Below are 115,343 nucleotides of genomic sequence, written 5' to 3' on the forward strand. Positions count from 1 at the left end.
TTCTTCATGAGTTCTCCTTGGTCTGTCGAGGGTAGAGAACTCACCTCCCGGGCGGCTACATGATTCGTCTCAGGTCAGTGTTGCCATTGAAATCGTAGGCGCGGGTATTGGTGCCGACCTGGCTCAGGCGATGGCTCGTGCCCGGATAGGTGTAGGTCGTCGTACTCGGCACCGTGGTGCTGGTCCGGTTGCCGGTCTTGTCGTAGGTGTAACCCTGCAATACGGACAGCGTGCTGCCATCCTGCGTCTGCGTGAGGCGATCGAGACCATCGTAGCCGTAGATGCGCTGCGGCGGCTCGGACTGATTGCCGTCACGCAGTTTCTTCAAGTTGCCGACCTCGTCAAACTCATAGCCGACGCTAAGGCCACCGGTCGTCGTGTCCTGCACGATGCCCGGCTGGTAGTTCTGGTTGAGCGTGCGGCTGAGCAGGCGCCCGCTGCTGCTGCCATAACGCCAGGACGACGCCGGGCCGAACGCGTAATAGCCCACGTTCGTCACCAGCGCCTGCCGCGTACCCGTGGACGTCTTGGCGCCGATCTCGGACACCCGGCCCTGAGTGTCGTAGGTGTAATCGACGACGGCACCGTCCGGGTAGATGGTACTGGTCAACTGGCCGGCTGCATTCCACGTGTAACGCAGCGTGAGCGTCCGCAGACCAGTCGCCTGCACCTTGCGCACGACGTGGCCGAAGCGGTCATAGCAGTACACCGTGCTACCGCTGCCGTCCACCATCTTCGCCAAGCGACCGGTGGTGAAGGTCTCGCCGGTCAAGCAGTCAGCCTGTGCGGTGTCCCAGGTGTAGGTGACGTTGAGCGTGGAAGCCGTCGGATAACTGATCCCGGTCAGCCTGTTCAGCGCGTCGTACGTGTAGTTCGCGACCTTGCTGCGCGCATCGGTCCGGCTGGCGAGGTTGCCGGCACTGTCATAGGTGTAACTCGCACTGCCCGTATCCGGACTGACCAACGTCTTGAGATCGCCGAAAGCATTGTACGTGTAGGTCGTATCCAGCAGTTTCGGATCCTTCACCTGCACGACATTGTCCAAGGCATCGTACGTGTACTTGGTTTCCGCCGCGATGCCGCCCATGTCACGCAAGATGCGACTCAAGCGATTGAGTGGATCGTAGTTTTCGTCGGTGACGCGAGTCAGCGCATCCGTCGTCTGGTCGGGATTGCCGTTGTCGTCATAAGTGAATCCCGTGCTGTGGTTGTAGGCATCCTTGACTGCCTGCAATTGGCCCAGCGTGTTGAAGGTACGCGACAAGCTACGCGTCAAGGCCCCACGCCCGGACCGTAGGTGTCTTCCTGGATCCGGTTTCCTGCGACATCGAGGGTATAGACGATGCTGTTGCCGGCATTGTCGCTGATGCCCGTGAGCCGCTGCGCGGCATCATAGGTGTAGTCCGTGTAGCCGCCATCCGGCTGCACGACACGGGACACCAGATCCGACGACGAGTATTCGATGCGGGTGATCAGATCATCGGCTTCGACAACGTCGTCCGCACCGCGCACCTTGCGGGCCGTCAAACGCCCACGTGCGTTGTACTCAAGATCGGTCACGACGCCATTGGCATCCTGGATCCGGGCCGGGCGACCAGCACTATCGTAGGCAAGGAACTCAGTGACCTACCCCACCGCGTTTATCACCTTCCACAAGTCACCCTTCCGTGACGGGCACCTGATGGCGCCCAGAGTGCAAGAGGGCGCGTCGTCTTGGTAATAAGTGAAAGTGGTGACGTCGCTGACATCGGTACGCGAAGCATCGATCGACTACAGTAGTCCGACCTGCGGGCAGATACCTGCCGTGACATCCGCAGACTCGCAGTAAGTGTATGCCCTGATCCTCGTCTCGCCACTCGGCACATCCTTTACCTGCACGGAAATCAGCTGAAAACGAGCATTTCGATTGATGCGAACTTCGCGCTTGTCCCGCTTGACGAAAAGCACCCTGTCCGTCGCGAGAGACGTACGGATTTCGGTGTCCCGTTGCTCAGGCAGACCGACTGCCTCGCGGATGGTGTGGATCGACACCTGTTCTCCGCTGGCACTGTCCAGCGTCTCTGAATACGTGTGCTTGGTCGAGACGCCATTGCGATCGACATAAGTATCCAGCCGGCGCCTGAAGTCGACTGCCGTGGCGTAGTGCGTGCTGCTTTCCGTCTTGCCGCCGAAGGCGGTCGAGCTCAGCTGACGATAGGCGACGCCAGCACCATCCGATGTGATGCCATAGGTGGTTTGCAGCGCGGCGCCTTGACCAGCCTGTTCGGTAACGACGGCGCCACCCGTGGCCGGATACGTGAAATTGCGCGTCAAGACATTTCCCGCGAGTGCACTTGACGCAACGCGGCCGCGCGAATCGTAGCCATAGGTGCTGTAACGCGTGCCCGCGACGCTTACACCCGTGAGATGCCTGGGAAAGCGTGCATCCTCGTAATGGTACTGGCGCGTGTTGCCATCGGCGAAAGTCACGATATCGAGCATGCCCCCGCTGGTGTACGCATAACTGACGAGCGTCTGGCCATCGATGAGGATACTGGAGATATGCGGATCCAGTGACACGTTGGGGTCGACGTAGCGGAATTCGAGCTTGCGCCCGCTGGAATGCGTGATGGACAGGAGGCGGTACGCATTGTCGTAGACATACACCAACGACGTGCCGTCTTCAAAACGTTTCTCCGTGAGTCGTCCTTTGGTATCGAACACGGAAATGCTGTCCTGCGCAGACAACGTCCACGGGCCGCTGCCGGTCAGACGCTGCCCACTGCCATCGTTCGCCTCCCAGTAGCCCGTGAATGCCTTCAGGCCGATCTCGCCACCGTCGCCACGCACGAACCCTTTGGGAACACCGGCGTTGATCGAGAGTCGCTCGGCCAGGCTGTGGCTCCAGCCGCGTCCGAATGCACCGAAGCCCGTGGCAGTTCCTGACTGGTAAAGCCGAGAGAATTGCAGCCAGCCAAGATTGAAATCCGCAGGCTCGGGCTGATACTTCTCGCCATTCGCGACATCCACCGGATTCTTGACTTTCGTGCAACCGGACGTGCATGCCACCGGCTTGGATGCGATCGTCTGTGTTGCGCCTCCACCGCACACCGCTTCGGCCGAATTCCAGGACAAACTCGCCGGACATGTCGCTTGTCTGTTCCGGAACATCGTCGTCCCACTCGGGGAATAGGAGCACCCGCTATATGTTGCGGAGTACAACCTGTTTTCCTGAGTGGAAGGACCGTTGGTCAAACCTGATTGCCGCACCCACTCGCCATTGGCCACAACCGTGACTGAGGAACAACCACGCTGGTTACTCAGCGCCTGATAGTAGACCTTGAGTGCATCATAGGCCTCCTGCTCCGTCGTATAGACGGTTGCGCCTCCTTGGTTCGTATACTCCCAGAGTGTTTCCGAAGTCGGAGCCGCTCCTCGCCAATAGTGATAGAGGGTCTGCCCTTCGCGTACCTCAATCCATTTGAGGTATCGATATGCTGGGTAGTTGGTAAGCAGCTCCGCTTCAGCGTCTGCCTGTGTGCCGTAGGCCATGGACGCATATGTCCAGCTTCTGGCGCTTTCTTGGGCAGATGCGATTCTTGGCAGCATGAGCACCATGAAAAACGACAGTCCCCACGCAACGCTCAAGCACCATGCGTTGCGATCAGTAAGACCAGAACGGACCGCGCTCCATTCCTTGATATTCGGCACGAGGAACTCCAAGCCAATGCCTGGGAACACTCCCGCAAGAAAGTACGGCACCGCATCACGGGATGAGACAAAAAATCATCCATGAGCCCACGCAACCTATCTCACCCAGTCCGGATCGTCAACGGACAGCAATGCCTAGCAAACCCTCTCACCTTCCGCCGCGCACCCGGATCAGTTCCAGGAACTCGCTGCGGGTGCGCGCGTCGTCGCGGAAGGTGCCGAGCATCTTCGAGGTGACCATGCTGACGCCGCGCTTGTGGATGCCGCGGGTGGTCATGCATTCGTGGGCGGCTTCGATGACGACGCCGACACCGCGCGGTTGCAGGGTCATCTGGATGCAGCGCGCGATCTGCGCGGTCATCTTTTCCTGCACCTGGAAGCGGCGGGCGTAGGCTTCGACCACGCGGGCGAGTTTGCTGATGCCGACGACGCGACCGCTCGGCAGGTAGCCGACATGCGCACGGCCGACGATCGGCGCCATGTGGTGTTCGCAGTGGCTCTCGAATTCGATGTCGCGCAGCACGACCATCTCGTCGTAACCCTCGACTTCCTCGAACGTGCGCTTGAGGTATTCCTCGGGGTCCATGGCGTAGCCGCTGAACCAGTCGGAATACGCCTTCGCCACGCGCTTGGGCGTGTCGAGCAGGCCTTCGCGGGTCGGGTCGTCGCCGGCCCAGCGCAGCAGCGTGCGCACGGCCTCCTCGGCCTGCACGCGGCTCACGCCATGACGTTCGTCCGCAGCGGTCGCGGCGGTGTCCTGCGGCTGTCCGTCGTGGGATTCGTCGTGGGAATCATGCGCGCACATGGCAAGGGTCTCCGGCGGGGGACGGGCATGGTAGCGCGATCCCGCGACGGCCGCGCAGTGCCGGACCGTGCACGATCGCAACGCCTCATTCCACGGGGCGCGTGCTTGCCTGCAAACGTGCGGCGAGCCCGGAATCGCGCCAGGTGCGGCGGCCGATGCTGCGCCGCAGGATGTCCGGCGACGCCCACAGCACCACGCGCTCGCGGGCGCGCGTCAGGGCCGTGTAAAGCAGTTCGCGCGAGAGCACGCGGGCATCGACATCGGGCAGGATCAGCGCGATGCGCGCGAACTCCGACCCCTGCGCCTTGTGCACGGTGGTCGCCCACGCGGACGCATGGGCGGGCAGCTGCGCGGGACGCCACGCGCGCAGGCCGTTCGCGGTGTCGAACCACACCGCGATCTCGCCCTGCGCATCGCGCCAGGCCACGCCGAGGTCGCCGTTGAACAGGCCATGGCGTTCGCTGTTGGCCGACATCGCAAGCAGGCGTCCGTGGAAGTACGGCGTGCGCCCGCCGAGTTCGGTCGCGCACCACGCGTTCCAGTATTCGGCGCCGAACGGGCCGCGACGCAGCGCGGTCAGCAGGCGCAGCGTGGTCGCGCGCTGCAGCGCCTGCGCCGGATCGTCGGCATCGCGCACGGCCATGAAGGCGGGCAGCGCCTCGCGACGCAGCGTGTCGGCGAGTGCGAGCGTGTCGCCCTGGTGCCAATCGAGCGAGGCTTCCTCGCTGTCGAGCACCGCGAGCGCAGTGTCGGCATCGCCGCGCTGCACCGCGTCGGCGAGTGCACGCAGCCCTGCCGCGCCCGCCTGACGCCAGCCGCGCACGAGCTGCACGCGTGCACCGGCCAGCGGCGCAACCGCAGATGTCGTCGGCACGTCCGTGCCGAGCAACGCGGATGCGAACGCCGCATCACGCGGCGGGAATGCGAGGCCACCGCCTGCGGCGACGCACAAACCGCCGAGTACGTCGCCGGCCTCGACCGCGGGCAACTGGTCGGGATCGCCGAGCAGCACGAGCGTCGCATCTTCGGGCACGGCATCGACCAGCTTCGCCATCAGCGGCAAATCGATCATCGACGCTTCGTCGACGACGACGAGATCGGCCGGCAGCGGATGGCGCGCATCGTGGCGGAAACCGACGCGGCCGGGTCGCGCACCCAGCAGGCGATGCAGCGTGAGCGCGCGTCGCGGCACGGCGTCGGCGAGCGCGGCGTCGAGACGGCCGGCGTCGACATCCGCGCGCAGCACCGCATCGATGGCCTCGCCCAGCCGCGCGGCGGCGCGGCCCGTGGGCGCAGCGAGTGCGATGCGCGGTGCGGGCGCGCCACGCAGGCGCGCGTCCGCGAGCCGCAGCGCAAGCAGGCGCGCGACCGTCGTCGTCTTGCCCGTACCGGGACCACCGGTGATCAGCAGCAGGCGGCGGCGCAGGGCGATGGCGGCGGCGAGTGCCTGGCGATCCGGCACGTCGTCATCGACGGCCCCCGGGAACAGCGCGCGCAGCGTGGCCACGAGCGCTGGCGGCGCCGCGTCGTCGCTCGTCGCGTTCGCACGCTGCGCCAGACGGTCCGCCAGTTGCTGCTCGTAGCGGGCATACCGACGCAGCGCGACGCGGCCATGCGTGAACGACAGCAAGGTGCCGCGCTCGTCGTCGGCCTCTCCGTCGTGGTCGACGGCGACCTGTGGCGAGGCATGCAGCGCCTCGGCCCACGCGGCGGTGTCCGGCAACGTCGCCTGCGCGTCGAGCGCCACCAGCAGCGCGCCGGCATCCGCCAGCGCGAAACTGCTGTGGCCCAGCGCGATCGCGCGCATCGCCAGCGCGCCGGCGAGTGCGACCGGCGTCGACGCATGCAGGCGTTCGCGCAGCAGCGCGGCGAACGCAGCGTCGACCGTGCGCAGCGCGCCCTCGGCCTGCAGATGGCGCAACGCGCGCGCGGCGATGGCGTCACGATCGTCGGCGGTCATCGCGGCGCCTCCATGACGTCGCCATCGAACAGCACACCGTCGAACAGCATGTCGAGCGCCGCGAGCAGCGCCGGCGACACCGGATCGACATGCACGCCGCGTCGTGACGACATGCCGTCGCCGTCGTCGTGCGGATCGATGCCGCGCAGGAACAGGTAGACCGCGCCGCCGATCATCGTCGCGTCGTCGAAACGTTCGCCGTGCCGCAGGCGCAGCCAGCGCCGCAGCGCGACGAGGTAGATCAGGTATTGCAGGTCGTAATCGCGCACGCGCACCGCATGGCGCAGCGACTCCGGCGCGTAGCCGGGCAGGCGGTTGGTCTTGTAGTCGAGCACCCAGTGGCGGCCGTCGGCATCGCGGTAGACGAGGTCGATGAAGCCCTGCATCAGGCCTTCCAGCGTCATCGGCAGCGGCCGCTGCGCACGCGGATAGCCGTGCGTGTCGAGCAGCGCGGCGATGGCCTCGATCCGCGTCGCATGCAGGCGGAAGTGGAACGGCATCTCGCGCACCTGTCGCGTGGCGGGCAGGTCGCACAGGCGCACGCCGCCGGGCAGCGCGACGTTCACTGCCCGCGACACCAGTCGCGCGGTCTGTGCGAGGTGCGACGCGGTCGCCGCGAGCCCCTGCCGCAGCAGCGCATCGGCGACGAGCGTGCGCTGCGTCGACGGCACGTCGTCACCGGCGAAGAGCAGGCCCTCCACGGCGGCATCGCGCCGCCACGCCGCCATGTCCGCGCCTTCCAGCACATCGTGCACGGCGTTGCCGAAGCCGGTGCCGCCGAGCGCATCGACCTCGGCCTCTTCCTCGACGACGGCGCCCGCTTCGTCGATCGCACCGCGGGGCGCGGCCTCGTCGGCGCTGCGCGCATGCAGCGAGGAGAAGCTGTGCAGGCGCGGCGCATCGGCGAACGTGCGCCGCGCGATGCGAACGCGCGCATCCGCGTCGATGACCATATCGTTCGCGACCTGCCCGGCATCACGCGCGGCGTCCGGATCGAACGGCCGCACAACGACGCTGCCGCCCGATACCGCGGCCAGCGCATCCAGCCGCGCGCGCATCGTCGCGTGATCCAGCGCCGTCTTGCCCGTCACCGGCGCGCCATCGTGCAGCAGGTAATGCAGCGCCGTCTTGTCGGTACCGGCGTTGCGGCTCCACACGACATGCAGCGCGTGCTTCGCGCGGGTCAGCGCGACGTAGAGATGTCGCTGCGCTTCCGCCCGTTCCTCGCGATCGACTTCGGTGTCGATCGCGTCGGCGTCGACGGGTTCCAGCACGCCCTTCGCCCGCCATGCGCGTGCAGGTTGGCCACCGGCATCATGGAAATCATCGTACGACAGTCCGCGCGTGCCGCCGCTGCCCTGCCACGCGAGGAACGGCAGCACGACGACGCCGTACTCCAGGCCCTTGCTCTTGTGGATGGTCGCGATCTGCACCAGCCCCTGGTCGGATTCGAGCCGCAACTGGCGCGCTTCGTCCTTCGCCGCCAGCGTGCGATGGCGCGCGAACCAGCGCAGTTGTTCGGCCGGGCCGTGGCGATGCGCGGATTCGGCCTGCAGCAGTTCGGCGAGATGCAGGGCATCGGTGAGCCGCCGCGTACCGCCGACTTCGCCCAGCCAGCGCGGCGCGGCATCGACGATGAAGGGCAACAGCGCCGGCAGCGGCCCGCGCAGGCGCCAGCGTTCGACCGCGGCGGCAAACTGCGCCGCGATGGTTTCGGCGGTCGCGTCGTCGGCATCGAGCGTCGCGATGCGCGCGGCATCCCAGCCGAGCAGCCGCGTCGCCAGCGCCGCGCGCAGGCGCCCGCCGTCGGCAGGTTCGGCCAGCGCCGCGAGCAGCGCGTGCAGGTCTTCGGCCGCTTCGCCGGCGAAGACGCCGGTGTTCGCGATCGCCGCCGCGCCGATGCCGGCCCGCGCCAGTGCCGCACGCATCAGCGCGACCTGGTCGTTGGTCTGCACCAGTACCGCGATGTCGGCCGGACGCAGCGCGCGCATGCCGTCGCCGTCGCGCAGCCTGCCGCTGCGCAGCAGGTCGGCGATCGTCTGCACGGCGGCATCCGCCATCAGCGCGAATTCCTCGTCCTTGCCGCGCACGCCCTTGCGCAGCGCGCTGCTGGGATGCGCCTTCGGATCCTGCGGCGCCGCTGGCAGCCAGTGCACCGTCATCGCCGGCGACGCTGCGTCGCCAGACAGCAGGTCGCCGTCGCGCGCCGAACCTTGCGGACGCAACGGAAGGTACTTGATCGCATCGATCACGAACGGCAAATCATGCGCACCGAACACGGTGTCGATCGCGCGCAGCACACCGGGCGCGGAGCGGTAGTTCGCGTCAAGCGTCGCCACTGCCGGGACATCCTGCACGGTCGTTTCGACGAAGCGGCGCGCCTGCAGGTACGTGCCGGGATCGCCGCCGCGGAAGCGATAGATCGCCTGCTTGGGATCGCCGATCAGGCACAGCCAGCGCTGCTCGGGATCGCCGGCTTCGTACAGCGCACGGAAGATGTCCCACTGGCGCGGATCGGTATCCTGGAACTCGTCGATCAGCATCAGCGGCCAGCGCTCGGCCAGCGCGGCGGCGAACGCCGGCTGCTGCGTCGCGCGCCACAGCTTTTCGATCAGCTGGTCCTGCGTGCACGCGCCACGCTGCGCCATCGAGGCCTCGAAGCGCGTGATCGCCGCGTCGCGCAGTGCGTGCAGTGCAGCCGCAGCCGGCGATTCCTCGCGCTTCGGATGCATCGCGCGCAGCGGATCGCACAGCTTCGGCAGATCGGCGACCAATGCATCCGGCGTGCCCCACAGCGCGGCGAGCAGGCCGTGGACATCGGCACCGCTGAACGCCGCGTCGTCCGCGTTGGCGGCGATGCGCCACAGATCGGTGGCGACGGCATCCCACACGTCGACGGCGTCGTCGACCACCTCCAGTTCGCCGAGCAGTCCCGCGCGGAAGCCGAACTCGCGCAGCGCGCGATGGCAGAAGCCGTGGATGGTCGCGACCGCGGCCTCGTCGAGCTGCAGCAGCGCGGCCTCGATCCGCTGCCGCACCAGCGCGTCGCCGTCGCGCGCGATCGCCGCGCGCAGCACTTCGGCCGCGATCGCGGCTTCGCCGTCGGCGATGACGTCGTCCGTCTCCGGCGACCACGTGTCGAGCAGCCGCTTCGCGATGCGCAGGCGCTTGCGCAGGCGCAGCCGCAGTTCCTGCGTCGCGGCACGGGTGAAGGTGACGACCAGCACGCGCGACAATGACGCGCCGCGTTCGAGCACCAGCCGCAGCACCAGCGTGGCGAGGGTGAAGGTCTTGCCGGTGCCGGCGCCGGCCTCGATCAGCCGCGCGCCGTGCAGCGGCAGGGTCAGGCCGACATCGACCGGGGCGTCGTCGCGCGCGGTCACGTGGATGGCTCCCGCGCGTCGAACACCTGCGTCGCGATCGTGCGGAAACGGCGACCGATCGCATCGTCGAGCGCATCATCCAAAGCAGCACCCAGCAGCCCGTGCGGGCGGAACGCGAGCCGCAGCCAGCGATCCTCGCGTTCGCCGTCGTACTGGTGCGGCGCGTAGGCGGCCCATGCCGCCTTCCATGCCGCGGAGGCATCGGCCTTCGCATGCCACGCCGCGGCGTAGGCGTACGCCGATTTCGGCGCGAACGGCAGCGGCATCGCCTGCCCTTCGCGCCACAGCGCGAGCAGCGCATCGAGCGCCGCGCGTGCAGCGTCGCGATCGAAACCGGCGTACACGATCTCGACCGTCGTGCCGGCCTTGGTGTCGTAGCCGATCAGATGCGTGCGCGCGGCCTCGCCCAGCATCGAGGCGAGCAGCAGATGATCGATGCGCGCACGCAGCCGGCGCTTGCCGTCGGGCCTGCCGGCCGCGAGCACGACACGCGCGCCGTCGTGCACGTCATCGAAGCGGAAGGCGATGCCGCCCGTGCCGCTGCCATCATCGGCAATCACGTTCGGCATGGCCTCACCGGTCACGGCCGCGCGCGCCACGCGCAGGCGCTGCGCCGCGTCGTGCGCCGCGTGCGCGAGCGCGTCCCCGTCGCGTCCCGGCGCGATCACGCCGCGTGCACGCAGGTGGCGCACGGAGGCGAGCGGATCGTCGGCCTCGATGCCGTCGTCGTCGAGCAGGCCCGCGATCGCCGCATGCCGCAGCAGGCCGTTCTCGCCCTGCGGCTCGCGATCGACGTCGCCGGCATCGTCCGCGGGCAGGCGCAGGCCGAGGCGTTCGCGCAGCCAGTGCTTCGCGGGATTGGCGAAGAAGGCTTGCATCGCATCGCGATCGGGCGGCGCCGCGTCGTCGTCGGCCGGCGGCAGCGGCGCAGCGGCAAATGCGGGCTCGGTGACGAGGCCGGTCGCCGTCGTCGGCAGCTTCCATTCGCCGCGGTACGAGAACCGGCGCGGATCGTCGGCGCCGAACGCGCGCGGCGAGAACGGTTGCAGCGGATGGTCGATGCACAGGCGTTCGCGCGCGGCCTCGCCGTGCATGCGTTCGACCGCGTCGAGCAGTTCGCCGATCACCGGCGACGGCTCGCGCACGCTGCCGTCGCGCGCGTCGCGGCCGCCGTAGCTCAGGTGCAGCACGTCGCCGGCCGCGCAGACCAGTTGCAGGAACAGGAAGCGGTCGTCGTCGCGCACCGAGCGGTCGCCGAGCTTGCGCGGCGCGCGCCCCTGGATCGCGTCGACCAGGCGGTTCACGTCGTCGGCAGGCTCGCGGCGCGGATACGCGTCGGCATCGAGGCCGAGCAGGCACAGCACGCGGAACGGCACCGTGCGCAGCGGCACCATGCCGGCGAAGGTCACGCCGCCGGACAGCCACGGGCGATGCGCGGACGGCTGCGCCAGCGCGTCGCGCAGTGCGCGGCGCACGAGCGCGGCGGGCAGCGGGCCGGCATCGGCAGCCGCGTGCGCGAAGTCGTCCAGTGTCTCCAGCAACAGCCGGCGCGCCTGCGCCTCGGACTCGTCCAGCGGCACCGGCGCGAGCAGCACCGCGAGCGTGTCGGCGAGCCGCTGCCGCCACTCGCCGGCCGGATGCGGCGCGCGCATCCACGCCGACAGCGTGCGGACTTCGGCGTAGGCACGCAGCGCGCGATCGAGCGCTTCGGCGTCGGCGCCTTCGAGTTCCGGATGCGGTGCGATGCCACCGTCGAAGGTCGTTTCAATGTCGCCGGCATCGCCCGCGGCGTAACCCGCGAGCAAGCGATCGAAGCCGAAGTCGAAACTGTACTCGCGCCAGCGGCCGACGCCCGCGCGTTCGCGTGCGGCGGCATCCTCGCCCCAGCGGATGCCCGCGGCTTCGATCCAGTCGTCGATGCGCTGCCGCTGCGCGGCGTCCAGCGACAGCGCGTGCGCGATCGACGGCAGCGCGAGCAGGTCGCGGAATGCGCCGGCCGTCAGCGGCGCATCGGCCAGCGCGATCAGGTCCGGCAGCAGCGACGCCAGCGCGTGCGTCTGCGCCTGTGGCCGGTCGGCCAGCGAATACGGGATGTAGCGCGGATCGTCGGAGGACAGGCCACCGAACACCGCGCGCGCCAGCGGCAGGTAATCGGCGATGTCGGGCGCGAGCACCGCGATCTGGTGCGGTTGCAGCGGCGGATCGAAGCGGTCGTCGTCGAGCAGCGCGCGCAGGCGGTCGTGCAGCACCTCGACTTCGCGCAGCTTCGAGTGGCAGGCGTGGACCTGCAGCGACACGTCGTCGGCATCGAACGCGGACGGCAGCGGCGGCGCACGGTCAAGCACGTCCTGCTGCAGCCGGTGCAGCACGCTGTCGCGACCGGGCGGCACGAACAGTTCGAGCTCGCGCTCGGGCAGCACGATGTCGTAGGAAAACAGCTGCGCAAGGATCTCGCGGCCGCCCGCGCCCCACGCCGTGAGCAGCGGATTGTCGCGATCCGCCTCGGCCAGCGCCGCGGGCAACGCACCGATGCCGTCGCGGCGCAGGCGCTCGCGCAGCGATTCGACGTCGCCCCAGTATTCGGCGGACGGCGTGGGCAGGTGGAAATCGACGTCGATCCACTGTCCGGCGACGGCGAGCATGTGCAGCACGTCGGGCGAAACGTGCAGCGTGCCGAATGCGGCGAGGCGCGGCGGCAGGCCCGGCGGCGGCGCGCCGGCGAAAGTCGATGCATCGCGATCGAACCGCGTCAGCCAGTCGCCGAGCAGCGCGGCACGGTGCGGCACGTCGGGCGCGCCGCGCACCAGCGCGCGCCACAGCTGCGCCTGCCAATCGTCGCGGCTGTCGGGCGCGTCGCGCTCCCAGGCTTCGAGCCAGTCGCGGCGATAGGCCTGGTAGCGGTCGAACGCGCCGGCCAGCGCGTCGGCCAGCGCATCACGCGCCAACGCGCGCGCGGTCGCGTCGGCGCCCTCGCCCGCGGCGCGACGCAGGTGCCGGCGCACCGGCGACGGCAGATGCGCGGGATCGCCATCGAGCAGCGCGTACAGCCGCCAGCGCAGGCGCGCGCGCTCCCACGGCGACGCTTCGGGCAGCGCGGGTCGCGCGGCGCGCAGCAGCCGCCAGACGAATTCCGACGGCGTGCACAGATCGAGGTTGGCGGCGATGCCGAAGCGTTCGGCCAGCGTCTGCAGCAGCCAGTGACGCAGCGTCGGTTGCGGGATCAGCACCACGTCGGGCGCCAGCGAGTCGGGGTCCGCGGGCGTCGCCAGCCGCGCGCCGAGATGCGCCGCCAGCCGGTCGAGCCGGTTGCCGGAGATGAGTCGGAAATGCGCGGACGCGGTCGGCATCGCACCATGATGCCGGAGACGCCGCGCGGGCGTCTCCGGCACGGCGCGACGATCGCGGCTCAGCCCTGGCCTGCGGGACCGAGGTAGTCGGCCTTGCCCAGCGGCACGCCGGCGTGGCGCAGCAGGCCGTAGGCGGTGGTGCAGTGGAAGTGCACGTTCGCCAGCACCCAGCCGAAGACGTACTGGCGGCCGGTGAAATGCAGGTCGCCGCGGCTGCGCGTGGACACGACGATCGCGCGCGATTCGGCGCCGTCGAAGGCGGCCGCGGGCACGGAGGCGATGTAGTCGATCGCGCGCGTCAGGCGGGCGTCGAGTTCCTCGAAGGTGGTCTCGTTGTCCTCGAATTTCGGCGCCTCGCCGCCGCTGAGGCGGCCGACGGCGTTCTTGGCCATGTCGGTGGCGATCTGCACCTGGCGGGTCAGCGGAAACATGTCCGGCGCCAGGCGCATGCCGAGCAGCACGGCAGGATCCCAGCCCTGCGCCTCGGCGTGGGCATGGCCCTTGCGCAGCACATGGCGGAGCTGTTCGAGGGCATGGCGGAGGGCGGGGACGGCGTCTTCGGCGATCGAGAAGGACATCGGGATTCCGGGTGTCGGGGGAAGAGCGCGGAGTCTATGCCCCGTCGCGCCCGCGGGCAGCCGCCGCCGGCGCACCACTGCGTCGCCGCCACGGAATGGCGATGCGGCGGCGCAAAAAAAGCGCCGCTGCGTGAGCAGCGGCGCTTGGGTGTCACGTGGATCGGAGGCGGGCTCCGATCAGAACTTCCGGTCGACGTTGACCTGGATGCCCTGGTCCTTGTCGTCGCTGCCCACCATGCCGCGGTAATCGAAGCGGAACGACCAGTCGTTGTCCAGATCGAACATCAGGCCGAACCCGAACAGCAGGCGGGTGCGGTCGAACTCGCTCAGGCCGGCACGGTAGAACGGTCCCAGCGGCAGGTCGGCGTAACGCATGGTCTGCGCGCTGCCGGCCTTGAAGTCGTGCTGGTACTCGACCATGAACTTCGGCACGAGCATGCCCCACGACATCTGGCGGTGGTAATCGACCCGCAGGCCGGCGCTGCCGGTGTCGGTGTCGACGTCCATGCTGTCGTAGCTCAGCGCGAAGATCGGGTCGCCGTGCTCGGTGTAGCGGTCGAGCTGCGCACGGGCCACGTCGCCGCGCAGGTACGGCGAGAACCGCCATGCGCCGTTCTCGAAGTCCGCGCCCACCGACACCGAACCGAACCACTGCGAACCATCGCGGGTGGCGCGGACGAAGCCGCCGTTCGCCGTCACGTAGCGGCGCAGGTCGTAGCTCAGCGTCTGGTAGCCGAACAGGCCGTCGACGAAGAACCGGTTACCCGGGCTGTAGCTGCCGTACAGGGCGAACGTGTAGGCGTTGCCGTCGTTGCGCGAGCCGTTGTCGCCGATGTCGCTGCTGTCGCGGCCATAGCCGAGGCCGCCGCCGAACGCGAAGACGTCGTTGACGCGGTAATCCAGGCCGAGGCTGACGCCGTCGGTCTCGAAGTCCACGCCCGCGCTGCCGCCGCGACCGTCGTGGTTGCCCGAACGGACCGAACCCGCGGCCCAGGCACCGAACGGGCTGCCGTTGCCGCTGCCGTTCGCGGCGTTGCCGGTCATGCCGCTACCCGACAGGCCGTTGCCGGCCGCACCGCCGTTGCCGCCGATGCCGTTGCGCGCACAGGTGCGATCCGGGATCTGGCCCACGACCTCCGGACAGTACGGCGTGGTCACCGCCGAGATGCCGTTGTCGAAGTGCGCGCCGTCGCCACCACCGCCGTGCAGGCGCTGCATGCGCTGCTGGAAGTTGTCGACCTGCGAGCTGGCGAAGCGACGGGTCGCATCCGCCTGCGATTCCAGCAGGCCGCGGACTTCCGGATCACGCGACGGATCCGGGCGCTGCACGATGTTCAACGAGTAGGCGCGGGTGCCCTGGAAGCCGAGGTTGTCGGTCGCGCGCACCGTGAAGGCGAACGTGCCGGACACCGTCGGCGTGCCGCTCAGCACGCCGGCGCTGCTCAGGGTCACGCCCGCCGGCAGCGCACCCACGCTCACCGCGAAGGTGTACGGCGCGGTGCCGCCGGTGGCGGTCAGCGTCTGGTTGTACGGCACCGAGAACACGCCGGCCGGCAGCGTCGCCGGGTTGATCGTGATCGTCGGTGCCGACAGCGCCAGGGTGTAGGCGTTCGTCACCGTCGCCGCGGTCCCGGTGGTGCTGTCGGTCGCGCGGATGCTGAAGGTGAAGTTGCCCGCCACCGTCGGCGTGCCGCTCAGCGCGCCGGTCGCGGTGTTCAGCGTCAGGCCCGCCGGCAGCGCACCGGACGCCAGCGCGTAGGTGTACGGCGCGATGCCGTTGCTCGCGGTGAACGTCTGCGTGTACGCCGTGCCCGCCGTGCCGCCCGGCAGCGCACCCGCCGCGGGCGTCAGCGTGAGCGTCGGCACCGCGATGGTCAGCGTGTAGTTGTTGGTGACGGTGGCCGCGGTGCCACCGGTGCTGTCGGTGACCGTCACGCTGAGGTTGAACGTGCCCGACTGCGTCGGCGTGCCGCTGAAGGTGCGGGTGCCGGCGTTGAAGGTCAGGCCGGTCGGCAGCGTGCCCGTCTGGGTGACGGTGTACGGCGCGATGCCGCCCGAGATCGTCAGCGCCTGCGAGTACGCCGTGCCGGCGGTACCGGCCGGCAGCGTCGCCGGGGTCAGCGTCAGGGTCGGCACCGCCACCACGACGGTGTAGGCGCGGCTGGCGCTCTGGCCGAAGACGTCGGTCGCGGTCACGGTGAAGTTGAACGTGCCCGAGGCCGTGGTCGTGCCCGAGAGCGCACCGGCCGACGTCAGCGTCGTGCCCGTCGGCAGGCTGCCGGCGGTGACGCTGAAGGCGTACGGGGCCACGCCGCCGGTCGCGGTCAGCGTCTGGCTGTAGGCCAGGCCGGCCGTGGTGTTCGGCAGCGTCGCCGGGGCGATCGCGATGACCGGCGCCGGCACGTCCAGCGTGTAGTTCTGCGCGATCGAGAACGGCGCGCCCGTGCCCGTCAGCACCGTGTCGGTGGCGGTGACGGTGATCGGGTAGCTGCCCGGCACCGTCGGCGTGCCCGACAGCGTGTTGCCCGCGAACGTCACGCCGGCCGGCAGGACGCCGGTCAGGACGTAGCTGTACGGACCCGGGCTGCCGCCGGCGGTGAACGTCTGCGAGTACGCGGCGCCGTAGGTGGCGTTGAGCGTGCCCGCGGCCGGGGTCATCGTCAGCACCGGCGCGGCGATGGTCACCGTGTAGGCGCGGCTGCCGGTCTGGCCGAAGTTGTCGGTCGCGGTGACGGTGAAGTTGAACGTGCCGACCTGGAACGAGGTGCCCGAAAGCGCGCCGCTGCTGGACAGGGTGATGCCGCTCGGCAGGGCGCCGGCGGTGATCGCGACGGTGTACGGCGCGACGCCGCCGGTCACGGTCACGGTCTGGACGTAGGCACTGCCCGCCACCGGGTTGGGCAGCGTGGCCGGGTTCACGACGATCGTCGGCGCCGGCACGTCGAGCGTGTAGTTGTTGGCGACCGTGAACGGCGCACCCGCACCGGTCAGGACGGTGTCGGTGGCGGTGACGGTGATCGGATAGCTGCCCGGCACCGTCGGCGTGCCGCTGATCGTGTTGCCGCTGAAGGTGAGGCCGGCCGGCAGCGTGCCGGTGAGGGCGTAGCTGAAGGTGTTGGAGCCACCCGAGGCCGTGAACGCCTGCGAGTACGCGGCACCGTAGGGCGCGGTCAGCGTGCCCGCGGCAGGCGTCATGGTCAGCGTCGGCGCGGCGATCGTCACCGTGTAGGCACGGCTGCCGGTCTGGCCGAAGTTGTCGGTCGCGGTGATGGTGAAGTTGTACGTGCCGACGGCGTTGCTGGTACCGGACAGCGTGCCGCCCGAGGCCAGCGTGATGCCGGCCGGCAGCGCGCCCGCGGTCACCGCGAAGGTGTACGGCGCGGCACCGCCGGTCGCGGTGACCGTCTGGCTGTAGGCGGTCGCGGCGACCGGGTTGGGCAGCGTCGCCGGGTTCACGGTGATCGTCGGCGCGGCCACGTCGATCGTGTAGTTGCGCGCGACGGTGAACGGCGAACCAGTGCCGGTGGAGCCGGTGTCGGTGGCGGTGATGGTGATCGGGTAGCTGCCCGGGACGGTCGGCGTGCCCGAGATCGTGTTGCCGCTCAGGCTGAGGCCGGCCGGCAGCGCGCCGGTCACGGCGTAGCTGTACGGACCGACGCCACCGCTGGCGGTGAAGGCCTGCGAGTAGGCCACCGCATACGGCGCGGTCAGCGTGCCCGCGGCCGGCGTCATCGTCAGCGCGGGCGCGGCGACCGTGAGCGTGAACGCCTGGCCGACGGTGTACGGGCCGTTGCCCGTGCTGGTGTCGGTGGCGGACACGTTGAGGTTGAACGAGCCGGCCTGCGTCGGCGTGCCGGAGATCGTCACCGTGTTCGCGGTGGTGCCGGTGATGGACAGGCCGGCCGGCAGGTTGGTGACCTGGTAGCCCGACCACGGCTGCGCGCCGCCGTTGAACGTGAAGGTCTGGGTGTACGGCGTCGCGACGGTGGCAGCAAAGCCACCCGACGGGGTGATGGTGATCACCGGGTCATTGACCGTGATGGTCACGGTGGCCGGCGCGGAAGTGCCGCCGCTGTTGGTCGCGCTGTAGGTGAAGCTGTCCGGACCGGCATAGCCTGGATCCGGCTGGTAGGTGATCGTCGTGCCGCTGGCGATCACCGTGCCGTGCAGCGACGGCACGACTTCGGAGACCGTGACCGCGGCACCGCCGGTGATGTTCAGCGGGACGTTGGTCGCCGGGGCGTTGTACGCGACGGTCAGCGACACCGGATTGGCGATCGGCGGGTTGTCGATCACGGTGATCGTGTGCGCGCGGCTGCCTGTGTACGGGCCGGTGCCGGTGCTGCTGTCGGTCGCGGTCACCGTGAAGTTGAAGGTGCCCAGCGCCGACGGCGTGCCGGTGATGGCGCCGGTGGCCGGATTCAGGGTCAGGCCGCCCGGCAGCGCGCCGGCAGTGACGGCATAGGCATACGGCGCAGTGCCGCCCGAGGCCGGGCCGGTGTTGCCGGTGTAGGCCGAGCCGAGCACGCCGCCCGGCAGCACGACCGCCGGCAGGGTGATGGTCGGCGGGGCGATGGTCAGCGTGTACGCCTGGGTGCCGTTGAACGGACCCGGGAACGGACTGCTGTCGGTCGCGGTGACCGTGAAGTTGAACGTGCCGCCCGCGGTCGGGGTGCCGCTGAGCACACCGGCCGACGACAGGGTCAGGCCGGCCGGCAGCGCGCCGGCGGTGACCGCGAAGCTGTACGGGCCGACACCGCCGCTGGCGGTGAGCGTCTGGCTGTAGGCCGTGGCGATCGCGCCGTTGGGCACCGTCGCCGGGCTCACCGTGACCGGCACGTCATCGTTGCTGATGGTGCCGACGCCCTGGTTGTCGCTGATCGTCGCGTTGGTCGCGCCGCTCAGGTTGACGAAGAAGGTCTCGTTCGCCTCGGGCACGGTCTCGCCGATCACCGGCACCGTGATGGTGCGGGTGGTCTGGCCCGGGGTGAAGGTCAGCGTGCCCGAGGTGCTGGTGTAGTCGGCCGGCTGCGTCGCGGTGCCGTCGGCGGTGGCGTAGTTGACGGTGACCGTCTGGCCGCTGGCGGCGCTGAGGGTCACGGTGAACACCGCATTGGTCGTGCCGCTGTTGCCTTCGACCACGGTGACGTCGTCGATCGCCAGGCTCGGCAGCGGGTCGTCGTTCGAGATCGTGCCCACGCCCTGGCCGTCGACGACGACCGCGTTCGTCACGCCGGTGACGTTGACGAAGAAGGTCTCGGTCGGCTCGTTGAGCAGGTCGCCGTTGACCAGCACCGTGAAGGTGTAGGTGCTGCTGCCCGCCGGGATGGTCTGGCCGGTGAGCGACTGCGCGACGTAGTCCACGCCCGCGGTGGCGGTGCCGTTGGCGGTGGCGATGTTGAAGGTGACGCCGCCGGGGCCGGCCGGCGCGCTCAGGCTGACCGTGAACACGGCATTGGTGATGCCGCTGTTGCCTTCGGTGACGGTGACGTCGTTGATCACCAGGTTCGGCAGGTCGTCGTTGAGGATCGTGCCGGTGGCGCTGTTCGGCACGCCGACGGTGTAGCCGGTGCCGGCAGCCAGCGTCAGGGTGACGGTCTCGTCGGCTTCGATCGTCGCGTCGGCGGTCGGGTTGACCGTGACCGTGCCGGTGGTGTTGCCGGCCGGGATGACCAGCGGCGAGGCGATCGTGGCGTAGTCGGTGCCGTTGGCGGCGGTGCCGCCGATGGTGTAGTTCACCGAGATGGCGCCGAACGCGGCCTGGTTCAGGGTGAAGGTATAGATGAGGTTCGGCGCACCGTCTTCGGCAACCGCGGCCGGCGAGACCGAGACGGTCACCGACGGCACGTCATCGTTGAGGATGGTGCCCGTGGCCGAGGCCGGGACGCCGACGGTGTATCCGGTGCCGGCGGCGACGGTCAGGGTGACGGTTTCGTCGGGCTCGACGGTGCCGTCGACGTTCGGATTGATGACGATCGTGGCCGTGGTCGCGCCGGCCGGGATGGTCACGGTCGCGACGTTGCCGCTGTAGTCGGTGCCCGCGGTGGCGGTGCCCGTGGTGGTGATGTTGACCACCGTCGGCGAAGTCAGGTTGAGGCTGCGGGTGACGGTGTAGGTGAGGTTGGTCGCACCGTCCTCGCTGACGGACGCCGGCGACACCGCGATGCTGACGCTCGGCGGCGGGCTGACGACCAGCGTGTAGTTCTCGACCTCGAAGTAGCTGCCCGGGCCGGTGCTCGAATCGGTGACGCGGATGGTGACCGGATAGTTGCCGGCCGCCGCGGTGGTGGTGCCGCTGACCACGCCGGCCGGGGAAATCGTGATGCCCGCCGGCAGCGTGCCGGTCTCGAGCGCGTAGGTATGCGGGGCGACGCCGCCGGTGGTGGACAGGGTCTGCGAGAACGGGGCGCTCTGGATGGCGGTGCCGCTGGGCGTGGTCAGGGTCAGGGTCGGGTTCTGGACCGTGCCGGTATAGCCCTTGTCGGTGAACTGCGCGGTGGGCGCCGTGGCATCGGTCGAGCGGACGGTGAAGGCGTAACCGCCGCGCTGGGTCGGGGTACCGCTGAGCACGCCACCGCTGGTCAGCGAGAGGCCGACCGGCAGGACACCGCTCTGCAACGTATAGCTGTAAGGCGCGAGACCACCCGCGGAGGTCAGCGTCTGCGAGAACGCAGTGCCGGCTGTCATCGTCGGCAGCGAAGCCGGCGTCACCGTGATCGGCGAAGTCGGCGCCGTGATCGTGATGTTGAAGACAACGTCGTTGTTGTCATTGTCCTGGAACGTGAAGGTGTCACTGGTCGCCGAATCGCCGCCGTGGGCGTACGTGACGAATTGGGTCCCGCCACTGTTCGCACCGATGGTCGCGGTGCCATGTGCCGTCGTCAGCGGACTGGTGCCGCTGAGCCCGCCGTCGAAAGGGCCGTCGCAGGTGCTGACGTTGATGTTGACGGTGCCGCCGTTCGCGACCGTGGCCGTCAGGGGCGCGGGGCAATAGATCGAAACGGCGGCACTGGCCAGCGTGGGCCACAGCGCGGCGAGCGCCAACAGGACGGAGGCCAGACCGGCACGGGCCGAACGGCCCCGACCTTTCGCGAAGAGCGACGTGAGCATATGCATTTCCCTGTTCCCCTGTGGTTCGTCCCTGCGGGACGGCCCTGCGATTTCTCGGCCCGCCGTACTGACAACGGCCAACGGGCCACGCATCGGCCATGGCCTTCGAGTGCCCGGACGAACCCGCATTGGAACAGGATCGGCAGAAGAGGGGAAGTCCCGTTAGAAAGGTTCAATCGCCCGCATACGCCCCCGTAGGGCTCTTGTGGGGGGCCGTGGGCTGGTTCAGAGTAGCCGCGCACACCGCATGAGGCGGTGCGCCACACCCAAGGGGGATCCACACGATGAGCGAATTCTTCATCGGCCAGATCATGATGGCCGGCTTCAATTTCGCACCGAAGTTCTGGGCGCTGAGCAACGGCCAGTTGCTGCCGATCAATCAGAACCAGGCCCTGTTCTCGCTGCTGGGGACGCAGTACGGGGGCAACGGCACCACCAACTTCGCGCTGCCGGACCTGCGCAGCCGCACGCCGATCGGCTACGCCTCCTCCGTCGACCCGAGCTGGCAACCGCCGGCGGTGCAGATCGGCCAGTCGGCCGGTGTCGAGAACGTGACCCTGCTGAGCACCAACCTGCCGGCGCACACGCACGCGGTGAATGCCTCGACCACCAACGGCGACAACCGCATCCCTGCCGGCCGTGTCTTCGCCACGAGCAACAACAGCAGCGGCAGCGCGGTCTCCATCTATGCGGCCTCCAATGGCCCGCTGGTTCCCCTGAACCCCGCGACGGTCACACCGGCCGGCGGCAATCAACCGCACCCGAACATCCAGCCCTACAGCGTCATCAACTTCTGCATCGCGCTGAGCGGCATCTACCCGTCGCGCAACTGAGCCGCGGCCACTCGACAAGGACCCACGGACCCACGCGCCGGACCACCGCGCGGACGTCCTTCATTCGGAGCACATCATGAGCACTCCCTACATCGGCGAAATCCGCATGTTCGCTTTCGGCGTCCGCGGCGCCCCGAACTACTGGCAGGCCTGCGACGGCAGCCTGCTGCCGATCTCGCAGTACGACGCACTGTTCGCGCTGATCGGCACCACCTATGGCGGCGACGGCCAGACCACCTTCGCCGTGCCCGACCTGCGCGGCCGCGTGCCGATCCACCAGGGCCAGGGCCCGGGCCTGAGCAACTACGTCATCGGCCAGCGTGCCGGCACCGAAACGGTGACCGTGCTGCCGACCCAGATGCCGGCGCACACGCACACCATGGTGGCGACCACCGCCGCCTCGACCGCCATCACCCCGGGCAACACCCTGCTTCCGGGCACGGTCAGCGGCGACACCTTCTACGTCAACACCATCACCGGCAACACGGCGGCCGCCATGTCGGCACAAATGCTGACGCAAGCGGGTGGCAGCCAGCCGCACGAGAACTGCATGCCTACGCTGACGGTGCAGTACTGCATCGCCACCCAGGGCATCTTCCCGTCGCAGGCCTGATCCCGACGCCGACCCCCATTCCCTCGCGCCACGCAGGCGCGGCCGCCGCCTTCCGGCGCGGCACCTCATCGGAGGAACCAGCTCATGACACAACCCTTCATCGGCGAAATCCAGCTGTTCGGCTTCAACTTCAACCCGCGCGGCTGGGCGTTCGCGAACGGCGCCACCCTGCCGATCTCGCAGAACACCGCGCTGTTCTCGCTCATCGGCGTCATCTACGGCGGCAACGGCCAGACCACGTTCCAGCTGCCCAACTTCGCCGGCCGCGCCGGCTGCGAGCAGGGCAACGGACCGGGCCTCAGTCCGCGCTCGCTGGGCGAAGCGTTCGGCGTCAACACGGTGACGCTGACCAGCACGCAGATCCCGCAGCACAACCACGGGGTGAATGCGTATTCGCAGACCGCCAGCGGAAGCGGAAGCCACGCACCGGTCGCCAACGGCGGCCTCTCGTTCCTCGCCACCAGCACCAGCTCGAAGACCTACATCGCGACGCCGCTGAACACGCAGATGGCGCCGAACATGGTCAGTTCGAGCCAGGGCGGCGGTTTCCCGCACGAGAACCAGCAGCCGTACCTCGGCGTGAACTTCTGCATCGCGCTGCAGGGCCTCTATCCGTCCTTCCCGTGACGTGATGGCCGCTGCGCCCGCACGGTTGGCGCCGTTCCCCGCGGAACGGCCCGACCGCATGACGACACCCGCGCTCCTCGCCGAGCGCGGGTTTTCGTTGCGCTGGCTGCACGACGACGACCTGCCCTGGCTGCGCGACCTCTACGCCAGCACCCGCGCCGAGGAAATGGCACCGGTACCGTGGCCGGCGCCCGCCAAGCGGCAGTTCCTGGACCAGCAGTTCGCGCTGCAGCACCAGCATTACCTCGCCCACTACGGCGACACCGATTTCCTCGCGCTCGAACGCGCCGGCCAGCCGGTCGGGCGCTATTACCTCCAGCGCACGGCGCCGGACCACCTGATCGTCGACATCTGCCTGTTCCCGGCCGTGCGCGGGCAGGGCGTCGGCGAAGCGCTGATCCGCGCCAGCCAAGGCGCCGCCGCCGCGATCGGGCGCGGCATGCACCTGCATGTGGAAGGCCACAATCCCGGCGCGCGCCGGCTCTACGAGCGGCTGGGCTTCGTCGTCACCGGGCCCGCGTTCCGCGGCACCCACTGGCCGATGCGCTGGGCGCCACCGGCCGCCTGACCCGGCATTGCGGTGCCGGCACGGCCCCCGGACGGGCCGGCCTCAGTTGAAGACGGCCTGGTACAGGAAGCCGGCCCGCTCCTGCGCCACCGGCACCAGGAAGATGCCGACATCGCCGACGCGCGGGTGGTGCATCGTGTAGATCTGCTGCGGGAACAGGATCGGGGCGGTGTTGCGGAACAGCAGCGAGAACGGCGCGCGCGCCGGGTTCTTCGCGTGGTCGGCGATCGGCCGGGCCTCGACCAGCACGAACTCGACCGACATGTCGTTGAGATCGGCCGAGAACGTCTCGTTCACGCAACCGGCGAAGTGTTCCAGCGTCAACAGCTCCATGGATCCCGGCCCCCTGCGGCCCTGCGCTGCGCGCTCCGCAGCGCCGCCATCCTCGCCGCTGGCGCCGACCGGCACAAGCCGCGGGACGCCGCGTTCCCGCCCCGGCGCAGACAACGGCGCCGCCGGCATGGACAATGACCGCCCCCGAACGGTCCCGTATGGCCGGCGGCTCCCGTCCGATTCAGGCGGGGGCGGCCATCCTGAACGGGTTTTGCGCCCGCCCCCTTTCCCTGCAAACCCGATGACCACCGCTCCCGCCGCTGTCCAGGTGTCCGGCCTCCGCCTCGATCGCGGAACGCGCACCATCCTGCGCGACATCGACCTGCGCGTGCCGCGGGGGAGCATCACCGCGATTCTCGGCCCGTCCGGCTGCGGCAAGTCGACCCTGCTGTCGGCCCTGACCGGCGAACTGGCCCCGGCCGCGGGCACGGTCGAAGTGCTGGGCCGCCCGGTGCCGCAGCGCAAGCGCGAGCTGCTGGAACTGCGCAAGGGCATCGGCGTGCTGCTGCAGGGCAACGGCCTGCTGACCGATCTCACGGCCGCCGAGAACGTCGCCCTGCCGCTGCGCACCCACACCGACCTGCCGGCCGACGTGATCGCCCGCCTGGTCGAGATGAAGCTGCACGCGGTCGGCCTGCGCGCCGCCGCCGACCTCTATCCCCGCGAACTCTCCGGCGGCATGGCGCGCCGGGTCGCGCTGGCCCGCGCGCTGGCGCTGGACCCGCCGCTGATGCTGTACGACGAACCGCTGACCGGCCTCGACCCCATCGCCAGCGGCGTGATCATGAGCCTGATCGCCCGGCTCAACGCCAGCCTGGGGCTGACCAGCCTGATCGTGACCCACCACGTGCACGAGACCCTGCCGATCGCCGACCGCGCCGTGGTCGTGGCCAACGGCGGCATCGTCTTCGACGGCACCCCGGCCGAACTGGAAGGCAGCGCCGATCCCCTCGTGCGCCAGTTCCTGCGTGGCGAACCCGACGGCCCGATCCCCTTCGACGCGGTCCGCCGCACGGAGGCCGCGTGATGGCCTTCGCCGAGACCGTCCGCAGCCTGGGTCGCGCCGGCCTGTTCTCGCTGGCCGTGTTCCGCGCCAGCCGACCGGGCACCCGCGACTTCTGGCAGGAGCTCACCCGCGAGATCTACAAGATCGGGGCGCGCAGCCTGCCGATCATCGCCGTCGGCGGCGCGTTCGTGGGCCTGTCGATCACGCTGCTGGGCTACCGCGCGCTGCAGACCTACGGCGCCGCCAACCAGATCAGCGCACTGATCGGCCTGGGCATGTACCGCGAACTGGCGCCGGTGCTGACCGCACTGCTGTTCGTCGGCCGCGCAGGCAGCTCGATCGCCGCCGAACTCGGGCTGATGCGCGCCACCGACCAGATCACCGCGCTCGGGCTGATGGCGATCGACCCGGTCGGCAAGGCGGTCGCGCCGCGCTTCTGGGCCGCGGTGATCACCGTGCCGCTGCTCACCGCGATCTTCTGCAGCCTCGCGATCTGCGCCAGCTGGTTCCAGGGCGTGCAGGTGCTGGGCATCGACAACGGCGCGTTCTGGCAGGTGATGAAGGACGCCGTGGATTTCCACGAGGACTTCCTGCCGGCGTTCCTGAAGTCCGCCGTGTTCGGCGGCACCGCGGCACTGGTCGCCTCGTACGTGGGCTTCCATGCCGAACCCACGATCGAAGGCACCTCGGTCGCCACCACCCGCGCCGTGGTCAACGCCTCGCTGCTGGTGCTGATGTTCAACTTCGTGCTGTCCGCCTTCCTCTTCCGCTGACATTCCCGCCGACCAGATCCAGATGAGTACGCTCCCATGAGTGCACGCGGTCCCCGCCTCGAATTCGCCGTCGGCGCCTTCCTGCTGTTGTCCCTGGCGTCGCTGCTGGTGCTGGCGATCGCTTCCACCAACGGCAAGTTCGGCTTCGGCGAACCCACCTATCCGCTGAAGGCGCGCTTCACCAACCTCGGCCAGCTGCGGCCGATGGCGCCGGTGAAGATCGGCGGCGTGCCGATCGGCAAGGTCGCCGCGATCGAACTCGATCCGAAGAAGCTCGACGCCGTGGTCGTGCTCGACATCGACGCCCGCTACAAGGACCTGCCGATCGACACCTCGGCCAGCATCCTCACCGGTGGCCTGCTCGGCGAGAGCTACGTCGGCCTGCAGCCCGGCGGCGACGTCGAGACGCTCAAGCCCGGCGAGGAAATCGCCTACACCACGCCGGCGGTCGACCTGATCCAGATGGCCGGCAAGTACATCTTCGGCGGTGGCGGCAGCAGCAAGCCCGACGCCACCGATCCTTCCGCTTCCGACGCTTCCCCCAACGACCGGAGCCCGACGCCATGATCCGCACGCCCCGCCTCCCGACCCTGCTGGCCACCGCCGCGCTGATCGCCGCGATGCCCGCGTTCGCCCAGCAGGCCGCGCCTGCGCCCGCCGCCGCGCGCGCCACGCCCGCCTCGGCGACCATGCAGGGCACACCCAGCCAGCTGGTGCTGAACAACAGCCAGCGCATCCTCAGCACGCTGGAGAAGCGCCGCGCCGAGTTCACCAAGAACCGCACCGCGCTGCGCGAATTCGTCAGCACCGAATTCAACGCGATGTTCGACCGCGACTACGCCGCCCGCCAGGTGCTGGGCCGCCACGGTCGCGGCGCGTCCGACGAGGACGTGAAGCTGTTCGCCGACGCGCTGGCCGACAACCTGATGCAGCGCTACGGCTCGTCGCTGCTGGACTTCAACACCCGCCTGCGGGTGCGCGTGAAGTCCGAGACCCAGCTGCCGCGCGGGCTCGGCGTGAAGGTGTCCAGCGAGTTCCTGCGCCAGGGCGGCGAACCGATCCCGGTCGACTACCTGATGCGCCGCAACGGCAACCAGTGGAAGGTGTTCGACGTGATGGTCGAAGGCGTGTCCTACGTGCAGACCTTCCGCAACCAGTTCGACGCCGAGCTGCAGCGCAAGTCGATCCGCGAGGTCGCCACCGCCCTGCGCAGCGGCCAGCTGCACCCCAGCGCCAACCAGCCGTGACCGCCACGCCCGCTCCGTCGATCACGGTCGCCGATGGAACCCTGCGTTTCGCCGGGTCCCTGCGGCGCGAGGCCGTGGCCGCGCTGCGGGCGCGATTGCCGGCCTCGCTGGGCGACATCCACCGCATCGACCTGACCGGCGCCGACAGCATCGACAGCGCTGGATTGGCGCTGGTTTCGCTGGTGGCGGCCCGCTGCGCGGCCGGCGTCGCCATCGACGGCCGGCCGGCGGGTTTCGACGAATTGCGCGCCGCGTACCGGCTCGGCCACGACCTCGGCTTCGTCCGCGACTGAGCCGGACCGCACGCGCCCCCACGCCGCGACAGGACTACACTCGCGACCATGACGCTCCCCCGCCTCCTCCCCCCGGTGGCGCTCCTCGCGACGGCATTGCTGGCCACCGGCTGCGCCCCGCGGACCGCCCGTCCCGACACCCCGTCCGCGACCGCGACGATCGAAGCGCCGGCCGAAACGCCGAGCGCTGCCGTCGACGCAGCCGCCCCCGGCGATGCGCCGGCGGTGGACGACGCACCGAACCTCGCCGCGACCACGACGCCCGCAACGGACGCCATGCCGCCCGATCCGGTCGCGGCGGACGCCGGCGCCACGCCTCCGGGCGCCCCCGCCGACGCGCCCACCGACGCCGAACGCGACTACGCCGCGATCTACGGCGGCCAGGAGCCCGACGCCTACGATCCGGTCGCCGATCCCACGCTGCCGCCACCCGCCGCCGCACCGACCAGCTACGACCCGTGGGAAAAGCTCAACCGCCAGGTGCACCGCTTCAACGTCGTGGTCGACCGGCGCGTGGCGAAGCCACTGGCCACCGCGTACGTGCACGTCGTGCCGCGCCCGATGCGGCTGGGCGTGAGCAACTTCTTCAACAACCTCGGCCAGCCCGTCAGCGCACTCAACGCGCTGCTGCAGGGCAAGCCCAAACAGGCGACCCAGTCCGTGGGCCGGTTCCTGATGAACACCACGCTGGGCATCGGCGGCCTGTTCGATCCCGCCACCGCCGCCAACCTGCCCAACCGCAGCGAGGACTTCGGCCAAACGCTGGGCGTGTGGGGCTGGAAGAAATCGCGCTACATCGAACTGCCGCTGTTCGGGCCGCGCACCCTGCGCGACGTGTTCGGCATGGCCGGCGACGCACCGCTGTCGCCGACGCGGCAGATCGAGGAAGACAAGGTCCGCGTGTTCCTGCAGGGCCTGCAGCTGGTCGACGTGCGCGCACAGTTGCTGTCGACCGACAGCTTCCGCGAAGGCGCCGCCGACGACTACGCGCTGGTCCGCGATGCCTGGTTGCAGCGCCGCAACTACCAGATCGGCGAAGACCGCAAGCAGCCGCAGGACGAACCGTTGCCGGACTACCTCGAGAACGGCGACGACGCCCCGACGGTGCCCGCCAGCGCGATGCCGCTGCCGAATCCGCCGCGCTGATCGCGCTGCCGGCGCGGTTCGCCGGCGCCCGTCGTTCACGTCACTCCGCGTCAGCGGCGGCATCGTCGGCCGCAGCATCCCCGAGCAACCGGCGCGCATCGTCCGCCGGGAGTTCTTCGACCTTGCGCAGCTGGCGTTCGATCGCCCGCGTGCGCACGCCGGCCTTCTCGATGCTGCGGCGCACGGTGTCGAGCTGGCTGGTCGCGCCTTCCAGCACCACGGCGAACTTGCCGAACTCGGTCTTCACCGCGCCCAGCAGTTGGCGCACCTCGCCGGACCGTTGCTCGATGGCCAGCGTGCGGAAGCCCATCTGCAGGCTGTTGAGCAGCGCCAGCAGCGTGGTCGGCCCGACCACCGTCACCCGGAATTCGCGCTGCAACGCCTCGAACAATCCCGGCCGGCGCAGCACTTCGGCGTACAGGCCTTCGGTCGGCAGGAACAGCAGCGCGAAGTCGGTGGTGTGCGGCGGCGCGACGTATTTGTCGCGGATGCGCTTCGCCTCGACCTTGATCTGCCGCTCCAGTCCCTGCGCGGCCTCGGCCACCGCCACGGCATCGGCGCGCTCCTGCGCATCGAGCAGGCGTTCGTAGTCTTCGCGCGGGAACTTGGCGTCGATCGGCAGACGCACCGGCCCGCCCTCCTGGGTGCCGGGCAGACGCACCGCGAATTCCACGCGCTCGCTGGCGCCGGGCACGGTGGCCACGTTCTGTTCGTACTGCTCGATGGTGAGCGCCTGCTCCAGCAGCGCCGCGAGCTGCACTTCGCCGTAGATGCCGCGGGTCTTCACGTTGGTCAGCACGCGCTTGAGGTCGCCGACGCCGGTCGCGAGCTGCTGCATCTCGCCGAGGCCGCGCTGCACCTGCTCCAGCCGCTCGGACACCAGCCGGAACGATTCGCCGAGCCGCGTCTCCAGCGTCGACTGCAGCTTCTCGTCGACGGTGGCGCGCATCTGTTCGAGCTTGGCCTCGTTGCCGGCCTGCAGCTCGCGCAGTTTCTGTTCCAGCGTCGTGCGCAGTTCGCCGAGCCGCTGTTCGTTGCGTTCGGTCAGTTCGCGCAGCTGCGCGCCCAGCGTGTCGGCGAACTGTTGCTGGCGCGTGGCGAATTCCAGCCGCGCCTTGTGCGCATCGTCGCCCAGTGCGACGCGCAACTCGTCGAGGCGCTGGTCGGTGCGCGCGGTCAGGTCGCCCAGGCTGCGCCCGAAGCTCTCGATGCGCTGGCCCTGCGCCAGCGACAGGCTGTCGAGCTGTGCACGCAGTTCGCCGCGCCCGCTGCGCTGCTCCTCGCGCAGCGCCTCCTCGACCTGCGCGCGCAGCCGGTCGAGCGCGGCGTCGGGGCGGCGCAGCAGCAGGAGCACGAGCAGGACGAGGCCGATCGCGACGGCGATCAGGATCAGGACGAGCAGGAGAATCGAGGACATGGGCGCCAGTGTACCGGCGGCGCCCGGCGGGATGACGTCACCGTGACGGAAAGATGTCCGCTGTCATTTTTCCGTCACGACCACGTGCAAGGCTGGCGCCATCGCCACAGACGGAGCCGTGAATGTCGCGATTCGATCTCGGTATCACCCTGATCATCGTCGCCTTCCTGACCTGGAACACCGCATCGCGATGGCAGCGCGCCCGACGGCTGCGCTACCTGCGCGACACCCCGCTCCCACCTGGTCTGTTCGACAAGCTCCGCCGGCAACGCCCGGACATCGGCCCGGAGCATCGCCCCGCCATCGAAGTCGCGCTGCGCGATTTCTTCGCCGCCTACCTGCTCGGCGGCCGCAAGCCGGTGTCCATGCCCTCGCAGGCCGCGGACGAACTCTGGCACGCCTTCATCCTCTGCACGCGCCACTACGACACCTTCTGCCGCCGCGCCTTCGGCCGGTTCCTGCACCACACGCCGGCCGTCGTGCTGACGCGCCGTTACGACCGCAATGTCGGCCTGCGCCGGGTGTGGACGCAGACCTGCCGGATGGAAGGCATCGACCCGAAGCGGCCGACACGCCTGCCGCTGCTGTTCGTGCTGGATGCACAGGTCGGCCTCGCCGACGGCTTCCGCTACACGCTGGATTGCAACGCCCTGCGCGAAGCCGGGGCCGCGGGCGACGCCGGTAGCGGCCAATGTGCATCCGATTTCGCCAGCGACGACTTCGACGGCACCATCGATGGCCTCGGCGACGGCGGCTGCAGCGGCGATGGCGGCAGCGACGGATGCAGCGGCGACGGCGGTGGTGACGGCGGCGGTTGCGGCGGGGACTGATCGTCCGCGATGCGCCGCAGCCGCGGGCAATCAGCGCCTCAATCCACCACGCGGCAGAACACCGCCTTCAGGTAGCGGCTTTCCTGCACGTCGGTCAGCCACGGATGGTCGGCGCCGGCACCGGCGACCTTCAGCACCTGCACGGTGCGGCCGGCATAGAACGCGGCGCGGCGCAGCATGTCGAGGAACTGCTCCTCGCTGACCAGGCCGGTGCACGAGAACGTCGCCAGCAGGCCGCCGGGCTTCACCACGCCCATCGCCAGCTTGTTCATGTCGAGGTATTTCTTCAGCGCCGGAATCACCTGCTCGCGGTCGCGGGTCATCTTCGCCGGGTCCAGGATCACCACGTCGAAGCGTTCGCCGTTGTTCGCCGCATCGCGCAGCCACGGGAAAATGTCGGCCTGGATGAAGCGCGGGCGCACGCCGTTGAGTTTCGCATTGCCCTTGGCGATCTCGATCACCGCCTCGTCGATGTCGATGCCGACCACTTCGCTCGCGCCGCGCGCGGCGGCGTACACGCCGAAGCCGCCGGTGTTGCAGCACAGGTCGAGCACGCGCTTGCCCGCGCACTGGTGCGACAGCCATTCGCGGTTCTCGCGCTGGTCGGCGAAGAAACCGGTCTTGTGCGCGCCCGCGGGGTCGGCGCGGAACTTGATGCCGTATTCGGTGATGATCGCCGGCGCCGCGGGTTCGCTGCCGCGGAAGTCGAAGCTTTCCTGCTTCTGCACGTGCTCGTCGGCGAACGCGTGGAAACGGCAGCCGGGGAACTGCGCGCGCAGCGCGTCGTAGATCCACTCGCGATAGCGGAACATGCCGGCGCTGAAATACTCGACCACCAGCAGGTCGCCGTAGCGATCCACGACCAGGCCGCTGAGGCCGTCGCCCTCGCTGTGCACCACACGCCAGGCGTCGGAGACGTCATCGAGCTTCAGCACCTCGCGGCGCAGGCGCACGGCCTCGGCGATCTTCGCCGCGAACCAGTCGGCGTCGACGGGGACGTCGGGATCGCGTTCGAGCAGGCGGAGCGCGATCCGCGAATGGCCGTTGTAGAAGCCGCGGCCGATCCACGCGCCGTCCGGACCCGTCACCTCGACCAGGCTGCCCGGCTTGGGCCGCTGAGTCGGTTTCTCGACCAGCTTCTGGAAGATCCACGGGTGGCGGGACGTCCAGGCGTTGCGGAGGCGGATCTCGGGGAGCGGTGCGGCGTGCGCGGCGTTCGACGGTCTGTTCATCCGCCGTATTGTAAGCGGGTTGACGCGCCCGCCCCGGTCGCCAACAATCGCCGCTCCAGAAGGGGAGTAGCTCCCGAACGTTCCGGTCGTCAATACGGGCCCGCAAGCCCCGGCCGGACGGCAGTCGCACAAGGCATTTGATGCCGCGGCTGCGAGCGAGACCTTCGCCGCCACGGCGAAGCCTCGTTCTTCCGGTCGCTCCATGCACTTCCGGCCCGATACGACGCCCAGCCCCGCGGTTGGGCGTTTTCCGTTTCGGGAGGAATCAAATGGACACCATCGGCAATCCGTTGTTGTGGGGCGCGTTCGCCGCGCTCGTCGTCGTCGCCCTGCTCGTCGACCTGGTGCTGATGCGCCACGGCGGGCCGCACCGGGTGACGTTCAAGGAAGCATTGTTCTGGAGCCTCGGCTGGATCGGCCTGGCGCTGGCGTTCAACGCCGGCCTGTGGTGGTACGCAAGCGACACCCTCGGCCAGGTCGCAGGCGACCGCATCGCGCTGGAATTCCTGACCGGCTACCTGGTCGAGAAATCGCTGGCGGTCGACAACATCTTCGTGTTCCTGATGCTGTTCACCTACTTCGCCGTGCCCGAGGAACAGCGGCAGAAGGTGCTCGTCCTCGGCGTGCTGGGCGCGATCGTGCTGCGCGCGATCATGATCTTCGCCGGCGCGTTCCTGCTGGCGAAGTTCCACTGGATCCTCTACGTGTTCGGCGCGTTCCTCGTGCTGACCGGCATCAAGATGCTGCTGGCCGCGGGCCAGGCGCCGGACCTCGAGAAGAACCCGCTGCTGCGCTGGATGCGCGGGCACCTGCGGCTGACCAGCGACTACGCCGGCAACGCCTTCCGGGTGATGCGCGACGGCAAGGCGTGGTACACGCCGCTGTTCGTGGTGACCGCGCTGATCGGCGTGACCGACCTGATCTTCGCGGTGGACTCGATCCCGGCGATCTTCGCGATCACCGCCGACCCGTTCATCGTGCTGACCTCCAACGTGTTCGCGGTGCTGGGCCTGCGCGCGATGTTCTTCCTGCTGGCGGGCATGGCCGACCGCTTCCACCTGCTGCCCTACGGCCTGGCCGCGGTGCTGATGTTCATCGGCGCGAAGATGCTGCTGATCGACGTCTACAAGATTCCGATCGTCTGGTCGCTGGGCGTGGTGGCGGCGACGATCGGCGCGACCGTGGTGCTCAGCCTGCTGCGGCCGGCGAAGCCGGCGGGCGCCGCGTGAGCCTGCGCGAGAAGCTGCTGTGGGGCGCGGGCGGGGTGACGGCACTGTGGATCCTCGTGCTGGTGCTGCGGACGGCGAGCGGCCGTCCGCGCAGCGAATCGGGCCGCTGGGCCTGGGAAGCGCTGGGCTCGCTGCTCGAGGCCCTGTTCTGGTTCCTGTGACCGAGACGGGCCGCGGAATGCGCCGCAGCGTTCCAGCCGCGGTGTCGGCGCGCCCCTGCCGGCGGCCTTGATCGCGCCGGCCGCCGGCTCCAGAACTGCCGGATGCGCCTGCCCACCCCCGACGACACCCCCGACACCCCCGCCCAGCGCGCCGCCGACCGGCGGCGCCTGCTGCGGGCCCTCAACGCCAGCCTGGCGTTCGTGCTGCTGCTGTCGGCGGTGTTCGTGCTGCAGCAGGGCGAGGACATCGAGGCCTTCACGGTCACCCCGCACGCGATCGGCGGCCTGCTCGGCGTGCTCACCGCGCCGCTGCTGCACGGCTCGTTCGAGCACCTCGCCGCCAATGCCGGTTCGCTGCTGCTGCTCGGCACACTGGCGCTCGGGGTGTATCCCAAGGCCAGCGCGCGCGCGCTGCCGCTGATCTGGCTGGGCTCGGGGTTGGGCGCGTGGCTGCTGGGCGACCCGGACACCCATCATCTCGGCGCCAGCGGCCTGACCCACGGCCTGATGTTCCTGGTGTTCGTGCTGGGCCTGCTGCGCCGCGACCGGCCGTCGATTGCCGCGGCGATGATCGCCTTCTTCCTCTACGGCGGCATGCTGATCACGGTGCTGCCGCACGAGCCGGGCGTCTCGTGGCAGTCGCACCTGGGCGGTGCACTTGCCGGCGTGTTGTCGGCGTTGCTGTTCCGGCATGCCGACCCCGTGCCGCCGCGCAAGCGCTACAGCTGGGAGCTGGAGGAAGACGCCGCGCTCGATCCGCTGGAGCCGCCGCGCCCCGACGACGTGCCCGTGCTGTGGCATCGCCGCGAGCCGTCGGCCGATGACACGCGCGGCGTGGTGCTGCCGTTCCGGCGGCGTTCGGAGGGTGACGAGCGAGGCTGAGCGAACCCGCAGCCCGCCTGTCCGCGCAGGATTCCGACGAGCGGTCACGCACCAACCAGGGGCGCGCACCGCCGGGACGCCGCCCTGCGGAATCGATATCCCTTTTCAATCATCGACTTGCGCCCGCGCGGCATCCCGGGCGGGCGGGCCGGCACCCCGGGACCACGGTTGCACCGTGCTTTGCAAAGTGTCGCGGAACTCCGCTAACCTGAACTGGGGCTTCTGCCGCCGTATCGATCCCGTCGATCGATCGTGCGAGTGGTCGTGAGCAGGGGCACTGGATATTCCGAACGTTCCGGCATGGGCCGGGGCACGGTCCGCGAATCATGGAATCGTCGCAGACGGCGGTTCCTGCCCAAGCCAATCGACTACGGGAGCGAAGTCAGATGAACAGGAAAGCGATCTCGGTGGCACTTGCCACGTTGCTGCTGGCCAGCGGCGCCGCCTACGCCGAGCAGACCACCAACCCCGATCTCGCCGCCGCCTACGAGGCCGCCGGCGTCGATCCGACCACGCTGCCCCCGCAGGTCGATCCGAACCAGTACAGCGGTCTGCCGGACGGCGTCGACCCGAACGCGGCCCAGGGTGGCACGCTGTCGAACGACATGCAGGCGATGGTCGACCAGATCGTCAACCAGCAGAAGGGCCAGACCCTGAGCGGCGACGAAGGCCTCGCCTGCGAAGCCATCATCTGTCTCTCCAGCGCCACCCGTCCGGGCGAATGCGCGGCCTCGCTGGCCCGCTACTTCGGCATCAACCTGAGCAAGCCCTGGAAGACCATCCAGGCGCGCATCAACTTCCTGAAGCTGTGCCCCAGCTCGACCGACACGCCGCAGATGAGCAACCTCGTCGACGCGATCGGCAACGGCGCCGGCCGCTGCGACGCCGCCACGCTGAACGTCGTCAACCGTCGCTGGATCGGCGAGAACGAGTACGAAATCGACAGCACGATGCCGTCGTACTGCGATGCGTACTTCAGCCACGAGTACACCGACATCAACAGCCTGAAGCCGCACTACGTCGACCGCTTCGTGGTCCGTTCGTACACGGACAGCGAAGGCAACATCATCAACGAATACGACGGCGGCTACTGGGTCGATGGCACCACCAGCCTCCCGTCCTCGGTCGCGACGAGCAACGCGATCCCCGCTTCGAAGGACAGGGCCGGCGTCGGCTTCTGATCCTTCCGCCAGCGCGGAATGCAACGAAAAGGCGGGGGCGACCCCGCCTTTTTCGTGCCCGGATGCCGGTGGCTATCGCCAGCGGCAGGAGCAGCGCCACGGAGCGCGAGTCGCCCGCGGCATCACCGGCCCGCCGCCTGCCCCAGCTCGCGATCGTGCACCCGCGACCACAGCAGCAGCGACAGCGCGGCGCCGCACAGGCACAGGAACATGTCCCACTGCGTGTCCCACTGGTCGCCCTGGGTGGCGAGAAAGGCGTCGGCGTCGGCGCCGTAGATCAGCGCCGACCACCATTCGATCAGCTCGAAGAACGCGCTGAAGCTCAGGCACACCGCCAGCACGAGGTAGTTGAGCCAGCCGCCGCGGCGCAGCGGCGTGTGGCGCAGCAGCAGTTCGCGGGCCAGGATCGCCGGCACGAAGCCCTGCATCAGGTGGCCGACGCGATCCCACGGGTTGCGGTGCACGGGCCAGCCCAGCGCGGTGGCAGTGTCGCGCAGCCAGAAGCCCAGCGGCGTCTCGGCGTAGGTGTAGGTGCCGCCGTGGATCAGCACCAGCGCATGCGCGACCAGCAGCCAGCACAGCAGGCGGGTCAGCGGGAAGCGGCGCCAGTTCATCAGGATGATCGGCAGCGCGACCATCACCCACACCGTTTCCAGCAGCCAGGTCAGCCGATCCTTCGGCGCGATGCCGGACACGACCAGTGCGACGAGGACGATGCCGAGCTGGAGCCAGCCCTCGCGGCGGCCGGGCGGGGTGGCGATGGCAGGGGACACGGCAACGGACATGGCGACATCTCCCGCGAACGATGCCGCATGGTACGTCGCCCGTGCCGCATCGGCGTTGTCCCGATCCTTCGCCGATGCTAGCGTCCGCCATCCTCCGACCGGAACCGACGATGGCGCGCCTGCACTTCTTCGCCGCAGCCCTGCTCCTGGCCATGCCGCTGGCCGCCTGCGATCGCGGCCCCGCAACGCCCACCGCGCCCACGATCTCCGCGCCCGCGGTCGACACCGCGGCACCGCAGCCGAAGACCGCGGCCGAGCGCCGCATCGCCGAGGACGTGCGCACGCTGGCCGACGACCGCTTCGAGGGCCGCGAGGCCGGCACCCGCGGCTACGACCTGGCCGCCGAGTACGTCGCCAAGCGCTTCACCGCGATCGGGCTGGCGCCGGCCGGCGACGACGGCACCTTCTTCCAGCGCGTGCCGCTGCTGAAGGCCACGCGCGAGGCCGACGGGGCGGCGCTGGTCATCAAGCGCAACGGCCGCGAGATCGCGCTGCGCTTCCGCGACCAGTTCCTGCCCGGGCAGGACTTCGACGCGGCCGAGCACGACGTCGAGGCGCCGGCGGTGTTCGTCGGCCAGGGCGTGCACGCGCCCGACCTGGGCCACGACGACTTCGCCGGGCTCGACCTGCACGGCCGCATCGCGATCGTGTTCGGCGGCGCGCCGGCGACCTTCGGCAACGACCAGCGCGCGTTCCACAGCTCGACCCGCGAGAAGCTGCGCCTGCTGGCCGAACGCGGCGCGGTCGGCGTGGTGTTCGTGAACACGCCGAACGACGAGGCCGACACGCCGTGGGCGCGCACCGCCGACAACTGGCAGCGGCCGGCGATGCGCCTGCGCGGCCCCGACGGCAAGAGCCTCGGGACCTTCCCGCAGCTGCGTGGCATGGCGGTGGTGAGCGCGGCCGCCGCGGATCTGCTGTTCGCCGACGGCCCGCGCACCGCCGCGCAGCTGTTCACCGCGGCCGACGCCGGCACGCTCAAGGGCTTCACGCTGCCGGGCACGCTGCGGCTGGCCGCGCGCACGAAGATCGAGCCGGTCGAGTCGCGCAACGTCGTCGCGAAGCTGCCGGGCAGCGACGCCGCGCTGGCGGCCGAGCACGTCGCCTACACCGCGCATCTCGACCACCTCGGCATCGGCGCGCCGGTGAAGGGCGAGGACGGCAAGGAGGACCGCATCTGCAACGGCGCGCTCGACAACGCGCTGGGCGTGGCGATCCTGCTGGAGACCGCGCACGCGCTGAAGGCCGAGCCGAAGGCGCCGAAGCGCTCGATGCTGTTCATCGCGCTGACCGCCGAGGAGAAGGGGCTGCTCGGCGCGGAATGGTTCGCCACGCATCCGACCGTGCCGGCAGACGGCCTCGTCGCCGACCTCAACGTCGACATGCCGGTGCTGCTGGCGCCGAGCAAGGACGTGGTGCCGATCGGCGCCGAGCATTCGACGCTGAAGACCGCGCTGGAGGCCGCCGCGAAGGACGTCGGCGTGACGCTCTCGCCCGATCCGTTCCCGGAGGAAGTGGTGTTCGTGCGCAGCGACCAGTACGCCTTCATCCGCGCCGGCGTGCCGTCGCTGTACCTCGACGGCGGCACGCTGTCGGCCGACGGCGTGCGCGATCCGAAGCTGGCGCTGCGCAAGTTCCTGCGCGACCACTACCACCAGCCCAGCGACGACGCCACGCTGCCGATCTTCTGGCCCGACGCGGTGCGGCTGGCGACGCTGGAGGCGCGCATCGGCCGGCTGGTCGGCGACGCGGCGGACCGCCCGCGCTGGAACGACGGCGATTTCTTCGGCGAGCGCTTCGCGCCGAAGCGCTGAGGCCGGTCAGCCCCCCGGCGGCGGGTCGCCGGCGTCCGGCGCGACGTCGGCCTCGAACAGCTGCTCCAGCTCGCTGCGGGCGCGGCGGGCGCTTTCCAGCAGCGCCGCTTCGTCGTCGTAGATCAGGTGCTGTTTCGCGAGCAGGGTCTCGTCGTGCGCACGGAAGCGATGCATGCGATCGTCGGCCTGCTCGCGCGGGATGCCCAGCGCGACCAGCACGTCGCGGCCCATCTCCAGACCCGAGGCGAAGGTCTCGCGGGTGACGTCCGCACCGAGATCCATCAGCTGCCACGCGTGCCGGCGATCGTGCGCACGCGCGAACAGCCGCAGGTGCGGGTACAGGCGCTTCACCACGCGCGTGGTGCGCAGGCTGGCGGCTGGGTCTTCCAGCGCGTTGATGAACACCTTCGCGTTGGCCGCGCCGGCGGCACGCAGCAGATCGGGGCGCGAGGGATCGCCGAAGTAGACCTTGTTGCCGAAGCGGCGCATCACTTCCAGCTGCTCGCTGTCGGTTTCCAGCGCGATGAAGCGGATCTTCTGCGCCAGCAGCAGGCGCGCGACGATCTGGCCGAAGCGGCCGAAGCCGGCGAGGATGACCTGCGAGTCGTGGTCGGGGATCGCGTCGAACGCGCGCTCCGGCTTGCGTTCGGGATGCGCGCCCAGCCAGCGCCCCACCGCGATCATCGCCAGCGGCGTCAGCGCCATCGACAGGCCGACGATCGCCACCAGCCGGTTCTGCACGGCGTCGTCGATCAGCTGCACCTTCGCCGCTTCGGCCAGCACCACGAACGCGAATTCGCCGCCGAGGGCCATCACCGCGCCCAGTTGCAGCGCCTCGCGCCACGCCAGCCGGCCCGGACGCAGGCCGATCGCGAACAGCACCGCCGACTTCACCGCCAGCAGCGCCAGCGCGCCCAGCGCGATGGTCCACGGCTCGGCCGCGATGCGATGCAGGTCGATGCTCATGCCCACCGACATGAAGAACAGGCCGAGCAGCAGGCCCTTGAACGGTTCGATCTGCGATTCGATCTCGTGGCGGTATTCGGAATCCGCCAGCAGCACGCCGGCGAGGAACGCACCCAGGCCCATGCTGAGGCCGGCCAGCGACATGATCCACGCCGCACCCAGCACCGCGAACAGTGCACTGGCGGTGAGCATCTCCGGCACGCCGATGCGCGCGGCGGTGCGGAACAACTGGCGCAGCAGGACGCGGCCGCCGATGACCACCACCACGATCGCGCCCACCGCCTTCAACGCGCCAGTGCCGGCGTTGCCATGGCGCGCGGCCGCGCCGAGCAGCGGGATCGACGCGATCAGCGGGATCGCCGCGAGATCCTGGAACAGCAGCACCGCGAACGCGGTGCGCCCGTGCGGCGCGTTCAGCGCCTTGCGCTCGGACAGCAGCTGCAGGCTGACCGCGGTGGACGACAGCGACAGCGCGAGCCCCGTCACCAGCGCGGCCTTCCAGCCCAGGCCCAGCGCAAGCGCGATCCCGCCCAGCGCCGCGCCGCTCAGCACGACCTGCAGCGCGCCGAGGCCGAACACCGGCCGCCGCATCACCCACAGCCGCGACGGCGACAGTTCCAGACCGATGACGAACAGCATCATCACCACGCCGATCTCGCTGGCGGCCATCACCGGCTCGGCGTCGCGGATCACTTTCAGCCCGAACGGGCCCAGCACCACGCCCGCGGCGAGATAGCCCAGCACCGCGCCGAGGCCGAACCGCTTGAACAGCGGCACGGCCACGACGGCGGCGAGCAGGAAGACGAGGGCGAGCTGGAGACCGTTGCCGTGCATGACCGCGCCACGTTACCGACCGCGGCCCGCTGCGGCAACGCACGTGCGCCGATCGCCGCGTTCCGTCACTGCGACGACGCTGCGACGACGCGACATCAGCGCAGCAACGCCTGCCGCTCCGGCGCCTCGAACCACGCCAGCGCGAAACTGCGGAACGCCTGCTGCAGGCGCGTAGGATGGCGTCGCTGCGGATGCACCAGCGCCATCGGCACCTGCGCGGTCTCCCAGTCGGGCAGCAGCCGCACCAACCGACCTTCGACCAGCGCATCGCGCACCAGGTAGAACGGCAGCCGGGTCATGCCCACGCCGCGCTCGGCCGCGCGCTGCAATGCGGCGAAATTGTTGATCGCGAGGCGGCCGTGGGGACGTACCGTGCCGCTGTCGCCACCGCGCACGAACACCCACTCCGCGTCGTCGCTGAAATGGCTGTTGCGCAGCGCCGGCAGCGCGGCGAGATCGGCGGGGCGCCGCGGCGGCTCGCGCCCGGCCAGCAGCGCCGGCGCCGCCACCGCGATTTCACGCACCACCCCCACCGCGCGCACGACCAGGCGCTCGTCGATCACGCGTGCGGCGCGAAACGCGAAATCCCAGCGGCCGTCGAACAGGTCGCGCATGACGATGCTGGTGTCGATCTCCACGTCGACCTGCGGATGCCGCGCCATGAAGTCACGGACGAGGTCGACCAGGAACACTTCGCCGAACGTGGTCGAGGTGGTGATGCGCAGCACACCGCGGACTTCGTCGCGCTCGGCGGCGACGCGCTGCCGGGCCTCGTCGTAGGCCGCGCGCAGGCGGCCCACGTCCTCGGCGTGGCGATGCCCCAGCGCGGTCAGCGACAACCGCCGCGTCGTGCGCAGCAGCAGTTGCGCGCCCAGCGCCTGCTCCAGCTCGGCCACCTGCCGGCTGACGTGCGCCTTGGAGCAGCCCAGCGCCGCCGCCGCGGCGGTGAAGCTGCCGTGCTCGGCGACGGCCGCGAAGCAGAGCATCCGGTCGATATCCGACGACATTGTTTTCATGCAGAAACAGTATTTCCGCAGATCACCGGCTAATCAAGGCGAAATCTCCGGCGCAGACTGCCGGCACGCTGCCGATTGTCGGCATCCACGAACAAAGGAATCGCCATGAAACTGCTCCTCGTCGGTGCCCACGGCACCCTGGGCCGCGCCGTAGCCGCCGAACTCGGCGCACGCCACGAGATCGTCACCGCCGGCCGCTCCGCCGGTGACCTCCGCCTTGACCTGACCGACCGCGACGGCATCGCCGCGGCGCTCGACCGCATCGGCCCGCTGGACGGCGTCATCGCCGCCGCCGGCAACGTCGCCTTCGGCCCGCTGCTGGAACTCACCCCGGACCAGTGGGCGCTGGGCCTGCAGGACAAGCTGATGGGCCAGGTCCAGCTGGCGCTGCTGGCCGCGACCCGCCTCAACGACGGCGGTTCGATCACGCTCACCACCGGCGTGCTGGCGCAGGACCCGATCCGCTACGGCACCTCGGCGTCGCTGGTGAACAGCGCGATCGAGGGCTTCGTGCGCTCGGCGGCGCTGGAACTGCCGCGCGGCCTGCGCATCAACGCGGTCAGCCCCGGCGTGCTGGCCGAATCGATGCCCGGCTACGCGCCGTACTTCCGCGGCTTCGAACCCGTGCCCGCCGCCCGCGCCGCGCTGGGCTACAGCCGCAGCGTCGAAGGCGCGCAGACCGGTCAGGTGTACCGCATCGGTTGAAGCAGCAGCATCGCGCGGCGATCACGCGCCCGGCACGCGACGCCGGGCGCTCAGCCGCACATCACCGCACCGGGATCCAGGCGACCGCGGAAGCGTCGCTCGAACCGACGGCCGTCGGCGGCCTTCAGCCGCAGCGTGCCTTCGATGCTGCCGTCGGCGGCCTGCCGGAACGTCGCCTCGCCGGTCAGCGGCGTCGCGTGCTCCGCGGTTTCGGCGTACATCGCCACGCCGGTGCGATCGTCGCCCTCGGCGAAGACGACCTTGCGCTCGCCGTCGAACTGCGGCGACGACCAGACCGACAGCTGCAATGCCGGCAGCGCCGCGGGATCGACGCCGTTGCCGGCGGGCACGGACACCGTGAACGCCGCACCGTCCCACGGCGCACAGGTCCTGGCGATCCGCGCGGCCGCGACCGCCTCCGGCCGCGTCGGCGGCGCCGCGCCGCAGGCCGCAAAAGCCAGCACCAGTCCCGCACTCATCCACACGCGCCACGACGTCATGTCCGCACTCTCCGGGAGACGACCCGCGCGACCCGATGCCGGCGGTATCGATGACGCGATTGTGCACCGGACGCGCAACCGCGGCGCCTTGCAGTACGCTGGCATCTTCGCGTCCTCAGGACCTGTCGCCATGCGTTTCCGCCTGCTCGCCGCCTTCCTGCTGCTGGCCTGTCTGTTCGCGCTGCCGGGCGTCGCCTCGGCGCAGCGCATCGACCCGAAAGAGGTCGAATCCAGCCTGCTGGTGACCGGCAGGATCGACATCGCCGTCGACGGCACCGTGCTCGGCTACACGCTGGACCAACCGGGCAAACTGCAACGCACCGTGCTCAACCTCGTCGCCGGCATCGCCCCGCACTGGAAGTTCGAGCCGGTGAGCGAACCCGCGCCGCAGTCGTTGAAGATGTCGCTGCGCTTCGTCGCACGGCGACCCGACGACACCCACGTCACCGTGACGTTGAGCAGCGCGCAATTCAGCGTCCCCGATCCCGCACCCGACACCACGCTGCAGCTCGACAAGCGGAAGATGCGGATGCCGACGTATCCGAAGGAACTGGTCGAGCAGGAAATCGAAGCCACGGTGTACGTCGCCGTGCGCGTGCACCCCGACGGCACCGGCGACGCCGTCGTCCGCCGCGTCGACCTGATGGCGCGCGGCTCGAAGGCGGACATGGCACGCTGGCGCAACGCACTGGCGCAGCGCGCACTGACCGCCGCGAAGGAGTGGCGCTACAAGGTGCCCACCCGCGGCCCCGATGCCCAGCGCCCGTACTGGCACGGCAACATCCCGATCAGCTTCACGATGGAAGGCGAACCGCCGCCATACGGCGTCTGGCAAACCTATCTCCCCGGCCCCGAGACTCCGTCGCCCTGGGAAAACGAAGCCGAGAAGGACACCAACTACGACGCCGCGCCGCCCAACAGCATCACCGGCACCTCGACGGCCCGGCGACTGCTGACGCCGCTGTCGAAGGAGTGATGCGAAGACGCTATTGCGTTCCCGGCGGCGGATCGGATGCGTCGATGACGATCGCCCCGCTCGTCGGGATGGACGCTGCATCCGGAGCAGCTCCGCTTCGGACAATCCAACGCACGCGACTTTCGTGATACACGTCACGTCCACGGCGTCACCCACAAGGAGCAGTGCCATGACCCATGAACCATCGAAGGAATCGTCGGACATCGTGATCCGGATCGGCAGGCCGCAGATGCGCGTCCTGTCGCTGCTGCTGGTGCTGTCTGCCGTGTACAGCGGACAGCGGCATGTCGACGATTTCTTCCGCGGCGTCTTCGAGGGCTACGAGCAGGGACAGTCCCGGCACGCACACGTGCAGGGCGGCTTCGTCGACAGCGCGATCAAGAGTTACGACGAGTCGCAGAAAGCACACCGCTGAGCCTGTGCGGCTCGACGCGAGCTTCGTCGATGACCCAGCCCGCAGCATTCGCGGCGGGAAGGTCCGTTGAAGCCGCGCATGCCGTTGTCCGGGCAAGGTGACAGCAGAATCCGGATGAAGACGTTCGTGCGTCGACGCGTTCGTATCCGATCGCTGGATGACACGACCGACGGCAGCGTCGTTGCACCTGGCGCGCGTTTCCGGGCAGGAACCAGCGTCTGCCATACGCAGATCAAGCGCTGATGGCAGCTCTCGCTTTGCGCACGATGGCGACGCCTGTCGCGAAATGCGACCATTTGCGGTCCGTGGCAAGCAGCGCCGTACCGGCGCGCCCCATCCAGAGAGACCGTGAAGACACCCCAAGGTTTGCAGGCGCTGATCGACGACGGCGTCATCGATGAAGTGCTGCGACCGCTGAAGAGCGGCAAGGAAGCGGCGGTATACGTCGTTCGCAGCGGCGATGACGTGCGTTGCGCCAAGGTCTACAAGGACATGGCGCAACGGAGCTTCCAGCAGCGCGTGCAGTACCAGGAGGGCCGCAAGGTGCGCGGCAGCCGCGAAGCGCGTGCGATCGGCAAGGCCACGAAGTACGGGCGCAAGCAGCAGGAAACCGCCTGGAAGAATACCGAGGTCGATGCGCTCTACCAGCTGCGCGACGCCGGCGTGCGCGTGCCCGAGCCCTTCGGCTATTACCACGGCGTGCTGGTGATGGCATTGGTCACCGATGCCGAGGGCTTCTCCGCGCCGCGCCTGGGCGAGATCGAACTGGACGCGGAGCAGGCGCGCGAATTCCATCGCATCCTGATCCGGCAGGTCGTGCTGATGCTGTGCTGCGGGCTGATCCACGGCGATCTGTCGCCCTACAACGTGCTGGTCGATGCGAACGGGCCCGTGGTGATCGATTTCCCGCAGGTCGTCAGCGCCGCCGGCAACAACGCCGCGCGGACCATGCTGCTGCGCGACGTCAACAACCTGACCGCCTACCTCGGACGCTGGGCGCCGGAGCTGCTGGACACCTGGTACGGCGAGGAAATGTGGGCACTGTTCGAGGCCGGCGAATTGCGGCCGGACACCGAATTGACCGGCGAGTTCACCGCGGACGAAGGCGACATCGACCTGGACAGCGTGCGCCACGCCATCAACGATGCGCGCGAGGAAGCGTTGATCCGCCAGCAGGGTCGCGAAGCGGCAGAACAGGACGACTGAGGCGACCAGCCGCCAGCGCGGCCCGGGTTCAGAACTTCTCGCCGACCGGCAGGTAACGCCATGCGCCGGGCGGCATCGGGCCGTTGGGGCCCTTGCCCAGTCCGATCTTGCCGATGCGCAGGCGGCGGATCGACAGCACGTTCAAACGGACCTGCGCGCACATCGCACGCAATTGCCCGTCCCGCGCGCCCTTGATCGCGAAGCGCAGCCGCGTCTCGCTCTGCCAGCTGACCTTGCACGGCGGCAGCTCGCGGCCACTCAGGCTCAAGCCGTGGTTGAGCTTCCGCAGACCGTAGGGCGCGATGTCGCCGGCGACTTCGACGATGTACTCGTGCTCGATCTGATCGGCGTCCTCGGTCAGGCGGCGCCAGACCCGGCCATCCTGCGTCAGCACCATCAGGCCGCTGGCCTCGGCGTCCATCGACACCAGCGGCGTCAATCGATGCAGATGGCGGCGGAGCATGCGCACACCACTGGGATCGTCGGCCCAACACGTGTCGGACCGCACCAGCACACTGGCCGGGCTGCGCCCGTCGATCGCATCGAAGCCGGAGGGCTTGTGCAACAGGATCGTCGCCGGCTCCACCGGCTCCAGGCGCGCCTCGGGATCGAGCTCCACGTGCTCCGTCGTCACTTTGTGCTGCGGCGCCTCGATCACGTCGCCCTCCACCGTCACCCAACCATTGCGGATGTATTGCTCGGCTTCGGCGCGCGAACAACCGAACAATGCGCTGACGCGATGGGCAAGTCGAACGGGAGGCGACATGGAGACGGCCGGGAACGGGGTGTGCAGTGTAACGGCCGGGAAGGTGCTGCCGCGGGAAGATCGGGCGGAAGCGGACGTTCGATGTTGCCCCGTAGCCCGGGCAAGGCCGCAGGCCGCACCCGGGAATCCCTGGTTGTTCACCCCGGGTGCGCTTCGCTTGCCCGGGCTGCTCGCTTGCTATTTTAACTTCGCACCAGCGAGCATCTGAAGGATTTTGGAGTAACGCTGCCAATCGGAAGCCGACTCCGTCGGCATCGATCCGTCGCTGTAGAAGAAGAACAGTCCAGGATCATCAGGTCTATCTGGAATGTCGTAGACCGCCAACTTCCGTAATGCAGCGACAGTCCGCGCATTGATTGCCATGCGATCAGGATGGTTGTCATAGTCGACTCATTCTTTCCCCGTTGTTCCCAGCGGCTTGTCGTTTCGATTGAGGATCAGCCACTTGCCGTCCTTGGTCTTCTGCATGCAGTACGGAAAATGAGTGTGTGCAACACGACCGATCGGCATGGAACTTTCCCCTGTATGAATTTATCGATCAAAATATGCTGTAGCCGGCTCTCTTCAAAAATAGAATTTTTGATATACGAAAGCCGGCCTTGAGATACAAGCAGCCGCCTGATCACCGAAATAAATCAAATTCATTTCGTCGTCCACCTGTAAAAACTGACAGCCCCATCACCCGCACGAGTTCCCCACCCTCGCCGCCCTGAAATACCGCCGCAAATGATGGTCCGCGCCGACCATGACGCCGGCGCCGGTCCAGACGTTGTTGTCGTTGTTGGTGCCGACGGTGATGCCGCAGACGTGGTAGCGGTCGGCGGCGTCGATCTGCTGCAGGGGGACGGCGCCGATCTGCGCCCAGTCGCCGGGGGCGATGCGCGACCACAGCTTGTGGCCGCTGTCGATCGCGAACAGCGAGGCGTCGCTGCCGATGGCGACGTCGAGCATCGGGCCGGTGGTGGGCGAAGCGATCGGCTGCCAGGTACCGTCGAAGTAGAAGAGCTTGCCGTCTGGATCGAGGCCGGCGATGTACTGCGCCGAGCCGACCGACACTTTCCGCATCGTGCCGGATACGGACAGCCATTCGGTGCCGTTGAAGTTCCAGATCCCGTGGTTCGCGTCGACGCCCCACAGCGTGCCGTCGATGCCGACGGAGATCGACGCCAGGTTGCCGCCGGCGATGCGCTGCCACGTGCTGCCGCCCCATTCGAGGTAGCGGTTCCGCTGCACGTCGAGCACGTACATCTTGTGCGCGTCGATCGCGAAGACGTCGAGCACCTGCGGGAAGTTGGCAAGACGCTCGTACACCGAAAAACCGGCGAGCCGTACCGGCGGCTGGCCGTCGACCAGCAGCGTGCCGTCCGCGGCGATGCCGACGCAACTGCAGGTGCCGGGCGTGTCGAGCATCTGCCACACGCCACCGCCCAGCACGTACAGCAGGCCGTTGTCCCAGCCGTAGACCAGGCCGTCGTTGCCGGCGGTGATGCCGTACAGCCGCGGCGTGTTGGTCGCGACCACGTGCCACGTGGTGCCGTCGAGTCGCAGCGTCCGATTGTCGCTGGATTGCAGCCATACGGTTCCATCGGGCGCGATCGAGATCCACTGCGCGTCGGGCGCGCCCGGCACGCGTGCGAACGCGGTGCCGTTCCAGCGATACGGTGCACCCGGGCCGCCCCACCAGCCGCTGGTGTTGTCGATCGTCCACGCATCGCCGCCGTTGCCGACCGCGATGAACAGCGCGTTCGCGCCGCCATTGGGGCGCAGCTGCCAACCGTCGTTGTTCGCCCACTGGAAAATGTTGCCGTGATCGTCCACGCCCCACACGCCGCCATCGGGCGCGACCGCGGCATGCCAGATCGGCGCCCACGGCGTCGGCGTGAGCGGCGTGTCGACGAGGCGGTAGAGATCGCCTGCGGTGCCGAGGCCATAGATCGTCTCGACGTTGGCGACCGCGACGCAGGTGATCGCCTGCGAGGGCTCCGGCTGGATCGCGCCGTTGCCGAGGAAACGCAGCGCCTGCTGCGCCGTTTTCACTGCCCAGAGACTGCCGTCGTTGCCGTTCGCGGCCATCCGGTACTTCGCCATGCGCTGCTCCTGCGTCTGTCCTGCGGAAAGGGAATCGGCGCCCGCGTGTGCCATACACGATGCCGGCGGAGCGCAGACGAGAAGCGTGCCGCGATGCGCGATGCGCGATGCGCGTGCAGCAAAAGGACGATCGGATCTGGAGCGAGGCACGCACCGGCGGCCTTCCCTGACGCGACCGCGTGTTCCCCTGTCGGCGCGCCGTGCATGCAGGCGCCTCGGGGAGGAGGACGTGATTTCGAGGCGCATGCGGTCAAGCGCGCACGGCAGCGAGGGGTGTGTTGGCCCGGATCGGCATCGCGACGGTCGCGGCCGGCGATCGGCGGTGGCTCGTGGGACCGCCACGCCTATAATCCCGCAACGCTGATCGAATGGACCGTTCAGACATGAAAGAAACGCCGGGTTGGGTGCAGGATGTGTTCCTCGTCGTCCACGACGACGACGACACGCCGTTTGAAGGACTGGCCGCGCTGCTCCGGCGCTGCGTCGGATTCGGGAAAGACAATGCCGAAAGCTGGGCGCGACACATCGATCGCAACGGCAGGACGAAGATCGGGCCATGGACGCGGACCATCGCCGAGACGATCCATGGCGAAATGACGCGCCTGGCGCCGGAATACGGATGCGGGACGCTGCGGGTGTCGCTCGAGGACGATGCCGAGGACGACGTGCCGCCGGACGCGGCACGCCACACGCGCAAGGCCCATCAGGTCATCGACGAAGTGTTCCGTGGCTGGCCCGCGGACAGCCTGGTGATCGTGCGGCGCGAGTTTCCGGCGTACCTGCGCGTGGACGTGCAGCTCGCGCTGGACGCGCTCACGGCAGGTGCGCGTCGCGTGGGCGTCCATGGCCGCAACCGGTACGACGCGTCGGACATGGCGACGCTCGTGTCCGAGCGCGATCACGCCAAACTGGTCGGCGCGATCCAGTACGAGGACGTCGACATCGGCGAAGGCCGCCCAGTGCGCCTGGCGACGAATGCGCTCTCGCTGGTCGAGGACGGCGAGGTGCCGCTCGCCGTGTGGGTGAACACCGGGTCCGAGTTCACCCAGGTGCCGCAGCTGAACGTCGAGATCCTGTCGCCACCGGGCGAAGCCGCGGCCGCTCGCACCACGATGATGCTCGACGCGATCGAGGCCGCCATCGCGCAGGGACGCAGCTACCGCGGAAAAGTGCTGTCGCTCGAAGCCAGCGAAAGTTATCGCGGCATGGCGGCGAACGCGCTGACCGTGCATTTCCGCACACCGGTGGGCGAGGACGAACTGGTGCTGCCCGACGCCGTGAAGCAGGCGCTGGAGCGGCACATCGTCGGCTTCGCCGCGGAGCGCGAGGCGCTGAAATCGTTCGGGCAATCCGGCCGCAAGGGCGTCCTGCTGTACGGCCCGCCCGGCACGGGCAAGACCCACACGATCCGCTATCTCGCCGAACGCCTGCGCGACCACACCACGTTCCTGGTCACGGCGGAGCAGGTCGGCATGATCGGCACCTATTTCCGATTGGCGAGGCTGTTCGCGCCGTCGATCCTGGTGATCGAAGACGCCGACCTCATCGCGCGCCAGCGCGACGACATGTCGTCGGCCTGCGATGAAGTCATGCTCAACCGCTTGCTCAACGAAATGGACGGCCTGAAATCCGACGCCGACCTGTTCGTGATCATGACCACCAACCGTCCGCAGGCGCTGGAAACCGCGCTGATCCAGCGCCCGGGCCGGATCGACCATGCCATCGAAGTCCCGGTGCCCGACAGCGATTGCAGGAAGCGCCTGCTGCGGCTCTACGGCAGGGGTCTCGACATCGATCCGAAGGCCGCCGCCGATCTCGTCGCGCGCACCGACGGCGTGAGTGCGGCCTTCATCAAGGAAATCGCGCGACGCCTCGCCCAGCAATCCATCCGAGCGGGCCATCCGGGGCGGGTCGATGCCGCCGACCTCGATGCCGTGCTGGACGAGATGCTGACCGAGCGCGAAGGCCTCAACCTGCGGCTGCTGGGCGGCGCGAGCGTCGACACGGCGTGAGGCGCATGGCGCGACGCGCAAAGAAAAGGCGCCGGTCTCCCGGCGCCTTCCTGCCACGACACTTCATTGCACCCTGGCGTCCTCGTAGCCGTGGAACGACAGGGTGGCCTCCGCGCGGCCCTGCGTGAGCGAACGCAGCGCGGTGGCGTAGCCGGCGAGTTGCGCCGGAGACAGCCCTTCCTGAGAATCAGCCGGGACGCCGCACGGAATCGAAGGAATGAACATACGTCCGCTGCTTTTCGTTCTCGCCCTGTCCTTGGCACTGCCTGCATTCGCGGTCCCACCCCCGACTGCACCCGTCGCATCCGAGCAAGCGGATGTCACGCAAACTGCGCGAATCGAAAAGGTGCAGGCGCAGGTGGACGCCTTGGACCGCGAGGTTACGATCCTCAAGGAAGTCTCGGACAGCCGACTTAATTCCCAGGACCAGCGCATCAGCGATCTCGGCACACTGGCCGACCAGCAGGGCAACTACATGTCTGGCATCGCGAATGTAACGACATGGGTCGGCACCCTGATCACCCTGATCGCGATCGCCACGGGCTTCATCATCTACTTCAGCGTGAAGGAGCGCGCTTCGGCAGAAGCGGAAGCGGCGGCAAAAAAGTGGTTCACTCAACATGCGCAAGATTTGGAAACGCAAATATCGACACTTGTGAGTGAGGCAAATTCATTGCAGGCACAAGTCGGCGGTCTGCAACAAAAAGCCAATCAAGCACATGAAAGCATCGATCGCACGGCGACCGAAGTGGACGATCACGCCAAACAAGCCCGCAAACGTTTTGAGCAGGCTGAGCAACAAATTTTTTCGTTTGCAGGCGCTGGCCCGGAAAAGCGACAAATCGACCCTTCCACTATAGAAGCCGTGGCGGAAGCCAATCGCGCCCTGGATGAAAAACCACGGTCTGATTTCACCCAAGAAGATCATTTCGCACGCGGCCTAAGAGAGTACCTCGCCAAAGATTACGTATCCTCATTGTCGAGCTTTGACAGCGCACTCTTGAGCGCATCAAGCACGCCTTCGACATCCGAGCAGAAGGCAAGATTCATGTTTGGACGCGGCATCGCCTTAGCCGAGCTTAATCGGCCTAATGAAGCTATTTCCGTTTTTGAAGAAATCGATCATAGCTATGGCCATGAACCCGACATAGCACTGCGTTTTTTGGTCGCCATGGCCTTAAACAATAATGGCATCATACTTTCACAAATTGAACGCAAAGCCGAAGCGCTCAAGATCTACGACACAGTTGATCAACGTTACGGGTCCGACCCAGACCCCAACCTACGCGCACAGGCCGCTCAGGCCCTAGGAAACAAAGGCGCCACGCTTGGCCTGCTCGAACGCAATGCCGAGGCACTTGCTGTTTACGATATTGTTGGCGAGCGTTACGGGACTGATCCACACCCCGCCCTGCGCGCGACGGTCGCCCTGATGCTGTTCAACAAGGGGATCGCCCTCGGACAGCTCGGAGATCATTCCGAAGAGATTAAGGCTTACGATACGATCGACCAGAGTTATGGTGATGACACTAACACTGACATGCGCGTGCAAGTTGCTAGCGCACTATTCAACAAGGCAGTCATCCTTAGCCGACTCGAAAGGAAGGCTGAAGCTCTATTAGTCTACGACCTGATCGACCTGCGTTACGGCAGAGACATCAACTCCGACTTGCGCGCGCAGGTTGCCAAGGCCCTGTTCAACAGGGCTGTTGCCCTCAGTCAACTCGAACGAAAATCCGAAGCAATCGCGATTTACGATTTGATCGTTCTACGCTACTCCAGCGATCCTAATGCCGCCCTGCGCTTGCCTGTCGCTCAAGCACTGGCAAATAAGAGCGCTATTCTTGGGAAACTCGGGCGGAGAGAAGAAGCCCTTTCGGCATGCGATACAGTAGACCTGCGTTATGGTTCCGACCAAGACCCAGCTCTTCGCCTACATGTCGCCATTGCCCTATTCAACAAGGGCATCGCTCTCGGACAGCTAGAACGCAGCGAAGAGGAAATAGCGATCTACGACATGATCGCTCAGCGCTACGGAGCGGACGCGGATTCAACCATACGCGCTCAGGTCGTCAAAGCCCTAAACAACAAGGGCATAACTCTGGGGAAGCTCGAACGCAGCGCTGAGGAAATTGTGGTCTACGACATGATAGACCAGTGTTTCGGATTGGACCTTGATCCGGCCTTACGCGCCGAGGTTGCAACGGCACTCAACAGCCGGGCATTCGCTCGCATCATGCTGGCCAAGAAGCGTTGGAATATCACAGGAGAGCGTGGCGATAATTTGTCTGGAGCCATCAACGATTTGCGCCGCGCTCAGTCGCAATGCGCGGATGATCACTTGGCGATGGTACTAGGCAATCTTGGCTATGCCCTGTTCCTGAGCGACACGGATGAAGAAGCAGCTTTGCACACTCGCGAGTGTCTGCGCTTGGGTCGAGAGCCCATCCTGAATGCACAACGTGAGGATGCACGAAAGAATCGCGTGGAACCCCGAGATACGGAGTACGAAAGGCTGCTTGAGCAGTTGTGGACTGATATTTCCAACGAAACGGCAAGTCCCGCATGAGACGAATGGAACAAGCACCAGAACGCGAACAGCCCGTATGAGGCGGGGCGTCCGGGGCGACGCGTGCGATGCAGATCAGCGCCGAATCGATGCGAAGAACTCGTCGCAGGACTCGGTGTTCTTCACCTTGTCGAGCAGGAATTCCATCGCCGCGATCTCGTCCATGCCGTGCAGCAGCTTGCGCAGGATCCGGATCTTCTGCAGCAGGTCGGGGCGATCAGCAGGTCCTCGCGGCATGTGCCGCTGAGGTTGACAGCTCGCGGCGGCGTCAACGCGGCACGGATGGGACGCTGCGTCCGGTGCCAAACGCGAACGCCCCGCACGAGGCGGGGCGTCCGGTGCAACGCAGGCGATATGGATCAGCGCCGCATCGAGGCGAAGAACTCGTCGTTGGACTTGGTGTTCTTCATCTTGTCGAGCAGGAATTCCATCGCCGCGATCTCGTCCATGCCGTGCAGCAGCTTGCGCAGGATCCAGATCTTCTGCAGCAGGTCGGGTTCGATCAGCAGGTCCTCGCGGCGGGTGCCGCTGAGGTTGACCGCGATCGCCGGGTAGACGCGCTTCTCGGTGATGCGGCGGTCGAGGTGGATTTCCGAGTTGCCGGTGCCCTTGAATTCCTCGTAGATCACCTTGTCCATCGCGCTGCCGGTGTCGACCAGGGCGGTGGCGATGATGGTGAGGCTGCCGCCTTCCTCGACGTTGCGCGCGGCGCCGAAGAAACGCTTCGGGCGATGCAGGGCGTTGGCGTCGACGCCGCCGGTCAGCACCTTGCCGGAGCTGGGCACGACGTTGTTGTAGGCACGGGCGAGGCGGGTGATCGAGTCGAGCAGGATCACCACGTCCTTCTTGTGCTCGACCAGGCGCTTGGCGCGTTCGATCACCATTTCCGCGACCTGCACGTGGCGGGCGGCGGGTTCGTCGAAGGTCGAGGACACCACTTCGCCGCGCACGGTGCGCTGCATTTCGGTGACTTCTTCCGGACGCTCGTCGACGAGCAGCACGATCATGTGCACGTCGGGATGGTTGTAGGTGATGGCGCTGGCGATCTGCTGCATCATCATCGTCTTGCCCGCCTTGGGCGGCGAGACGATCAGCGCGCGCTGGCCCTTGCCCTGCGGCGCCATCAGGTCGAGGATGCGGCCGGTGATGTCCTCGGTCGAACCATCGCCGCGTTCCAGGCGGAAGCGCTTGCGCGGGAACAGCGGGGTGAGGTTCTCGAACAGGATCTTGTTCTTCGACGCTTCCGGCGGTTCGCTGTTGATCGTGTCGACCACGGCCAGCGCGAAGTAGCGTTCGCCGTCCTTCGGCCAGCGGATCTTGCCGGCGATGTAGTCGCCGGTGCGCAGGTTGAAGCGGCGGATCTGGCTGGGCGAGATGTAGACGTCGTCCGGGCCGGCGAGGTAGCTGGCCTCGGCCGCGCGCAGGAAGCCGTAGCCGTCGGGCAGGATCTCCAGCACGCCGTCGGCGGCGACGCCGTCGCCATGGCGGGTCAGCACCTTGAGGACGGCGAAGATCACGTCCTGCTTGCGGGCGCGGGCCACGCCCTCCTGGATGTTCAGCTGATCGGCGACGTCCAGCAGCTTGGGCGTGGGCATCCGCTTGAGGTCGCTGAGCGAGTACTGCGGGAAGCCTTCGGGCACGGCCGGCACCTGCCGCGGCTGGAACGACTGCGCCTGGCCGCCGCCACCTTGCTGGAACTGGTTGCCACCGTTGCCGTTGTTGCCCTCGCCGCCTTCGCCGCCTTCGTTCTGGTCGCGGTTGCGGAAGCGGTCACGGCGGTTGCGGAAGCGGTCGCGGCGGTTGTTGTTGTTGAAGCGCTCGCCGCCCTGGCCTTGGCCGGCGTTCTGGCCGCCGGGCTGGCCGGTGCTCTGACCGGCATTCGCGCCGCCGCCGTGCGAATGGCTTTGGGAGGACGGCTCGTCGCCGCCGGTTTCGATGTGGGAGAGCGCGAAGCTGCCGGCCGAGGGTTCGGGCTGCGGCGCAGGCTGGGCCACGGGCGGCGCGGTGAAGGCGGGTGCCGGGGCGGCTGCCGGAGGCGCGGGCGGCGGGGTCACCGGCTGCGGCGCTTCGGGGAGCGGAATGTCGACCTGGACGGCGGTCTTGGCCACGCGCGGTTTGCGCACGCGCTTCACGGCGCTATCGCCGGATTCGGGGGTCTTGTCGGACAAGCGGAAGTCCTCGCGTCTGCGAGCGTCCGCAGTGCGCGGACGGGGATGCGGTGGGGAGTGGGTGGTCGGAACGACGGAGAAATGCGGCGCAGATGGCGCGTCTCGCGGCAGAAGCTAGCACCGGCGCGGCGCGGCGGCAAGCGCCGGGGGAGGCCGCGATTCAGGCACCGCGACAGGCGGCACGGAATTCCGCCGGCACCGCCGCGCCCCGGAGGCGCGGCGGCAGGAGGGTGTCAGAGCGCCTTGTCGATCAGCTGGGCGAGGTGCTGCTTGCCCACGGCGCCGATCTGGGTGCCGTGGATCTGGCCGCCCTTGAAGGTCAGGAGCATCGGGATGCTGCGGGCGTTGAAGCGGCGACCCAGGTTCGGATGGGCCTCGACATCGACCTTCACGATCTTCGCCTTGCCCGCGTATTCGTCGGCCAGCTGGTCGAGCAGCGGGGCGATCATCTTGCAGGGGGCGCACCACGGGGCCCAGAAGTCGACCAGGACGGGCACGTCGGACTGCAGGACGAGCGCGTCGAAATCGGCGTCGGTGGCATGGGCAATCTTGTCGCTCACTTCGGATCTCCGGAAAGGCGTGCGGGGCGCCGGGGCGCGCCGGTGGGGTCGGTCGGGGGGGCAGGCTGCTACACTGCGGGTTTGCACCGCCGGCTTCAAGGGTCGCATCCCGGGGGCCGAGCGCCACATTCCCGGTCGTGCGCGAAGAGCGGCAGTCTGCTGCCGACGCCCCTCACGCGCAAGCGCACACCCGGCATCCCGCCGCCGCGCAGACCAGCCAAGACGCCAGGACATGAGCGACAAGCCCTTAACCGACATCATCTTTCCTTCCTTCGACCTGCATCCGGCGCTGCTCGCCGGGCTCGAAGCCGCCGGGTTCACCCGCTGCACCCCCATCCAGGCCCTGACCCTGCCGGTGGCCCTCGCCGGCCGCGACGTGGCCGGTCAGGCCCAGACCGGCACCGGCAAGACGCTGGCCTTCCTGGTGGCGGTGATCAACCGCCTGCTGACCCGCCCGGCGCTGGCCGAGCGCAAGCCGGAAGACCCCCGGGCCCTGATCCTGGCCCCGACCCGCGAGCTGGCGATCCAGATCCACAAGGACGCCATGAAGTTCGGCGCCGACCTGGGCCTGAAGTTCGCCCTCGTCTACGGCGGCGTCGACTACGACAAGCAGCGCGCCCTGCTGCAGGCCGGCGCCGACGTGATCATCGCCACACCGGGCCGGCTGATCGACTACGTGAAGCAGCACAAGGTGGTCAGCCTGCACGCCTGCGAGATGTGCGTGCTGGACGAAGCCGACCGCATGTTCGACCTCGGCTTCATCAAGGACATCCGCTTCCTGCTGCGCCGGATGCCCGAGCGGACCATCCGCCAGACCCTGCTGTTCAGCGCCACCCTCAGCCATCGCGTGCTGGAGCTGGCCTACGAGCACATGAACGAGCCCGAGAAGCTCGTCGTCGAGGCCGAGTTCATCACCGCCGCGAGGGTGCGGCAGAAGATCTACTACCCTGCCGACGACGAGAAGATCCCGCTGCTGCTGGGCCTGCTCTCGCGCAGCGAGGGCGCACGGACGATGGTGTTCGTGAACACCAAGGCGTTCGTCGAACGCGTGGCGCGGTCGCTGGAACGCGCCGGCTACCGGGTCGGCGTGCTCAGCGGCGACGTGCCGCAGAAGAAGCGCGAGTCGCTGCTGAAGAAGTTCCAGGCCGGCCAGCTGGAGCTGCTGGTCGCCACCGACGTGGCCGCGCGCGGCCTGCACATCGACGGCGTCAGCCACGTCTACAACTACGACCTGCCGTTCGACGCCGAGGACTACGTCCACCGCATCGGCCGCACCGCCCGCCTGGGCGCCGAGGGCGACGCGATCAGCTTCGCCTGCGAGCGCTACGCGATGAGCCTGCCGGACATCGAGCGCTACATCGACCAGAAGATCCCGTCCGAGCCGGTGACCCGCGAGCTGCTGACCGCGCTGCCGCGCCCCGAGCGCGTCCGTCCGCCGGCGCCCGCCGAGGGCGAAGCCGCGGGCGAAGAGGACAGCGACGACAGCATCAGCACGATCTTCCGCGAGGCCCGCGAAGCCCGCGCCGCCGACGAGGCCAAGCGCGGCGGTGGCCGTCGCGACGGCGGCGGTCGCAGCGGCCCGGGCGCCCGCAGCGGCAGTCGCGGTGAACGTTCAGGCGGCCCGCGCCGCGAAGGCGGCCGCAGTGAAGGCGGTACTTCCGGCGAAGCCCGCGGCGATCGTCCGCCCCGCACCCCGCGCCCGCCGCGCGATCCGGCCGCGCAGGCGCCCGTCGCCAACGCCGCGACCGCACCCGACGCCGCACCCGCGGTGCCGCAGGCCGAAGGCGACCGCCCCGCGCGCAAGCGCCGGCGCCGTCGCGGCGGCAAGCGCATCGAAGGTGCCGAAGGTGCCCAGGCCGTCGGTCAGGCGGTCCGCGCGATGGAGACGCCCGCCCCGGTCGCCGTCGGCGGCAAGCCCGCGCCGGCGCCTGCTTCCGCACCGGCCGCGGCCCCGGCGCCGTCGTCGCTGCTGTCGCGGATCGGCAACAAGCTGAAGTCGCTGGTGACGCGGGCGCCGAGCTCGCGGCATTGAGTCTTCTCCGGAACGGGCGGGACGGCATGTCCTCGCCCCCCGGAATCGTCCTGCCTGCCCTCGATCGCATCATGGAACTCGGAAACGAACCCCTCGTCTTCAGAAGCGCAGGCCACCCGACCACCCGGACAGCCGCCGACATCGCGATGACTTACACCGGCGGGATCGTCATGCGCCGCTGGGCCGCGACGTGGATCGACTTCCTCGTGCTCGGCGCGATCCTGATGGTCCCGGACGGCGTGTTCGGGAACGCGTTCTACCAGCGCACGATCGCGATCTGGCTGTCCCTGTTCGTGCTGTACATCCCGCTGTGCGAATGGCTGTTCGGCAAGACGCTGGGCAAGCTCGCGGTCTTCATCCGCGTGGTCGACGCGCAGGGCAACAATCCGTCGATCGTGCAGACCCTCGCGAGGACCGTGCTGCGACTGATCGAAGTCAATCCGCTGTTGATGGGCGGCATCCCGGCGGGCATCGCGGCGCTGGTCTCGAAGCACCACCAGCGACTGGGCGACATGGTCGCCGGCACCTACGTGCTCCGGGACCCGGATGTGCGGGAATTGCGCAGCCGCACCCGCGTCTGACACCTGCCGGCAGGGTCGCCCGGGCCAGAGCGACGACGAATGCCGCCGCACGGTTTGGTCCTGCGGTCGGCTGCCGCTACTCTGTCGCGCATGACCGTCCTCCGCTTCGACAACGTCAGCAAGCAGTACCCCGGCGGGCATGTCGCGCTGCGCGACCTCAGCTTCGCGGTGAACCGCGGCGAGATGCTGTTCGTGACCGGGCACTCCGGCGCGGGCAAGAGCACGCTGCTGAAGCTGATCCACCTGTCCGAGCGCCCGACCCGCGGCGCGGTGCTGTTCGGCGAGCGCAACCTGCGCAACGTGACCGGGCGCGGCGTGGCGATGCACCGGCGCGAGGTCGGCGTGGTCTACCAGGACCACCGGCTGTTGACCGACCGCACCGTGGCCGAGAACGTGGCACTGCCGCTGCAATTGCGTGGTCTGCGCCGCGACGAGATCCGCAAGCGCGTGCGCAGCGTGCTGGACCGGGTGAGCCTGGGCACGCGCAGCGAGGCGCTGCCGACCCAGCTGTCCGCCGGCGAGCAGCAGCGCGTGGGCATCGCGCGGGCGCTGGTGGGCGAGCCGTCGCTGCTGGTCGCGGACGAACCGACCGGCAACCTCGACCCCACGCTGTCGGCCGAGATCATGGCGCTGTTCGCCGGGCTGCCCGAGCGCGGCACCAGCGTGCTGGTGGCCAGCCACGACCTGGCGCTGGTCAAGCGCATGCGCAAACGGGTCCTCGTCCTGAACCAGGGCGCGCTGGTCGACGACATCAGCCCGGAGGAACTGGCCGATGGCTGAGCGCGCCGCGGTGACGACGAAGCCGCGCTCGCGGGTCGCGGCGTGGGCCGACCACCACCTGCACAGCCTGGGCGCGAGCCTCGGCCGAATGGCGCGCCGGCCGTGGGCCACGCTACTGACGGTCGGCGTGATGGCAGTCGCGCTGGCCCTGCCGCTGGGCCTGTGGCTGGTGCTGGACAACGTGGCGCGGCTGGGCGGGCAGGTGGAACGTGCTCGCGAGGTCACGGTGTTCCTGAAGCAGGCGGTCCCGGTCGACCGCGCCCGCGCGCTGGCGCAGGACCTGCGCGGGAAGCCGCAGGTCGCCGATGTCACGCTGCGCACGCCCGACGACGGCCTGGCGAGCCTGCGCACCGGCGCCGCCGCGGACCTCTACGCCGAGGCCGTCGCCACCGTCGGCGACAACCCGCTGCCGAGCGTGCTGATCGTGCGGCCGCGCGGCGACGAGCGCGCGCTGGCGACGCTGCTCGAAGCGCTGCCGGAGACCGACTTCGTGCAGCACGACGCGATCTGGCGCGATCGCCTCGACCGCTGGCTGGCCTTCGGCGACCGCGCGGTGTGGGTGCTGTCGCTGCTGCTGGGGCTGGGCGCGCTGCTGGTGGTCGGCAACACCGTGCGCCTCGACATCCAGGTGCGGCGCGAGGAGATCGCGATCCTGCAATCGCTGGGCGCCACCGATGGCTTCATCCGCCGGCCGTTCCTCTATCTCGGCGCCTGCTACGGCCTGGCCGCCGGCGCGACCGCGCTGGGCCTGCTGACCGCGGCCGAGCTGGCGCTGCACGCGCCGCTGCGCGCGCTGGCCGAAAGCTATGGCAGCCGCTTCGCGCTGGCCGGCATCGACCCGCTGCGCGGTCTGGGTGTGCTGGTCGTCGCATCCGCGCTGGGCTGGCTGGGGGCTGGCGTGGTCACGGGCCATTTTCTGCGTCAAACTAGGGTCTGACGCGATCGCCGGGGGGCGTGTCGGCCACCTCCGGGTCGCCGGTGCGGGCCGCCGGATCGTTCCGGCGCAGGGTTGCGCCAGCATTGCCCTCCGCCCACGAAGCCCGAGCGAACGCCGCGCATGCCTGCCCACGATGTCCGTCATCTGACCACCGACAACCCCCGCGTGATGGTGGTGGACGGCTCGAAGATGGTCCGCAGGCTGATCGGCGACATGCTGCAGCGCGATCTGCCGGGCGTGGAAGTGATCGGCTGCGGCGGTCTGGGCGAGGCCCGTGCCGCGCTGGCCGAAGGCGCGGTCGACCTGGTCACCACCTCTCTCGTGCTGATGGACGGCGACGGCCTGCAGGTCGCGCGCGAGGTCCGCGGCGCCGCCGGCCAGCGCTACGTGCCGGTGATCGTGGTCTCGGGCGACGCCCAGGCCCACCTCGAAGCGCGCCGCTTCACCGAGGACGTCACCGACTACTTCGACAAGGCCGAAGGCTACGCCGCGCTGGCGACCTTCATCCGCGGCTACGTCCACCCCGAGCCCATGCCCGACGCCCGGGTGCTGTACGTCGAGGACAGCATCACCGTGGCCGTGGCCACCCGGCGCATGCTGCAGGCGCACGACATCACCGTGATGCACATGAGCCGCGGCGACGACGCCCTGGCCTACCTGCGCGAGCACCTGGGCCAGGACGACGCCGGCGCCGACCTGGTGCTGACCGACGTGACCCTGGACGGCGCGGTCAGCGGCCTGGACTTGCTGCGCACCGTGCGCAACGAGTTCGCCTACGGCAAGCGCCGCCTGCCGGTGCTGGTGATGACCGGCGACGGCAACCGCGACAAGCAGTCCAACCTGCTGCGCGAAGGCGCCAACGATCTGGTACTGAAGCCGATCGAGGAACGCATGCTGATCACCAAGACCCTGTTCCAGCTGCGGCTGTCGCAGCTGCGGGAGCGGTCACCGGCGGGCTGAGCCCGCCCGGGCACGACGATGGCACCCGAAGCGCGACACGGCAGTTGCCTCTGCGGACGCGTCCGCTTTCGCATCACCGGCGAGATCGCCATGGTCGATGCCTGCCACTGCGTGCAATGCCGCAAGCAGACCGGCCATTTCCTCGCCTCCTGCGACGTGCCGCGAACGGCGCTGACGCTGGAAGGCGCCGACGACGTCGCGTGGTATGCCTCGTCCGCCCGCGTCCGCCGGGGCTTCTGCCGGCACTGCGGCTCGACCCTGTTCTGGGACCCGACCGACCGCGACTGGATCGCGGTCGCACTGGGCGCCTTCGACGGCCCCACCGGCCTCACCCTGCACCGGCACATCTTCGTCGCCGAACAGGGCGACTACTACGCGATCACCGACGACCTGCCGCAGCATCCGTGACGAGACCGGCATGACCGACGACGACCGCATCGAGCTCGAACCGTCGCGGCAGTCGCCTTCGGCGTTACGGGCGGGCGGACATCCCCGGGATGACCGCATGGGAACACATCGCGGCCATGACGCCTGGACTGCATACCGCCGCATGCGATGGGCCTGGTGGACGCTGACGGCGGCGTTCGTCGCCAACCTGCTGTTCGATGCGAGCGTCGAACTGCGCTGCGCCCTCGCCGTGTTCTGGGGCGCACTGTGCGCCGCCGCCGCATACTGGCCCTGCCCGCACTGCGGGAAGCACGTGGGCGTCGCCGGCCGTTTCCCGGTGTTCCTGTCGCCATTCGGCGGCTGGTGCCTCGCCTGCAACCGGCGTCTGTTCGGGTCGCGGCCCACGCACGTCGCCTGAGCGTCCGCACCGGTTGCGGCATACTCCGGGCTCCTCCGCGCACACCGCCCGCATGACCGACGACGACCGCATCAAGCTCGAACCGTCCTGGAAGGCGCATGTCGGCGATTACCTGCGCAGCGAGCCGATGCAGGCGCTCTCGGCGTTCCTGCGCGAACGCCGGGCGAAGGGTGCGCGCATCTACCCGCCCGCGTCGCGGATCTTCGCGGCGTTCGACGCGACGCCGTTCGACGCGGTGAAGGTCGTCATCCTCGGACAGGACCCGTACCACGGTCCGGGTCAGGCGCACGGGCTGTGCTTCTCGGTGCTGCCGGGCGTGCCGGTGCCGCCGTCGCTGGACAACATCTTCAAGGAGATCCAGCACGACCTCGGCATCGCGCGGCCGGACCACGGTTGCCTGACGCCGTGGGCGCAGCGCGGCGTGCTGCTGCTCAACGCGGTGCTGACCGTCGAGGACGGCCGCGCCGGCGCGCACCAGGGCAAGGGCTGGGAAGGCTTCACCGACCACGTCGTCGACACGCTCAACCGCGAACGCGAAGGGCTGGTGTTCCTGCTCTGGGGCAGCTACGCGCAGGCCAAGGGCAAGGTCATCGATCCGCGCCGCCACCGCGTGCTGAAGGCGCCGCATCCCTCGCCGCTGTCGGCGCATCGCGGCTTCCTCGGCTGCGGGCATTTCTCGGCGACGAACCAGTACCTCGCGCAGCGCGGACAGACGCCGATCGACTGGTCGCTGCCGTCGCGGGCGGCACTCGACGCCCAGACCTGAGACGCACGGCCGAAGTCGTCGACATCGCGCCCCGGCGCATGTTGACAACGCTGTCAGCACCGTCTAGAACGTGGCGACGGACCGGCCGGGCCTGCCCAGGCCAGTCCCGGCGCATCATCAGGCTGCATCGACGCACCGCGTCCCCCACGCGCGGGCTCCAATCACAGAAGACCCGTCGGGGGCCGACGGCCGATTCCGGAGAACGACGTGAGACTTTCAACCATCGACGCGGTCATCGTGCTGGCCTATCTGGTCGGCATCTTCGTGCTGGCCCAATGGGTATCGCGCGAAAAGAGCGGTCACCGCAAGGACGCCCAGGACTACTTCCTCGCCGGCCGCGCGCTGCCGTGGTGGGCGATCGGCGCTTCGCTGATCGCGGCGAACATCTCCGCCGAACAGATCATCGGCATGTCCGGCTCCGGCTACGCGCTGGGCCTGGCGATCGCCTCGTACGAATGGATGGCGGCGCTGACGCTGCTCATCGTCGGCAAGTTCTTCCTGCCGGTGTTCCTGCGCAACGGCATCACCACGATGCCGCAGTTCCTCGAAGAACGTTACGGGCCGAACATCCGCACGATCATGGCGGTGTTCTGGCTGGGCCTGTACGTGTTCGTGAACCTGACCTCGATCCTGTGGCTGGGCTCGATCGCCGTCACCCGCGTCGCCGGCATCGACCAGTTCATGGCGCTCGCGCTGCTCGGCGGATTCGCGCTGCTCTACCAGTTGTACGGCGGACTGAAGGCGGTGGCGCTGACCGACATCGTGCAGGTCTCGCTGCTGGTGCTGGGCGGCCTGCTGATCGTCGGCATCTCGCTGGGCAAGATCGGCGGCGACGGCGGCGTGGTGGCCGGCTTCCAGGCGCTGATGGCCGCGCATCCGGATCACTTCCACATGATCCTCACGCCCGACAACGCGTTCTACAAGGACCTGCCGGGCCTGAGCGTGCTGATCGGCGGCATGTGGATCATGAATGTCAGCTACTGGGGCTTCAACCAGTACATCATCCAGCGCGCGCTGGCGGCGAAGGACATCGGCGAAGCGCAGAAGGGCGTGGTGTTCGCCGCGTTCCTCAAGCTGCTGATGCCGGTGATCGTGGTGCTGCCGGGCATCGCCGCGCTGATGCTGGCGCCGGGGCTGGAGAAGCCCGACCAGGCCTATCCGAGCATGATGGCGCTGCTGCCGACCGGCGTGCTGGGCCTGGTGTTCGCGGCGCTGATCGCGGCGATCGTGGCCTCGCTGGCGTCGAAGATCAATTCGATCTCCACCATCTTCACGCTCGACTTCTACGCCAAGCGCAAGACGAACGCCGACCAGGCGCATCTGGTGAAGGTCGGCCGCATCGCGGCGACGGTCGCGATCGTGCTCGCGGTGCTGGCCGCCAAGCCGCTGCTCGGCGGCTTCGACCAGGGCTTCCAGTACATCCAGGAATACACCGGCTTCTTCACGCCGGGCATCGTCGTGATCTTCATGCTCGGCCTGTTCTGGAAGCGCGCCAACGAAGCCGGCGCGATCGCCGCCGCGGTCGGTTCGTTCGCGCTGTCGATCGCGCTGAAGCTGGCATGGCCGTCGCTGCCGTTCATGGACCGCGTGGGCCTGGTGTTCCTGCTGGCGCTGGCGCTGGCGGTCGCGGTGTCGCTGATGACCCGCGCGCGCGGCGATGCCAACCGCATCCGCACCGACGACGTGGCCTACGGCACCAGCGGCGCATTCAACGCCGGCGCGGTCGGCGTGGTCGCGATCCTGGTCGCGCTGTACGCCACCTTCTGGTAAGACGGCAGGATGACGGGGCCCGCGCTCAGCGGGCCCCGTGCACCGGCGCCGGTCCGGTGGATTCGCGGAACACCAGTTCGTAGGGCACCTGCACCACGCCGCCGGCATCCGGCTCGCGGATCGACAGCAGCAGTTGCTCGGCCGCGATCCGGCCCATGTCGCGGCTGGCCTGGCGCACCGTCGTCAGTGCCGGCCACAGCTGGCGCGCCATCGGCAGGTCGTCGAAACCGAACACCGACAGATCCTGCGGCACGCGCACGCCGCGACGCGCGGCCTCGTGCAGCACGCCGGCGGCGGTGTCGTCGTTCGCGGCGAAGATCGCGGTCGGCGGCTCGGGCAGCGACAGCAGCGCGGCCGCACCGGCGAGGCCGGATTCGAACACGAACTGGCCGCTGACCACGAGATGCTCGTCGAAGTCGATGCCGGCCGCTTCGAGTCCGTCGCGATAGCCTTGCAGACGCCACTCGGACGCGCCGTGATCGGGATGACCCATGATGTGCGCGATCCGGCGATGCCCGAGGCCGACGATGTGCGCGATCATCTCGCGCACCGCACAGCGCTCGTCCAGGCAGGCGCCGAGGCGCGCATTCTGCTCGCGCGGCGAGATGCTGGCGTAGCGCACGCCCATCGCCTGCAATTTTTCCAGCAGCGCTTCGTCGTCGGTGAGTGGCGGCGTCAGCACCAGCCCGTCGGGCGCGTATTGCGCCACGCTCTGCACGATGATGTCGACGTGGTCCTGACTGCCGTAGTCCACCGGCCGCATCATCATGCTGTAGTGCGCGGCCTCGCAGGCATCCAGCACGCCGGACACCACCTGCATCACGTAGCTGCTGGACGGGTTGTCGTACAACGTGGAGATGAGATACGAGCGCCGGCCCGCGAGGCTGCGGGCCGATGGATTCGGACGGAAGTTCAGCGCCTTCGCCGCTTCCTCCACCTTCGCCCGCGTCTCGGGACGCACGTTGGGCTCGTGGTTGAACACCCGCGAGACCGTCTTCATCGACACGCCTGCGGCACGCGCCACGTCGTCGATCCTGACCCCGAATCCCGCCGATTTTCCCATTGCCTTCAAACCCTTGGTCGAACGGACAGCTTATCGCCTGCCCACCCCGCGTGCCAGCGTCGAAGGTCGCACTGCATCCTGCGCGATGTCATGTAAATGCGCATGAAACGCGTGCGGTTCGCGACGCCGGCCACGGCCCCTGTCTTCATCCACTCATCGATGGAGAATGCGGCGAGTCCTGTCGACCACCCGGACGGTCCCGAGCAATCCGGTATGGAAGATCGCCGCCAGCCCGGCGACACCGTCGACGTTCGCGTACGTCGGCGGTGCGCCGTCGATCGGATACAGAGACGTGCGGACCGCACGTGCGCGGTCATCGACGCCGGCATGGGTGATGCCGACCGCGCACACTCCACGCGGTGATCGCCGCGGTGTCGTTGCTGCCGCCGCCGTCGAAGTCCGCGACGCGAATTGCGACGCAGGCGCGACGACGCCCCTGCGAAACCCGGCACGCACGACGTCCCGGAAGCGTCCCGGGAACACGCTTTTGCGCGATGGCCATCATGACGGGCGCCTCCCTTTTGAATGTCGTGGATGCATGACACCGCGCATTCACCTCGATGCCGTGGCGCGACACGCCGGCCTCATTGCAGACGTCCGGACTCGGAACGGACTGCCCTCTCGTTGTTCCCGATGGCTGCGTGAGCGGTCTCTGCGTCGACAGGCACCGTGCGCAGATCGCCGGGGTCGCGCGGGCGTTCCGGCGCACGCGCCGGAACCGGTAACGGCGGAAGCCGATCCGCGTCGACGTAATGCGGATCGATGGCCGCAGGTACCGGCCCGCCCTGGCGAGCGTCGATGCCTGCGCCCGGAACGTCTCCGGCGACATCCGCCGGAACGTCATCGCTTCGCCGCAACATCCAGAACCATGCCAGCAGCAGGGCGAGCGCCACGCAACACAACAGCAACGGCCCGATCCGGATCGCTCGTGACGGCGCAGCGGCTTCCGCATTGTTTGAAGGCATCATCGTTCACCCGCATTGATCGAAACGGACCGGCATGTGCGCGCGCTCATTGCTCCAGGTGATCCCATCGGATAGAGCTCATCCAGTTCTGGTAGGCGGATTGCGAGGATCCGTAGCCCCAATCGAAACCGCCACCACCCCATCCGCCCCAGGCACCCCAACCCCCCAGGCCGCCATTCATTCCCCAGCCCCATGAGCCTCCGCCGTAACCAGTACCGTACGTCGGCGCGGACTCGCAGTACGTGCACTCGAAGCGCAATGCGTCGTACCCGGCCTGGATCATCGCGGGAGAGTTCAGCGCCTCGCTGTGGAAGCGATCGTCTCCGTAGATGTCGCGCCAATACCATTGCGACTTCGACGATCCTTCCACTCCGACATCGACCCCGGTACCGGCGAACGGGAACGTGCGGCTGATGCCCAGGAACGGACGCCCCGTGTCCGTCATGCCGATGTTCACACCCGCCTGGTTCCGGTAGGCACCGAGGCTGTAGGAGGCGGAACTCGAATCGTAGATCGACGCGAACTTCATCGTCGCACCGACATCCACTCTCCCGAGCAGCAACGCGAGGATATTCATCGGATCAAACATCTTTTGTTCGCTTTCCCAAGGCAGAAGCGGGAACAGGAATGTTGCATCCGTCCCGGAGATGGAGGTCCCCAACTCGGGGGACCAACGACCGTTCGAATCGATCGTCTGTACCGCCATCGAGACGTTGTAGCCGCCGATATCCTGGACGGGATTCATGAGCTGTATGAGGACCCCGGCTGAATAGCCGGCCGACATCTCGAACGTCATGCCGCGGCGCGCAAGGATGTATTCGAACGCGGCATGACCGTCGTCGATCTTGTTGATCGGATCGTTCATGGCGTAGGCATAACGACTGAAGCCCACCCCCGGCGCACCCGGAGCGGCGTTGTCGGGCGAGAGGTAACGCGCCAGCACCGGGTCGTAATAGCGGCTGTGCTGGTAGACGAGACCGCCCTCTTCGTCCCGGCGTTCGGAGATGAAATCGTTCTCCTCTTCCTGCGAAGGCACCGTGTCCTTGTTGCGGGCACCGAAAGGCGCACGATTCAGCCGCTTGATTTCCAGACCGCTGGTATTCGTCGAGACGCTGACAGAGCCCTGGTGGTTGCCATGCAGCCAGGTCGTCGTGCCGCCTTGTCGTTTCGCGACCAGCATGCCGCCGAACACGATGTTCTTGGTGACGACGCCATTGCGGACGCGATAGTCCGGCGAAGGATAGACACTCGTTCCCAGGGCGCTGGTCTTCCTGACGCGCTGGTCGAAGGCGTCATAGAGGAACGACGTCCCGCCTGCCGACAGCGTGCTCAGGCGGTTCGCGCCGTCCCAGCCATACGTGATGCCGGGGCGCGCGGTGATGTTGCCGTTCTGGTCGTAGGCGACGCTTCCGCCCGCGACCTGGGTCATCGCGTGCGGCCGAACCGCGGTGGCACCCGGGGCCGGGTACACATAGGAACCCGCCAGCTTCGAATTGGTCAGGAGATTGCCGGAAGGCGAATAGCTGAACCCCTGGGTGAGCGACGCATCGGTCATGTTGCCGGCCGTCACCAGGCGATCGCGGTTGTCGTACGTGTAATACCAGGACTCGCCCGAAACCGAGCTGGTGACCGCACTGATGCGATTCCCGCCATCACGGGTATACGAGAGCGACTGCAGCGTCGCCCCTCCGGCCTTGGTGGTCGTGATCGTCCTCAGCGAAAGATCCGGGTAATACCCGTAGCTGGTGGACACGCCATTCGGGAACGTGATCTGCAACGGATTCCCGGCCGCGTTGTATTGCGCATCGCTCACGAAACCCGGGACCGACACGGGTCTGCCTGCGGCATCGTACTTCAACGGCGTCGTCGTCGATCCCACCATTTCGCCATCGGGGTACCGGGTCCATTTCTTCAGGCCACCGGCATCGTACCCGTATTCGAAGGTGTACGGCGTGGCTTGTCCGCTGATCGTCTTCTTCAACCGCACCTGGCGCCCGGCCACGTCGTAGTCGAGCTCCGTCGAACCGCTGTTGTCGGCATAGCGCGAAAGCCGACCGTTGTTGTAATAACCCGCACGCGGTTCGTCGTAGTAGAGGTTGCTGACGATCGTCGCCGTCGTCTGGCCCGCCGCACGGGTGCTCTTCGTCTTCAGGCGACCGATCGCGTCGTAGACGAAGTCGGTATGCGCCCCGCGGGCGTCGTCCTTCGCCGACATCCGCCCGTCGGCGAAATACGCATATACCCACCTGCCGCGATCGGGATCCTTGTCTTCGTAGAGCCTCCCGAGCGAATCGTACGCACGCTGCCAGACGTTGCCCTCGGCATCCACCGCACGCGTCTGCCTGCCGAGAAGATCGTAGGCATAGCGATCGGTATACCAGGACGACCCGATCATGTACGTTTCGGACACCTTGTTGCCGCGGGCATCCTGATCGACCCGAGTGACCCGGGACAATTCATCGGTGACCGAGGCGTACCAGATGCCGTACGCGATCCTCCTCGACTTGCCGTTGGGCAACAGCGTCGTCGTCAGCCTGTCGAGCGCGTCGTACGCATAGGACATGGTGCCCGATGCCGCCTCATTGCTGTAGTGCGGGACTTCGACCGAGCGGAGCTGTCCTCTCGGGTGGTATTCGCTCTTCTTGACGATGTATCGCGAACCCGGCGCGAGCGTCTGCTCGGTGCGCACGCGCCCGAGACCATCGAACTGGAAGCTCGTGCTCTGCTCGACGACGCCATCCGCCGACGGTGAGGCCACCGTGATCGCCTGTGCCGCCGGGTTTCCGATGTTCGCGAACCCGTACTTGGTGTAGTTCCCGCCGGGCGCATCGATCCTCGATGGCCGGCAGAACACGTCGAAGGTGGAGACGGTGCGTTCGGCGGCACCGTTGACACCGATCGATTCCTTCTGCCTGCCGCACGTCGTGTCCCAGGCCGCGGTGGTCACCTGGCCCAGCGCATTCGTCTTCTTGATCGGGAACGCATGGAAGGTCGCATCGTATTCGGTCGCTTCGGCCCTGCCGCTCGCATCGATCGCGGTGGTGACGTTGCCGTAGGCATCGTGGATCGCCTTCTCGACCGTGTAAGTGCCCAGCCGATCCACCCAGCGATAGACGTGCGTCCGATCGCCCTTCGACGGAATCGCGGCGAAGTTCGGCGACGCGGCATTGGGCTGATCGTAGGCGTAGCGCGTCTCCGCGATGACGTCCGTCGCCGCGAGCACGGTGTTGACGCTCTTGTAGACGCGTGCGGCCACCGGCAACGACACGATGTACTTCGTCTCGTTCGGAAGATAGTCCGCCACCTCGCTGCGCTCGTCGCCCGCGACATCCGCGTCGCCGTGGTCGTCCTTGCGGACGACATTGCCGAAGCGATCGTAGACATATGACATCCGCGTCCGCTTGCAGCCCGCGCCGGGACAGGCCCCGGTCGCACCTTCGTAGCTGTAGTCCCACTGGTTCTGCAGGTGCGACGTGTACGGGACAGTCGACCCGTTGTTGACGTACTGGAAGACCGTCGACCGGAGCAGCGTGCCGCTCCCGGACCTCGAATCGATCCGCTCCGGCTTCGAGATGGAACCGTAGTCCTGCAGGAACAACGAGTCCTCGTAGGGACACGGGGTCTCGCCCACGTTGCAGGGCAAGGTCTTCCTCACGTTGCGGAAGCCAAGGAAGCGCCGCTCGATCGGATCGACCAGCGGACTGCCGTAGCTGTAGCGCGTCGTCGCGATCTGTCCGCGTCCGTCATTCGTGCTGACTGCGGACACGACACGTTCGCTCGGCGGTCGGCAGCTGTAGCCCGCCGGGCAGGGCGTGCGCAGCGGCCACTGCGAAGCGGGCGCGTACTCGATCGTGCTGCTTCCGCCGAGCGGCGTGGTGATCGAGGTCAGGTAACCGCTGATCGGACTCGACCGCCATGCCGTCCAGTGCTGGCCCAGCACCTTGGAATAGCAATACAGGTCCGTCATGCCATCGGCGTTGAAATCGCCGTCCAGGAGGGTGCCATTGCTTTCGTTGCACCAGCTCGTGAGAACGTCCTGCGTGAGGAACGTGCCATCACCCACCGACACGATGGTGTAGGTCGTCCCGCCGAAGCTGCAACGCAGGTCTGTACGGCCATCGCCGTCGTAGTCGCCGGAATTCGGCGTGTGTCCGGCGCACCAGGACCCGCCATTGGCCGGCCAGGTAGGCGCAGGCGCGAAGGTGCCGCCGCCCCGGGAGAACGCGATCGTCAGCTTGCCGCCGGAGAAGCAGCGCAGATCGTCCTTGCCATCGCCATCGTGGTCGCCGATGGAAACGGTCGCGGCATCGCCCGCACACCACGTGCCGCCGGCAGGCCAGACCGGCTTCGTCGTGAACAGGCCGTCGCCCATCGACAGCGAGACACTCAGTCGAGACTCTTCCCGGCACAGCAGATCGCCCTTGCCGTCGCCATTGAAGTCGCCGTAACTGACCTGCCCGATCTCGCACCAGCCGCTGCTCGGCCACGTGCCGCCGGAAACGAACGTACCGTCGCCCCGGGACTGCGCGAACGTGTGCTGGCCCGTCGAGGACATGCAGTGCAGGTCCTCCTTGCCGTCGCCGTTCACGTCCAGCAGGCCGAGTGTCGCACCATTGCACCAGGCGCCACTGGCAGGCCATGACGGCTTGATGTCGAAACCGCCGTTCCCATTCGACACGCCCACCCAATGCGTGCCGGCATTGCTGGAGCAGAGCATGTCGGTCTTGCCGTCGCCGTTGAAATCCCCGTAGCGCACCGTGCCGCCGACGCAGGCGCTGCCCGATGACGGCCACACGACGCTGCCCGAGAAATTGCCCGGCCCGGTGGCGTGCGTGACCCAGAAGGTTCCCGTGCTCGTCGGATCGCAGATCAGGTCCGTCTTGCCGTCGCCATTGAAATCGCCGAGTTCGATGCGTCCGTTCGCGCAGAATGTGCTCGCCTGCGGCCACGGCGGCTGCAACGCAAGCCCGGGGGTTTCCTTCGAATAGCCGAAGTCGAACGCGGGCAGGGCCGAGCCGCTGGTCACCACGCCCGATGTGTTGAAGACGACGTCCTTCCCGTACTGCTGCACGCGCGAAAGCGTCGACAACCCGAGCGGATGCTGTCCCGCATAGGTCAGCGCATAACCGCGCACCGTCGCCGTTCCGGTCTTGACCTCGATGCCGCGCAACCGATACCTGATCTTCGCATCGAGCACGCTCCGCAGCGTGGCGACCGGGTCGGGACGTCCTTCGTAATGGAAATGGATCTGATGCCCGTTGTAGCGGATGTCGCCGAGATACATCGACGCACCATCCGACCAGTACTGGTAATTCACCGCGTTCCCGTGCGGGTCCGTGCGGCTCGACAGATGGTACTGGGTGACGACGTTGTCGGTGCCGGTCGCACTGCAGGTGTATTTCGGATGCGGACTGAACGCGAATGTCTTGGTGACGTATCCGTGGAACGTCAATGTGTTGCCTGAAGTGGAGATGCCATCATAGAAAGGGTAATTGGGTCCATTCGCTGCGATGACGGGATCCGCGCCATACGCCCGCATGCCACCGACTTGATTTCCCCAGCCATCCGTCGCGCCGAAAAGGCCGTTGTTGATATACAACTGGCCAATTTCGTTGAAGTAAATCCAGCAGGTTCCGTACTCATTGCAGTCCGGGTACCCATTCGTCGCGATGCCTCCGCTGACCCGCATGCCGGATACCGGAAACTCGACGCCAGGGACATTGCATACGCCGTCTCCTTCGGACTTCATGACGGTGATCTTGTTACCGTCGCCACGCACGCCGCAGACCATGAGGTTGTCGGCTGCGTTGTAGCTCCCGCTGATGTTGACCGCACCCGGCGCAGACCCGCAGGCCGATATCGTCGGCGATTGCGAGAACGTCGTGGTGTAGCGGCTCACCGTCCCGTTCTTGTCGGTGATCGTCCACGTACCGTCCGTTTCGCGCCTGATGCGGACATAGGATTCCTGCTTCGTCGAATGCGTCCCGCCCGTCGTGCAGCTCGGGCTGACACTGCCTGCAGCGCAGGGAATCAGCTCCTGTCCGTCGAGCAGCCAGATGCCCCTGCCGTCGAAATCCGGCGATCCTTTCCCCGGGCTGGCGCGCTCGATCACCGAGGTCGCGTCCAGATCCCAGCCGATGCCGGCGATGCCGTTCCTGAGGCTGGAGCGGTAGTTCAGGCCGACATGCGGCTCCAGACCGTGATAGGCCGGCACGTCCACCGGCACCTGTGCCCCGAAGCTTCCGTAGAAACGGTCGACGTCGCTGGTGCCGGCATCCGGCATGTCGACGCTCAGATCCGAAAACACATCGGCCAATGCCGGCATCGAGCCGGCAAGCACGATGGCGAGCCCCCAGGCTCGCCATGTGTGCCGCATCGACGTGCGTCCGTTTTCCATCACGCTATTCATTTCCGTTTCTTTCCTGTTCAATGCGGCCGCCATGGGGGAGGTGAACATGCCGGGGATCTTTTCCGTTTCCGGTTGCCCGTTTCGCAACCGATCCTGCAACTCGAACGCATGTCGTCGTCTTTCGACCTGATCCTCGACATGTCTTTCCCTGCGCCGGACGCCTGTGCATCGACACGGCGCCCGGTGGACACGACATCCGGTGCGGGCGTCAGTGGTACGACACGGTCCCGGTCCGATCGACGAGCCAGACCCGCTGCGTGCCGCTGGTGAAGACCGCTTCGAGGCCTGCGACGCCGTCGACGTTCGCGTAGAGCGGCTCGGCGCCGTTGGTCCGATAGCTGTAGGTCCGGACCGTGTGCAGCCTGTCGTCGACGACCTGCGAATAGCCGTTCATGTAGGAGAACATGGCCTCGCTGCCTGCCACGCCGTTGAACTCGTCGACCTTGAGGTAACGATTGGAGCCACCGTAGCCCACGGCCTGTACCGAATAGCTGCGCGTGGCGTTCGCGCGATCATCGACCACCCGGACCGCGCCACTGTCGTAGACAATGAAGGCTTCGTTGCCGACCGTGCCGTTGGTGTCGGCGAGCAGGACGACGCGGCCACCATTGGTCGTGCCGATGGCCGGCACGCCGTACGCCCGCGTGGCGTTCGCACGGTCGTCGATCACCCGGATGCTGCCGTTGTCGAAGATGAAGATCGCTTCGTTGCCGGCGATGCCGTTCATGTCGGACAGGAACATCGCCCGCGATCCGTAGGTACCACCGACGGCCGGCACACTGTAGGCCCGCGTGGCATTCACGCGATCCTCGACGACCCGCACGCTGCCGTTGTCGAAGATGAAGATCGCTTCGTTGCCGGCGATGCCGTTCGTGTCGGTCAGGAACAACACCCGAGATCCGTAGGATCCACCGACGGCCGGCACGTTGTAGGCCCGTGTGGTCGCAGCGCGATCGTCGAGCACCCGCACGCTGCCGTTGTCGAACAGGAACAGCGCTTCGTTGCCCGGATTCCCGTTCATGTCGGACAGGAACAGCACGCGGGTTCCGTAAGTGCCGCCGACGGCGGGAATGCTGTAGGACCGCGTGGTCGCGGCACGGTCGTCGACGACCCGAACGCTGCCGTTGTCGTAGAGGAACAGGGCTTCATTGCCGGCATTGCCGTTCATGTCGGACAGGAACAGCACACGGGTTCCGTAAGCGCCGCCGACGGCGGGGACGCTGTAGGACCGCGTGGCCGCGACATGGTCGTCGATGACGCGAATGCTGCCACTGTCGTAGATCACGAACAGCTCGTTGCCCGCCAGCCCGTTGAGATCGGAGAAGAAGGTCGCTCGCGTCCCTGTCGGAACGCTGTAGGCCCGCGTGGCCTTCGCGCGATCATCGACCACCCTGATCGCGCCGTTGTCGGCTATGGCCACGAGCTCCTGGCCGACGATCCCGTTGGTTTCGACCGCATTGATCGACGACCAGACCAGACCGGTGGCATACGTACTGGTGCCACCGATGCCGCCATGGCTGATCGTGATCGTGCCGGACCCCGGCGTGACCGTCACCGTGTCGGCGATGCCGTCGCCGTTGCAGTCGGCAGTGATCGTTGCCGCCTGCACCGCGGCCGGCATCCCGACGATCCCTGCCAGCGCGAGCAAGCCGCGCAACATCATCGAATGCGTGATCTTCATTGATTTCTCCATCGTGGAGTCCATGGAACGATGGCGGCCGCACACGGCCGCCATCGTGTTGCCGCAACGCTTTCCGTCAGTGGTAGGACCAGCTGTTCGTACGATCCACCACCCACACTTTCCTCACGCCGTAGTTGAAGATCGCTTCAAGACCGGCGACGCCGTCCACGTTCGCGTAGGTCGGCGCGCCGCCATCGGTCGGATAGTTGTAGCTGCGTCGGCCGTAGATCCGATCGTCGATCACCCACGTCTGTCCGCCCGGATACGAGAACATCATTTCGTTGCCGGCGATGCCGTTGAATTCGTCGACCGCGACATAGCGTCCGGTCCCCACGGCAGGCACGGTGTAGGAGCGGCGGGTATAGGCGCGATCGTCGATGACCCAGACCGCACCGTCACCGTAGGCGAATCCGATTTCGTTGCCTGCGATCCCGTTGAGGTCGGTCAGGTAGACATTGCGCCCGCCGCCCACCGGCGGCACCGTGTACGAGCGACGGGTGTAGGCGCGATCGTCGATGACCCAGACCGCACCATCGCCGTAGACGAACGCGATCTCGTTGCCCGCGATCGCGTTGAGCTCGGAGAAGTAGACGATCCGCCCGCTGCTCGTGACCGGAGGCACCGTGTACGAGCGTCGGATGTAGGCGCGATCGTCGATGACCCAGACCGCACCATCACCGTAGACGAACGCGATCTCGTTGCCCGCGATCGCATTGAGCTCGGCGAAGTAGACGACCCGTCCGCTGGTGGTGAGCGGAGGCACCGTGTACGAGCGCCGGGTATTGGCACGGTCGTCGATGACCCAGACCGCGCCGTCGGCAGAGGTGGAAATCAACTCCTGCCCCACCACGCCATTGGTCTCGGCGACATTGAAGTTCAACCAGTTCGACGGGACGGTATAGCTCGTGGTTCCACCACCGCCACGCGCAATCGTGACCGCGCCGGAACCCGGAGTGACCGTCGCGGTATCGTTGATGCCGTCGCCATTGAAATCGGCGGTGAGTGTTGCGGCCTGAGCCGTCGTCGACACGCCACCCCATCCCGCCAGCACACACAGAGCGGCCAACACGCCGCCAAAACGCTTCATTGCCACGATGTCCATTCCAACCTCCTGTCGAAAACACGATGCGCGTCGAACGCGCGATTCGGCGACTGCGCTCCGGCATGGACACAGCGTCGACGGTCCGTATTTCGCCGACGTTGCGGCTCCTGCCTGCACAGGCGCCTCCCTCCCCCCGTTTCCTCGCAAAGCCCGGACGTCGCGGGTGCGCTGTCACGTCGAAGCCGAGGCACACGCGCCCGTACGCCGGCGCAGAACCGACGGTCGACTGTGCTTTCACGCTCGCTCGGGATGACGAACCCCACACCGTTCGCGAGAACGATGATCGACATCCGGACTTCGAAACACGATGGCTACCGCAACGGACGCGATCGTCGCGACGATCGCGGCCGGCACTACACCTGCAGCGGAATCACTGACTGCAACTCTGTACCGCGGACACCGGCAGACGCGCCGGCACTTGCTTCGGCTGCGCATACCGCAGCCCGTAACCGACCGGGAACAGCGTCGCCGACTTCGGCGCCGCCGGCAGTCGCGACAGGCATGGATCGCCCGGCCATGCGAACGAAAGTCGCCCGCTGAAATCGTGGCGCGGCTTGCCGTCGGCACCGGCGAGCAGCACGTCGGCGATGCCATCGCCTTCGGTGCCCGGCAACCAGGCCGCGACGAAGGCATCGGAGAGGTTCAGCAGATCGTTCGCGTAGACCGGACGACCGGACAGGAACACCGTCACCACCGGCTTGCCGCGCGAGACCAGCGATTCGAGCAGCGCGAGGTCGTCGGCATACCGCTGCGAATGCGTGAGCGGTGCGGGCAGGCGCACGTCGCCCTTGGTCTCGGCATACGGGTTCTCGCCGATCACCGCGATGGCGACGTCGTAGTCGCCGGGCTTCGCGCCCGCCTGCGTGCCGTCGATGATGGTGGCGTTGCTGCCGGCGACCTCGCGCAGTCCGGCGAGGATGCTGACGGCATCGGGATAGTCCGCGTTGCTCGTTTCGTCGCCCTGCCAGGTCAGCGACCAGCCACCGGCCTGCATCGGCAGGTTGTCGGCGCCGCGGCCGACCACCAGCACGCGCGCGCCGGGACGGATCGGCAGTGCGCCGCCGTTGTTCTTGAGCAGCACCAGCGATTCGCGCACCGCGCGGCGGGCGAGGTCACGATGCTGGAGCGCGGCGATGTCGCCGGCCTGCGGCGACGCCGACGGCGGCCGGCCGTCGAACAGGCCCATGCGCAGCTTCACGCGCAGGATGCGGCGCACCGCATCGTCGATGCGCGACATCGGGATCTCGCCGGATTCGACCTGCTGGACGGTGTTCGCGATGAACGCCTTCCAGTCGTCCGGCACCATCACCATGTCCACGCCGGCGTTGATCGACTTCGGGCAGCTGGCGTTGGTACAGCCGGTGACCTGGCCGATCGCGTTCCAGTCGGAGACGAGGAAGCCGTCGAAGCCGATCTTGTCCTTCAGCACGTCGGTCAGCAGCAGCCTGTTGCCGTGCATCTTGCCGTGGTCGGTGCCGGTGCCGGCGTCCTGCCAGCTGTTGTACGACACCATGATGTTCTGCGCGCCGGCACCGATGCCGCCGAAGTAACCCTGCGCATGCGTGCGCACGAGTTCGCGCTGCGTGGCGACGGTCTGGCCCTGGTCGACGCCGCCGGTGGTGCCGCCGTCGCCGAGGAAATGCTTCACCGACACCAGCGTGCTGTGGTCGTCGAACGTGCCCTGCATGCCCTTGACGTAGGCAGCGGCGTAGCGGCGCACCAGCGCGGGATCGCTGGAATAACTCTCGTAAGTGCGGCCCCAGCGCACGTCCTGCACCACGGGCACCGCGGGCGCGAACACCCAGTCCAGGCCGGTGGCGCGCACGCTGCTCGCGGTGGCGGCGGCGATGTCGCGGATGAGGTCGGGATCGTGCGCGGCGCCCAGCCCGATGTTGTGCGGGAACAGCGTCGCGCGATAGACGTTGTTGTGGCCGTGGACCGCATCGACGCCCCAGATGACCGGGATCTTCTCCGCCATCGTGGTCGCCATCGACGCGTCGTAGTAGGCATCGGCCAGCGCCACCCAGTCGGCGGGCGTCGCGTGCTTGTTCTTGCCGGGCCAGGAACCGCCGCCGTTGAGCACCGAACCGATCGCGTAGTCGCGGACTTCGTCGGGCGTGATCGACTTGATCTCGGCCTGGGTCATCTGCCCGACCTTCTGCGCCAGGGTCATGCCGGCGAGGATGCGGTCGATGCGCGCTTCCATCGCGGCGTCGCGCGCGATCGGACTGGCGACGTGCGGCCAGTCGCGCGCGGGCGCGGCGGGCTTCGGGCCCGCGGCCTGCGCCGAGCCGAGCACGAGGGCGAAGGCGATCGCGGCGACCAGCGTCGAGCGCGGACGGACGGTATGCGGGGCCTGCGGTTGCAAGGGTCCGGTCTCCGAAACGGGGGGAGGGAGTGGCGGGATGAAAAGACCCGCCGCCGCGTCCGAATCGCGGCGGCGGGAACAGGGATCACATCTTGAAGTTCACGCCCAGCAGGTACTGGCGGCCGTACTCGTTGTATTCCAGCGGCGTGGTGATGAAGTCGCCGCCGCCACCGAAGTCGGAACGCTGCACCGTGCGGTACGGCGAGTTGGTGACGTTGTTGACCTGGAACAGCACCGACCAGCCGGCCAGCTTGCTGGCGCCGCCGAACTCGTAGCCGAGCTGGAGGTCGGTCTGGCGATCGGCGAGCACCTGGGTGTAGCTGCGCTGTGCGAACAGCGAGGTGATCTCGCCCTGGAACGCCGAGCGATAACGCTCGCTCACGCGCGCCGAGAATCCGTGCTTCTCGTAGTACGCGGTGAGGTTGCCGACCACGCGCGACAGGCCGGGCAAGCCCTGGCGCAGGCGGGAGTCGTCCAGCGGGTTGGGATCGATCGAGGTCTCGGTGTACGAGCTGTTGAACAGCAGACCGAACCCGTCGAGCATCGGCGTGATCGTCCCGCCTTCCAGCGAAGCGCTGAGTTCGACGCCGCGCATGTAGCCGCCCTTGCCGTTGGCGGGCGTGCTGAAGGTGCCGATGTTGCTGATCGGGGTGGTGGTGGTCGGGTTGTAGAAGCCGGTGAAGTCGTACGGCACCGTCTGGGTGTAGATGTACGAATCCAGGTCCTTGTAGAACAGCGCCATCGCGACGTAGCCGGCCCGGCCGAAGTACTTCTCGACCGACAGGTCGACCGACTTCGCGCGCCACGGTTCGAGCAGCGGGTTGCCGCCGTTGCCGCTCCACAGGCGCGTGGTGGTGCTCACGCTGGCGGAGGCGGAAGCGCGCATGTCGTCGACACGCGGACGGGCGAGCGTCTTGGCCGCACCGAAGCGGACCATCCAGCCGTGGCCGAAATCGCCGACCAGGTTCAGGCTGGGCAGGACGTCGCCGTAGTCCGCGCCGCGCTTGAGCGTGCCGCTGACCGTGCTGCCGTTGACGTTGAAGCCGGTGGAGGACTGGCGGGTGTGCACGAACTGCACGCCGAGGTTGCCGCGCAGGTGCAGCCAGTCGCCGAACTGGGTGTCGAGGTCCAGCTTGCCGTAGGTGGTCGCCACGTTCTCGGTGACGCTGAAGTCCTTGCGCAGGTCGTCGCCGCTGAGGGTGAGCACCAGGTCGTAGTAGCGCGACAGAGTGTCGCCGACGTCGTAGGTCAGCACGCCCGGGAAGCCGGCGAAGCCGAGGTTCACCGGGCTGCGCAGCAGGTCGGGGTCGACCACCGCGCTGGTGGCGCCGTTCTTGAGCTGGGCGAAGTAGACCGCGGAGGTCTTCTCCTTGGTGCGGTCGGTGCCGGCGAAGCCGACCTGGAAGCCCGAGAACATGCCGTCGGTGAAGCTGCGCTGCAGCTCGAAGCGGAAGCCGGTGAGCTTGTCGTCCTGCTTGGTGTGCTCCAGGCGGCCTTCGTGGCCCCAGCCCGACGGATCGCTCAGCACCACGGTCTGCGGGTCGGCGTAGTTCAGGTGCGGGCCGAAGTGCGGGAAGCTGTCGGAGCCCAGCGGCAGGTCGAAGTCGATGCTGCCCAGCGTGGCGGTGCCGGCATAGGTTTCCAGCGTGTCCTGGCTGCGCTTGGCACGCGAGTAGTAGCCGTCGACCGACAGCGACCAGTCGTCGTTGATGCGGATCTCGTTCTTCAGGCCGACCGAATACAGATTGTCGTCGCGCGAATTGCGGTCGTTGCGGATCACCGGGCGGACGTTGTTGACGGTGCCGCCGACCACCACCGGATAGCCGCCGACGTTGGCCGTGCGGACGTTGGTGAGGTTGATGTTGGTGCCGGTCCATGGATCCTGCGACCACATGATCCCGCGCATCGATTCCTTCTGCTCGAAGCGCGAGTAGTACATGTCCAGCGTGCTGTGGATGAAGTCGTTGGGCTTGTACTCGAGCACGCCCATCACGCCATCGCGGGTCTGGTCGCGCGAGCGCGCCCACACTTCGGCGCCTTCCATCATCGCCGCATCGTCCGGCTTGCCGGGCACGTTCGAGCCCCAGGCGGAGGTGTTCGCCCACCACCAGGCCTTGTAGTGCTGTTCCTGGAACGGCGAGTTCAGCTCGGCCACGCCCAGCGCGACGCCGATGGTGTTGTCGGCGAACTGGTCGACGTAGGACGCGCTGATGCGGTAACCGTTGTCGCTCGCGCCCGGGTTCTGCTTGCCGAGCGAGTTGTATTCGCCGCGGGCGTTGACCGCGAACTTGCGCTGGCCGACCGCGAGCGGACGGATGGTGTGCAGGTCCACGCTGCCGGAGAGGCCCTGGCCGATCACGCTCGCGTCGGGCGTCTTGTAGACGACCGCGGAATCGAGCAGTTCCGACGGGTACTGGTCGAATTCGACGCCGCGGTTGTCACCGGTGCTGACCTGTTCGCGGCCATTGAGCAAGGTGGCGGCGAAATCGGGCGACATGCCGCGGATCGCGATCACCTGGGCGCGGCCGTCGACGCGCTGCACGGCGAGGCCGGGCAGGCGGGCCAGCGAGTCGGCGATGCTGACGTCGGGGAGTTTGCCCAGGTCCTCGGCGGAGACCGCTTCCACGATCGACGTGGACTGCTGCTTGGTCTCGCGCGAGGTCTCGATGCTGCGACGGATGCCGGTCACCACGATGGTGTCCAGCTCGTCGTCCTTCTGGCTGCCGTTGCCGGCGGTCGCGTCCTGGGCCTGCGCCGCCGTGGCGAGCAGGGCCATGGAGCAGGCGGCCGCCAGCGCGCACTTGCGGATGTTGCGTGTCGCCGCCGGGTCTCGTTGTGCCCGGGTACGGTTCGTCGTCGTCATTGCTCCCCCTCCAGGATGCGGTTGTTGACAGCGCTGTCAAATACAGATATTTCCACAGGGTGTCAACAAAGCGGCGAACGGATGGGGCAATCCGCCTCGTTCCTCGTCCATTCCGGGGCCACCGTGCCGTTCGACCCCGGATTTATGTTGCAGCGCAATACCACGACGCGCGGCCGATCCGCGCCTGGAGACGAGTCGATGAAGGGGTGTCGTTCCGCCGTTCCGATCACGCTGCGGCGGTATGCGTGGCACGCCTGCACGCTGATCGCCGGCCTGCTGTCGGCCGGCCCCGGGCCGGTGTCCGCAGCGGAAGCCCGCACTGCGGCAACGCCCGCGGCCACGGTCGTCGCGCCGCAGGTCTGGGCCACGACCGCCGACCATCACCTCGCGCTCGCGCGCCTGCCCGCGGACGCACCGGTGGACGCGCTGGCACCGGTGGTCCGGATCGACGTCGACCCGGCCGCGCGCCGGCAACGCATCGACGGGTTCGGCGCGGCGATCACCGACAGCAGTGCCTGGCTGCTGCAGCGGCGCATGACGCCCGAAGCCCGCGATGCCCTGCTCCATGAACTGTTCGGGCCGGCACCCGGCATCGGCCTGGGCTTCGTGCGGCTGACGATCGGCGCCTCGGACTTCTCGCTGTATCCGTACAGTCTCGACGACATGCCCGCGGGCCAGCGCGACCCGGCGCTGTCGCGCTTCCGCCTGCCGCGGCAGCAGCGCGACGCGCTGGCGGTCGCGCGCGACGCGCGCGCGATCAATCCCGCGCTACGGATCATGGCCTCGCCGTGGAGCGCACCGGGCTGGATGAAGACCACCGACCGTCTGGTCCAGGGCACCCTGCGCGAGGATGCCGTCGACGCGTTCGCGCGCTATCTGGCGACCTACGTCGATGCGGCCGCGGCCCGCGGGGTGCCGCTGTTCGCGCTGACCGTGCAGAACGAGCCCGCGTTCGAGCCGGCCGACTATCCCGGCATGCGCCTGTCGGCGGCGCAGCGCGCGGCGCTGATCGCCCGGCTCGGACCGATGCTGCGCGCGGCCGGCCACGACACCCGCCTGCTCGACTGGGACCACAACTGGGACAAGCCCGAGGAACCGCTGGCGGTGCTGGCCGATCCCGCGGCCGCGCCCTACGTCGCCGGCGTGGCCTGGCACTGCTACGGTGGCGAGGTGCCGGCGCAGTCGAAGGTCCATGACGCCTTCCCGAACCGCCCGGCCTATCTCACCGAATGCTCGGGCGGCGACTGGGAACCGGTGCGCAGCGGCGGCATGACGCTGCTGGCGCGCGACCTGATCGTCGGCGGCACCCGCCACTGGGCCAGCGGCGTGGTGCTGTGGAACCTCGCACTCGACGACGCCTCGGGGCCCCACAGCGGGGGCTGCGGCAACTGCCGCGGCGTGGTCACCCTCGACCGCCGCAGCGGCACGATCACCCGCAACGACGAGTACTACGTGCTCGCGCACGCCAGCCGCTTCGTCCGTGCGGGGGCGTATCGCGTGGACTCCAGTGTCGGAGAACACGACGTCGACAACGTCGCGTTCGTCGATCCGGCCAGCGGCGAACGCGTGCTGATCGTGGTGAACAGCGCCGGGCTGCCGCGCACCATCGCGGTGACCTCGGCAGGAAAACGCTTCGAATACACCCTCGCACCGAAGAGCCTGCACACGTTCCTGTGGCCGGACTGATGCGTTACCGGGCCGTTACACGACAGCGGTACGGCCGCGACCGTGCAAACGTTTACAATCCAGGCTCACCGACACCACCGCGTACGCTCTGAAGTTTTCCCGACGACCACGACCGTGACCACTTCTCCCGCCTCGCTGCTGACCATCTTCGGTGCCACCGGCGACCTCGCCCAGCGCATGCTGCTGCCCTCGCTGTTCGGCCTGGAATGCAGCGGCCTGCTGCCCGCGAACATGCGCCTGCTCGGCAGCGCGCGCAGCGTGCTCGACGAGGACGCGTTCCGCGCCGTCGTCGCGAAATCGATCGAGACCTTCGTGCCCGAGTCACAGCGCGACGCAGGCATGCTGGAGAAGTTGCTGGCGCGCACGCACTACCAGCCGGCCTCGCTTGACGACGACGCGTCGATGGCCGCGCTGGCCGAGCGCGTGCAGGCGCTGCGCGACGGCGACGTGCTCTATCACATCAGCACTTCGCCGAAGTTCTACGTGCAGGCCTGCGAGGCGCTGGGCCGGCACGGCCTGTCCGGCCCGGGCACCCGGGTGATGCTGGAAAAGCCGATCGGCCATGACCTCATCGAAGCGGTCGCGATCAACGACGGCGTCACCCGCGTCTTCGACGAATCGCAGGTCTACCGCGTCGACCACTACCTCGGCAAGGAAGGCGTGCAGAACCTGCTGGCGCTGCGCTTCGGCAACGCGCTGTTCGAGCCGCTGTGGAACGCGCGCCACATCGAGCACGTGCAGATCACCGTCGCCGAGACCGTGGGCGTGGAAGGCCGCGGAGATTACTACGACGGTTCCGGCGCGATGCGCGACATGCTCCAGAACCACATGCTGCAGCTGCTGTGCCTGGTGGCGATGGAACCGCCATCGCAGTTCGAGCCCACCGCGGTGCGCAACGAGAAGATCAAGGTGCTGCATGCGCTGCGCCGGATCGGTCGCGCCGAAGTCGGCAGCGAGACCGTGGCCGGGCAGTACGGCGCCGGCGCGATCGCCGGCAAGGCGGTGCCGGGCTACGTCGATGAACTCGGCCGCGCCAGCAGCACCGAGACCTTCGTCGCCCTGCGCGCGCACATCGACAACTGGCGCTGGTCGGGCGTGCCGTTCTACCTGCGCACCGGCAAGCGGATGGCGCGCCGCTGCACCGAGATCCAACTGCAATTCCGCGCGGTGCCGCACTCGATCTTCGCGCGCGCCGGTGCCGCGACGCAGCCGAATGCGCTGCTGATCAAGCTGCAACCGGAAGAACGCATCGAACTGCAATTGATGCACAAGACGCCGGGCCTGGACCGCAGCGGCCTGCGCCTGTCGCAGGTGTCGCTGGACCTGGACCTGGACGAGGAATTCGCCAACGTGCGCCGCCGCCTGGCCTACGAGCGCCTGTACCTCGACGCGATCGAGGGCAACGGCACGCTGTTCGTGCGCCGCGACGAGACCGAAGCCGCCTGGCAGTGGGTGGACGCGATCCTCGACGGCTGGAAGTACGCCGGCACCACGCCGAAACCGTATGCCGCCGGCACCTGGGGCCCGAATGCCGCGCTCGCGATGACCGAGCGCCACGGCCACAGCTGGCGGGAGTGAGCGACGCGCCATGGCCTGGGTCGAACACCACCATCCCGACGTCGACGCGCTGGCCGCGGCGGTCGCCGCGCAGCTGCGCGATGCCTGCACGGAAGCATTGCAGGCCCGCGGCCACGCGACGCTGGCGCTGGCCGGCGGCCGCACGCCGTTCCCGATCTACCGCGCGCTGGCCGCGGCGCCGCTGGACTGGTCGCGGGTGATCGCGCTGCCCGGCGACGACCGCTGCGTGGCGCATGATCATCCGGCGAGCAATGTCACTGCACTGCGCCAAGCGTTCGCCGACGCGAACGGTCTCGTCGTCGAAGCGCTGACCACCGCCGACGGCAACCCCGCGGCCTCACTCGCGCACGCCCGCGCCGCGCTCGCGCCGCTGCACGCCATCGCTTTCGACGCCGTCGTGCTCGGCATGGGCGAGGACGCGCACACCGCGTCGCTGTTCCCCGGCGCCGCGGCGTTGCCGGAGGCGATGGCCCTCGATGCGACCGAGGACGCCTTCGCGCTCGTGCCCGATCCGCTGCCGCCGGAAGCGCCGTTCCCGCGCATTACGCTCGGCCTCGCGCGCCTGCTGCGCGCGCGGTCGCTGCACCTGCTGGTCACCGGCGCGCGCAAGCGCGAGGTGCTGCGCGCGGCCCAGGCCGCGTGCGATCCGGCGCTGCGCCCGATCTCCGCCGTGCTGCACGCGCCGGAGACCACGGTGCACATCCACTGGAGTCCATGATGTCCCTGCATCCCGTCGTCGAACGCGTCACCGCGCGCATCGCCGAGAAGAGCCTGCCGACGCGCACGGCCTACCTCGCCCGCATCGACGCCGCACGTCCGCACGGACCTGCGCGCCGCGATCTGGGCTGCGGCAACCTCGCCCACGCCTTCGCGGCCTCCGGCACCGACAAGCCCATGCTGAAAGGCGGCGCCGGCGGCAACCTCGGCATCGTCACCGCGTACAACGACATGCTGTCGGCGCACCAGCCGATGGAGCAGTACCCGACGCTGATCCGCATGGCCGCGCGCAACGCCGGCGGCAGCGCGCAGGTCGCCGGCGGCGTGCCGGCGATGTGCGACGGCGTGACCCAGGGCCGCACCGGCATGGAGCTGTCGCTGTTCTCGCGCGACACCGTGGCGATGTCGGCCGCGACCGCGCTCTCGCACGAGATGTTCGACGCCGCGCTGATGCTCGGCGTGTGCGACAAGATCGTGCCCGGCCTGCTGATCGGCGCGCTGAGCTTCGGCCACCTGCCCGCGATCTTCGTGCCCGCCGGGCCGATGCCTTCTGGTTTGCCGAACAAGGAAAAGGCGGCCGTCCGCCAGCGCTACGCCGAAGGCAAGGCCACGCGCGAGGAACTGCTGGAAGCCGAGTCCGCGTCGTACCACGGCGCCGGTACCTGCACGTTCTACGGCACCGCGAACTCCAACCAGATGCTGATGGAAGTGATGGGCCTGCACATGCCGGGCAGCGCCTTCGTCAATCCGCACACGCCGCTGCGCGACGCACTGACCGTGGCCGCGACCGAGCAGGCGCTGCGCATCACCGCGCTCGGCGACGACTATCGCCCGATCGGCCGCACGGTCGACGAGAAGGCGATCGTCAACGCGATGGTCGGCCTGGCCGCGACCGGCGGCTCGACCAACCACGCGCTGCATCTGGTCGCCATCGCCCGCACCGCCGGGATCATCATCGACTGGGACGACCTCGACGAACTGTCGCAGGCCACGCCGCTGCTGGCCCGCGTGTATCCCAACGGCAGCGCCGACGTGAACCATTTCCACGTCGCGGGCGGCCTCGGCTTCGTGATCCGCGAATTGCTCGATGCCGGGCTGATGCACGCCGACATCCGCTGCGTGCACGGCGGCGACCTGCGCGCGCAGGCGCAGGTGCCGGCGCTGGAAGGCACGCGCCTGGTCTGGCAGCCCGCGCCCGCCGTGTCGCGCGACACGAGCATCGTCCGCCCGGTCGCCGAACCGTTCGACCGCGAAGGCGGCCTGCGCTGCGTGAAGGGCAACCTCGGCCGCGCGGTGGTGAAGATCTCCGCGGTCGCGCCCGAGCATCGCGCCATCGCCGCGCCGGCGAAGGTCTTCGAATCGCAGGACGCGCTGCTGGCCGCGTTCAAGGCCGGCGAACTCGTCGGGGATTTCGTCGCGGTGATCCGCGGCCAGGGCCCGCGCGCCAACGGCATGCCCGAACTGCACAAGCTCACGCCGACGCTGTCGCTGCTGCAGGACCGCGGCCAGCGCGTCGCGCTGCTGACCGACGGCCGCATGTCCGGCGCCTCGGGCAAGGTGCTGGCGGCGATCCACGTCACGCCCGAAGCCGCCTGCGCCGGCGCCATCGCGAAACTGCGCGACGGCGATCCGATCCGCGTCGACGCCGAAGCCGGCGTGCTGCACGTCGACGTGCCCGAGGCCGAATGGGCCGCACGCACCGCGACGCTGCCGGACCTGTCCGGCAACGCGCACGGCGTCGGCCGCGACCTGTTCGGCCTGATGCGCGCGAACGTCGGCCCGGCCGAAGAAGGCGCCTGCAGCCTGTTCGTCACGCCCCCGTCCATCACCGGCTGAGCCGGGAGACCGCGACCGCATGAATGTTTCCGCCGCTTCCTCGCTCGCACTGATCGCCGACATCGGCGGCACCAACGCGCGCTTCGCCCTCACCGACCTGTCGGCGGCCACCGCGCAGGTGCTGGAACCGCGCAGTCTGGAGGCCGCGCGTTTCGCCAGCCTGCAGCATGCGGCCGAGCACTATCTCGACGGCATCGGCGCGAAGCCGCGGCAGGCGGCGATCGCGGTCGCCAGCCCGGTGAACGGCGAGGAGATCCGGCTGACCAACCGCGCCTGGTCCTTCACCCGCGGTGAACTGCAACAGACGCTGCACCTCGATCACCTGCACGTACTGAACGATTTCGGCGCGGTCGCGTGGTCGGTGCCGGCGCTGCACGCGGACGAGCAGATCGCGCTGCACGGCGATGGCGACGCCCCGCTGCAGGGCCCGATCACCGTGATCGGCCCCGGCACGGGCCTGGGCGTGGCGATGCTGGTCGGCGGCGACGATCGCTGGCAGGTAGTCGAGACCGAAGGCGGCCACGTCAGCTTCGCGCCGCTGGGCGAGGAAGAACTCAACATCGCGCGCTGGTTCACCGCGCGTTTCGGCCGCGTGTCGAACGAACGCCTGCTCTGCGGCAGCGGCCTGTCGCACATCGATGCGGTCCTGCGCGGCGCGGTCGACCATGGCACCGGCCAGCACCAGGCGCTGCGCGAGCCGGCGGACATCGTCGCCGCCGCGCTGGAAGGCCACGACCTGGCCGCGCGCCGCACGCTGGCGCGCTTCTGCGCCGTGCTGGGCAGCGTCGCCGGCGACGCCGCGCTGATCCACGGCGCGCGCACCGTGATGCTCGCCGGCGGCATCGTCCCGCGCTTCGTGCCGTTCCTGCGCAGCAGCGCCTTCCGTGAGCGCTTCCTGTCGAAGGGCCGCTTCGCTGCCTATCTCGAATCCGTGAACATCCGCGTCATCACCCACACCGGCCCGGGCCTGCTCGGCGCCGCCATGGCGCTGCGCGCCGACGCCCACCGCGAGACTGCCCGATGAATCCCGAAACGATGGACCGCATCGACACGATCCTGCGCCAGGCCCCGGTGGTGCCGGTGCTGGCCGTCGCCGACGCCGACGACGCCATCCCGCTGGCCGAAACGTTGGTCGCCGCCGGCCTGCCGGTGCTGGAGATCACGCTGCGCACCGCGGCCGCGCTCGAAGTGATCCGCCGCATGCGCACCGTGCCCGGCGCGATCGTCGGCGCCGGCACCGTGCTCACCCCCGCCGACCTCGCCGCCGTGCAGGACGCCGGCGCCGCCTTCGCCATCTCGCCCGGCGGCACCGACACGCTCTACGCCGCCGCGAAGACCGCCACCATCCCGCTGCTGCCCGGCATCGCCACCGCCAGCGAACTCATGCGCGGCCTCGAACACGGCTGGACCCGCTTCAAGTTCTTCCCCGCCGAATCCAGCGGCGGCATCGCCGCGTTGAAAGGTTTCGCAGGTCCTTTCGCCCACGTGAAGTTCTGCCCGACCGGCGGGATCGATGCCGCCAAGGCGCCGGGCTATCTCGCGTTGCCGAATGTCATCACGGTGGGCGGGTCGTGGATGGTGCCGGCGGATGCGCTGAAGGCGAAGGATTGGGGGAGGATCGAGGGGTTGGCGCGGGAAGCGGCTCGGGCAGAGGCCTGAGCCGAATCACCGGAAGCATCACAGCCGGGCGGCCTGCCAATGCATGCCATCCGGCTTCCCCCAGCGGCCACCCCAAGTCCATTCTTCCGCGGCGAAGGCATCCAGCACCTGAGGGATCGTCGCGAAATTAGGTGTCCTGTCGCCGAAACCGTTGCGTGCCGAATCGAAATCGACAGCGCAGCCCCAGCTGTGCATCGACAGTCGGGTACTGCCGCGCATCAGCCGGTAATTGAAGCCACCGGCATAAAGATGCATGCCCCATTCATTGATTCGTTCCTGTTTCCGGCCCGCGGCTTCCCAGATCGCGTCGAAGACGCGCGTCAGGCTTTCCGAGCACAAGCGGTGGATCCTGACGGCTTTCACTGGCTGGAAGTCCCAGGCGGTCACCAGTTTCCATGGCGGGGAAAGCCGCACGATATTGTCCGAAACCTAGGCCGCACTCTCCTGTCCGTCGCGACCTCGCGGGTTTCCGTAAAAGGCATCGACATCATTCTGGTGCGGCCACTTCGCCATCGTCATGCTCCTCGTGGACGGATTTCCTGTCTCTCTCACGGACAGGCTCGCCCCCACATGCTTCCCCCGATGCCCCTCGCCTGCGGGTGTTGATAGGTCGCGCTTCGGCATCACTTTGGTCAGGCATCACCTTCTTCGCGGTTCGCACCCCACGCCATCTCCATCGCGATCCAGATGCGGGCCGTAGCCAGGATCGCCGCGACGCACGGGCGCGGCACCGGCGGCGCGGGCTTCGGCGCAGTTGGCGAAGGGACGGGATGATCTCGAACGTGGCGCGACACCCGCTTCGTCATCAGACGAAAGATCGAATCGCAGCGGCGATGTAGTTGAAGGTGCAGGTCCGCTGCCACGATGACAGTGATAACCGCCGTGCTTGCGGTCGTGATGGCATCCGTTCTTGTCGAGACCGCCGCCATGCGCACAGGCCGTGGTCGCGCAGAGTCCCGTGAGCGTCAGCAACGCGATGAACATCGCGGCGGCGGCACTGTCCCTGGCCATCGGCATTCCCCCTGTGGAATCGGCCGGCTTCGTTCCTGCAATGCGATTCGAGTCTGTTGTGCGTTTCCCGGGAGCGTCAATGGCTTCGGCACATTCGCCAGCGACAAGGCGCAAGGTGAATATCGCTCTCGGTGCAGGAAGTCATTGAAACGATCGATCCATGCGATCGTCATCGAGGAATCGATTCAGAGACTGGATTTGAACTGCAGTCCCATTCCATCTCGCCCAAAGAAAAGGCCCTTGCCCGGCGGGGAACCGGACAAGGGCCAAGCTCGCCTGTCGAGAGTGTGACGCTTAGAAGCGGTAGTTCACGCCGAACAGGTAGGTGCGACCGTACTCGAAGTATTCGCGCGGCCGGGTGCTGTCGCCGCCGAAGGACGAGCGGAAGGGCTCGTTCTCGAGGTTGTTGACCTGGAGCAGGATGCCGAGATTCTCGAGTGCACCGGACTGGAAGGTGTAGCCCAGCTGCAGGTCGGTGACGGTCTCGCCTTCGAACGTGCGCTTGGTGCGGTCGCCGCCGAAGCCCTGGACTTCACCCAGGAACGCCGAGCGGTGGCGCTGGCTGACGCGCGCCGAGAAGCCGAAACGCTCGTAGTACGCGGTGATGTTCGACACGTACTTCGACAGGCCCGGCAGCGGCTCGGAGCTGCCCGGGCCGTTCGGCTTGACCGAGCTCTTGGTGTCGGAATAGTTGGCCTGGATGCCGAAGCCGTTGAGCGGCTCCCACAGCAGGTCAAGCGGCAGCGACACCGCGAGTTCGAAGCCCTTCACCGTACCGCCCTCGCCGTTGGCCGGACGGGTGTACACGCCCACCGGGTTCGGCGGCGGGTTCGCCGGATAGTCGGCCGGCGTGAGCGAGGTGTCGTTGATGTTGAACAGCGTGGCCTGGTTGTAGATGTAGGTCTTCAGGTCCTTGAAGAAGTAGGCCGCGCTGACGTAGCCCTTGTTGCCGCCGAAGTACTTCTCATACGAGATGTCGTAGGCGTTGGCCAGCCAGGGCTTCAGCTTCGGATCGCCACCATCGCGGGTCCACCACGGCGTGGGCAGGCCGGTGACCGGATCGACCGTGTTCGGCGCACCCGTGATCGGGTTCGTCGCACGGTTGCGGTCCACGTTGATGTTGCCACTCGCGCGCATTTCATCCATGCGCGGACGCGCCATCTGGCGCCCCGCACTGAAGCGGATGAACTGGTCGGCGGGCAGGCCGAACGACAGGTTCAGGTTGGGCAGCCAGTCGACATAGCTGGTGCCATCATCGACCTTGTTGCCGGCGCCGTTGCCCGGGAAGGTTTCCTGGCCGGAGGAACGCTGGTCGACGCTGACGGCCTGGATGCCGAGGTTGCCCTTGACCGGCACCGAGCCGAGCTCGGTGTCGATATTGGCCTGGAAGTACAGCGTCGAGACCTGCTCGTTGACTTCCCAATTCTTGTTGCTGATGTCGGAGTTGATGTTCGTGCGGCGCGTGTAGAGCTGCTGATAGGCGCGTTGCGCATCGTAGCCGTAGATCGAGCCCACGCCGAAGGCATTGAAGGCCGAGCTGCTGTGCAGATTCGTCGGGATGGCCGCCGAGAAGCCGTCTGGGCAGGCCGGCGACACGCCGCCGAGGCAGGCGGTGAGGTCGAGGAAGGCTTCCTTCGACGCGCGGCTCTTGGTGCGGTCGGTCAGGTTGGCGCCGAACTTGAAGCTGCTGAACCAGCCTTCGTCGAAGCTGCGCTCGAAGTCGAGGCGGAACGAGGACAGCGAATCCTTGACCTTGAAGTCCTTGATGTAGCCGTCCTGTCCCCAGCCGCCGGCGTCGCCGAGGCGGAGGACGTTGGGATCGCCATAGTCGTAGCCGAAATCGTGGACGTAGTAGCCGTCGCTGTTGCGCGTGATCGTCAGCGTGTCGCGCGGCAGCGTCGGGTCGACGCCGGCGTAGGTCTCGAGGACGCGCTGCTTGCGCTCGGCCTTCGAACCGCTGACGTCAACGCTGGCCCGCCAATGGTCGTTCAGCTGCAATTCGTTGCGCCAGCCGATCGAGAACAGGTTGTCGTACGACGCGTTGAAATCGTTGCGGATCACCGGATTGACGCCGGTGAACGAAGCCTGGCTGTTGGTGCTGCCGGGGACCGTGGTCGCACCGAAGGCGGCGCCGAATTCCATGCCGCGCTTGTCTTCCTCGCGATCGAACTTCGAGTAGAACACGTCGAGCACGGTGTGGTAGGTGTCGTTCGGCTTGAATTCCAGCGTGCCCATGAAACCGTCGCGCTGGTTATCAACCGACAGGTCGTACAGCTTGCCGCCGCCGAAGATGCCGCTGCCGTCGTAACCCCAGGCGTCGCCGAATTGCTTGGCCTGCGCCGGGTTGTTGAGGTGGGCGTAGCCCAGCGCCAGACCGACGGTATTGTCCTTGAACTGGTCGATGTACGAGAAGCTGTAGCGCTCGCCGTATTCCTTCTCGTCGCCGACCTTGTTCATGTCGCCGCGGACGTTGACCGCGAAGGCGCGCTTGCCGAAGGCCAGCGGACGGATGGTGCGCAGGTCGACGGTGCCGGACAGGCCCTGGCCGATCAGCTGCGCGTCCGGAGTCTTGTAGACCAGCACCTGGCTGGTCAGCTCGGACGGATACTGGTCGAACTCGACGCCGCGATTGTTGCCGAGGCTGACCTGCTCGCGACCGTTGAGCGTGGTCGTCGAGAAGTCACCGGCGAAGCCGCGGATGTTGATTTCCTGCGGACGGCCGCCGAAACGCTGGGCGGTCAGACCGGGCAGGCGCGCGAGCGAGTCGGCGATCGAGGTGTCGGGCAACTTGCCGATGTCTTCGGCCGAGATCGCTTCGACGATCGAGGTCGACTCCTTCTTGGAGTCGGTCGACGCTTCGATACTGCGACGGATGCCGGTCACCTGGATGGTGTCGAGGTCGCCGGCGTCGGATGGAGTCTGGTCGGCCGTCTGTGCTTGTGCCGCACTGGCCATCATGAGCGCGGCCGAAGCCAGCGCCACGCTCAACAGGTTTCGCTTCAAAGGCTGCATGGATCCCCTCCACAGCAACTGGAATTCGTTGGCGGGGCCATGCGTCTCCACCGTCGTCGGGCGACGGCACCGCGGTTCCCGGCATGTCCAGGGTCCAGCCTGTCCCCGGCACGCAGCGGCGATGGTAGTGCCTGCCCGCCCGGCGAACAGGGATTTGCATACGTATTCATGCAAAAACGCCGTCAAATCAGCGCCATGGAAACGGTATCGCCGGAAATGCCGCAGGTTTTCGCGAATGGCTCGCGGATGGCCCGGGCGCGGGTGCCTTCAGCCCCGGAGGGCGCAGTCCGCAGCCAGGCCGGCGAACACCGCCATGCCCACCCAGTGGTTCGCGAGGAAGGCCCTGAAGCAGGCCTCCCGGGCCCGGGTGCGGGCGATGGCGAACTGCCAGCCCGTGCAGCCGGCAGCCACCGCCACTCCCACCCACCACGCCGGCCCGAGTCCGGCCTTGCTGCCGACCAGCCAGAGCCCGGCGAAGAACAGTGCGTACAGCACGCCGAGCGCGACCAGATCGAGGTCGCCGAACAGGATCGCGGTGGACTTGGCCCCGGCGCGGAGATCGTCCTCGCGGTCGACCATCGCGTACCAGGTGTCGTACGCCGTGGTCCACAGGATGTTGCTGACGTACAGCAGCCAGGCGATGGCCGGCACCTCGCCGCGGATCGCCGCGAACGCCATCGGGATGCCCCAGCCGAAGGCCAGGCCGAGGTACACCTGCGGCAGATAAGTATGTCGCTTGAGGTACGGGTAGGTGGCTGCGAGCAGCACGCCGACCACGCTCATCGCGATGGTCAGCCGATTCATGGTCAGCACCAGTCCGAACGCCACCAGCATCAGCACCGCGAACACCGCCAGCGCTTCGCGGCCACGCACCGCACCGGACGCCAGCGGCCGGTCCTTCGTGCGTTCAACCAGCGGATCGAGCCAGCGGTCGGCGTAGTCGTTGATGACGCAGCCGGCCGAACGGGTCAACCACACGCCCAGCGAGAACACCACCAGCGTCCACCACGGCGGCACCCCGTCGGCGGCCAGCCACAGGCCCCACCACGTGGGCCACAGCAACAGCAGCCAGCCGATCGGGCGATCGCCCCGGACCAGCTTCCAGTACTGGCCCAGGCGCTCACGCCAGACGGAAACCTCGGCGGCAGGATCGGCAGTTCGGCTCATCTCGGAACGGTCGCGGACGGGGAGGCTCGCGCCGGCCGCCCGAATCGGGGACAATGGCCGCCACGCGCCTGTAGCTCAGCCGGATAGAGTAGCGGCTTCCGAAGCCGTTGGTCGGGGGTTCGAATCCCTCCAGGCGCGCCATTCTCTCTCTGACCGATCCGTGCCGCGGCTGGGACCTGTCCCGCCAGGATGGTCGCCCCCGGCAAGTGGACGTCTCCGCGACGACTCGCCACCCGGCCCTCCGGCGTCCAACGCAGGCAGCGGCGCTGTACCAAGGCGGGTCGCGTTCACTCGGCAGGCGTGATTCGAAAAGATCCCGCCGACTCCCGTACGGGAAGTCGCGGCCGGGATTGACGTTTCCGACACCGCGGTCCCGACGGCATGCCGGATGGCCGGAATTCCCGCGCCGAACGCGCGGTCGCTCCGCACAGGCTCATCAACGCGAAGCCCACGGCGTTTCACGATCGTTCGTGATGTCGAGGCCGCACGCGCCGTGGTGAATCCTGCTCAGGACCCGCCGGACGGGCCAATCGGCTGGACGCACTCGTCCCCTCGATAGGCGGCGTGGATCCCCCTTGCCGTCTGCCAGAAAAAGGCGCCCTCCAGATAATCCGGCCAGTTCGCGCGAGCGAATGGCGTGCGGAGGAACCTCGCGACCGTCGCGGTCACCAGCAAGTCGTGTGTCACGAAGACATGGAGACCCGGGACGTTCGTCGTCGAGGCGAGCATCGAGTGGACCAGCGCGCGTGCGGCGTCTGCGGGACGGGCCATTCCCGGCAGCGCTTCCGTCTCCTCGACGAGGTGTCGCATGACCCCTTCGTGGCCGAGCGTCTCCCAATTCGTCCATGCCACGGCCGCGTCGACCACGAACGCTCCCGGATCGCCGAGCGAATGATCCTTCACGACCGGCACGATGTCGGACGCTCCCTCGACGAGCGCCTCGGCGGTTTGCACGCACCTGGCAAGCGGGCTTGTGTGGAGAGTTCGCAATCGACCACGCAGAATCCTTCCCAATGCGGTCGCAAGCTCACGTCCCGCTTCGTTGATCGGCAGGTCGTAGCCGACGTCGCCCGGTGGCAGATCGTCACGAACCGAATGGCGAAGAAGACACGCGACGGCCCTGTCCTTCGGCACCGTTTCAAGAAGCGTCAGCGTCGAACGCGGGATGCGCCACTGCCGTTCAGTCACAGGCCACGCCCACGATCACGGACGGCAGCGCCGGAAGCCGGCGAACCGATTCCATCTCGAAGCGGGCAGCCGACAGCATGCGGCCGAAATCGGCCGAGGTTCGCTCCCGGCCTCCGGTCGACATCAGCAAGTGCAGATCACACAAGGCACCTGCAACGCCGTCCATCGGCATCAGCATTTCCACGACGTACAGCCGTCCACCCGTCGGAAGTGCCGCACGCGCGTGTGCGAGGATCCGGATTGCCTGTGCGTCGTCCCAATCGTGCAGGATTCGCGACAGGATCACCACATCTGCCTCGATGTTCCAAGGCGCCAGCAAATCCCCGCTCTGCCAGCGGACACCCGGCAAGGCGGGCGCCATGTCCACGACCTCCGGCCTCTCGAGCACCATCACGTCCGCGAACGGATGCGCCTCGACGATCATTTCGGCGAGAACGCCGAGGCCGCCACCTGCATCCACCACGCGCTCGTCGCCGCGCAGACCCAGTGCACCGCAGACCGCGCGATAGTCGTGGCGCGCGTAGCTGCGCAGCATGCGGTGATGGCCGGTACAGCGCGTCTCGTCCCGCGCAACGTCGCCGAAGATGTCGGGCGCCTGCCAGCCACTGCCCATCCGCAGCGCGTCCGGGAGTTGGTGCCACAGGGTCGTGAAGGGCCCTGCGTACTCCAGCGCGGCATCGGCCAGGGTGAGGGGGTGATCCGATTGGAGGAATTCTCCCCGGGCCGTGAGTGTCCACTCTTCCTCCCGTCGAGCGGTGATTCCAAGCTCACCAAGTGCCCGCAGCAGCCGCGGCACGAGGTCGGGACGGAGCCGGCACCGTTCGCTGATGTCTTGCTCGCTCGCCGGCAGGATCGCGATGACGCCGAGCTCCACCGCGGCGGCAATCGCCTGGGTCTTCCAGAAGCCCACCATGTCCGCCGAGAGGCCGGCGAATTCCGGGCGTCGCGCCGGACGCAGCTCGACAAGCGTCGATCCGGACTCATCGATGACCTCGAGGCCACCGTCGAACCGCTCGACCCGCGCCTGCCCGTTGTAGAACGGTTCGACCGCATGGAACCGGCGCCGGTACGCAGGCCGACCTGCGAGGTCGACATGCATCCAGCCATCCTCGTCGCGCGCGCGCGCGAAGCCTTTGTGGAACACATCGAGGTCGACAAACCACTTTTCGTGAACCAGTGCGCCGTCGAGGTCGACATGGCTTGAATGGCCATCGTCCGCCTGCACGACGGCGATCCCGTCGCGATAGTCGCCGACGTAACGCCACCGGGAGGCATAGCCGGGCTCGCCGGACGGCGTGATGTGAAAGTAGTGCCCGTCGTGTTCTCTCACCGCGCAGCGCTGTTGCTGGAAGTTCCCGCACCACGCGAATCGCCCGCTATAGGCGTCGGCACCGTCCGGCGTGATGTGCGCCCACCCCGTCACCTGGACGACCGCGGCCAGGCCATCGTAATACCCGAAGGTCCGGACGAAGCGGCGTTCGTAGGCAGCCGAGCCGTCGCGCCGTATGTGCCATGCCTCGGCGCCACGGTGCACGGGAGCCAACCCGGGAGCATGGAATTTCAAGACCGCATCGAAACGTTCGTCATAGACCGGCTTCCCGCAAGCGTCGACATGATGGGTGCCCGCGGGCGCCACGGCCAGGGATTGCCAGCTCATGCTGTCTGGCCAGGTGGTTTGCGCATGTTGCAGCTCCGACAGAGTGGTCGGTCCCGGTAATCGTCCACGAGCGTTCGGTAGCGCTCGCCGTTCCAGATTTCCATGAACCCCTGCTCCGACATGCGGCCGAAATCGCCAAGGGTCCGGCGCTGCAGATCGGGGGCGCAGCAGGGGTCGAAACGTCCCTCGGCATTGATCCATGCCTCCTGTGCGAGAAACGGACACGCGCCGCCACGCGCGATGTCTTCCGTCGCAGAGGGCTCAAGCAGGAAAATGTTCTCGAGCAGTACGTGGTTTCCGTTCGGCAGCGTTCGCTCGGCCGCCGCGTCCCGCGCTTCGAGGACGGCGCGATTCCAGCGCTCGATGGCGTCGGGGCTCCGCCGCATCGATTGCCCGCGGATTTCCTCGAAATGCGCCCACAGGTGGTGCCCTTTCACGCGATCGACGCCAAGATCGATCGCCAGACGCACCATGTCCGCCAGTTCCGCCACGTTCTGCTCCAGGAACGTAAGCTGGAACGTGACCCTGCAGCGATGTCCACCCGATGCCGCATGACGGTCGCGTACCAGGATGAAGTCACGGATATTTTCGAGCGCCTTCTCCCAGCGGCCTCCCGGCATGATGGTTTCGTAAGTGGACTTCCTTGCGCCGTTCCACGAAATCTTCACGTCGGACGTGACCGGAACGATCAGCTCGGCCCACCGCGTGGCCCCGCCCCTGGGGAATGTCCCGTTGGTCGTCAGGTTCAATTTGATGTCGTAGCGGCGGCACAAGCCGAGGATCCGGTCGAAGTGCTCGTACAGCAGGGGTTCTCCCATCGTCGAGGGAATGATTTCCCGGAGCCCGTGCGGCACCGCCTCGGCGACGACGCGTTCGATGGTGTCGAATGGCATCACGCGACGAGGCCGTCCTGCGCGGACTCGCCGCGCTTGCAGCGTGCTGTGCGGTGAGTGCTCTTCGCACATCACGCATCGAAGATTGCAGATGTCTGGATTCGTGTCGAACGTGATGCGCCAGGGCCCTGCCGTCCGCGGGACACGGGCAGCGGAGCGAGACGCGAGCGCCCGCGCGTAAAGCGCCTCGATGTCGCACGCGTGCTGTTGGATCGACGGGATGTCGCCCGAATCGTCGAACAGATATCCGCGCGCCCCCAAGGTGGTAGCAAGGCCGGGCTCGTCGAGCATTCGCTGCATCTGTCCGGAAAGCGCATGCACGGATCGGTGCTCGAACAGCAGGCCATTGACGTCGTGGTGCACGTACTCCGCCATCCCGCCGACATTGGCGGTGATTACCGGCACGCGGGCCTGCTGCGCCTCGTGGATCACGAGGGGCGCGTTCTCCACCCAGACGGAGGGGACGACGATCGCGTCGCAGTGATCGAAGACATCCCGGACGATGGCGTCGTTCTTGTATTCGGGTCGCCACTCGATTCGCTCCGCGGCCTCTTTCGAAAGCGAATCGGCGATTCGTCGCAGCGATGCCGTGTCCTGCCCGCGGGGGCGCCCCCAGATGCGCAGACGTCGCTCGCCCCGCAACATGCCGAAGGCCCGGATGAGGTCGTGGATGCCCTTCGCAGGGATATGCGTGCCGATGTACCCGAACGTGAAGCACTCATCCGCGGCACGCCGCCGTTCGGCCATGCGCTCGCGCGCGAAACCGTAGTCGAGGAACACCATTTTTTCCGGAGGCAATCCGAACTCGTCCCGGAAGCGGTCGTGCAAGTATCTCGACGGCGCAATGAAGGTATCGACCAGTTGTGCCATCTCGCGGACATGTCGCATGCGCCGGCCGACCCAATCCGTCCAGTAGCCGACGTCGGCCTCGCGTTCTTCCGGAGCGCCGCTGAAGTAACGCGCATAGCAACGTTCGGCGCACTTGCGATCTTCCTGGCCGTCGCACGCGGACCATAGCTCGCTGCCGTTTTCCGGAAAGGTCTGCATGAACTGCCCGCGCGGACACATCAGCCAATAGTCGTGGAGCGTGAAGACGATCGGTATGCCGCGGAGTGCGGCCTCGCGCAGGAGCGATGTCGAAAGGTGATTGAGGTGGCCGACGTGCACCACGTCGGGCACGACGCGATCCAGAAGTTCGGCGAACCGCTGGTCGATCCCGACCGCCCGGTATCGATCCTTCAGTCGCGGGTTGTTGACGACATGCACCCGGATGGCGGGCTCATCCGGATCGCGCTCGCTTCGGAGCTGGAAATCCGGTGCGAACGGGTCCTCTTCCCGCGTGAAGACGTGGACCTCGTGTCGCCGGGCGAGCGCGTGGCATAACGTCTGGCTGTAGACCTCGGAGCCCGCGTTGTAGCGCATGGGGTAGCCGTGGATCACTTTCATGATCTTCATTGCGCGATCTCCGTGCCGACGCCGTCGATGTGGAGTTTCCGGAACGCCTGGACGAGCCGGAAAAGCCCGTCCTCCAGCGAAATCACAGGCTGCCATCCCAGCAACGCCATTGCGCGGGCAGGGTTCCCGAAGAAGCGGGCCACGTCGAAGTCGCGCGGCGCGGCTGGCAGGATGGTGGAACCGGACCGTCCTAACCGACAGGCAAGACCGGCCAGCTCACCCAGCGTCGTGGGTCGACCACTGACGAAATGGATCGGCGGCACGGGATGATCCGTGGATTCCAGCAACCCCACGAGGGCGCCGATGCCCCGCGCGACGTCGTCCACGTGGGTGAAGTCGAAGGTGTGTTCCAGCCCGTCGACGCGCAATGTCCGGCCGAGTGCCGCGGCCCGCGCAAAGGCAGGAACCACGCGGTCGGCATGATCGTCCGTGCTCCCGTAGACGTTGGACAGGCGGATCGTGCATGCGCGCACGCCTCGTGACTGGGCTTCGGCGACCAGCCACTCGCCCTGCGCCTTGGAACGTCCATACACGTTCACGGGCTTCAACGCATCGTCTTCTACAACGGGCAGCGCGTCCGGCTGCCCGTACACCTCGCGACTGCTGGCGAAGATCAACCACGGTTTGCGGATGGACTGCTCGGCGGCAACCAGCACGTTGCGGAGGCCATCGACATTGGTCGCGTGACAAAGCTCGGGGTTTCGCTCGCCCCAGACGACACGGGACACGGCCGCGAGGTGGACGATCCCATCGACATCGCTGACGGCATTTCGCACGCGCTCGGGATCACGCACGTCGCCCTGGTGTTGGCCGGCCGCACGAATGTCGAGGCGGACGAGCTGCGATCCGCGCAGGCCGAGGACTGTTTCCAGCCTGGTGCCGATGAGGCCCGAGGAGCCGGTGATCAGGATCCTGCGGGTCATGGTGCGGCCCGCAAGGAAGGCGGGCACATCCTGCAACGCATGCGAGGCGGGTCATCGGACCTGCCCGTAGGCGACGCGCAGCACGCACGATCCAGGCCTGCCGCCCCGGCGCGAGGGCATCGCGCGCACCGAATGAATCCCGTCACCAGCCATGCTCCTGCATTTCGCCATACCGGACAGTGCACCCCCGCGGGCCTCGGGAATTCCCCGGGGCAGGGGCGTTCGTGTGAACGTACCGGATGCCGGACGTGGCGGTCCATTCCATTTCCGCCTGCTGCTGTCGCGACGCCTCTTTCCCCGGCGTCGCTACGGGCCGAGCCAGCAGCAGTCAGTGCACACGTACCATGGCAGTCTACTTCGTGCCTCGCCGGGATTGGATGCTGCACCTTGCGGAAGATCTCGCGAGGGCCATCCGGCGGGAGGCGCTTCCGGCAGAGAATCTCCGCACCGAACTTGTGCATCACCCCGGCCACGCCTTTGGCCCTCCTCGTCCTGCATGGAAGGGCGCGCACGGTTGTATCCCGATCCAGCAGAGGTCGTCGAGAAATCGTCGACCGGAGACATCGTGTTCCGCGCAGCGCGCGCAAGGTGAGGCCTCCCGGTCCAGGGTCGACGGATGCAGCTGGAAATCGGAGCACTTGGCGAGGCAGCCGATCTCGGGCCAGTGCTGTGGCGATCAGAGGCGAGGCCGACACGCGGGCCTCCACGGCCCCCCCATTCGGCCCGGGAAATCGGGTGGACGCGCTCGCCACGCTGCCGGCCTTGAAATCGCCAGGATCGCGCCCACCTCCGGGGCATCCCCGGTTTCCCGGGTTTCATCGCCTTCATGCCTCCAGGAGCCCATCGGATGAGCACCGACACCCCCGCCGCGCCCGAAAACACCGCGGCCCCCGAGACCCACGCCTTCCAGGCCGACGTGCAGCAGGTGCTGCAGCTGGTCATCCATTCGCTGTACTCCAACCGCGACATCTTCCTGCGCGAGCTGATCTCCAACGCCTCCGACGCCTGCGAGAAGCTGCGCTTCGAGGCGATCGAGGCCCCGGCGCTGCTGGCCGACGGTGGCGACCTCGCGATCGACCTGCTGCTCGACGACGAGGGCGGCACGCTGACCGTGCGCGACAACGGCATCGGCATGTCACGCGAGGAACTGATGCACAACCTCGGCACGGTCGCGCATTCGGGCACCAAGCGCTTCCTCGAACGCTTCGCCGGCAACGGTCCGGTCGACGCGCAGCTGATCGGCCAGTTCGGCGTGGGCTTCTATTCGGCGTTCATCGTCGCCGACCGCGTCGAAGTCACCAGTCGCCGCGCCGACAGCGGCGAGGCCTGGACCTGGGCGTCCACCGGCGACGGCCAGTTCACGCTGACGCCCGCCGGCGCCGACGCGCCGCGCGGCACGTCGATCCGCCTGCACCTGCGCGAGGACGCCGGCGACTACGCGCAGGCGTGGAAGCTGCGTTCGCTGGTGCGCACGTATTCCGACCACGTGGCGTTCCCGATCCGCATGGAGAAGCCGGCCGCCGCCACCGAAGACGACGCCGAGCCCGCAGTGCCGACGCTGGAGACCATCAACCAGGCCGCCGCGCTGTGGACGCGCCCGAAGAACGAACTGACGGACGAGGACTACCAGGGCTTCTACAAGCATCTAAGCCACGACTTCGAGAACCCGCTGGCGTGGACCCACAACCGGGTCGAGGGCAACCAGAACTTCACCTCGTTGCTGTACGTGCCCACGCACGCACCGTTCGATTTCCAGAGCGGCCGCGACGAGCGCAAGGGCCTGAAGCTGTACGTCAAGCGCGTCTTCATCCTCGATGCCGCCGAGCAGATGCTGCCGGCCTACCTGCGCTTCGTGCGCGGTGTGGTCGATTCCGACGATCTCCCGCTCAACGTCAGCCGCGAACTGCTGCAGGACAGCAAGCAGGTCGAACGCATCAAGGGCGCGCTGGTGAAGCGCACGCTGGACCTGCTGGAGAAGATCGCGAGCGAGGAACCCGAGCGCTACGCCACGTTCTGGGAAGCCTTCGGCAACACGCTGAAGGAAGGCATCGCCGAGGACAGCGGCAACCGCGAGCGCGTGCTCAAGCTGATGCGCTTCGCGACCACGCGCAGCACCGGCGCCACCGACCGCGTGTCGCTGGACGACTACATCGGCCGCATGGCCGGCGCGCAGGAGGACATCTACTACCTCACCGCCGACGGCTGGAACGCGGCGCAGCACCATCCGAAGCTGGAAGCACTGAAGGCGCGCGGCGTCGAAGTGCTGCTGATGCACGAGCGCATCGACGACTGGATGTCCGGCTACCTGCACGAATACGCCGGCAAGCGCCTGCGCAACGTGGCCAAGGGCGAGATCGACCTCGACGCGCTCGGCAGCGCCGAGGACAAGGCGAAGCACGAGGAAGCCGCGAAGGCTGCCGCGCCGCTGGTCGACACGCTGAAGGCCGCGCTGGGCGACGAGGTGAAGGACGTGCGCGTGTCCAACCGCCTCGTGGATTCGGCCGCCTGCCTTGTGCTCGACGAGTACGAGATGTCGATGCAGATGCAGAAGCTGATGAAGTCGCTGGGCCAGGACGCGCCGGCCGGCAAGCCGGTGCTCGAGATCAACCCGGACCATGCGCTGCTGAAGCGTCTGGAAGGCGCCGCCGGCAACGACGCACTGGTCGGCGACTACGCCCGCCTGCTGTTCGACCAGGCGATGCTGGCCGAGACTGGCACGCTGGACGATCCGGCGACGTTCATCGCCCGCGTCAACCGCCTGCTGGCGGGCTGATGCCCCCGGTCGCGCGGGGCGGACCGCCGCCCCGCGTGACCAACGACACACGCCGCCCACGCGCCCCGCGTCCAGACTGCGGGGACGCGACCGCGACGGCGATGCCATGAAGACCTTCGGCCACGGCATGTTCTACGGCGAGACCGACCGGCGTCGCCGCGTCGACGCCATCGAACTGGCCGAACTGCGTCCGACCGTGCCCGAGCACGCAGTCGAGACCCACACCCACAGCGACGCCCACTTCGTGCTGGTGCTGTCCGGGCGCTACCTCAGCAGCGCGCGCGGCATGCCGGCGATCAGCCGCGGCCCCGCGCTGGTCTACAACCCGCCCGGCACCACCCATCGCGACTGCTTCCGCGGCCTCGACGGCGCGCGCTTCCTCACCGTGTCGCTGCCCGCCGCCGCGGTGGCCGGGCGGCGCGATCTGCCGGAAGACGCCGTCCGCGCCAATGCCCGCGGCGAACTCGCGGCGCTGGCGCTGCGCAGCGAACTGCACCGCTGGGACGACGTCTCCGCGCTGGCCATCGAAAGCGGCGTGCAGGCGCTGTTCGACACGCTGGAACGGCGCCATCGACTCGAAAGCAACGACGGCCCGGCGTGGCTGGCCCGCGCCCGCGAACGCCTGCACGACGACTGCGCGCAGCCGCCGCGGATCGAGGAACTGGCGCGGATCGCCGGCGTGCATCCGGTGGCGTTCGCGCGTGCCTTCCGCCGCCGCTACGGCCGCTCGCCCGGCGAATACCTGCGCGAATGCAGGCTGGAACGCGCCGCCGGCCTGCTCCGCGACCGGCGCCTGTCGCTGGCCGACATCGCCGCCCGCGCGGGCTTCGTCGACCAGAGCCACTTCACCCGCAGCTTCCGCCGCGGCTTCGGCTGCACGCCCGGCGCGTGGCGGCGCGGGCGCTGACCGGCGCGCGCGCAACGCCGCCGGTTCACTGCGTACCAAACCGGACGCCGCGGCGCTGGTAGTGTCGTCGCGTCTTCCGGAGCCCCTCGCATGCGCCCAGCCGCCGTCCTGCCCGTCCTGTTCGCGACCGTCTTCGTCGCCGCCCCCGCTCTCGCCGCAGAGGCGCCGTCGCCCGTCACTGCCCCCGCCGTCGGCTTCGACGCCGCGACCCGCGCGATCGAGGCCGGCGAGTACAAGAAGATCACCAGCGTCCTCGTCGCCCGCGACGGCAAGCTGCTGTACGAGCACTACTTCGACGCGAACGACGCCGACGGCGGCCCCGAGGCGCGGCGCAACACGCGCTCGGCGACCAAGACCATCGCCGGCATGCTGCTCGGGCTCGCCATCGCCGATGGCAAGCTGCCGAATGCGCAGGCGCCGATGCTGCCGTACCTCGGCGAGCGCCCGCCGATGCAGAACCCCGATCCGCGCAAGGCGAAGATCACCTTCGAGGACCTGGCGACGATGTCGTCGCTGCTGGAATGCGACGACGAAAACCAGTTCTCGCGCGGCAACGAGGAACGCATGTACCTGGTCGAGGACTGGGTCGGTTTCACTCTCGACCTGCCGATCCAGGGCTTTCCTGCGTGGATGAAGAAGCCCGCCGAATCACCCTACGGCCGCAACTTCCGCTACTGCACCGCCGGCGTCACCACGCTCGGCGCCGCGCTGCAGGGCGCGCTGGGCGAACGCCTCGACGCCTACGCGCAGCGGCGCCTGTTCGATCCGCTGGGCATCGCGAAACCGGAATGGCAGTTCTCGCCGCTCGGCATCCCGCAGGCCGGCGGCGGCCTCGGCCTGCGCAGCCGCGACCTGCTCGCGCTCGGCCAGCTCTACCTCGACGGCGGTCGCGTGCATGGCAAGCAGCTGATTCCCGCCGATTGGGTACAGGCGTCCGTCGCCCCGCACGCCCGCGTCGACGACGGTGTCGAATACGGCTATCTGTGGTGGCGCATGCAGTTCCCCGTGAACGGCAAGACGTGGCAGTCCTTCGCCATGAACGGCACCGGCGGCAACACCGTGCAGGTCTTTCCGGAGCAGCACGTGGTCGTCGTCATCACCACCGCCAACTACGACGTGCCACAGCCGCACCGCCTCGTGATGAAGCTGATGACGGAGCGGTTGTTGCCGGGGTTGTGAGCCGCGCACCAAGGATTTCGCGTAGGGTAGCGGTGAGCGAAGCGAACCCCACCACCGCAGCCGCACGACCATGCCGTGCCACCCCATCCGCCTGCTCGCCCTCCTCTACGCCACGCTCGTGGTCGTCGTCGCCGCATGGACGATCTGCACCGCCATCACCATGCGCGCATCGTCGACGGAACACCTGCTGCCCGCGTTCACGCTGATGATCGTCTGCTTTCCCGCATCGCTCTCGGTGCCCGCCATCGCCACCGCCTTCCCCGGACATTTCGACACCGAACTGTCGCAAGCCGTATGGATCACCTGCTGCGGGTTGTTCCAGGCGCTCGCCCTGTTCCTGATCTCGCGCTCGATCGGTGAGAACAGGACACGGTCGCCAGGTTGAGCGCAGACCTCCGGCGCGGTTGACCGATCACGCCGGAATCAGCCTCGGCGCATGGCCTTCGCGACATCCGCCCAGGTCGGGACGTGGCACATGTACTCCGGCGTCTGTCCCCGCTGGGGACCGAAGAGGAACAGGTTTGGCACGATGCCGATCATCGGTTGCAGCACATCGGTGCGGTCGTCGATGAAGTGGCTGATGCCCAGTTCGCGGCAGTGAATCGCCTTGTCTGGCCGCTTCAGGCAGAACCTTACGCGGTCGCGGGCGATGCCCGTGCGTTCGAAGAACCGATGGTGCTCGAACCATTGCAGCGTACGTTCCTGGATGCGCGGCCCGCACTTCGAGATGATCCAGACCTCACCTTCGAAGCGCTCGACCAATGCAGGCACGACATCGAACATGCCGTCACAGGGCGGGGTGTTCAGGGCGTCGTCCAGCGTGCCGCCGATGAAGGAAGTATCCGGCGACGCGCTGTCACCGGGGCTGATGAGGACGCGACCGACGTCGATGCCGAGTTTCATGATGTACTCCGTGGATTCCTTGGTTTCGATGGCGTGAATTGCACACGCCTTGTCTATCCACGGGAAATTGATTTGTCGGAGCATCTATAGAAAAATCGGATAATGAATATTTTGCGCGATGTCTCGATCGATGCGCTGCGCGCCTTCGCGGAATTCGCCGAAGACGCCAACTTCAGCCGCGCAGCCCTCCGGCTGCACCTCTCGCAACCCGCGCTCCATGCCAAGGTCGGGAAACTCGCCGAGGCCGTCGGGCGCCCGCTGTACGTGCGGCGCGGGCGGGCGATCGAGATCACCGACGCAGGCAGGCGCGTGCAGCGCTTCGCCCGCGAGATCTGCGCTTCGATGGCGTCATTCCAGGACGAACTGCTGGACCGGAACGCGGCGCAGCCGGTCGTGCTCGCCGCGGGCGAAGGCGCGTTCCTCTACCTGCTCGGCCCGGCCATGCGCGCGCACCTGGCGACGCGCGGACATGCGCTGCAGTTGATGACCGCCGACGGCGCTACCGCCGTCGAGGCGGTGCGCAACGGCAAGGCGCACCTCGGCGTGGCATGCCTTGAATCATCACCTCGCGACCTCGCCGTCACGCCGTTGACCCGGGTCGGACAGGTGCTGGCGCTGCCGAGGAAACACCCGCTCGCCGCGCGTCGCAGGCTGCGCCTGCGGGATCTTGCAGGCGCCGGACTCATCGTGCCGCCCGCGGGCCGCCCGCATCGCACGATGCTCTCGCAGATGCTGCAGTCGGCAGGCGTGCCATGGCATGTCGCGGTCGAGGCGAACGGCTGGGAACTCATGCTGCAACTGGTGCGACTGGGCATGGGTCTCGCCGTGGTGAACGCCTGCTGCCGCGTCCCGGCCGGCGTGACGACGCGACCCCTGCCTGAATTGCCGGCCTTGCAGTACATGGTGTTTTCGCGCAGGGAAGGCGTCACCGGCACGGCACAGGCGCTGCGGCAGACCATGCTGACGCACGCGGAGGCATGGTCGTCGACGGGCGCCTAGGCGGACCTGTCATCCACGCAACATCGTGAATGCAACACCATGTCGGGCGCAAAACATCCGGCCTGCGCTTATCCTTTCGGCATCGCCTCGCCGCTGCCGGCATGGCTTGAATCAGGCACAAGTCGCATGTCACCAACCAGCGGAAGAAACGATTCGAGCGATGGCTTCGATCCGCGCTTGCTCATCGATGCCGCGAAAGAGCAGGCCCCCGGATGCCCATGGCTTCCGGATGCGCTGGCACGTTGCGGTGCTGGCGAATGGGAAAGCCGTGCGTATGTCGTTTATGTCGCGAGACAGAACCCGGACCGGCCAGGATCCGATTGGCAGTTCCAGAACAACATCGTCCTCCACCACGTGAAATTCGGCATGGTGATCATCGACATCCTGATCGGAAATCGCATCGGAGGCATCGAACTGGTCGACAGGATCTAGGCGTGTCGAAGCAATGGCGGGCCAGGGCCCGCCCTACGCTTCCATCTCCTCCAGCGCCGCCACGATCCGCTGCACGTCGCCGGCGTAGAAGCCGGCCGAGTTGATCGTGTTGATCTCGACGATCCGCGGGCCGTCGGGGGTGTCGCAGACGTCGATGACGAAGGCGCGGTGCGGTTGCCAGTCGGTGATGGCGGCCATGACGAAGCGGTCCAGGCGTTCGTCGACGTCGGCGGCATACACGACGCGACGGCCGAGTTTGTACAGTGACTTCGTCGCGATGCGGCCATCGACGACCCAGAACCGGTATTCGGCATGGATCGTCTTCGGCACGCACAGCTGCACCTGCGTCGTCGGCGCGAGGCTGGTGCCGTAGTCTTCTTCGAGATCGCACACCTGCCGCTGCCACGCCTCGAATTCACCGGGGTCGAACACACGGCCGGCGAAATACTTGGAGTCGTCGATGGGGCGCAGGAAGGTCGGCTGATCCAGCAGCACGTCCTCGAACGCCATCACCCGCGAATCGGCGTTGAGCATGCGCTCGCCCCACGCGGCCAGCTGCGCGCGGAAATCCTGCTCGAACAGGTCGTAGACGCCCGGCGTCCAGCCGTGCGCACGCGCCGCGTGGCGCATCGAATACGAGCCGAAGCACACCGCCTTCTGGTGGCGCAGCACCGGCAACGGCTCCAGTTCACCGACGAAGGGCACGACCTTGTGGACGCTGTACGGCAAGTCGAACTGTTCGAGCGTCGAGACGAGCGTGTCCCACTCGTGCTCGCGGAACAGGTTGGTCTGCAGGATCCAGTGCATGCGCCCCCCTGAAAATGCGCATGCTACCCGACGCGCGGACGTGGGTGCTTCACCCCGCCGGCTTGCGCACCGCCCCCACCGGCAGTTCCTCCAGTCGCCGCATCTCCGGCGTGTCGAACAGCGCGCGGTCTCGGAGGTAGTCCAGGAGCATGTCGGTCGCGTCCTCGCCCCAGAACAACTGGCCATCGATGAGCACCGTCGGCACGCCGAAGATGCCGTCCGCGACGGCGCGATCGAAGTTGTGCTGGAGCGTGACGCGGACGCCGGCGTCTTCCAGCGCTGCGGCCGGATCGGCGATGGCGAGCCGCGCGGCGAGTTCGGCGATGCGTTCGGGCGTGTCGGGCAACAGGCCTTCGCGCCAGATGAAATCGAACACGGTGTCGACGGCTTCGGGCGTCGTGCCCGCGGCCACGCACAGGCGCAGCGCGGTCACCGGGCTGAACGGATGCACGGGCGGGAACGTGAACGCGATGCCGTCGCGCGCCGCGCGCCACTGCACGTGGCGATACGAGAACAGCCGTTTCGCCGGGATCTCGGCGGGGCCCTTGTGGCCGTGCAGGTTGAGCAGGCCCGCGAACAGGATCGGCCGCAGCTCGAAGCTGCAATCGCGCAGCGTCTTGATCCGCTGCCATTGCAGATAGGCGAAGGGCGAGATGACGTCGAAATACCAGACGGCGTGCGTCGACATGGGGGATGTCCTCAGAGGAAGACCAGCAGGCAGGAGACCGCGGTCAGGATCGCCAGCGCGCGGCGCGGCCAGCGGGCGGAACGTGCATCGGCGAGCGAGGCGCGGAAGACGCCGCCGAACGCCGTCCACGCCACGATGGACGGCACGCCCATCGCGGTGAAGGCGAACAGCAGCACGGCGATCGACGGCCAGTAAGCGGCGCCGGGCAGCGAATACGTGCCGACGGCGCTCGTCGCCATCATCCACGCCTTCGGATTGACGAACTGGAACGCCGCGCCGCGCAAGAAGCCCATCGGTGGCGCATCGGCCCGGCCGACGATCGCATCCGATCGCCACAACTTCCACGCGAGTTGGAGCAGGTAGGCGACGCCGATCGCCTTCAACGCCAACTGCAGCACGGGAAAGCGCACGAACGCGGTGCCGAGTCCCGCCGCCACGGCGAGGATCAGCAACAGCAGGCCGATCTGGAAGCCGGCCATCATCGGCAACGAGCGGCGCAAACCGACCTGCAACCCGGACGCGGCCAGCATCAGGTTGTTCGGCCCCGGCGTTCCGGTCGCGACCAGCGCGAACACGGTCGCGGCGACGATCAGGCGTGCATCCACGTGCGTCGATCCCCGATCACGATGGCGTCAATGCGCGTGCAGCGCGTCGAGCACGTCGGCGACGGCATCGATCACCGCCTGCGGCTGGTCGATCTGGATGTTGTGTCGCGACATCGGCACCATGCGCTGCGTGCCGCGGGTCGACAGCGCCGCGGTCTGGCGATGCGCGACGACGTAGGCGTTGTAGCCGATCTCGCCCAGCGGCGGCGTCATGTCCCACAGGCTGTGGGTGAGCACGACCACGGGCTTGTCGCCGAACGGATGCGTGCCATCGAACAGCGCGGCGTAGCGTGCGTCGGCCGCGGCGTCGGGCACGTACGGGCACACGGCGATCTCCGCGGCCTGCGTCTCCTGGTAGGCGATGCTCGCTTGCAGTCGCTTGCGTTCGGCAAGGATCACCGGCCCGAGCGGCGCGCGCACCGGATCGGTGCACTGCGCGTAGCGCGCATCGTCGAGCTTGCCGGCGCGGGCGTCACGCGCGCAGTCGCGGAAGTGGTCGACGGCTTCGCGGATGCCGCCCTCGTCGTCCGCACGCGCGTCGCGCACCAGCGCCTCGCCGAAGCGCGGCGCCAGCACCGGGCCGACCCGCGCCCACATCCTTTCCTCGGCCGGGTCGACCAGCACCAGCCCGGCGACCTGCTGCGGATACATCGCCGCGTAGAGCTTCACGTTGAAGCCACCCAGCGAATGCCCGACCAGCAGCAGCGGGCCGTCGACACCGGCACCGGCGAGCAATGCATGCAGATCGCGCACGAGGTTCGCGGGCGTGGCCGGGCGTGACGCGGGATCGCTGTAGCCCATGCCGGCGCGGTCATAGCTGCACGCCCGCGTGCGCGTGGCGACGGCCGGCTGGATCAGTGCCCACGTGCTGGACCAGTCGCTCAGCCCGGAATCGAAGACCACCGTCGGCGTGCCTTCGCCCATGCAAAGCAGATTCATGCGCCGGTCGGGCTCGACCTCGATGCGCTGGTGCGGATGCACGTAGTCGTCGGCGACGCGCTCGACCGGCAGCGCGGCGGGACCGGCAGCGGACGCGACGCCCGCAGTCGAGCACAGCCAGGCGGCTGCGATCGAACGCAGGCGATCGCACGCTTGCGTGACGATGCGATGGCGAGACGCACTCACGACGCCACCACCGCGGTACCGGATGGCGCGTCCAGCAACCGTTCGCGCAGGAACGCGATCACTTCGTCGCGGGCCTGCAACGTCGGATGCCCGGCTTCGTCGACGAGGTGCGCGGTGAACACGCTGTGCGGCGAGCGCACGACATCGCGGAAGAACGGCGGCGGATCGGGATTCGCCGCGCTGTCCGGCAGCACGCGGGCGACGAAGCGCGGACCGAGCGCATCGCGATACGCGGCGAAGCGTTCGGCGCGGCAGTGCGCGTCGCCGTCGAAGCGGTAGCCGAGCACGCGCAGGTCGTCGCGCTCCAGGCGTGCGCGCACCGCGGCGAGTTCGTCCGCGCCCATGTCGATCGCGGCGGGAGATTCCAGCGGCAGCGACGGCTGCGCCAGCACCGGCGCGATCACTGCGGGTTCCAGCACCATCGACAGCGCGAAGTTTCCGGTGAAGCACATGCCGATCGCGCCGACGCCCGGGCCGCCGTATTCGGCATGCGCCTGCCGCGCCAGTGCCCGCAGCCAGCGCGCGATCGGACGTTCGCCGCCATCGGCGAGCGCGCGGAACTCGGCGCGGACGCAGGTCTTGCGGAACACCTCGACGCCCTCCTGCGCCTGCGGCAAGGCGCCATCGCGCCCGAACAGGGAGGGCAAGTACACGGTGAAACCCGCGTCGCGCACCCAGCGCGCGAACCGCGCCACGTCGGGCGAGATGCCGGGCATCTCGGGCATCACGATCACCGCCGGACCATGGCCGGCGACGTGCACGCGGCAGGCGATGTCGTCGAACGCCAGCGTGCGCGACACGAAATCCTCCAGTGGGTCGTCGATGCGGGCGGCAGGCGCCGCAGCGGCATTTCCTTCGACCGTTGATGCGTTCATCGCGTGCCCCGTTGCGTCGGAAGCGACATTGCACCCGCACGGTGCCCGGGCGGGGAGTGCCGGAAACGACAGCTTTCGTGCGGAATCCGACAACGGCCGAAGCACCGGTTTCCGGGTTATCGTGGCCCGGTCCGCGGCCTTGTCCGTGTCCATGCATGTACCCGGGAGATTCCGCATGCCCCTGCATCCATCGGTGATGGTGATCACCGGAGCGAGTCGCGGCATCGGCGCCGAAACCGCGCGCCGTGCCGCCACGCGCGGCCATGCGGTCTGCGTGAACTACCGCCGCGACGCCGACGCGGCCGAGGCGGTGGTCGCCGGGATCCGCACGCAGGGCGGGACGGCGCAGGCGGTGCAGGCCGACGTCTCCCGGCAAGAGGACGTCGAGCGCCTGTTCGCCGCCGTCGACGCCATGGGCACGCTGGTCGCGCTGGTGAACAACGCCGGCATCCTCGAACGCCAGATGCGCGTGGACGCGATGGACGCCGATCGCCTGCACCGCGTGTTCGCGACGAACGTGATCGGCACCATGCTGTGCGCGCAGCAGGCGGTGCTGCGGATGTCGACCGCACACGGCGGCCACGGCGGCGGCATCGTCAACGTGTCGTCGGTGGCGGCGCGCACCGGCTCGCCCGGCGAATATGTCGACTACGCTGCGAGCAAGGGCGCGATCGACACGTTCACGCGCGGACTCGCGGCGGAAGTCGCCTCGCACGGCATCCGCGTGAACGCGGTGCGGCCCGGCTTCGTGCACACCGGCATCCACGCCGACGGCGGCGAACCCGGCCGCGTCGCGCGGCTGGCACCGTCGATCCCGATGCAGCGCGGCGGCGAGCCCGGCGAAGTCGCCGAGGCGATCCTGTGGCTGCTGTCACCGGCGGCGTCGTACTGCACCGGCACCTTCATCGACGTGGCGGGTGGCCGGTGATTCCGCACGACGTTTTCATCAAGGCATCGCCATGAAGGACTTCGAGATCCTCGTCTTCGAGGGCGCGTACCCGAGCAGCGTGGCGATGAGCCGCGACATCCTCGACGCGGCCTGCACGCTTGCGCGGAAGCTTGGTTTGCCGGTGCCCGGCTGGGGCCTGTATTCGCTGCATGGCGGACGCCTGTCGCTGCGCGACGGCATCAGCGTGGAGACGCGGCCGCTGCCGCCGCGCCGCGCGGGCCTGCGCTCGGTGTGCGTGCTGCCCGGGCTGGGCACCGATCCCGCGTCGATCCTCGCCCGCATGCGCACGCCCGACGGCCGCGCGATCGCGCGCCGGCTGGCGACGCACGTCGCGCGCGGCGGCGAAGTCGCGGCCTCGTGTTCGGCGGTGTTCGTGCTGGCCGCAGCCGGCCTGCTCGAAGGGCGGCGGGTCACCACGACGTGGTGGCTGGGCCCTGCGCTCGCGCAGCAGGTGCCCGGCTGCCGCGTGGACACCGACCGCATGGTCTGCGCGGACGGGCCGGTAGTCACCGCCGGCGCCGCGTTCGCGCACGCCGACCTGATGCTGCACCTGCTGCGCGATCGTTTCGGGCCGAAGCTCAGCGAGTCGGTGGCGAACATGCTGCTGCTGGAGCATCGCCATGCGCAGGCGGCGTTCGTCATCCCCGAAGTGCTGGCGAGCGGGCACGCGCTGGTGTCGCAGCTGACGGCGCGGATCGAGGCCGCGTTCCCGCAGGTGCCGCCGGTCGCCGAACTGGCGCGCGCACTGTGCGTCTCGGAGCGCACGCTGGCGCGGCATGTGCGCCAGGCGACCGGCAAGGCGCCGCTGGCGTTCATCCAGGGCATCCGCCTGCAACGCGCGCGGACGTTGCTGCACAACAGCCGCATGAGCGTCGACCAGGTGGCCGCGCACGTGGGCTACCAGGACGCCACCGCGCTGCGCCGGCTGATGCGCAAGACCACCGGCGCCACGCCCGCGCGGTTCCGCGCACAGGTGGAGGTGGAGGCGCCTGCCCGCACACGACGCACGACACCGTGATGCGCGCGGGTCAGCGCTCCTTGCGCCAGTTCACCGAGCCGCGATGCTCGATCGTGCTGGTCTCGATCTCGATGTCGAAGCCCTTGCGCAGCAGGTACTTCAGCGTGAGCACCTGGCCGGTACCGAGCAGCGACACGCCGTAGCTGACGTACAGCCGCGGCGAGAGGTACTTGCCGATGCCGACCACGCTGCCGCCGAGCGCGCGCGATTCGCTGACGCCGGCGTCGTCGAGGCCGATCTTCGCGCCCAGCTGCGACGCCAGCAGGTTGCCGGCCGACAGCGCGGCGGTGGCGGCGCTGAGCTGGCGGGTTTCGCTGGCGTTGGCGCTGGACAGCGGACGGCCCAGCGCGAGGTAGGCCAGTGCCTCGGATTCGCTGGTCGCGGGATTGCTCCACACGTGCGCGACCGGCGCCGAGGCGCGGCCGCTGACGTCGATACCGGCGGTGACGTCGCCCACTTCGCGTTCGGCGCGCACGTCGACGATGGGATCGCCGAACGCGGTGTTCGACCACACCAGCCGGCCGCGGGTGATGTCGAGTTTCTGGCCGTAGGCGGTGTAGCGGCCGTCGACGTCGAGCGAGCCGGTGGCGACGGTCTCGCGGCCCGGGCGCGCGCGCATGCGCACGCTGCCGCCGAGGCTGCCGTCCAGGCCGAAGCCGTGCAGGCGCACGTCGTCGCCCATCACCAGCGCGAGGTCGAGGTCGAGCGGCGTGCCGCCGCTGCGCTCGGGATCGGCCGGGTCCAGCACCACCACGTCGGACGATCGCGACACGCCGGTGTCGAGGCGTTCGAGGTCGACGCGCGCGCTGGGGATGCGCACGGTGCCGGTGACCGACAGCGGCTGGCCGGCGGCGTAGCGCACGACCACCGAGGGATCGACCACCGCGTGCAATTCACGCGTGTCGGAGACCAGCACCTGCTCGCCGGTCAGCGCGAGCCGCAGCGGCGTTTCCGCGTCCTGCCAGCCCAGCGTGCCGTCGATGCGCAGCGTGCCGTCGCCGCTGCGCACGCTGCCGGCCAGCGTCGCGCTGCCGTCGGCCTGCGCGTCCAGGCGTACGTCGCCGTCGCGCAGGCTCAGCGCCAGCGCCGGCAATTCGGTACGGAAGTCGCTCAGCCGCGCCTGCCCGCCCAGCGCCGGTGCCGCACGCGTGCCGGCGAGCGTGATCCGGCCCTGCAGGTGGCCCTGCGGTTCGACGATGTCCGGCGAGAACAACTCCAGCCACGTCAGCGAACGCGTGTCGACGTCGACCGTGCCGCGCAGCGGCGCGTAGCCGTCCCAGCCGGTCGCCAGCTGCGCGGACACGCGGCCGTCGGGGCTGAGCGCCGCGGCCAGCGTGGCGTCGACGCCGTGCGGATCGAAGCGACCGTCGAGCACGAGGTCGCGATAACCCAGCACCTCGCGCGCGCCCAGCGCGAGCCCGCCGTCGGAAGAACGCACGTGCGCGGTGCCCTGCCACGCGCCGCCCTGCGGCCGCACGCGGGCGTCGAGATCGATCGCGCCGCGCAGCGCCCAGCGCTGTCCGCGGCCGGTGGTGGTGTGCGTATCCGGCGCGAGGTACGGCGCCAGCAACGCCAGCGGCAGCGCCTGCGCGCGCACGTCGGCGCGGGTCGGCCAGTCGACGTCGGCGCAGAGATTGCCGGTGCGGTCGTCGGTGGCGAAGCAGCTCGACGCGATGCGCAGGCGGAACGCGTTGCCCTGCGGCGTCGCGGCGAACGCCGCCGGTGCCTGCAACGTCCACGCCGCGCCGGTGGTCGGCACCAGATGCAGCGTCGCCAGCGTGCCGGCCCAGGTCGCGTCGCGCCGCGCGACGTTGCCGGACAGCGCGACGCGACCGACGTCGGCCACGGCCTCGCCGTCGACCTGCAATCGCTCGATCGCGCCGCGCGCCGACAGGTGCAGCGTCTGCAGCGCGAGGCCGGCGTCGACGCCGGTGGCATCGACGGTCAGCGCGCCGACCGCGCCGTCGCGCCACGGCAGCCGGCCCTGCGCGCGCAGCGACTCCGCGGTGTAGCCGGCGACGCGCACGCCGTTGCCGGTCAGGTCGACCGCGATGTCCGGCTGCGCGCGCGGCCCGGTGAGGCGCAGCGTGCCGCGCAGCGCGCCCTGCGCGGTCGGCAGCAGGTCGTCGAGATGCAGCGGCGCGAACGTCGCGTCGACGTCGAAGCGTTCGGCGATGCGGCCCTTGGCATCGACGCGACTGCCGCCGAGCGTCAGCGCCACGGTGCCTTCGCCGTCGGTGCGGCCGTCGGCCTTCGCGGGCAGGTGCGCGAGCACGTGCGCGCGGCCGCCCAGCGCGCGACTGCGCAGGCGACCACCGAGGCGATCGGCGTCGACCAGCACGTCGAGGCCGCCGTCGCCGCGTGTGCTGCCGGTGCTGCGCAGCGCGCCGTTCACCGCGCCGCGCCAGTCGGGCAGCAGGTAGCCGGGATCGAAGCCGGCGAGCGTCGCATCCGCCTGCCAGCGCAGCGCGGGCGACCACGCGACCTCGCCGGTGGCGTCGAGTCGACCGCCCGGCATCGTCGCGCGCAGCGCGCCGATCTTCGCGGCCTTGTCGTCGCCGCGCGCCTGCATCGCCAGCTGCGCACGTTCGTCGCCGCGCACCAGCGTCGCGGTGCCGTCGGCGGTCCAGTCGCGCAGGCGGCCGGCGAGCTTGAAATCGCCGTCGCCGGTCACCGCGACCGCATCCTTGGCTTCGCCCTGCCAGCGCAGGCCGCGGGCCTGCACGCGGCCGTCGAAGCGCGCGTCCGCAGGCACGGTGAAATCGGCACGGCCGTCGGCGCGCACGTGGCCGCCAAGCACGTCGATCGCGAGCGGCGCGAGCAGCAGCGTCTGGTGCTCGATCGTCACCTTCGACGGCTGCACCGTCGCGACGAACGTGTCCTGCGCCACGCGGCCCTGCATCGTCGCGCTGCCACCCGTGCCGTCCGCGCGCAGGTCGAAGACGTAGGGCGGTACGTCGTCATCGGTACCGGTCAGCGCGGCGAGTGTCAGCGCGTCGCCCTTCGCGGCGAAGGTCCAGCGCGGCACATCCTCGCCGACGAGGTGCAGTCGCGCCGAGACCGGGCCCGGCGCGCGGCCCGCCAGCGCGACGTCGAGCGCGCGCAGGTCGCCGCGCGCGACGAGGCCCAGCGTCGCCGGCGTGCGGCCGGCGGCGGCGGGCAGGCGCGCGCCGACGACGAGGTCCATGCGGTAGCGATCGCCCGGCGCGTAGTCGCCGTGCAGCGTGAAGCGGCCGCGATCGGTGTCGGCGTCGAGATGTTCGACATGCAGGGCGCCCGCTTCGGCGCGCAATCCGCCGCGCAGGCGGCGCACGTCGACGACGCCGTCGCCGGCCTGCGTCACCGCGAGGCCGTCGATCGCGATCGCATCGGCCTCGATCGCCAGCGGCGGCGCGATCTGCGGCAGCGATTCCGGCCAGCGCGGCAGCTCGAACGGCGTGTCGTCCTCCGGCAGCGACAGCGTCGCGCCGGTCACCGCCAGCGCATCCAGCCGCAGGCGGCGGCCGAGCAGCGGTTGCAGCGCGGGATCGAGCATGAGCGCCTTCGCGGTGAACACCGTTTCCAGCGGCGTGGCGCAACCGGGATACGCGACCGG

Annotated in this window: 90 protein-coding genes, 1 tRNA gene and 1 pseudogene (1 of these 92 running past the window's edge); 48 read left to right on the forward strand and 44 right to left on the reverse strand. The window is 68.4% G+C overall.

Annotated features, from left to right (window positions below):
• Nucleotides 1–55: 55 nt before the first annotated feature.
• The 9 genes from ACT53R_RS08160 to ACT53R_RS08200 all read right to left on the reverse strand — a co-directional run bounded on the left by ACT53R_RS08160 (nucleotide 56) and on the right by ACT53R_RS08200 (nucleotide 20,873).
• Nucleotides 56–1,264 carry a hypothetical protein gene (locus ACT53R_RS08160; protein ID WP_476171364.1) on the reverse strand — a complete coding sequence of 403 codons (1,209 nt, stop codon included), beginning with the start codon at nucleotides 1,262–1,264 and terminating at the stop codon, nucleotides 56–58.
• 8 nt (nucleotides 1,265–1,272) lie between these two features.
• Nucleotides 1,273–1,560: an RHS repeat domain-containing protein gene (locus tag ACT53R_RS08165; protein WP_476171365.1), complete on the reverse strand. Its 288-nt coding sequence runs from the start codon at nucleotides 1,558–1,560 to the stop codon at nucleotides 1,273–1,275.
• A 210-nt stretch (nucleotides 1,561–1,770) separates the two neighbouring features.
• Nucleotides 1,771–3,690 (reverse strand): DUF6531 domain-containing protein, encoded by a 1,920-nt coding sequence (locus tag ACT53R_RS08170; RefSeq protein ID WP_476171366.1) that lies wholly within the window; start codon nucleotides 3,688–3,690, stop codon nucleotides 1,771–1,773.
• Between the two features lie 148 nt (nucleotides 3,691–3,838).
• On the reverse strand, nucleotides 3,839–4,495 hold the full coding sequence (gene folE, locus ACT53R_RS08175; RefSeq protein WP_476171367.1) for a GTP cyclohydrolase I FolE: 657 nt from the start codon (nucleotides 4,493–4,495) through the stop codon (nucleotides 3,839–3,841).
• Nucleotides 4,496–4,580: 85 nt separating this feature from the next.
• Complete coding sequence (gene recD / locus ACT53R_RS08180; protein WP_476171368.1) at nucleotides 4,581–6,455, reverse strand: exodeoxyribonuclease V subunit alpha; 1,875 nt, start codon at nucleotides 6,453–6,455, stop codon at nucleotides 4,581–4,583.
• The gene (locus ACT53R_RS08185; protein ID WP_476171369.1) at nucleotides 6,452–9,838 is read right to left on the reverse strand and encodes a UvrD-helicase domain-containing protein; all 3,387 of its coding nucleotides are present in this window, start codon (nucleotides 9,836–9,838) and stop codon (nucleotides 6,452–6,454) included. The genes recD and ACT53R_RS08185 overlap by 4 nt, the downstream gene beginning before the upstream one ends.
• Nucleotides 9,835–13,185: an exodeoxyribonuclease V subunit gamma gene (recC, locus tag ACT53R_RS08190; RefSeq protein WP_476171370.1), complete on the reverse strand. Its 3,351-nt coding sequence runs from the start codon at nucleotides 13,183–13,185 to the stop codon at nucleotides 9,835–9,837. The genes ACT53R_RS08185 and recC overlap by 4 nt, the downstream gene beginning before the upstream one ends.
• Nucleotides 13,186–13,244: 59 nt before the next feature.
• Nucleotides 13,245–13,763 carry a DUF1993 domain-containing protein gene (locus tag ACT53R_RS08195; protein WP_476171371.1) on the reverse strand — a complete coding sequence of 173 codons (519 nt, stop codon included), beginning with the start codon at nucleotides 13,761–13,763 and terminating at the stop codon, nucleotides 13,245–13,247.
• A gap of 177 nt (nucleotides 13,764–13,940) precedes the next feature.
• The gene (locus ACT53R_RS08200) at nucleotides 13,941–20,873 is read right to left on the reverse strand and encodes a putative Ig domain-containing protein (protein WP_476171372.1); all 6,933 of its coding nucleotides are present in this window, start codon (nucleotides 20,871–20,873) and stop codon (nucleotides 13,941–13,943) included.
• A 284-nt stretch (nucleotides 20,874–21,157) separates the two neighbouring features.
• Here ACT53R_RS08200 and ACT53R_RS08205 point away from each other — a divergent pair, with 284 nt between their 5' ends.
• The 4 genes from ACT53R_RS08205 (at nucleotide 21,158) to ACT53R_RS08220 (ending at nucleotide 23,514) form a co-directional block, all read left to right on the forward strand.
• Entirely contained in the window at nucleotides 21,158–21,706 is a 549-nt protein-coding gene (locus ACT53R_RS08205) for a phage tail protein (RefSeq protein ID WP_476171373.1), read from the forward strand.
• A gap of 76 nt (nucleotides 21,707–21,782) precedes the next feature.
• Nucleotides 21,783–22,319, forward strand: coding sequence for a phage tail protein (locus ACT53R_RS08210; protein WP_476171374.1), 537 nt, complete (start codon nucleotides 21,783–21,785; stop codon nucleotides 22,317–22,319).
• An 84-nt stretch (nucleotides 22,320–22,403) separates the two neighbouring features.
• Nucleotides 22,404–22,946: a phage tail protein gene (locus tag ACT53R_RS08215; protein ID WP_476171375.1), complete on the forward strand. Its 543-nt coding sequence runs from the start codon at nucleotides 22,404–22,406 to the stop codon at nucleotides 22,944–22,946.
• Nucleotides 22,947–23,004: 58 nt separating this feature from the next.
• Nucleotides 23,005–23,514 carry an N-acetyltransferase family protein gene (locus ACT53R_RS08220; protein WP_476171376.1) on the forward strand — a complete coding sequence of 170 codons (510 nt, stop codon included), beginning with the start codon at nucleotides 23,005–23,007 and terminating at the stop codon, nucleotides 23,512–23,514.
• A 42-nt stretch (nucleotides 23,515–23,556) separates the two neighbouring features.
• Here the strand turns inward: ACT53R_RS08220 and ACT53R_RS08225 are convergent, their stop codons facing one another.
• Nucleotides 23,557–23,847, reverse strand: coding sequence for a DUF6916 family protein (locus ACT53R_RS08225; RefSeq protein ID WP_476171377.1), 291 nt, complete (start codon nucleotides 23,845–23,847; stop codon nucleotides 23,557–23,559).
• Nucleotides 23,848–24,088: 241 nt separating this feature from the next.
• On the opposite strand from ACT53R_RS08225, the gene ACT53R_RS08230 reads away from it, so the two are divergent.
• From ACT53R_RS08230 to ACT53R_RS08255, 6 genes are read left to right on the forward strand one after another with little or no spacing between them, the layout of a single operon-like run.
• Nucleotides 24,089–24,874 carry an ABC transporter ATP-binding protein gene (locus ACT53R_RS08230; protein ID WP_476171378.1) on the forward strand — a complete coding sequence of 262 codons (786 nt, stop codon included), beginning with the start codon at nucleotides 24,089–24,091 and terminating at the stop codon, nucleotides 24,872–24,874.
• Nucleotides 24,874–25,626 carry an MlaE family lipid ABC transporter permease subunit gene (locus ACT53R_RS08235; protein ID WP_476171379.1) on the forward strand — a complete coding sequence of 251 codons (753 nt, stop codon included), beginning with the start codon at nucleotides 24,874–24,876 and terminating at the stop codon, nucleotides 25,624–25,626. The genes ACT53R_RS08230 and ACT53R_RS08235 overlap by 1 nt, the downstream gene beginning before the upstream one ends.
• A gap of 36 nt (nucleotides 25,627–25,662) precedes the next feature.
• Nucleotides 25,663–26,193, forward strand: coding sequence for an outer membrane lipid asymmetry maintenance protein MlaD (mlaD, locus tag ACT53R_RS08240; protein WP_476171380.1), 531 nt, complete (start codon nucleotides 25,663–25,665; stop codon nucleotides 26,191–26,193).
• A gap of 26 nt (nucleotides 26,194–26,219) precedes the next feature.
• A complete protein-coding gene (locus ACT53R_RS08245; protein WP_476171600.1) occupies nucleotides 26,220–26,873 on the forward strand; it encodes an MlaC/ttg2D family ABC transporter substrate-binding protein in 654 nt (217 codons plus the stop codon).
• Entirely contained in the window at nucleotides 26,870–27,166 is a 297-nt protein-coding gene (locus ACT53R_RS08250) for an STAS domain-containing protein (protein ID WP_476171381.1), read from the forward strand. The genes ACT53R_RS08245 and ACT53R_RS08250 overlap by 4 nt, the downstream gene beginning before the upstream one ends.
• A gap of 48 nt (nucleotides 27,167–27,214) precedes the next feature.
• The gene (locus ACT53R_RS08255) at nucleotides 27,215–28,312 is read left to right on the forward strand and encodes an MlaA family lipoprotein (protein WP_476171382.1); all 1,098 of its coding nucleotides are present in this window, start codon (nucleotides 27,215–27,217) and stop codon (nucleotides 28,310–28,312) included.
• Nucleotides 28,313–28,352: 40 nt separating this feature from the next.
• On the opposite strand, the gene ACT53R_RS08260 is transcribed toward ACT53R_RS08255, so the two are convergent.
• Nucleotides 28,353–29,729, reverse strand: coding sequence for a DNA recombination protein RmuC (locus ACT53R_RS08260; RefSeq protein ID WP_476171383.1), 1,377 nt, complete (start codon nucleotides 29,727–29,729; stop codon nucleotides 28,353–28,355).
• 122 nt (nucleotides 29,730–29,851) lie between these two features.
• On the opposite strand from ACT53R_RS08260, the gene ACT53R_RS08265 reads away from it, so the two are divergent.
• Nucleotides 29,852–30,559 carry a glycine-rich domain-containing protein gene (locus tag ACT53R_RS08265; RefSeq protein WP_476171384.1) on the forward strand — a complete coding sequence of 236 codons (708 nt, stop codon included), beginning with the start codon at nucleotides 29,852–29,854 and terminating at the stop codon, nucleotides 30,557–30,559.
• A 38-nt stretch (nucleotides 30,560–30,597) separates the two neighbouring features.
• On the opposite strand, the gene ACT53R_RS08270 is transcribed toward ACT53R_RS08265, so the two are convergent.
• Complete coding sequence (locus ACT53R_RS08270; protein ID WP_476171385.1) at nucleotides 30,598–31,791, reverse strand: class I SAM-dependent rRNA methyltransferase; 1,194 nt, start codon at nucleotides 31,789–31,791, stop codon at nucleotides 30,598–30,600.
• Nucleotides 31,792–32,060: 269 nt separating this feature from the next.
• Between ACT53R_RS08270 and ACT53R_RS08275 the strand changes: the two genes are divergently transcribed.
• The 4 genes from ACT53R_RS08275 (at nucleotide 32,061) to ACT53R_RS08290 (ending at nucleotide 35,244) form a co-directional block, all read left to right on the forward strand.
• Entirely contained in the window at nucleotides 32,061–33,020 is a 960-nt protein-coding gene (locus ACT53R_RS08275) for a TerC family protein (protein ID WP_476171386.1), read from the forward strand.
• Nucleotides 33,017–33,181, forward strand: a complete 165-nt coding sequence (locus ACT53R_RS08280) for a hypothetical protein (protein ID WP_476171387.1) — start codon at nucleotides 33,017–33,019, stop codon at nucleotides 33,179–33,181. Before ACT53R_RS08275 ends, ACT53R_RS08280 begins: the two co-directional genes overlap by 4 nt.
• Before the next feature lie 102 nt (nucleotides 33,182–33,283).
• On the forward strand, nucleotides 33,284–34,063 hold the full coding sequence (locus ACT53R_RS08285; RefSeq protein WP_476171388.1) for a rhomboid family intramembrane serine protease: 780 nt from the start codon (nucleotides 33,284–33,286) through the stop codon (nucleotides 34,061–34,063).
• 386 nt (nucleotides 34,064–34,449) lie between these two features.
• On the forward strand, nucleotides 34,450–35,244 hold the full coding sequence (locus ACT53R_RS08290; RefSeq protein ID WP_476171389.1) for a TrbM/KikA/MpfK family conjugal transfer protein: 795 nt from the start codon (nucleotides 34,450–34,452) through the stop codon (nucleotides 35,242–35,244).
• 122 nt (nucleotides 35,245–35,366) lie between these two features.
• On the opposite strand, the gene ACT53R_RS08295 is transcribed toward ACT53R_RS08290, so the two are convergent.
• On the reverse strand, nucleotides 35,367–36,029 hold the full coding sequence (locus ACT53R_RS08295; RefSeq protein ID WP_476171390.1) for a DUF2238 domain-containing protein: 663 nt from the start codon (nucleotides 36,027–36,029) through the stop codon (nucleotides 35,367–35,369).
• 110 nt (nucleotides 36,030–36,139) lie between these two features.
• On the opposite strand from ACT53R_RS08295, the gene ACT53R_RS08300 reads away from it, so the two are divergent.
• Nucleotides 36,140–37,843: a M28 family metallopeptidase gene (locus ACT53R_RS08300; RefSeq protein ID WP_476171391.1), complete on the forward strand. Its 1,704-nt coding sequence runs from the start codon at nucleotides 36,140–36,142 to the stop codon at nucleotides 37,841–37,843.
• A gap of 6 nt (nucleotides 37,844–37,849) precedes the next feature.
• Here the strand turns inward: ACT53R_RS08300 and ACT53R_RS08305 are convergent, their stop codons facing one another.
• Both ACT53R_RS08305 and ACT53R_RS08310 read right to left on the reverse strand, forming a co-directional pair.
• Nucleotides 37,850–39,643: a monovalent cation:proton antiporter-2 (CPA2) family protein gene (locus tag ACT53R_RS08305; protein WP_476171392.1), complete on the reverse strand. Its 1,794-nt coding sequence runs from the start codon at nucleotides 39,641–39,643 to the stop codon at nucleotides 37,850–37,852.
• A 95-nt stretch (nucleotides 39,644–39,738) separates the two neighbouring features.
• Nucleotides 39,739–40,629, reverse strand: a complete 891-nt coding sequence (locus ACT53R_RS08310; RefSeq protein ID WP_476171393.1) for a LysR family transcriptional regulator — start codon at nucleotides 40,627–40,629, stop codon at nucleotides 39,739–39,741.
• 135 nt (nucleotides 40,630–40,764) lie between these two features.
• Here ACT53R_RS08310 and ACT53R_RS08315 point away from each other — a divergent pair, with 135 nt between their 5' ends.
• Nucleotides 40,765–41,364 carry a short chain dehydrogenase gene (locus ACT53R_RS08315; RefSeq protein ID WP_476171394.1) on the forward strand — a complete coding sequence of 200 codons (600 nt, stop codon included), beginning with the start codon at nucleotides 40,765–40,767 and terminating at the stop codon, nucleotides 41,362–41,364.
• Nucleotides 41,365–41,414: 50 nt separating this feature from the next.
• On the opposite strand, the gene ACT53R_RS08320 is transcribed toward ACT53R_RS08315, so the two are convergent.
• Nucleotides 41,415–41,864, reverse strand: coding sequence for a hypothetical protein (locus tag ACT53R_RS08320; RefSeq protein ID WP_476171395.1), 450 nt, complete (start codon nucleotides 41,862–41,864; stop codon nucleotides 41,415–41,417).
• A gap of 130 nt (nucleotides 41,865–41,994) precedes the next feature.
• Here ACT53R_RS08320 and ACT53R_RS08325 point away from each other — a divergent pair, with 130 nt between their 5' ends.
• The 4 genes from ACT53R_RS08325 (at nucleotide 41,995) to ACT53R_RS08340 (ending at nucleotide 44,461) form a co-directional block, all read left to right on the forward strand.
• Complete coding sequence (locus tag ACT53R_RS08325) at nucleotides 41,995–42,840, forward strand: energy transducer TonB (RefSeq protein ID WP_476171396.1); 846 nt, start codon at nucleotides 41,995–41,997, stop codon at nucleotides 42,838–42,840.
• Nucleotides 42,841–43,009: 169 nt separating this feature from the next.
• Nucleotides 43,010–43,255, forward strand: coding sequence for a hypothetical protein (locus tag ACT53R_RS08330; RefSeq protein ID WP_476171397.1), 246 nt, complete (start codon nucleotides 43,010–43,012; stop codon nucleotides 43,253–43,255).
• Nucleotides 43,256–43,369: 114 nt separating this feature from the next.
• Entirely contained in the window at nucleotides 43,370–43,498 is a 129-nt protein-coding gene (locus ACT53R_RS08335) for a hypothetical protein (RefSeq protein ID WP_476171398.1), read from the forward strand.
• 105 nt (nucleotides 43,499–43,603) lie between these two features.
• Nucleotides 43,604–44,461, forward strand: coding sequence for a PA4780 family RIO1-like protein kinase (locus tag ACT53R_RS08340; RefSeq protein WP_476171399.1), 858 nt, complete (start codon nucleotides 43,604–43,606; stop codon nucleotides 44,459–44,461).
• Between the two features lie 28 nt (nucleotides 44,462–44,489).
• Here the strand turns inward: ACT53R_RS08340 and ACT53R_RS08345 are convergent, their stop codons facing one another.
• Both ACT53R_RS08345 and ACT53R_RS08350 read right to left on the reverse strand, forming a co-directional pair.
• The gene (locus ACT53R_RS08345; protein WP_476171400.1) at nucleotides 44,490–45,227 is read right to left on the reverse strand and encodes an rRNA pseudouridine synthase; all 738 of its coding nucleotides are present in this window, start codon (nucleotides 45,225–45,227) and stop codon (nucleotides 44,490–44,492) included.
• A 678-nt stretch (nucleotides 45,228–45,905) separates the two neighbouring features.
• On the reverse strand, nucleotides 45,906–47,315 hold the full coding sequence (locus tag ACT53R_RS08350) for a tectonin domain-containing protein (protein ID WP_476171401.1): 1,410 nt from the start codon (nucleotides 47,313–47,315) through the stop codon (nucleotides 45,906–45,908).
• Between the two features lie 383 nt (nucleotides 47,316–47,698).
• On the opposite strand from ACT53R_RS08350, the gene ACT53R_RS08355 reads away from it, so the two are divergent.
• Nucleotides 47,699–49,327 (forward strand): ATP-dependent Clp protease adaptor ClpS, encoded by a 1,629-nt coding sequence (locus ACT53R_RS08355; protein ID WP_476171402.1) that lies wholly within the window; start codon nucleotides 47,699–47,701, stop codon nucleotides 49,325–49,327.
• A gap of 63 nt (nucleotides 49,328–49,390) precedes the next feature.
• Here the strand turns inward: ACT53R_RS08355 and ACT53R_RS08360 are convergent, their stop codons facing one another.
• Nucleotides 49,391–49,552 carry a hypothetical protein gene (locus ACT53R_RS08360; protein WP_476171403.1) on the reverse strand — a complete coding sequence of 54 codons (162 nt, stop codon included), beginning with the start codon at nucleotides 49,550–49,552 and terminating at the stop codon, nucleotides 49,391–49,393.
• Here ACT53R_RS08360 and ACT53R_RS08365 point away from each other — a divergent pair.
• Complete coding sequence (locus ACT53R_RS08365; protein ID WP_476171404.1) at nucleotides 49,545–51,896, forward strand: hypothetical protein; 2,352 nt, start codon at nucleotides 49,545–49,547, stop codon at nucleotides 51,894–51,896. The two genes, ACT53R_RS08360 and ACT53R_RS08365, sit on opposite strands and share 8 nt — an antisense overlap.
• Before the next feature lie 75 nt (nucleotides 51,897–51,971).
• Here the strand turns inward: ACT53R_RS08365 and ACT53R_RS08370 are convergent.
• The 3 genes and pseudogenes from ACT53R_RS08370 to trxA all read right to left on the reverse strand — a co-directional run.
• A pseudogene (locus tag ACT53R_RS08370) lies at nucleotides 51,972–52,147 on the reverse strand (transcription termination factor Rho); the annotation flags it as partial.
• A 108-nt stretch (nucleotides 52,148–52,255) separates the two neighbouring features.
• On the reverse strand, nucleotides 52,256–54,064 hold the full coding sequence (gene rho, locus ACT53R_RS08375) for a transcription termination factor Rho (RefSeq protein WP_476171405.1): 1,809 nt from the start codon (nucleotides 54,062–54,064) through the stop codon (nucleotides 52,256–52,258).
• Between the two features lie 233 nt (nucleotides 54,065–54,297).
• Complete coding sequence (trxA, locus tag ACT53R_RS08380; protein WP_476171406.1) at nucleotides 54,298–54,624, reverse strand: thioredoxin; 327 nt, start codon at nucleotides 54,622–54,624, stop codon at nucleotides 54,298–54,300.
• Nucleotides 54,625–54,856: 232 nt separating this feature from the next.
• Between trxA and rhlB the strand changes: the two genes are divergently transcribed.
• The 9 genes from rhlB to ACT53R_RS08425 all read left to right on the forward strand — a co-directional run bounded on the left by rhlB (nucleotide 54,857) and on the right by ACT53R_RS08425 (nucleotide 63,255).
• Entirely contained in the window at nucleotides 54,857–56,656 is a 1,800-nt protein-coding gene (gene rhlB, locus ACT53R_RS08385; RefSeq protein ID WP_476171407.1) for an ATP-dependent RNA helicase RhlB, read from the forward strand.
• 146 nt (nucleotides 56,657–56,802) lie between these two features.
• The gene (locus ACT53R_RS08390; protein ID WP_476171408.1) at nucleotides 56,803–57,237 is read left to right on the forward strand and encodes an RDD family protein; all 435 of its coding nucleotides are present in this window, start codon (nucleotides 56,803–56,805) and stop codon (nucleotides 57,235–57,237) included.
• Nucleotides 57,238–57,327: 90 nt separating this feature from the next.
• Nucleotides 57,328–58,017: a cell division ATP-binding protein FtsE gene (gene ftsE, locus ACT53R_RS08395; protein ID WP_476171409.1), complete on the forward strand. Its 690-nt coding sequence runs from the start codon at nucleotides 57,328–57,330 to the stop codon at nucleotides 58,015–58,017.
• Nucleotides 58,010–58,954 carry a permease-like cell division protein FtsX gene (gene ftsX, locus ACT53R_RS08400; protein WP_476171410.1) on the forward strand — a complete coding sequence of 315 codons (945 nt, stop codon included), beginning with the start codon at nucleotides 58,010–58,012 and terminating at the stop codon, nucleotides 58,952–58,954. The genes ftsE and ftsX overlap by 8 nt, the downstream gene beginning before the upstream one ends.
• 120 nt (nucleotides 58,955–59,074) lie before the next feature.
• Complete coding sequence (locus ACT53R_RS08405) at nucleotides 59,075–59,914, forward strand: response regulator (protein WP_476171411.1); 840 nt, start codon at nucleotides 59,075–59,077, stop codon at nucleotides 59,912–59,914.
• A gap of 18 nt (nucleotides 59,915–59,932) precedes the next feature.
• The gene (locus tag ACT53R_RS08410) at nucleotides 59,933–60,322 is read left to right on the forward strand and encodes a GFA family protein (protein WP_476171412.1); all 390 of its coding nucleotides are present in this window, start codon (nucleotides 59,933–59,935) and stop codon (nucleotides 60,320–60,322) included.
• A gap of 142 nt (nucleotides 60,323–60,464) precedes the next feature.
• Nucleotides 60,465–60,719 (forward strand): hypothetical protein, encoded by a 255-nt coding sequence (locus ACT53R_RS08415; RefSeq protein ID WP_476171413.1) that lies wholly within the window; start codon nucleotides 60,465–60,467, stop codon nucleotides 60,717–60,719.
• Nucleotides 60,720–60,771: 52 nt separating this feature from the next.
• Complete coding sequence (ung, locus tag ACT53R_RS08420; RefSeq protein WP_476171414.1) at nucleotides 60,772–61,485, forward strand: uracil-DNA glycosylase; 714 nt, start codon at nucleotides 60,772–60,774, stop codon at nucleotides 61,483–61,485.
• Nucleotides 61,486–61,692: 207 nt separating this feature from the next.
• A complete protein-coding gene (locus ACT53R_RS08425; protein ID WP_476171415.1) occupies nucleotides 61,693–63,255 on the forward strand; it encodes a sodium/sugar symporter in 1,563 nt (520 codons plus the stop codon).
• Between the two features lie 25 nt (nucleotides 63,256–63,280).
• Here the strand turns inward: ACT53R_RS08425 and ACT53R_RS08430 are convergent, their stop codons facing one another.
• The 7 genes from ACT53R_RS08430 to ACT53R_RS08460 all read right to left on the reverse strand — a co-directional run bounded on the left by ACT53R_RS08430 (nucleotide 63,281) and on the right by ACT53R_RS08460 (nucleotide 79,706).
• On the reverse strand, nucleotides 63,281–64,279 hold the full coding sequence (locus tag ACT53R_RS08430) for a LacI family DNA-binding transcriptional regulator (RefSeq protein ID WP_476171416.1): 999 nt from the start codon (nucleotides 64,277–64,279) through the stop codon (nucleotides 63,281–63,283).
• Between the two features lie 623 nt (nucleotides 64,280–64,902).
• Nucleotides 64,903–65,286: a hypothetical protein gene (locus ACT53R_RS08435; protein ID WP_476171417.1), complete on the reverse strand. Its 384-nt coding sequence runs from the start codon at nucleotides 65,284–65,286 to the stop codon at nucleotides 64,903–64,905.
• Between the two features lie 43 nt (nucleotides 65,287–65,329).
• The gene (locus ACT53R_RS08440) at nucleotides 65,330–71,740 is read right to left on the reverse strand and encodes an FG-GAP-like repeat-containing protein (RefSeq protein ID WP_476171418.1); all 6,411 of its coding nucleotides are present in this window, start codon (nucleotides 71,738–71,740) and stop codon (nucleotides 65,330–65,332) included.
• Nucleotides 71,741–71,900: 160 nt separating this feature from the next.
• A complete protein-coding gene (locus ACT53R_RS08445; protein WP_476171419.1) occupies nucleotides 71,901–73,373 on the reverse strand; it encodes a PA5033 family protein in 1,473 nt (490 codons plus the stop codon).
• A gap of 76 nt (nucleotides 73,374–73,449) precedes the next feature.
• Nucleotides 73,450–74,475: a PA5033 family protein gene (locus ACT53R_RS08450; RefSeq protein ID WP_476171420.1), complete on the reverse strand. Its 1,026-nt coding sequence runs from the start codon at nucleotides 74,473–74,475 to the stop codon at nucleotides 73,450–73,452.
• Between the two features lie 370 nt (nucleotides 74,476–74,845).
• Nucleotides 74,846–76,843 carry a glycoside hydrolase family 3 protein gene (locus ACT53R_RS08455; protein WP_476171421.1) on the reverse strand — a complete coding sequence of 666 codons (1,998 nt, stop codon included), beginning with the start codon at nucleotides 76,841–76,843 and terminating at the stop codon, nucleotides 74,846–74,848.
• An 85-nt stretch (nucleotides 76,844–76,928) separates the two neighbouring features.
• A complete protein-coding gene (locus tag ACT53R_RS08460; RefSeq protein WP_476171422.1) occupies nucleotides 76,929–79,706 on the reverse strand; it encodes a TonB-dependent receptor in 2,778 nt (925 codons plus the stop codon).
• A gap of 198 nt (nucleotides 79,707–79,904) precedes the next feature.
• Between ACT53R_RS08460 and ACT53R_RS08465 the strand changes: the two genes are divergently transcribed.
• The 6 genes from ACT53R_RS08465 (at nucleotide 79,905) to ACT53R_RS08490 (ending at nucleotide 87,182) form a co-directional block, all read left to right on the forward strand.
• Complete coding sequence (locus ACT53R_RS08465; protein ID WP_476171423.1) at nucleotides 79,905–81,392, forward strand: glycoside hydrolase family 30 protein; 1,488 nt, start codon at nucleotides 79,905–79,907, stop codon at nucleotides 81,390–81,392.
• Nucleotides 81,393–81,506: 114 nt separating this feature from the next.
• Nucleotides 81,507–82,970: a glucose-6-phosphate dehydrogenase gene (gene zwf, locus ACT53R_RS08470; RefSeq protein WP_476171424.1), complete on the forward strand. Its 1,464-nt coding sequence runs from the start codon at nucleotides 81,507–81,509 to the stop codon at nucleotides 82,968–82,970.
• 10 nt (nucleotides 82,971–82,980) lie between these two features.
• The gene (pgl, locus tag ACT53R_RS08475; RefSeq protein WP_476171425.1) at nucleotides 82,981–83,688 is read left to right on the forward strand and encodes a 6-phosphogluconolactonase; all 708 of its coding nucleotides are present in this window, start codon (nucleotides 82,981–82,983) and stop codon (nucleotides 83,686–83,688) included.
• Nucleotides 83,688–85,523, forward strand: a complete 1,836-nt coding sequence (gene edd / locus ACT53R_RS08480; RefSeq protein WP_476171426.1) for a phosphogluconate dehydratase — start codon at nucleotides 83,688–83,690, stop codon at nucleotides 85,521–85,523. Before pgl ends, edd begins: the two co-directional genes overlap by 1 nt.
• A gap of 19 nt (nucleotides 85,524–85,542) precedes the next feature.
• Nucleotides 85,543–86,547 carry a glucokinase gene (gene glk / locus ACT53R_RS08485; protein WP_476171427.1) on the forward strand — a complete coding sequence of 335 codons (1,005 nt, stop codon included), beginning with the start codon at nucleotides 85,543–85,545 and terminating at the stop codon, nucleotides 86,545–86,547.
• The gene (locus ACT53R_RS08490; RefSeq protein ID WP_476171428.1) at nucleotides 86,544–87,182 is read left to right on the forward strand and encodes a bifunctional 4-hydroxy-2-oxoglutarate aldolase/2-dehydro-3-deoxy-phosphogluconate aldolase; all 639 of its coding nucleotides are present in this window, start codon (nucleotides 86,544–86,546) and stop codon (nucleotides 87,180–87,182) included. Before glk ends, ACT53R_RS08490 begins: the two co-directional genes overlap by 4 nt.
• Nucleotides 87,183–87,200: 18 nt before the next feature.
• Here ACT53R_RS08490 and ACT53R_RS08495 read toward each other — a convergent pair whose 3' ends face one another.
• Nucleotides 87,201–87,569, reverse strand: a complete 369-nt coding sequence (locus ACT53R_RS08495; RefSeq protein WP_476171429.1) for a M15 family metallopeptidase — start codon at nucleotides 87,567–87,569, stop codon at nucleotides 87,201–87,203.
• Nucleotides 87,570–87,821: 252 nt separating this feature from the next.
• Nucleotides 87,822–88,199: an excalibur calcium-binding domain-containing protein gene (locus ACT53R_RS08500; RefSeq protein ID WP_476171601.1), complete on the reverse strand. Its 378-nt coding sequence runs from the start codon at nucleotides 88,197–88,199 to the stop codon at nucleotides 87,822–87,824.
• Here ACT53R_RS08500 and ACT53R_RS08505 point away from each other — a divergent pair.
• Entirely contained in the window at nucleotides 88,141–88,341 is a 201-nt protein-coding gene (locus ACT53R_RS08505) for a hypothetical protein (protein ID WP_476171604.1), read from the forward strand. The genes ACT53R_RS08500 and ACT53R_RS08505 overlap by 59 nt on opposite strands.
• A gap of 146 nt (nucleotides 88,342–88,487) precedes the next feature.
• On the opposite strand, the gene ACT53R_RS08510 is transcribed toward ACT53R_RS08505, so the two are convergent.
• Nucleotides 88,488–91,205: a TonB-dependent receptor gene (locus ACT53R_RS08510; protein ID WP_476171430.1), complete on the reverse strand. Its 2,718-nt coding sequence runs from the start codon at nucleotides 91,203–91,205 to the stop codon at nucleotides 88,488–88,490.
• Between the two features lie 267 nt (nucleotides 91,206–91,472).
• On the reverse strand, nucleotides 91,473–92,372 hold the full coding sequence (gene ubiA, locus ACT53R_RS08515) for a 4-hydroxybenzoate octaprenyltransferase (RefSeq protein ID WP_476171431.1): 900 nt from the start codon (nucleotides 92,370–92,372) through the stop codon (nucleotides 91,473–91,475).
• 64 nt (nucleotides 92,373–92,436) lie between these two features.
• Here ubiA and ACT53R_RS08520 point away from each other — a divergent pair.
• A tRNA-Arg gene (locus ACT53R_RS08520) sits at nucleotides 92,437–92,513 on the forward strand.
• A 366-nt stretch (nucleotides 92,514–92,879) separates the two neighbouring features.
• Here the strand turns inward: ACT53R_RS08520 and ACT53R_RS08525 are convergent.
• Genes ACT53R_RS08525 through ACT53R_RS08540 form a run of 4 tightly spaced genes read right to left on the reverse strand, consistent with a single transcriptional unit; the run spans nucleotide 92,880 to nucleotide 98,488 of the window.
• The gene (locus ACT53R_RS08525; RefSeq protein WP_476171432.1) at nucleotides 92,880–93,560 is read right to left on the reverse strand and encodes a histidine phosphatase family protein; all 681 of its coding nucleotides are present in this window, start codon (nucleotides 93,558–93,560) and stop codon (nucleotides 92,880–92,882) included.
• The gene (locus ACT53R_RS08530; protein ID WP_476171433.1) at nucleotides 93,553–95,217 is read right to left on the reverse strand and encodes a methyltransferase; all 1,665 of its coding nucleotides are present in this window, start codon (nucleotides 95,215–95,217) and stop codon (nucleotides 93,553–93,555) included. The genes ACT53R_RS08525 and ACT53R_RS08530 overlap by 8 nt, the downstream gene beginning before the upstream one ends.
• Nucleotides 95,214–97,565, reverse strand: coding sequence for a glycosyltransferase (locus tag ACT53R_RS08535; protein WP_476171434.1), 2,352 nt, complete (start codon nucleotides 97,563–97,565; stop codon nucleotides 95,214–95,216). Before ACT53R_RS08535 ends, ACT53R_RS08530 begins: the two co-directional genes overlap by 4 nt.
• The gene (locus ACT53R_RS08540; protein ID WP_476171435.1) at nucleotides 97,562–98,488 is read right to left on the reverse strand and encodes an NAD-dependent epimerase/dehydratase family protein; all 927 of its coding nucleotides are present in this window, start codon (nucleotides 98,486–98,488) and stop codon (nucleotides 97,562–97,564) included. Before ACT53R_RS08540 ends, ACT53R_RS08535 begins: the two co-directional genes overlap by 4 nt.
• Nucleotides 98,489–99,335: 847 nt before the next feature.
• Between ACT53R_RS08540 and htpG the strand changes: the two genes are divergently transcribed.
• From htpG to ACT53R_RS08560, 4 genes are all read left to right on the forward strand, one after another.
• Nucleotides 99,336–101,261, forward strand: a complete 1,926-nt coding sequence (gene htpG, locus ACT53R_RS08545; RefSeq protein ID WP_476171436.1) for a molecular chaperone HtpG — start codon at nucleotides 99,336–99,338, stop codon at nucleotides 101,259–101,261.
• Between the two features lie 106 nt (nucleotides 101,262–101,367).
• Nucleotides 101,368–102,168: a helix-turn-helix transcriptional regulator gene (locus ACT53R_RS08550; RefSeq protein ID WP_476171437.1), complete on the forward strand. Its 801-nt coding sequence runs from the start codon at nucleotides 101,368–101,370 to the stop codon at nucleotides 102,166–102,168.
• 90 nt (nucleotides 102,169–102,258) lie between these two features.
• On the forward strand, nucleotides 102,259–103,347 hold the full coding sequence (locus tag ACT53R_RS08555) for a serine hydrolase domain-containing protein (protein WP_476171438.1): 1,089 nt from the start codon (nucleotides 102,259–102,261) through the stop codon (nucleotides 103,345–103,347).
• A 70-nt stretch (nucleotides 103,348–103,417) separates the two neighbouring features.
• Nucleotides 103,418–103,732 carry an SCO4225 family membrane protein gene (locus ACT53R_RS08560; RefSeq protein ID WP_476171439.1) on the forward strand — a complete coding sequence of 105 codons (315 nt, stop codon included), beginning with the start codon at nucleotides 103,418–103,420 and terminating at the stop codon, nucleotides 103,730–103,732.
• 38 nt (nucleotides 103,733–103,770) lie between these two features.
• On the opposite strand, the gene ACT53R_RS08565 is transcribed toward ACT53R_RS08560, so the two are convergent.
• Nucleotides 103,771–104,334 carry a hypothetical protein gene (locus tag ACT53R_RS08565; protein WP_476171440.1) on the reverse strand — a complete coding sequence of 188 codons (564 nt, stop codon included), beginning with the start codon at nucleotides 104,332–104,334 and terminating at the stop codon, nucleotides 103,771–103,773.
• An 18-nt stretch (nucleotides 104,335–104,352) separates the two neighbouring features.
• Here ACT53R_RS08565 and ACT53R_RS08570 point away from each other — a divergent pair, with 18 nt between their 5' ends.
• Both ACT53R_RS08570 and ACT53R_RS08575 read left to right on the forward strand, forming a co-directional pair.
• The gene (locus tag ACT53R_RS08570) at nucleotides 104,353–105,249 is read left to right on the forward strand and encodes a LysR family transcriptional regulator (RefSeq protein WP_476171441.1); all 897 of its coding nucleotides are present in this window, start codon (nucleotides 104,353–104,355) and stop codon (nucleotides 105,247–105,249) included.
• Between the two features lie 39 nt (nucleotides 105,250–105,288).
• Nucleotides 105,289–105,681, forward strand: coding sequence for a hypothetical protein (locus ACT53R_RS08575; RefSeq protein WP_476171442.1), 393 nt, complete (start codon nucleotides 105,289–105,291; stop codon nucleotides 105,679–105,681).
• 33 nt (nucleotides 105,682–105,714) lie between these two features.
• On the opposite strand, the gene ACT53R_RS08580 is transcribed toward ACT53R_RS08575, so the two are convergent.
• Genes ACT53R_RS08580 through ACT53R_RS08600 form a run of 5 tightly spaced genes read right to left on the reverse strand, consistent with a single transcriptional unit; the run spans nucleotide 105,715 to nucleotide 109,781 of the window.
• On the reverse strand, nucleotides 105,715–106,488 hold the full coding sequence (locus tag ACT53R_RS08580; protein WP_476171443.1) for an ATP-grasp domain-containing protein: 774 nt from the start codon (nucleotides 106,486–106,488) through the stop codon (nucleotides 105,715–105,717).
• 49 nt (nucleotides 106,489–106,537) lie between these two features.
• On the reverse strand, nucleotides 106,538–107,176 hold the full coding sequence (locus ACT53R_RS08585; protein WP_476171444.1) for a DsbA family protein: 639 nt from the start codon (nucleotides 107,174–107,176) through the stop codon (nucleotides 106,538–106,540).
• 11 nt (nucleotides 107,177–107,187) lie between these two features.
• On the reverse strand, nucleotides 107,188–107,781 hold the full coding sequence (locus ACT53R_RS08590) for a LysE family translocator (protein ID WP_476171445.1): 594 nt from the start codon (nucleotides 107,779–107,781) through the stop codon (nucleotides 107,188–107,190).
• 27 nt (nucleotides 107,782–107,808) lie between these two features.
• On the reverse strand, nucleotides 107,809–108,906 hold the full coding sequence (locus tag ACT53R_RS08595) for an alpha/beta fold hydrolase (protein ID WP_476171446.1): 1,098 nt from the start codon (nucleotides 108,904–108,906) through the stop codon (nucleotides 107,809–107,811).
• Nucleotides 108,903–109,781: a dienelactone hydrolase family protein gene (locus tag ACT53R_RS08600; RefSeq protein WP_476171447.1), complete on the reverse strand. Its 879-nt coding sequence runs from the start codon at nucleotides 109,779–109,781 to the stop codon at nucleotides 108,903–108,905. The genes ACT53R_RS08595 and ACT53R_RS08600 overlap by 4 nt, the downstream gene beginning before the upstream one ends.
• Nucleotides 109,782–109,956: 175 nt before the next feature.
• Between ACT53R_RS08600 and ACT53R_RS08605 the strand changes: the two genes are divergently transcribed.
• Together ACT53R_RS08605 and ACT53R_RS08610 are read left to right on the forward strand one after the other, a co-directional pair.
• Entirely contained in the window at nucleotides 109,957–110,709 is a 753-nt protein-coding gene (locus tag ACT53R_RS08605; protein WP_476171448.1) for an SDR family oxidoreductase, read from the forward strand.
• Nucleotides 110,710–110,740: 31 nt separating this feature from the next.
• Nucleotides 110,741–111,748 (forward strand): GlxA family transcriptional regulator, encoded by a 1,008-nt coding sequence (locus ACT53R_RS08610; protein WP_476171449.1) that lies wholly within the window; start codon nucleotides 110,741–110,743, stop codon nucleotides 111,746–111,748.
• A 10-nt stretch (nucleotides 111,749–111,758) separates the two neighbouring features.
• Here ACT53R_RS08610 and ACT53R_RS08615 read toward each other — a convergent pair whose 3' ends face one another.
• A protein-coding gene (locus tag ACT53R_RS08615) for a translocation/assembly module TamB domain-containing protein (RefSeq protein ID WP_476171450.1) crosses the window boundary here: on the reverse strand, nucleotides 111,759–115,343 show its 3' portion. 345 nt of this gene lie beyond the right edge of the window; only the last 3,585 of its 3,930 coding nucleotides appear in the window; the start codon falls outside the window, past its right edge; it ends in the stop codon at nucleotides 111,759–111,761.

This window comes from Lysobacter sp. DMC104 (genome assembly GCF_056313665.1).

Excerpts from the sequence above, each read along its gene's own strand:
- folE (WP_476171367.1), bottom strand. The coding sequence starts at position 4,495 with ATGTGCGCGCATGATTCCCACGACGAATCCCACGACGGACAGCCGCAG.
- recD (WP_476171368.1), bottom strand. The coding sequence starts at position 6,455 with ATGACCGCCGACGATCGTGACGCCATCGCCGCGCGCGCGTTGCGCCAT.
- recC (WP_476171370.1), bottom strand. The coding sequence starts at position 13,185 with ATGCCGACCGCGTCCGCGCATTTCCGACTCATCTCCGGCAACCGGCTC.
- ACT53R_RS08195 (WP_476171371.1), bottom strand. The coding sequence starts at position 13,763 with ATGTCCTTCTCGATCGCCGAAGACGCCGTCCCCGCCCTCCGCCATGCC.
- ACT53R_RS08200 (WP_476171372.1), bottom strand. The coding sequence starts at position 20,873 with ATGCTCACGTCGCTCTTCGCGAAAGGTCGGGGCCGTTCGGCCCGTGCC.
- ACT53R_RS08205 (WP_476171373.1), top strand. The coding sequence starts at position 21,158 with ATGAGCGAATTCTTCATCGGCCAGATCATGATGGCCGGCTTCAATTTC.
- ACT53R_RS08210 (WP_476171374.1), top strand. The coding sequence starts at position 21,783 with ATGAGCACTCCCTACATCGGCGAAATCCGCATGTTCGCTTTCGGCGTC.
- ACT53R_RS08215 (WP_476171375.1), top strand. The coding sequence starts at position 22,404 with ATGACACAACCCTTCATCGGCGAAATCCAGCTGTTCGGCTTCAACTTC.
- ACT53R_RS08220 (WP_476171376.1), top strand. The coding sequence starts at position 23,005 with ATGACGACACCCGCGCTCCTCGCCGAGCGCGGGTTTTCGTTGCGCTGG.
- ACT53R_RS08225 (WP_476171377.1), bottom strand. The coding sequence starts at position 23,847 with ATGGAGCTGTTGACGCTGGAACACTTCGCCGGTTGCGTGAACGAGACG.
- ACT53R_RS08230 (WP_476171378.1), top strand. The coding sequence starts at position 24,089 with ATGACCACCGCTCCCGCCGCTGTCCAGGTGTCCGGCCTCCGCCTCGAT.
- ACT53R_RS08235 (WP_476171379.1), top strand. The coding sequence starts at position 24,874 with ATGGCCTTCGCCGAGACCGTCCGCAGCCTGGGTCGCGCCGGCCTGTTC.
- mlaD (WP_476171380.1), top strand. The coding sequence starts at position 25,663 with ATGAGTGCACGCGGTCCCCGCCTCGAATTCGCCGTCGGCGCCTTCCTG.
- ACT53R_RS08255 (WP_476171382.1), top strand. The coding sequence starts at position 27,215 with ATGACGCTCCCCCGCCTCCTCCCCCCGGTGGCGCTCCTCGCGACGGCA.
- ACT53R_RS08260 (WP_476171383.1), bottom strand. The coding sequence starts at position 29,729 with ATGTCCTCGATTCTCCTGCTCGTCCTGATCCTGATCGCCGTCGCGATC.
- ACT53R_RS08265 (WP_476171384.1), top strand. The coding sequence starts at position 29,852 with ATGTCGCGATTCGATCTCGGTATCACCCTGATCATCGTCGCCTTCCTG.
- ACT53R_RS08270 (WP_476171385.1), bottom strand. The coding sequence starts at position 31,791 with ATGAACAGACCGTCGAACGCCGCGCACGCCGCACCGCTCCCCGAGATC.
- ACT53R_RS08275 (WP_476171386.1), top strand. The coding sequence starts at position 32,061 with ATGGACACCATCGGCAATCCGTTGTTGTGGGGCGCGTTCGCCGCGCTC.
- ACT53R_RS08285 (WP_476171388.1), top strand. The coding sequence starts at position 33,284 with ATGCGCCTGCCCACCCCCGACGACACCCCCGACACCCCCGCCCAGCGC.
- ACT53R_RS08290 (WP_476171389.1), top strand. The coding sequence starts at position 34,450 with ATGAACAGGAAAGCGATCTCGGTGGCACTTGCCACGTTGCTGCTGGCC.
- ACT53R_RS08295 (WP_476171390.1), bottom strand. The coding sequence starts at position 36,029 with ATGTCCGTTGCCGTGTCCCCTGCCATCGCCACCCCGCCCGGCCGCCGC.
- ACT53R_RS08300 (WP_476171391.1), top strand. The coding sequence starts at position 36,140 with ATGGCGCGCCTGCACTTCTTCGCCGCAGCCCTGCTCCTGGCCATGCCG.
- ACT53R_RS08305 (WP_476171392.1), bottom strand. The coding sequence starts at position 39,643 with ATGCACGGCAACGGTCTCCAGCTCGCCCTCGTCTTCCTGCTCGCCGCC.
- ACT53R_RS08310 (WP_476171393.1), bottom strand. The coding sequence starts at position 40,629 with ATGCTCTGCTTCGCGGCCGTCGCCGAGCACGGCAGCTTCACCGCCGCG.
- ACT53R_RS08315 (WP_476171394.1), top strand. The coding sequence starts at position 40,765 with ATGAAACTGCTCCTCGTCGGTGCCCACGGCACCCTGGGCCGCGCCGTA.
- ACT53R_RS08320 (WP_476171395.1), bottom strand. The coding sequence starts at position 41,864 with ATGACGTCGTGGCGCGTGTGGATGAGTGCGGGACTGGTGCTGGCTTTT.
- ACT53R_RS08325 (WP_476171396.1), top strand. The coding sequence starts at position 41,995 with ATGCGTTTCCGCCTGCTCGCCGCCTTCCTGCTGCTGGCCTGTCTGTTC.
- ACT53R_RS08330 (WP_476171397.1), top strand. The coding sequence starts at position 43,010 with ATGACCCATGAACCATCGAAGGAATCGTCGGACATCGTGATCCGGATC.
- ACT53R_RS08335 (WP_476171398.1), top strand. The coding sequence starts at position 43,370 with ATGAAGACGTTCGTGCGTCGACGCGTTCGTATCCGATCGCTGGATGAC.
- ACT53R_RS08345 (WP_476171400.1), bottom strand. The coding sequence starts at position 45,227 with ATGTCGCCTCCCGTTCGACTTGCCCATCGCGTCAGCGCATTGTTCGGT.
- ACT53R_RS08350 (WP_476171401.1), bottom strand. The coding sequence starts at position 47,315 with ATGGCGAAGTACCGGATGGCCGCGAACGGCAACGACGGCAGTCTCTGG.
- ACT53R_RS08355 (WP_476171402.1), top strand. The coding sequence starts at position 47,699 with ATGAAAGAAACGCCGGGTTGGGTGCAGGATGTGTTCCTCGTCGTCCAC.
- ACT53R_RS08365 (WP_476171404.1), top strand. The coding sequence starts at position 49,545 with ATGAACATACGTCCGCTGCTTTTCGTTCTCGCCCTGTCCTTGGCACTG.
- ACT53R_RS08360 (WP_476171403.1), bottom strand. The coding sequence starts at position 49,552 with ATGTTCATTCCTTCGATTCCGTGCGGCGTCCCGGCTGATTCTCAGGAA.
- rhlB (WP_476171407.1), top strand. The coding sequence starts at position 54,857 with ATGAGCGACAAGCCCTTAACCGACATCATCTTTCCTTCCTTCGACCTG.
- ACT53R_RS08390 (WP_476171408.1), top strand. The coding sequence starts at position 56,803 with ATGACTTACACCGGCGGGATCGTCATGCGCCGCTGGGCCGCGACGTGG.
- ftsE (WP_476171409.1), top strand. The coding sequence starts at position 57,328 with ATGACCGTCCTCCGCTTCGACAACGTCAGCAAGCAGTACCCCGGCGGG.
- ftsX (WP_476171410.1), top strand. The coding sequence starts at position 58,010 with ATGGCTGAGCGCGCCGCGGTGACGACGAAGCCGCGCTCGCGGGTCGCG.
- ACT53R_RS08405 (WP_476171411.1), top strand. The coding sequence starts at position 59,075 with ATGCCTGCCCACGATGTCCGTCATCTGACCACCGACAACCCCCGCGTG.
- ACT53R_RS08410 (WP_476171412.1), top strand. The coding sequence starts at position 59,933 with ATGGCACCCGAAGCGCGACACGGCAGTTGCCTCTGCGGACGCGTCCGC.
- ACT53R_RS08415 (WP_476171413.1), top strand. The coding sequence starts at position 60,465 with ATGCGATGGGCCTGGTGGACGCTGACGGCGGCGTTCGTCGCCAACCTG.
- ung (WP_476171414.1), top strand. The coding sequence starts at position 60,772 with ATGACCGACGACGACCGCATCAAGCTCGAACCGTCCTGGAAGGCGCAT.
- ACT53R_RS08435 (WP_476171417.1), bottom strand. The coding sequence starts at position 65,286 with ATGATGCCTTCAAACAATGCGGAAGCCGCTGCGCCGTCACGAGCGATC.
- ACT53R_RS08440 (WP_476171418.1), bottom strand. The coding sequence starts at position 71,740 with ATGTTCACCTCCCCCATGGCGGCCGCATTGAACAGGAAAGAAACGGAA.
- ACT53R_RS08445 (WP_476171419.1), bottom strand. The coding sequence starts at position 73,373 with ATGAAGATCACGCATTCGATGATGTTGCGCGGCTTGCTCGCGCTGGCA.
- ACT53R_RS08450 (WP_476171420.1), bottom strand. The coding sequence starts at position 74,475 with ATGGACATCGTGGCAATGAAGCGTTTTGGCGGCGTGTTGGCCGCTCTG.
- ACT53R_RS08460 (WP_476171422.1), bottom strand. The coding sequence starts at position 79,706 with ATGACGACGACGAACCGTACCCGGGCACAACGAGACCCGGCGGCGACA.
- ACT53R_RS08465 (WP_476171423.1), top strand. The coding sequence starts at position 79,905 with ATGAAGGGGTGTCGTTCCGCCGTTCCGATCACGCTGCGGCGGTATGCG.
- pgl (WP_476171425.1), top strand. The coding sequence starts at position 82,981 with ATGGCCTGGGTCGAACACCACCATCCCGACGTCGACGCGCTGGCCGCG.
- edd (WP_476171426.1), top strand. The coding sequence starts at position 83,688 with ATGTCCCTGCATCCCGTCGTCGAACGCGTCACCGCGCGCATCGCCGAG.
- glk (WP_476171427.1), top strand. The coding sequence starts at position 85,543 with ATGAATGTTTCCGCCGCTTCCTCGCTCGCACTGATCGCCGACATCGGC.
- ACT53R_RS08490 (WP_476171428.1), top strand. The coding sequence starts at position 86,544 with ATGAATCCCGAAACGATGGACCGCATCGACACGATCCTGCGCCAGGCC.
- ACT53R_RS08500 (WP_476171601.1), bottom strand. The coding sequence starts at position 88,199 with ATGCCGATGGCCAGGGACAGTGCCGCCGCCGCGATGTTCATCGCGTTG.
- ACT53R_RS08510 (WP_476171430.1), bottom strand. The coding sequence starts at position 91,205 with ATGCAGCCTTTGAAGCGAAACCTGTTGAGCGTGGCGCTGGCTTCGGCC.
- ubiA (WP_476171431.1), bottom strand. The coding sequence starts at position 92,372 with ATGAGCCGAACTGCCGATCCTGCCGCCGAGGTTTCCGTCTGGCGTGAG.
- ACT53R_RS08530 (WP_476171433.1), bottom strand. The coding sequence starts at position 95,217 with ATGAGCTGGCAATCCCTGGCCGTGGCGCCCGCGGGCACCCATCATGTC.
- ACT53R_RS08535 (WP_476171434.1), bottom strand. The coding sequence starts at position 97,565 with ATGAAGATCATGAAAGTGATCCACGGCTACCCCATGCGCTACAACGCG.
- ACT53R_RS08540 (WP_476171435.1), bottom strand. The coding sequence starts at position 98,488 with ATGACCCGCAGGATCCTGATCACCGGCTCCTCGGGCCTCATCGGCACC.
- htpG (WP_476171436.1), top strand. The coding sequence starts at position 99,336 with ATGAGCACCGACACCCCCGCCGCGCCCGAAAACACCGCGGCCCCCGAG.
- ACT53R_RS08550 (WP_476171437.1), top strand. The coding sequence starts at position 101,368 with ATGAAGACCTTCGGCCACGGCATGTTCTACGGCGAGACCGACCGGCGT.
- ACT53R_RS08555 (WP_476171438.1), top strand. The coding sequence starts at position 102,259 with ATGCGCCCAGCCGCCGTCCTGCCCGTCCTGTTCGCGACCGTCTTCGTC.
- ACT53R_RS08560 (WP_476171439.1), top strand. The coding sequence starts at position 103,418 with ATGCCGTGCCACCCCATCCGCCTGCTCGCCCTCCTCTACGCCACGCTC.
- ACT53R_RS08565 (WP_476171440.1), bottom strand. The coding sequence starts at position 104,334 with ATGCTCCGACAAATCAATTTCCCGTGGATAGACAAGGCGTGTGCAATT.
- ACT53R_RS08570 (WP_476171441.1), top strand. The coding sequence starts at position 104,353 with ATGAATATTTTGCGCGATGTCTCGATCGATGCGCTGCGCGCCTTCGCG.
- ACT53R_RS08575 (WP_476171442.1), top strand. The coding sequence starts at position 105,289 with ATGTCGGGCGCAAAACATCCGGCCTGCGCTTATCCTTTCGGCATCGCC.
- ACT53R_RS08580 (WP_476171443.1), bottom strand. The coding sequence starts at position 106,488 with ATGCACTGGATCCTGCAGACCAACCTGTTCCGCGAGCACGAGTGGGAC.
- ACT53R_RS08585 (WP_476171444.1), bottom strand. The coding sequence starts at position 107,176 with ATGTCGACGCACGCCGTCTGGTATTTCGACGTCATCTCGCCCTTCGCC.
- ACT53R_RS08600 (WP_476171447.1), bottom strand. The coding sequence starts at position 109,781 with ATGAACGCATCAACGGTCGAAGGAAATGCCGCTGCGGCGCCTGCCGCC.
- ACT53R_RS08605 (WP_476171448.1), top strand. The coding sequence starts at position 109,957 with ATGCCCCTGCATCCATCGGTGATGGTGATCACCGGAGCGAGTCGCGGC.
- ACT53R_RS08610 (WP_476171449.1), top strand. The coding sequence starts at position 110,741 with ATGAAGGACTTCGAGATCCTCGTCTTCGAGGGCGCGTACCCGAGCAGC.